This window comes from Leifsonia sp. NPDC080035 (assembly GCF_040050925.1).
Lineage (GTDB): Bacteria > Actinomycetota > Actinomycetes > Actinomycetales > Microbacteriaceae > Leifsonia.
In genome coordinates this window covers 674,718-787,202 of the sequence record NZ_CP157390.1, presented here as the reverse complement: position 1 = coordinate 787,202, position 112,485 = coordinate 674,718, and the positions used below count along the sequence as shown (strand labels likewise).

Annotated in this window: 108 protein-coding genes and 1 tRNA gene (2 of these 109 running past the window's edge); 66 read left to right on the top strand and 43 right to left on the bottom strand. The window is 69.1% G+C overall.

Translation table 11 applies throughout. The features are described 5' to 3' along the window. The 5 genes from AAME72_RS03785 to AAME72_RS03765 form a co-directional block, all read left to right on the top strand. Nucleotides 1–1,759, top strand: partial view of an ATP-dependent Clp protease ATP-binding subunit gene (locus AAME72_RS03785; protein WP_348788905.1) — the 3' portion only. Its footprint begins 764 nt before the window's first position; 1,759 of the gene's 2,523 nt are visible here — the last part of the coding sequence; its start codon lies beyond the left edge, outside the window; the stop codon is at nucleotides 1,757–1,759. A 98-nt stretch (nucleotides 1,760–1,857) separates the two neighbouring features. After that, nucleotides 1,858–2,991 (top strand): glycosyltransferase family 1 protein, encoded by a 1,134-nt coding sequence (locus AAME72_RS03780; RefSeq protein WP_348788904.1) that lies wholly within the window; start codon nucleotides 1,858–1,860, stop codon nucleotides 2,989–2,991. After that, nucleotides 2,988–4,058, top strand: coding sequence for a glycosyltransferase family A protein (locus tag AAME72_RS03775; RefSeq protein ID WP_348788903.1), 1,071 nt, complete (start codon nucleotides 2,988–2,990; stop codon nucleotides 4,056–4,058). The genes AAME72_RS03780 and AAME72_RS03775 overlap by 4 nt, the downstream gene beginning before the upstream one ends. A gap of 92 nt (nucleotides 4,059–4,150) precedes the next feature. After that, complete coding sequence (locus tag AAME72_RS03770; RefSeq protein WP_348788902.1) at nucleotides 4,151–5,086, top strand: glycosyltransferase family 2 protein; 936 nt, start codon at nucleotides 4,151–4,153, stop codon at nucleotides 5,084–5,086. After that, complete coding sequence (locus AAME72_RS03765; RefSeq protein ID WP_348788901.1) at nucleotides 5,083–5,517, top strand: GtrA family protein; 435 nt, start codon at nucleotides 5,083–5,085, stop codon at nucleotides 5,515–5,517. The genes AAME72_RS03770 and AAME72_RS03765 overlap by 4 nt, the downstream gene beginning before the upstream one ends. On the opposite strand, the gene AAME72_RS03760 is transcribed toward AAME72_RS03765, so the two are convergent. Continuing rightward, complete coding sequence (locus tag AAME72_RS03760) at nucleotides 5,438–6,580, bottom strand: hypothetical protein (RefSeq protein WP_348788900.1); 1,143 nt, start codon at nucleotides 6,578–6,580, stop codon at nucleotides 5,438–5,440. The two genes, AAME72_RS03765 and AAME72_RS03760, sit on opposite strands and share 80 nt — an antisense overlap. A gap of 111 nt (nucleotides 6,581–6,691) precedes the next feature. On the opposite strand from AAME72_RS03760, the gene AAME72_RS03755 reads away from it, so the two are divergent. The 3 genes from AAME72_RS03755 (at nucleotide 6,692) to radA (ending at nucleotide 9,382) form a co-directional block, all read left to right on the top strand. Continuing rightward, a complete protein-coding gene (locus tag AAME72_RS03755; RefSeq protein WP_348788899.1) occupies nucleotides 6,692–7,234 on the top strand; it encodes an amino-acid N-acetyltransferase in 543 nt (180 codons plus the stop codon). Nucleotides 7,235–7,279: 45 nt separating this feature from the next. Beyond that, entirely contained in the window at nucleotides 7,280–7,909 is a 630-nt protein-coding gene (locus tag AAME72_RS03750; RefSeq protein ID WP_348788898.1) for a hypothetical protein, read from the top strand. 111 nt (nucleotides 7,910–8,020) lie between these two features. After that, nucleotides 8,021–9,382 (top strand): DNA repair protein RadA, encoded by a 1,362-nt coding sequence (gene radA / locus AAME72_RS03745; protein ID WP_348788897.1) that lies wholly within the window; start codon nucleotides 8,021–8,023, stop codon nucleotides 9,380–9,382. Nucleotides 9,383–9,390: 8 nt separating this feature from the next. Here radA and AAME72_RS03740 read toward each other — a convergent pair whose 3' ends face one another. Then, nucleotides 9,391–10,167 carry an SGNH/GDSL hydrolase family protein gene (locus AAME72_RS03740; protein WP_348788896.1) on the bottom strand — a complete coding sequence of 259 codons (777 nt, stop codon included), beginning with the start codon at nucleotides 10,165–10,167 and terminating at the stop codon, nucleotides 9,391–9,393. A gap of 59 nt (nucleotides 10,168–10,226) precedes the next feature. Here AAME72_RS03740 and AAME72_RS03735 point away from each other — a divergent pair. Continuing rightward, nucleotides 10,227–10,316 (top strand) — tRNA-Ser (locus AAME72_RS03735). A gap of 461 nt (nucleotides 10,317–10,777) precedes the next feature. On the opposite strand, the gene AAME72_RS03730 is transcribed toward AAME72_RS03735, so the two are convergent. From AAME72_RS03730 to AAME72_RS03705, 6 genes are all read right to left on the bottom strand, one after another. Continuing rightward, nucleotides 10,778–11,488 (bottom strand): SDR family NAD(P)-dependent oxidoreductase, encoded by a 711-nt coding sequence (locus AAME72_RS03730; RefSeq protein WP_348788895.1) that lies wholly within the window; start codon nucleotides 11,486–11,488, stop codon nucleotides 10,778–10,780. Between the two features lie 20 nt (nucleotides 11,489–11,508). Continuing rightward, nucleotides 11,509–12,399, bottom strand: a complete 891-nt coding sequence (locus AAME72_RS03725) for an aldo/keto reductase (RefSeq protein ID WP_348788894.1) — start codon at nucleotides 12,397–12,399, stop codon at nucleotides 11,509–11,511. Beyond that, a complete protein-coding gene (locus AAME72_RS03720; protein WP_348788893.1) occupies nucleotides 12,396–13,271 on the bottom strand; it encodes a helix-turn-helix transcriptional regulator in 876 nt (291 codons plus the stop codon). The genes AAME72_RS03725 and AAME72_RS03720 overlap by 4 nt, the downstream gene beginning before the upstream one ends. A gap of 1 nt (nucleotide 13,272) precedes the next feature. Further along, nucleotides 13,273–14,160: an aldo/keto reductase gene (locus AAME72_RS03715; RefSeq protein ID WP_348788892.1), complete on the bottom strand. Its 888-nt coding sequence runs from the start codon at nucleotides 14,158–14,160 to the stop codon at nucleotides 13,273–13,275. A 144-nt stretch (nucleotides 14,161–14,304) separates the two neighbouring features. Further along, nucleotides 14,305–15,255: an NADP-dependent oxidoreductase gene (locus AAME72_RS03710; protein WP_348788891.1), complete on the bottom strand. Its 951-nt coding sequence runs from the start codon at nucleotides 15,253–15,255 to the stop codon at nucleotides 14,305–14,307. 40 nt (nucleotides 15,256–15,295) lie between these two features. Continuing rightward, the gene (locus AAME72_RS03705; RefSeq protein WP_348790204.1) at nucleotides 15,296–16,336 is read right to left on the bottom strand and encodes an NAD(P)-dependent alcohol dehydrogenase; all 1,041 of its coding nucleotides are present in this window, start codon (nucleotides 16,334–16,336) and stop codon (nucleotides 15,296–15,298) included. A gap of 202 nt (nucleotides 16,337–16,538) precedes the next feature. On the opposite strand from AAME72_RS03705, the gene AAME72_RS03700 reads away from it, so the two are divergent. From AAME72_RS03700 to AAME72_RS03685, 4 genes are all read left to right on the top strand, one after another. Further along, the gene (locus AAME72_RS03700) at nucleotides 16,539–17,759 is read left to right on the top strand and encodes an MFS transporter (RefSeq protein WP_348788890.1); all 1,221 of its coding nucleotides are present in this window, start codon (nucleotides 16,539–16,541) and stop codon (nucleotides 17,757–17,759) included. 83 nt (nucleotides 17,760–17,842) lie between these two features. Next, a complete protein-coding gene (locus AAME72_RS03695) occupies nucleotides 17,843–18,862 on the top strand; it encodes a zinc-dependent alcohol dehydrogenase family protein (RefSeq protein ID WP_348788889.1) in 1,020 nt (339 codons plus the stop codon). A 22-nt stretch (nucleotides 18,863–18,884) separates the two neighbouring features. Continuing rightward, on the top strand, nucleotides 18,885–19,430 hold the full coding sequence (locus AAME72_RS03690; RefSeq protein WP_348788888.1) for a cyclophilin-like fold protein: 546 nt from the start codon (nucleotides 18,885–18,887) through the stop codon (nucleotides 19,428–19,430). A gap of 69 nt (nucleotides 19,431–19,499) precedes the next feature. Beyond that, nucleotides 19,500–20,393 carry a helix-turn-helix transcriptional regulator gene (locus tag AAME72_RS03685; protein WP_348788887.1) on the top strand — a complete coding sequence of 298 codons (894 nt, stop codon included), beginning with the start codon at nucleotides 19,500–19,502 and terminating at the stop codon, nucleotides 20,391–20,393. A gap of 82 nt (nucleotides 20,394–20,475) precedes the next feature. Here AAME72_RS03685 and AAME72_RS03680 read toward each other — a convergent pair whose 3' ends face one another. Then, nucleotides 20,476–20,859, bottom strand: a complete 384-nt coding sequence (locus AAME72_RS03680) for a cupin domain-containing protein (RefSeq protein WP_348790203.1) — start codon at nucleotides 20,857–20,859, stop codon at nucleotides 20,476–20,478. A 117-nt stretch (nucleotides 20,860–20,976) separates the two neighbouring features. Here AAME72_RS03680 and AAME72_RS03675 point away from each other — a divergent pair, with 117 nt between their 5' ends. Both AAME72_RS03675 and AAME72_RS03670 read left to right on the top strand, forming a co-directional pair. Next, nucleotides 20,977–21,321, top strand: a complete 345-nt coding sequence (locus tag AAME72_RS03675) for a carboxymuconolactone decarboxylase family protein (RefSeq protein WP_348788886.1) — start codon at nucleotides 20,977–20,979, stop codon at nucleotides 21,319–21,321. 1 nt (nucleotide 21,322) lies between these two features. Continuing rightward, nucleotides 21,323–22,309, top strand: coding sequence for an aldo/keto reductase (locus tag AAME72_RS03670; RefSeq protein WP_348788885.1), 987 nt, complete (start codon nucleotides 21,323–21,325; stop codon nucleotides 22,307–22,309). 403 nt (nucleotides 22,310–22,712) lie between these two features. Here the strand turns inward: AAME72_RS03670 and AAME72_RS03665 are convergent, their stop codons facing one another. Next, nucleotides 22,713–23,717, bottom strand: coding sequence for a LacI family DNA-binding transcriptional regulator (locus AAME72_RS03665; protein WP_348788884.1), 1,005 nt, complete (start codon nucleotides 23,715–23,717; stop codon nucleotides 22,713–22,715). Nucleotides 23,718–23,891: 174 nt separating this feature from the next. Here AAME72_RS03665 and AAME72_RS03660 point away from each other — a divergent pair, with 174 nt between their 5' ends. From AAME72_RS03660 to AAME72_RS03560, 21 genes are all read left to right on the top strand, one after another. After that, nucleotides 23,892–25,184, top strand: a complete 1,293-nt coding sequence (locus tag AAME72_RS03660; RefSeq protein WP_348788883.1) for a sugar ABC transporter substrate-binding protein — start codon at nucleotides 23,892–23,894, stop codon at nucleotides 25,182–25,184. A gap of 51 nt (nucleotides 25,185–25,235) precedes the next feature. Continuing rightward, entirely contained in the window at nucleotides 25,236–26,177 is a 942-nt protein-coding gene (locus AAME72_RS03655; RefSeq protein WP_348788882.1) for a sugar ABC transporter permease, read from the top strand. Continuing rightward, entirely contained in the window at nucleotides 26,174–27,103 is a 930-nt protein-coding gene (locus tag AAME72_RS03650; RefSeq protein WP_348788881.1) for a carbohydrate ABC transporter permease, read from the top strand. The genes AAME72_RS03655 and AAME72_RS03650 overlap by 4 nt, the downstream gene beginning before the upstream one ends. Nucleotides 27,104–27,106: 3 nt before the next feature. Further along, on the top strand, nucleotides 27,107–28,072 hold the full coding sequence (locus AAME72_RS03645) for a glycosyl hydrolase family 32 (RefSeq protein WP_348788880.1): 966 nt from the start codon (nucleotides 27,107–27,109) through the stop codon (nucleotides 28,070–28,072). A 241-nt stretch (nucleotides 28,073–28,313) separates the two neighbouring features. Next, complete coding sequence (locus AAME72_RS03640; protein WP_348790202.1) at nucleotides 28,314–29,591, top strand: sugar ABC transporter substrate-binding protein; 1,278 nt, start codon at nucleotides 28,314–28,316, stop codon at nucleotides 29,589–29,591. Continuing rightward, a complete protein-coding gene (locus AAME72_RS03635) occupies nucleotides 29,591–30,544 on the top strand; it encodes a sugar ABC transporter permease (protein WP_348788879.1) in 954 nt (317 codons plus the stop codon). The genes AAME72_RS03640 and AAME72_RS03635 overlap by 1 nt, the downstream gene beginning before the upstream one ends. Next, on the top strand, nucleotides 30,541–31,380 hold the full coding sequence (locus AAME72_RS03630) for a carbohydrate ABC transporter permease (protein WP_348788878.1): 840 nt from the start codon (nucleotides 30,541–30,543) through the stop codon (nucleotides 31,378–31,380). The genes AAME72_RS03635 and AAME72_RS03630 overlap by 4 nt, the downstream gene beginning before the upstream one ends. Nucleotides 31,381–31,423: 43 nt before the next feature. Continuing rightward, the gene (locus AAME72_RS03625; RefSeq protein ID WP_348790201.1) at nucleotides 31,424–32,470 is read left to right on the top strand and encodes a LacI family DNA-binding transcriptional regulator; all 1,047 of its coding nucleotides are present in this window, start codon (nucleotides 31,424–31,426) and stop codon (nucleotides 32,468–32,470) included. 15 nt (nucleotides 32,471–32,485) lie between these two features. After that, nucleotides 32,486–33,466 (top strand): glycosyl hydrolase family 32, encoded by a 981-nt coding sequence (locus tag AAME72_RS03620; protein WP_348788877.1) that lies wholly within the window; start codon nucleotides 32,486–32,488, stop codon nucleotides 33,464–33,466. After that, nucleotides 33,463–34,377 (top strand): carbohydrate kinase, encoded by a 915-nt coding sequence (locus AAME72_RS03615; protein WP_348788876.1) that lies wholly within the window; start codon nucleotides 33,463–33,465, stop codon nucleotides 34,375–34,377. Before AAME72_RS03620 ends, AAME72_RS03615 begins: the two co-directional genes overlap by 4 nt. Before the next feature lie 302 nt (nucleotides 34,378–34,679). Continuing rightward, nucleotides 34,680–35,882, top strand: coding sequence for a NosD domain-containing protein (locus AAME72_RS03610; protein ID WP_348788875.1), 1,203 nt, complete (start codon nucleotides 34,680–34,682; stop codon nucleotides 35,880–35,882). Between the two features lie 74 nt (nucleotides 35,883–35,956). Continuing rightward, a complete protein-coding gene (locus tag AAME72_RS03605) occupies nucleotides 35,957–37,294 on the top strand; it encodes a NosD domain-containing protein (RefSeq protein ID WP_348788874.1) in 1,338 nt (445 codons plus the stop codon). Then, nucleotides 37,251–38,177, top strand: coding sequence for a chitinase N-terminal domain-containing protein (locus tag AAME72_RS03600; protein WP_348788873.1), 927 nt, complete (start codon nucleotides 37,251–37,253; stop codon nucleotides 38,175–38,177). Before AAME72_RS03605 ends, AAME72_RS03600 begins: the two co-directional genes overlap by 44 nt. 215 nt (nucleotides 38,178–38,392) lie before the next feature. Continuing rightward, nucleotides 38,393–39,418, top strand: coding sequence for a LacI family DNA-binding transcriptional regulator (locus AAME72_RS03595; protein ID WP_348788872.1), 1,026 nt, complete (start codon nucleotides 38,393–38,395; stop codon nucleotides 39,416–39,418). Nucleotides 39,419–39,541: 123 nt separating this feature from the next. After that, the gene (locus AAME72_RS03590) at nucleotides 39,542–40,870 is read left to right on the top strand and encodes an extracellular solute-binding protein (RefSeq protein ID WP_348788871.1); all 1,329 of its coding nucleotides are present in this window, start codon (nucleotides 39,542–39,544) and stop codon (nucleotides 40,868–40,870) included. Between the two features lie 61 nt (nucleotides 40,871–40,931). Further along, a complete protein-coding gene (locus tag AAME72_RS03585) occupies nucleotides 40,932–41,843 on the top strand; it encodes a sugar ABC transporter permease (protein ID WP_348788870.1) in 912 nt (303 codons plus the stop codon). Then, nucleotides 41,840–42,739, top strand: coding sequence for a carbohydrate ABC transporter permease (locus AAME72_RS03580; RefSeq protein WP_348788869.1), 900 nt, complete (start codon nucleotides 41,840–41,842; stop codon nucleotides 42,737–42,739). Before AAME72_RS03585 ends, AAME72_RS03580 begins: the two co-directional genes overlap by 4 nt. A 38-nt stretch (nucleotides 42,740–42,777) precedes the next feature. Further along, nucleotides 42,778–43,872 (top strand): glycosidase, encoded by a 1,095-nt coding sequence (locus tag AAME72_RS03575; RefSeq protein ID WP_348788868.1) that lies wholly within the window; start codon nucleotides 42,778–42,780, stop codon nucleotides 43,870–43,872. Nucleotides 43,873–43,972: 100 nt separating this feature from the next. Further along, complete coding sequence (locus AAME72_RS03570; protein ID WP_348788867.1) at nucleotides 43,973–48,490, top strand: polysaccharide lyase family 8 super-sandwich domain-containing protein; 4,518 nt, start codon at nucleotides 43,973–43,975, stop codon at nucleotides 48,488–48,490. 23 nt (nucleotides 48,491–48,513) lie between these two features. After that, a complete protein-coding gene (locus AAME72_RS03565) occupies nucleotides 48,514–49,512 on the top strand; it encodes a LacI family DNA-binding transcriptional regulator (protein ID WP_348788866.1) in 999 nt (332 codons plus the stop codon). Further along, nucleotides 49,509–50,267, top strand: a complete 759-nt coding sequence (locus AAME72_RS03560) for an HAD-IIB family hydrolase (protein ID WP_348788865.1) — start codon at nucleotides 49,509–49,511, stop codon at nucleotides 50,265–50,267. Before AAME72_RS03565 ends, AAME72_RS03560 begins: the two co-directional genes overlap by 4 nt. A 42-nt stretch (nucleotides 50,268–50,309) precedes the next feature. Here AAME72_RS03560 and AAME72_RS03555 read toward each other — a convergent pair whose 3' ends face one another. Next, nucleotides 50,310–51,689, bottom strand: a complete 1,380-nt coding sequence (locus tag AAME72_RS03555) for a mannitol dehydrogenase family protein (protein ID WP_348788864.1) — start codon at nucleotides 51,687–51,689, stop codon at nucleotides 50,310–50,312. 116 nt (nucleotides 51,690–51,805) lie between these two features. Between AAME72_RS03555 and AAME72_RS03550 the strand changes: the two genes are divergently transcribed. From AAME72_RS03550 to AAME72_RS03535, 4 genes are read left to right on the top strand one after another with little or no spacing between them, the layout of a single operon-like run. Then, nucleotides 51,806–52,729, top strand: coding sequence for a DUF6772 family protein (locus AAME72_RS03550; RefSeq protein ID WP_348788863.1), 924 nt, complete (start codon nucleotides 51,806–51,808; stop codon nucleotides 52,727–52,729). After that, nucleotides 52,726–53,058, top strand: coding sequence for a hypothetical protein (locus AAME72_RS03545; RefSeq protein WP_348788862.1), 333 nt, complete (start codon nucleotides 52,726–52,728; stop codon nucleotides 53,056–53,058). Before AAME72_RS03550 ends, AAME72_RS03545 begins: the two co-directional genes overlap by 4 nt. Before the next feature lie 11 nt (nucleotides 53,059–53,069). Next, nucleotides 53,070–54,371, top strand: coding sequence for an MFS transporter (locus AAME72_RS03540; protein ID WP_348788861.1), 1,302 nt, complete (start codon nucleotides 53,070–53,072; stop codon nucleotides 54,369–54,371). A 58-nt stretch (nucleotides 54,372–54,429) separates the two neighbouring features. Then, entirely contained in the window at nucleotides 54,430–55,515 is a 1,086-nt protein-coding gene (locus AAME72_RS03535) for a LacI family DNA-binding transcriptional regulator (RefSeq protein ID WP_348788860.1), read from the top strand. Between the two features lie 91 nt (nucleotides 55,516–55,606). Here AAME72_RS03535 and AAME72_RS03530 read toward each other — a convergent pair whose 3' ends face one another. After that, on the bottom strand, nucleotides 55,607–59,062 hold the full coding sequence (locus AAME72_RS03530; RefSeq protein WP_348788859.1) for an Ig-like domain repeat protein: 3,456 nt from the start codon (nucleotides 59,060–59,062) through the stop codon (nucleotides 55,607–55,609). Between the two features lie 457 nt (nucleotides 59,063–59,519). Between AAME72_RS03530 and AAME72_RS03525 the strand changes: the two genes are divergently transcribed. From AAME72_RS03525 to AAME72_RS03495, 7 genes are all read left to right on the top strand, one after another. Further along, nucleotides 59,520–60,380 (top strand): hypothetical protein, encoded by an 861-nt coding sequence (locus tag AAME72_RS03525; protein WP_348788858.1) that lies wholly within the window; start codon nucleotides 59,520–59,522, stop codon nucleotides 60,378–60,380. Next, nucleotides 60,377–61,165, top strand: coding sequence for an SDR family oxidoreductase (locus AAME72_RS03520; RefSeq protein ID WP_348788857.1), 789 nt, complete (start codon nucleotides 60,377–60,379; stop codon nucleotides 61,163–61,165). Before AAME72_RS03525 ends, AAME72_RS03520 begins: the two co-directional genes overlap by 4 nt. Before the next feature lie 96 nt (nucleotides 61,166–61,261). Further along, complete coding sequence (locus AAME72_RS03515) at nucleotides 61,262–62,092, top strand: transporter substrate-binding domain-containing protein (protein ID WP_348788856.1); 831 nt, start codon at nucleotides 61,262–61,264, stop codon at nucleotides 62,090–62,092. Between the two features lies 1 nt (nucleotide 62,093). Then, complete coding sequence (locus AAME72_RS03510) at nucleotides 62,094–62,756, top strand: amino acid ABC transporter permease (protein WP_348788855.1); 663 nt, start codon at nucleotides 62,094–62,096, stop codon at nucleotides 62,754–62,756. Continuing rightward, nucleotides 62,756–63,463 (top strand): amino acid ABC transporter permease, encoded by a 708-nt coding sequence (locus AAME72_RS03505; RefSeq protein WP_348788854.1) that lies wholly within the window; start codon nucleotides 62,756–62,758, stop codon nucleotides 63,461–63,463. The genes AAME72_RS03510 and AAME72_RS03505 overlap by 1 nt, the downstream gene beginning before the upstream one ends. After that, nucleotides 63,460–64,188, top strand: a complete 729-nt coding sequence (locus tag AAME72_RS03500) for an amino acid ABC transporter ATP-binding protein (RefSeq protein WP_348788853.1) — start codon at nucleotides 63,460–63,462, stop codon at nucleotides 64,186–64,188. The genes AAME72_RS03505 and AAME72_RS03500 overlap by 4 nt, the downstream gene beginning before the upstream one ends. After that, nucleotides 64,188–65,786 carry an amidohydrolase family protein gene (locus tag AAME72_RS03495; protein WP_348790200.1) on the top strand — a complete coding sequence of 533 codons (1,599 nt, stop codon included), beginning with the start codon at nucleotides 64,188–64,190 and terminating at the stop codon, nucleotides 65,784–65,786. The genes AAME72_RS03500 and AAME72_RS03495 overlap by 1 nt, the downstream gene beginning before the upstream one ends. Before the next feature lie 39 nt (nucleotides 65,787–65,825). Here AAME72_RS03495 and AAME72_RS03490 read toward each other — a convergent pair whose 3' ends face one another. From AAME72_RS03490 to AAME72_RS03480, 3 genes are read right to left on the bottom strand one after another with little or no spacing between them, the layout of a single operon-like run. Further along, on the bottom strand, nucleotides 65,826–66,788 hold the full coding sequence (locus AAME72_RS03490; RefSeq protein ID WP_348788852.1) for a sugar kinase: 963 nt from the start codon (nucleotides 66,786–66,788) through the stop codon (nucleotides 65,826–65,828). Further along, a complete protein-coding gene (locus AAME72_RS03485; RefSeq protein WP_348788851.1) occupies nucleotides 66,785–67,414 on the bottom strand; it encodes a bifunctional 4-hydroxy-2-oxoglutarate aldolase/2-dehydro-3-deoxy-phosphogluconate aldolase in 630 nt (209 codons plus the stop codon). The genes AAME72_RS03490 and AAME72_RS03485 overlap by 4 nt, the downstream gene beginning before the upstream one ends. Next, nucleotides 67,411–68,550 (bottom strand): mandelate racemase/muconate lactonizing enzyme family protein, encoded by a 1,140-nt coding sequence (locus tag AAME72_RS03480; RefSeq protein WP_348788850.1) that lies wholly within the window; start codon nucleotides 68,548–68,550, stop codon nucleotides 67,411–67,413. The genes AAME72_RS03485 and AAME72_RS03480 overlap by 4 nt, the downstream gene beginning before the upstream one ends. A gap of 62 nt (nucleotides 68,551–68,612) precedes the next feature. On the opposite strand from AAME72_RS03480, the gene AAME72_RS03475 reads away from it, so the two are divergent. Then, a complete protein-coding gene (locus AAME72_RS03475; RefSeq protein ID WP_348788849.1) occupies nucleotides 68,613–69,275 on the top strand; it encodes a GntR family transcriptional regulator in 663 nt (220 codons plus the stop codon). Here AAME72_RS03475 and AAME72_RS03470 read toward each other — a convergent pair. Together AAME72_RS03470 and AAME72_RS03465 are read right to left on the bottom strand one after the other, a co-directional pair. Further along, nucleotides 69,250–70,725 carry a sugar porter family MFS transporter gene (locus tag AAME72_RS03470; protein WP_348788848.1) on the bottom strand — a complete coding sequence of 492 codons (1,476 nt, stop codon included), beginning with the start codon at nucleotides 70,723–70,725 and terminating at the stop codon, nucleotides 69,250–69,252. The two genes, AAME72_RS03475 and AAME72_RS03470, sit on opposite strands and share 26 nt — an antisense overlap. A 229-nt stretch (nucleotides 70,726–70,954) precedes the next feature. After that, a complete protein-coding gene (locus tag AAME72_RS03465) occupies nucleotides 70,955–71,176 on the bottom strand; it encodes a CsbD family protein (RefSeq protein ID WP_348788847.1) in 222 nt (73 codons plus the stop codon). A gap of 154 nt (nucleotides 71,177–71,330) precedes the next feature. On the opposite strand from AAME72_RS03465, the gene AAME72_RS03460 reads away from it, so the two are divergent. Beyond that, nucleotides 71,331–73,151 carry a hypothetical protein gene (locus AAME72_RS03460; protein ID WP_348788846.1) on the top strand — a complete coding sequence of 607 codons (1,821 nt, stop codon included), beginning with the start codon at nucleotides 71,331–71,333 and terminating at the stop codon, nucleotides 73,149–73,151. 116 nt (nucleotides 73,152–73,267) lie between these two features. Here the strand turns inward: AAME72_RS03460 and AAME72_RS03455 are convergent, their stop codons facing one another. Then, nucleotides 73,268–74,275 (bottom strand): AraC family transcriptional regulator, encoded by a 1,008-nt coding sequence (locus tag AAME72_RS03455; RefSeq protein ID WP_348788845.1) that lies wholly within the window; start codon nucleotides 74,273–74,275, stop codon nucleotides 73,268–73,270. A 642-nt stretch (nucleotides 74,276–74,917) separates the two neighbouring features. Here AAME72_RS03455 and AAME72_RS03450 point away from each other — a divergent pair. Beyond that, the gene (locus AAME72_RS03450) at nucleotides 74,918–75,373 is read left to right on the top strand and encodes a VOC family protein (RefSeq protein ID WP_348788844.1); all 456 of its coding nucleotides are present in this window, start codon (nucleotides 74,918–74,920) and stop codon (nucleotides 75,371–75,373) included. Here AAME72_RS03450 and AAME72_RS03445 read toward each other — a convergent pair. Further along, nucleotides 75,368–76,198 (bottom strand): NAD(P)H-binding protein, encoded by an 831-nt coding sequence (locus AAME72_RS03445; RefSeq protein WP_348788843.1) that lies wholly within the window; start codon nucleotides 76,196–76,198, stop codon nucleotides 75,368–75,370. The two genes, AAME72_RS03450 and AAME72_RS03445, sit on opposite strands and share 6 nt — an antisense overlap. Nucleotides 76,199–76,373: 175 nt before the next feature. Beyond that, nucleotides 76,374–77,228: a serine/threonine-protein kinase gene (locus AAME72_RS03440; RefSeq protein ID WP_348788842.1), complete on the bottom strand. Its 855-nt coding sequence runs from the start codon at nucleotides 77,226–77,228 to the stop codon at nucleotides 76,374–76,376. A gap of 144 nt (nucleotides 77,229–77,372) precedes the next feature. Here AAME72_RS03440 and AAME72_RS03435 point away from each other — a divergent pair, with 144 nt between their 5' ends. Further along, nucleotides 77,373–77,651, top strand: a complete 279-nt coding sequence (locus AAME72_RS03435; protein WP_348788841.1) for a hypothetical protein — start codon at nucleotides 77,373–77,375, stop codon at nucleotides 77,649–77,651. A gap of 13 nt (nucleotides 77,652–77,664) precedes the next feature. On the opposite strand, the gene AAME72_RS03430 is transcribed toward AAME72_RS03435, so the two are convergent. Continuing rightward, nucleotides 77,665–78,051 (bottom strand): DUF1048 domain-containing protein, encoded by a 387-nt coding sequence (locus AAME72_RS03430; RefSeq protein WP_348788840.1) that lies wholly within the window; start codon nucleotides 78,049–78,051, stop codon nucleotides 77,665–77,667. 104 nt (nucleotides 78,052–78,155) lie between these two features. Between AAME72_RS03430 and AAME72_RS03425 the strand changes: the two genes are divergently transcribed. Next, entirely contained in the window at nucleotides 78,156–78,758 is a 603-nt protein-coding gene (locus AAME72_RS03425; RefSeq protein WP_348788839.1) for a TetR/AcrR family transcriptional regulator, read from the top strand. A gap of 73 nt (nucleotides 78,759–78,831) precedes the next feature. Continuing rightward, nucleotides 78,832–79,164 carry a hypothetical protein gene (locus AAME72_RS03420; RefSeq protein WP_348788838.1) on the top strand — a complete coding sequence of 111 codons (333 nt, stop codon included), beginning with the start codon at nucleotides 78,832–78,834 and terminating at the stop codon, nucleotides 79,162–79,164. 43 nt (nucleotides 79,165–79,207) lie between these two features. Here the strand turns inward: AAME72_RS03420 and AAME72_RS03415 are convergent, their stop codons facing one another. Further along, nucleotides 79,208–79,984 carry an SDR family oxidoreductase gene (locus AAME72_RS03415; RefSeq protein ID WP_348788837.1) on the bottom strand — a complete coding sequence of 259 codons (777 nt, stop codon included), beginning with the start codon at nucleotides 79,982–79,984 and terminating at the stop codon, nucleotides 79,208–79,210. Nucleotides 79,985–80,004: 20 nt separating this feature from the next. After that, nucleotides 80,005–80,778, bottom strand: a complete 774-nt coding sequence (locus tag AAME72_RS03410; RefSeq protein ID WP_348788836.1) for a TetR/AcrR family transcriptional regulator — start codon at nucleotides 80,776–80,778, stop codon at nucleotides 80,005–80,007. Between the two features lie 125 nt (nucleotides 80,779–80,903). Here AAME72_RS03410 and AAME72_RS03405 point away from each other — a divergent pair, with 125 nt between their 5' ends. After that, the gene (locus AAME72_RS03405) at nucleotides 80,904–81,584 is read left to right on the top strand and encodes a hypothetical protein (protein WP_348788835.1); all 681 of its coding nucleotides are present in this window, start codon (nucleotides 80,904–80,906) and stop codon (nucleotides 81,582–81,584) included. A 42-nt stretch (nucleotides 81,585–81,626) separates the two neighbouring features. Beyond that, the gene (locus tag AAME72_RS03400) at nucleotides 81,627–81,959 is read left to right on the top strand and encodes a hypothetical protein (protein WP_348788834.1); all 333 of its coding nucleotides are present in this window, start codon (nucleotides 81,627–81,629) and stop codon (nucleotides 81,957–81,959) included. Between the two features lie 9 nt (nucleotides 81,960–81,968). Here AAME72_RS03400 and AAME72_RS03395 read toward each other — a convergent pair whose 3' ends face one another. After that, nucleotides 81,969–82,577 carry a TetR family transcriptional regulator gene (locus tag AAME72_RS03395; protein WP_348788833.1) on the bottom strand — a complete coding sequence of 203 codons (609 nt, stop codon included), beginning with the start codon at nucleotides 82,575–82,577 and terminating at the stop codon, nucleotides 81,969–81,971. A 125-nt stretch (nucleotides 82,578–82,702) separates the two neighbouring features. Between AAME72_RS03395 and AAME72_RS03390 the strand changes: the two genes are divergently transcribed. After that, nucleotides 82,703–83,647, top strand: coding sequence for a zinc-binding dehydrogenase (locus tag AAME72_RS03390; RefSeq protein ID WP_348788832.1), 945 nt, complete (start codon nucleotides 82,703–82,705; stop codon nucleotides 83,645–83,647). Between the two features lie 23 nt (nucleotides 83,648–83,670). Here the strand turns inward: AAME72_RS03390 and AAME72_RS03385 are convergent, their stop codons facing one another. After that, nucleotides 83,671–84,342 carry a Type 1 glutamine amidotransferase-like domain-containing protein gene (locus AAME72_RS03385; RefSeq protein ID WP_348788831.1) on the bottom strand — a complete coding sequence of 224 codons (672 nt, stop codon included), beginning with the start codon at nucleotides 84,340–84,342 and terminating at the stop codon, nucleotides 83,671–83,673. 64 nt (nucleotides 84,343–84,406) lie between these two features. Further along, on the bottom strand, nucleotides 84,407–86,803 hold the full coding sequence (locus tag AAME72_RS03380) for a polysaccharide lyase 8 family protein (protein ID WP_348788830.1): 2,397 nt from the start codon (nucleotides 86,801–86,803) through the stop codon (nucleotides 84,407–84,409). A 124-nt stretch (nucleotides 86,804–86,927) separates the two neighbouring features. Here AAME72_RS03380 and AAME72_RS03375 point away from each other — a divergent pair, with 124 nt between their 5' ends. The 8 genes from AAME72_RS03375 (at nucleotide 86,928) to AAME72_RS03340 (ending at nucleotide 96,692) form a co-directional block, all read left to right on the top strand. Then, a complete protein-coding gene (locus AAME72_RS03375) occupies nucleotides 86,928–87,983 on the top strand; it encodes a LacI family DNA-binding transcriptional regulator (RefSeq protein WP_348788829.1) in 1,056 nt (351 codons plus the stop codon). Next, nucleotides 87,980–89,617, top strand: coding sequence for an FAD-dependent oxidoreductase (locus AAME72_RS03370; protein WP_348788828.1), 1,638 nt, complete (start codon nucleotides 87,980–87,982; stop codon nucleotides 89,615–89,617). The genes AAME72_RS03375 and AAME72_RS03370 overlap by 4 nt, the downstream gene beginning before the upstream one ends. Before the next feature lie 13 nt (nucleotides 89,618–89,630). Beyond that, nucleotides 89,631–90,923: a sugar ABC transporter substrate-binding protein gene (locus AAME72_RS03365; RefSeq protein WP_348788827.1), complete on the top strand. Its 1,293-nt coding sequence runs from the start codon at nucleotides 89,631–89,633 to the stop codon at nucleotides 90,921–90,923. A gap of 95 nt (nucleotides 90,924–91,018) precedes the next feature. Beyond that, nucleotides 91,019–91,891 (top strand): sugar ABC transporter permease, encoded by an 873-nt coding sequence (locus tag AAME72_RS03360; RefSeq protein ID WP_348788826.1) that lies wholly within the window; start codon nucleotides 91,019–91,021, stop codon nucleotides 91,889–91,891. Next, on the top strand, nucleotides 91,881–92,771 hold the full coding sequence (locus AAME72_RS03355) for a carbohydrate ABC transporter permease (RefSeq protein ID WP_348788825.1): 891 nt from the start codon (nucleotides 91,881–91,883) through the stop codon (nucleotides 92,769–92,771). Before AAME72_RS03360 ends, AAME72_RS03355 begins: the two co-directional genes overlap by 11 nt. Before the next feature lie 30 nt (nucleotides 92,772–92,801). Next, the gene (locus AAME72_RS03350; RefSeq protein ID WP_348788824.1) at nucleotides 92,802–93,773 is read left to right on the top strand and encodes an acetylxylan esterase; all 972 of its coding nucleotides are present in this window, start codon (nucleotides 92,802–92,804) and stop codon (nucleotides 93,771–93,773) included. Nucleotides 93,774–93,840: 67 nt separating this feature from the next. Next, entirely contained in the window at nucleotides 93,841–95,295 is a 1,455-nt protein-coding gene (locus AAME72_RS03345; protein WP_348788823.1) for an anaerobic C4-dicarboxylate transporter family protein, read from the top strand. A gap of 32 nt (nucleotides 95,296–95,327) precedes the next feature. After that, nucleotides 95,328–96,692 (top strand): M20/M25/M40 family metallo-hydrolase, encoded by a 1,365-nt coding sequence (locus tag AAME72_RS03340; protein ID WP_348788822.1) that lies wholly within the window; start codon nucleotides 95,328–95,330, stop codon nucleotides 96,690–96,692. 85 nt (nucleotides 96,693–96,777) lie between these two features. Here AAME72_RS03340 and AAME72_RS03335 read toward each other — a convergent pair whose 3' ends face one another. The 3 genes from AAME72_RS03335 to AAME72_RS03325 form a co-directional block, all read right to left on the bottom strand. After that, the gene (locus AAME72_RS03335) at nucleotides 96,778–98,223 is read right to left on the bottom strand and encodes an MFS transporter (protein WP_348788821.1); all 1,446 of its coding nucleotides are present in this window, start codon (nucleotides 98,221–98,223) and stop codon (nucleotides 96,778–96,780) included. Between the two features lie 99 nt (nucleotides 98,224–98,322). Beyond that, nucleotides 98,323–98,886, bottom strand: coding sequence for a TetR/AcrR family transcriptional regulator (locus AAME72_RS03330; RefSeq protein WP_348788820.1), 564 nt, complete (start codon nucleotides 98,884–98,886; stop codon nucleotides 98,323–98,325). Between the two features lie 69 nt (nucleotides 98,887–98,955). Beyond that, entirely contained in the window at nucleotides 98,956–99,546 is a 591-nt protein-coding gene (locus AAME72_RS03325; RefSeq protein WP_348788819.1) for a sugar O-acetyltransferase, read from the bottom strand. A gap of 37 nt (nucleotides 99,547–99,583) precedes the next feature. On the opposite strand from AAME72_RS03325, the gene AAME72_RS03320 reads away from it, so the two are divergent. Further along, a complete protein-coding gene (locus AAME72_RS03320; protein ID WP_348788818.1) occupies nucleotides 99,584–100,852 on the top strand; it encodes an MFS transporter in 1,269 nt (422 codons plus the stop codon). Nucleotides 100,853–100,927: 75 nt separating this feature from the next. On the opposite strand, the gene AAME72_RS03315 is transcribed toward AAME72_RS03320, so the two are convergent. The 9 genes from AAME72_RS03315 to AAME72_RS03275 all read right to left on the bottom strand — a co-directional run bounded on the left by AAME72_RS03315 (nucleotide 100,928) and on the right by AAME72_RS03275 (nucleotide 107,943). Continuing rightward, nucleotides 100,928–101,731 carry an SDR family NAD(P)-dependent oxidoreductase gene (locus AAME72_RS03315; RefSeq protein ID WP_348788817.1) on the bottom strand — a complete coding sequence of 268 codons (804 nt, stop codon included), beginning with the start codon at nucleotides 101,729–101,731 and terminating at the stop codon, nucleotides 100,928–100,930. Nucleotides 101,732–101,734: 3 nt separating this feature from the next. After that, complete coding sequence (locus AAME72_RS03310) at nucleotides 101,735–102,247, bottom strand: MarR family transcriptional regulator (RefSeq protein WP_348788816.1); 513 nt, start codon at nucleotides 102,245–102,247, stop codon at nucleotides 101,735–101,737. A gap of 44 nt (nucleotides 102,248–102,291) precedes the next feature. After that, a complete protein-coding gene (locus AAME72_RS03305) occupies nucleotides 102,292–102,642 on the bottom strand; it encodes a cytoplasmic protein (protein ID WP_348788815.1) in 351 nt (116 codons plus the stop codon). 65 nt (nucleotides 102,643–102,707) lie between these two features. Then, a complete protein-coding gene (locus AAME72_RS03300) occupies nucleotides 102,708–103,868 on the bottom strand; it encodes an epoxide hydrolase (RefSeq protein WP_348788814.1) in 1,161 nt (386 codons plus the stop codon). Nucleotides 103,869–103,913: 45 nt separating this feature from the next. After that, nucleotides 103,914–104,141: a hypothetical protein gene (locus AAME72_RS03295; protein WP_348790199.1), complete on the bottom strand. Its 228-nt coding sequence runs from the start codon at nucleotides 104,139–104,141 to the stop codon at nucleotides 103,914–103,916. Nucleotides 104,142–104,399: 258 nt separating this feature from the next. Then, on the bottom strand, nucleotides 104,400–104,864 hold the full coding sequence (locus tag AAME72_RS03290) for a hypothetical protein (RefSeq protein ID WP_348788813.1): 465 nt from the start codon (nucleotides 104,862–104,864) through the stop codon (nucleotides 104,400–104,402). Between the two features lie 9 nt (nucleotides 104,865–104,873). Then, a complete protein-coding gene (locus AAME72_RS03285) occupies nucleotides 104,874–106,541 on the bottom strand; it encodes an amidohydrolase (protein ID WP_348788812.1) in 1,668 nt (555 codons plus the stop codon). A 73-nt stretch (nucleotides 106,542–106,614) separates the two neighbouring features. Beyond that, nucleotides 106,615–107,121, bottom strand: a complete 507-nt coding sequence (locus AAME72_RS03280) for a hypothetical protein (protein WP_348788811.1) — start codon at nucleotides 107,119–107,121, stop codon at nucleotides 106,615–106,617. Nucleotides 107,122–107,139: 18 nt separating this feature from the next. Next, entirely contained in the window at nucleotides 107,140–107,943 is an 804-nt protein-coding gene (locus AAME72_RS03275) for an MFS transporter (RefSeq protein ID WP_348788810.1), read from the bottom strand. Between the two features lie 173 nt (nucleotides 107,944–108,116). Here AAME72_RS03275 and AAME72_RS03270 point away from each other — a divergent pair, with 173 nt between their 5' ends. After that, on the top strand, nucleotides 108,117–108,992 hold the full coding sequence (locus AAME72_RS03270; RefSeq protein WP_348788809.1) for a LysR family transcriptional regulator: 876 nt from the start codon (nucleotides 108,117–108,119) through the stop codon (nucleotides 108,990–108,992). A gap of 8 nt (nucleotides 108,993–109,000) precedes the next feature. On the opposite strand, the gene AAME72_RS03265 is transcribed toward AAME72_RS03270, so the two are convergent. The 5 genes in view from AAME72_RS03265 to AAME72_RS03245 are tightly spaced (at most 10 nt apart) and all read right to left on the bottom strand, a layout consistent with a single transcriptional unit that may run on beyond the window. Beyond that, the gene (locus tag AAME72_RS03265; RefSeq protein WP_348788808.1) at nucleotides 109,001–109,657 is read right to left on the bottom strand and encodes an SIS domain-containing protein; all 657 of its coding nucleotides are present in this window, start codon (nucleotides 109,655–109,657) and stop codon (nucleotides 109,001–109,003) included. 10 nt (nucleotides 109,658–109,667) lie between these two features. Continuing rightward, a complete protein-coding gene (locus tag AAME72_RS03260) occupies nucleotides 109,668–110,507 on the bottom strand; it encodes a serine hydrolase (RefSeq protein WP_348788807.1) in 840 nt (279 codons plus the stop codon). Beyond that, on the bottom strand, nucleotides 110,504–111,328 hold the full coding sequence (locus AAME72_RS03255) for a serine hydrolase (protein ID WP_348788806.1): 825 nt from the start codon (nucleotides 111,326–111,328) through the stop codon (nucleotides 110,504–110,506). The genes AAME72_RS03260 and AAME72_RS03255 overlap by 4 nt, the downstream gene beginning before the upstream one ends. Further along, entirely contained in the window at nucleotides 111,328–112,299 is a 972-nt protein-coding gene (locus AAME72_RS03250; RefSeq protein ID WP_348788805.1) for an LD-carboxypeptidase, read from the bottom strand. The genes AAME72_RS03255 and AAME72_RS03250 overlap by 1 nt, the downstream gene beginning before the upstream one ends. Beyond that, on the bottom strand, nucleotides 112,296–112,485 hold the end of the coding sequence (locus tag AAME72_RS03245) for an ABC transporter ATP-binding protein (protein WP_348788804.1). 1,466 nt of this gene lie beyond the right edge of the window; only the last 190 of its 1,656 coding nucleotides appear in the window; its start codon lies off the right edge, out of view — the gene reads right to left on this strand; it ends in the stop codon at nucleotides 112,296–112,298. Before AAME72_RS03245 ends, AAME72_RS03250 begins: the two co-directional genes overlap by 4 nt.

Here is a 112,485-nt window from a genome sequence, read left to right as displayed (position 1 = left end):
CTCCCGCTACCGCGGCGACTTCGAGGAGCGCCTGAAGAAGGTCACCAAGGAGATCCGCACCCGCGGCGACATCATCACCTTCATCGACGAGATCCACACGCTCGTCGGTGCGGGCGCCGCAGAGGGCGCGATCGACGCTGCCAGCATCCTGAAGCCGCTGCTCGCCCGCGGCGAGCTGCAGACCATCGGCGCGACCACGCTCGACGAGTACCGCAAGCACTTCGAGAAGGACGCGGCCCTCGAGCGCCGGTTCCAGCCCATCCAGGTGGCGGAGCCGTCGCTCCCGCACGCGATCAACATCCTGAAGGGCCTGCGCGACCGCTACGAGGCGCACCACAAGGTGTCCATCACCGACGGCGCGATCGTCGCGGCGGCGAACCTCGCCGACCGCTACATCCAGGACCGCTTCCTTCCGGACAAGGCCATCGACCTGATCGACGAGGCCGGCGCGCGCCTGCGCCTGTCGATCCTCTCGGCCCCGCCGGAGCTGCGCGAGTTCGACGACAAGATCGCCGCCGTGCGCTCCCAGAAGGAGGCGGCGATCGAGGACCAGGACTTCGAGAAGGCCGCCAGCCTGCGCGACGAGGAGAAGAACCTCCTCGGCGAGCGGCTGCGCCTCGAGAAGCAGTGGCGCTCGGGCGACGTGAAGACCACCGCCGAGGTCGACGAGGGCCTGATCGCTGAGGTGCTGGCCCAGGCGACCGGCATCCCGGTGTTCAAGCTCACCGAGGAGGAGTCGGCCCGCCTCGTCTACATGGAGAAGGCGCTGCATCAGCGCGTCATCGGCCAGGAGGAGGCCATCGCGGCCCTCTCCCGGACGATCCGCCGCACCCGTGCGGGCCTCAAGGACCCGAAGCGTCCCTCCGGCTCGTTCATCTTCGCCGGTCCGACCGGCGTCGGTAAGACCGAGCTGGCCAAGGCGCTCGCCGAGTTCCTGTTCGACGACGAGTCGGCGATGATCTCGCTCGACATGTCGGAGTATGGCGAGAAGCACACGGTCTCCCGCCTCTTCGGCGCCCCTCCCGGGTTCGTCGGCTTCGAGGAGGGCGGCCAGCTCACCGAGAAGGTCCGCCGCAAGCCGTTCAGCGTGGTGCTGTTCGACGAAATCGAGAAGGCGCACCCGGACATCTTCAACTCGCTGCTCCAGATCCTGGAGGAGGGACGTCTGACGGATGGCCAGGGCCGCGTCGTCGACTTCAAGAACACCGTCATCATCATGACGACCAACCTCGGCACGAAGGACATCTCCGGCGGCCCCGTCGGCTTCCAGATCGAGGGCGACCCGACCACCGGCTACGACCGGATGCGCGGCAAGGTCTACGAGGAGCTGAAGAAGAACTTCAAGCCGGAGTTCCTGAACCGCGTCGACGAGATCATCGTGTTCCCGCAGCTGAGCAAGGCGGAGCTCCTGCAGATCGTCGACCTGTTCATCAAGCGCCTCTCCGACCGTCTGCTCGACCGTGACATGACGATCGAGCTGACCGTTCCGGCCAAGGAGCGGCTGATCGAGGTCGGGTTCGACCCGACGCTCGGAGCCCGTCCGCTCCGCCGCGCGGTGCAGCACGAGATCGAGGACCGGCTGAGCGAGAAGATCCTGCACGGCGAGCTGAACGCGGGCGACCACGTCCACGTCGACTTCGCCGACGGGGAGTTCGTCTTTACGACCAGCGCCCGCGCCGAGTCCATCGGCGCCGGTGTGAACGCCGCCGCCGCGATCGGCACCGGACCGGCCACCCCGGACCTCGCCGCGAACGAGTAAACCCCGCGAGTACGAAGAAACTCGCCTGAAAACCGCCGAGTACGCAGAGAATCCGCGTACTCGGCGGTTTCATGCTGTGCGGGTAAGATTCTGGGGTCATGTCTGCGCGCATCCTGATCCTGTCCTTCTCCACGCTCGTCTCCGACCCCCGCGTCCAGAAGCAGATCGCACTGTTCGAGGGCGCGTACGACGTCGTGACCTGCGGCTACGGTCCCGCGCCGGAGGGCGTCGTGCAGCACTACCGCATCCCGGATGAGCGCGTGTACTGGCGCTACCCGCGACTGGCCGTGATGCTCCGGCAGTGGCGTCGCGCCTACCGCGACAACCCGGCGGTGTCGTGGGTGCGGGAGAACCTCCCGGTGGGCGATGTCGACGTGATCGTCGCCAACGACGTGGATGCGGCGGGCGCCGCGGCCGCGCTGAAGCCGCGCCGCGGCTTCCACGCCGACCTGCACGAGTACGCGCCGCTGCAGAACTCCGAGCTCCTGCGCTTCCGGCTGTTCGTCGCGCCGTTCCTGTCGTGGCAGATCCGCACGTTCGTCAGGCGCGCCGCCTCCACGTCCACGGTGTGCCAGAGCCTCGCCGACAAGTACCGCACGGTGTTCGGGCTGTCCCCGGCGGTCGTGATGAACGCGCCGCCGTTCGCCGAGCTCGCCGTCCAGCCGGTCGGCGAGACGATCCGGCTCGTCCACGCGGGAGCCGCGCTGCGCAACCGCCGGCTCGAGATCCTCATCGACGCGGTCGCGCAGGTGGACGCCCCGGTGACGCTCGACTTCTACCTGGCGCCGAACGACCCGGGCTACCTCGACTCGCTGAAGGAACGCGCGAGCGGGGTGGAGCGGATCCGCTTCCACGAGCCCGTGCCGTTCACGGAGCTGGTGCCGACGCTGAACACGTACGACGTCGGGCTGCACATCCTCGCCCCCACCAACTTCAACAACGCGTACGCGCTGCCGAACAAGTTCTTCGAGTACGTGCAGGCGCGGCTCGGCCTCATCATCGGCCCGTCACCGGAAATGGTCCGGATCCTCGGCGAGCGGGGACTCGGAGCCGTCACGGCGGACTTCACCGCCGAGGCCCTGGCCGACGTGCTGCGCGGGATCGACCGGGCAACGGTCGAGCAGTGGAAGCGCGACTCCGACGCGGCGGCGCGCGACCTGTCCGCGGAGACCCAGACCCCGGTCTGGGCGGCCGCGGTCGACCGGATCGCGACCGGCGCCGTCGCGTCATGACGCCAACGGTCGACGTCCTCGTCCCCGTCCATTCCGTGCATCGGCCGGTCGCGCGGCTCGCGCGGTCGGTCCTGCAGACCTCCGTGCCGATCCGGCTCGTCGTCGTGGCGCACAATGTGGACCCGAGCCAGATCGAGGCCGCGCTGGGCGAGCACCGGGCAGACCCGCGCGTGAGCGTGCTCGCGTTCGAGGACGGCATCCCCTCGCCTGCAGGTCCGCTCCGGCACGCCCTCGAGCGGCTGGAGTCGCCGTTCTTCATGAAGATCGACTCCGACGACTACCTCGCCGACGGCGCCATCGAGTCGTGGACGCGCACCCAGCGCGCGCACGACGCCGACATCGTGATCCCGACCATGCGGATGGTGGGGACGCCGAGGAACTTCCCGACACCGCCGCGCCGGCCGTTCCGCACGCGGCTGGATCCGGCCAGAGACCGTCTGGCCTACCGCACCAGCACGATGGGCCTCATCCGATCGGAGCTGGCGGAGAAGGCCATCCCGACACCCGGCCTCGGAACGGCGGAGGACCTCATCCCCGGTCTGCGGCTCTGGTTCTCAGGAGGCCGCATCGTCGCGGCCGATGCGCGCCACCCCTACATGGTCGCCCCGGACGCGCTCGACCGCGTCACCGAGGTGGCGTGGCCGATGGAGCAGGAGCTCGGCTTCGCCGCGGCGCTTCCCGGCGAGTCCTTCTGGGCGGGGCTGGACGACGCCGCGCGCATCGGCATCGCGGCGAAGCTCTTCCGGGTGCAACTGGTCGCGGCGCTCGGCAGGGAGGCGCGGTCGCGGCTGACGGCCGAAGACATCCGCGTCGCCCGTGACGCTGTGCGGGTGTTCGAGGAGCTCGCGCCCGGATTCGCCCGGGTGCTCTCCCGCGACGACGCGCGCCTCCTCGCGGAGCTCGTGTCGGCGGACGCCGACCCGGTCGCGCTCGCGGACCTCGCCCGGCGCAGCAGGGCGCACCTGTCGGTGGGCGGACTGCTCACTCCGCGGCTCGGCGACGTCCTGCGTCGCGACGCCCCGCTGCGCTATCTCGGGGCGTCCGTCCTGGCCCGTTACCGACGTTGACGACCTGCCGAATCGGTAGGATGAGCGAACGCCTCGGGGAATTTTCCGCCTCAAATGCAAGCAATTACGTCGGGGTCTACTGAAGGAGACCGTTGTACAAGGATCATCGGGTTGCCGTCGTCGTGCCCGCGTACCGCGAAGAGAAGCACATCGCCGACGTCATCGCCACCATGCCGGACATCGTCGACGACATCATCGTCATCGACGACGCCAGCCCCGACGACACGCTCGCTGTGGCACAGGCGGCGGCGACCGAGCGGACGACGGTCCTCCACCACGAGGTGAACCAAGGCGTCGGCGGGGCGATCATCACCGGGCACAAGAAGGCGATGGAGCTCGGCGCCGACATCAGCGTCGTGATGGCGGGCGACGGGCAGATGGATGTGGACTACCTCCCGCAGCTGCTCAACCCGATCACGGACAGCGGCTACGGGTTCTCCAAGGCGAACCGGCTGTTCTCAAGCTCCAGCTTCGCGGGGATGCCGCGCTACCGGATCTTCGGCAACATCGTGCTCACGTTCATGACCAAGTTCTCCTCCGGCTACTGGAACCTCGTCGACCCGCAGAACGGCTACACCGCGATCACCAAGGAGGCGCTCAGCCTCGTCCCGCTGGACAAGGTCGCGAAACGCTACGAGTTCGAGAACGACCTCCTGATCTGGCTGAACATCAACAACGTCCGCGCCATCGACGTGCCCATCCCCGCGATCTACGGAGCGGAGGTCTCCGGCATCCGGCTGCACCAGGTGGTCCCGCGTCTGCTCGGGACGCTGTGGAGCGGCTTCTGGCGCCGGTTCTGGTACAAGTACGTGCTGTGGTCGTTCTCGCCCATCGCCCTGCTGTTCGTGCTCGGGACGCTGCTGTTCGTCTTCGGCGTCATCGTCGGGATCTGGGCGATCGTGATCCGGCTGGCGACGCCGGACCCCGTCTCGACCGGCACCTGGCTGCTGGCGCTCGCGCCGACACTGGTCGGCATACAGTTCCTGCTGCACGCATTCATGCTCGACATCGAAGCGACACCGAAATGACGATCGACCGCGAGCATGTCCGGCAGGGCCTGGTCTTCCTCGCGGTCGGCGGCGCCAGCGCGCTGATCGACGCCGGCGTCTTCTGGCTGCTGGTGACGCTGGGCGTCTGGCCGACCCTGGCGTCGGTGATCTCGTTCCTGACGGCGTTCGTCGTCAACTACCGCGGCAACCGCGACCTGGTCTTCCGGGCGCGCGCGTCCAAGGGAGCGCTGGTGCGCTATTCCATCCTCGTGGTGGTCAACCTGGGCCTCAGCGCCGGGGGAGTCGCGCTCGGCACCGAGGTCATCGGCCTCGCCCCGATCGTCGCGAAGGTGGCGACGATGGTCCTCGTCGCCGTCATCAACTTCTTCGTCATGCGTCTGTGGGTATTCCGTCACGGGGGCGCAGCGGCAGAGTCCGCGCCGTCGACTGGAACAGCTTCGCGAGGATGAGCAGGAAGAAGACGAGGCCGGGGATCGCGTAACGGAATCCCGTCGCGCTGCCGTTGGTGATGTTGTAGAGCCCGATGGCGACCATCGCACCGAACAGCAGGTGCGCCTCCTCGCGCTTCCAGAACAGGAACAGTGCTCCGACGCTGAGGAAGAACATCAGCAGGAGGATCTGGTCCTCGCGGATGAACTGGTTCACGTCGAGGACGAACAGGTGGAAGCCGAGGCCGGGCACCCTGGTCAGGGCTTCGCCGAGGGAGGTCGTCCCGGTCATCCGGAGGAACTGGTCGGTCTGCGAGAACGGGAACAGCGCCGTCTGGACCACCTGGACGATCACGGCGGTCGCCCCGACCACGATGGCGGGCCACATCCACGGCGACCTCCAGCGCAGGGTGGTCAGCATCCCGAGCAGCCAGGCGCCGACGAACGCCCCCGCCATGATGAGGGTCGCCTGCCTGGTGAACGCGGAGACGATCGTGACCACCGCCATCAGGAGCAGCAGCGTCCAGCGCGGCGAGCGGATGTACCGCCAAGCGAGCAGCAGCGCGAGCAGCGTCCACAGGGCGGACAGCGACTCGGTGAGCATCCCGGTCATGAGCACCACGATGCGGACGCTCGCATTCGCCATGACCATGGTCGCGACCGCGGCGAGGTTGCCGTAGCGCTTCATCAGGATCCTGGTCACGATGATCGTGAAGATGATGGTCGCGACCGCGGGGATGACCGCGAGCCCGAAGGGGCCGAACAGGTCGACGAAGGGTGCGGAGAGGGTCGGCAGCACGACGCGCGGCTGCACGAGACCCCAGCCGAACGTGGACGCCGCGTCCGGCATCGGGATGTGGTACTGCGCGGCGAACTCCGCGGTCCTGTCGCGGGCCTCCTGCTGCGACGCCCCGCCGAACAGGAACGAGTACGCCATGTAGTACCGGGAGTCGTAGAAGAACAGACCGGCCCTGCGGAAATAGGAGAGGTAGGAGAGCACCCACGTGACGGCGACGATCGTCCAGGTCAGGATCTCCGGTCCGTTCGTGCTGAACCATCTGCGCACGGAACCGAAACCGCTCACCTTGTTCTCACCATTTCCTGCCTCGAGTGGGGTCCGGCCGCAGCGGTCCCGGGAACGTCCAACGCTAGCATGCGGCGATTCCGCGGCCCCGGCCCTCGCTAGGCTTGCAGAGTGACCTCGTCTTCCGCCCCCGCGCCCACGAACCCGACGACGAGCGGCTTCGTGGTGAGGAGGGCGCGCACGAGCGACGTGCCGCGCATCCAGGAGCTGGTGGAGCCGCTGGTCAACCGGCGGATCCTGCTCGGTAAGGAGGCGGTGACCTTCTACGAGTCCGTGCAGGAGTTCCGGGTCGCCGAGGACGCCGACGGGAACCTGATCGGCTGCGGCGCCCTGCACGTCATGTGGAGCGACCTGGCCGAGGTGCGCACCCTCGCGGTCGCCGACGCCTGGCTCGGCAAGGGCGTCGGGCGAGCCCTGCTCGCCCGCCTCGAGGAGGACGCGAGGGAGCTCGGCCTCTCCCGGCTGTTCTGCCTCACCTTCGAGGTGGGTTTCTTCGGCCGCAACGGCTTCGAGGACATGGGCGAGGAGACGGTTGACCCCGCGATGTACGCCGAGCTCGTGCGCTCGCACGACGAGGGCGTCGCGGAGTTCCTCGACCTGGCCAGGGTCAAGCAGAACACCCTGGGCAACACCCGGATGTTGAAGCACCTCTGAGCGCGGCGCGCCGGGGTTCGGCGAGGGCGCGGCTATGCTGCGGGCATGTCGACGTTCAAGCATCCTGTCGGCCCCCAACCGAGCCGTGTGTACTGGCGTCGCCGGCTCGTCCTCCTGATCGCTCTGCTGGCCGTCATCGTGGTCATCGTGCTGATCGTCGTCCGTCCGGGATCCTCGAACGGGGAGACGCCGAAGCCGGTCACGACGAGCAGCGGGAAGCCGACCGCTGCGGCGACGAACATCCCGACCACCAGCGCGAGTGCGAGCGGCCAGGACTGCGATCCGGCCAGCGTGAAGGTCGGCGCCGTGACGGACGCCTCCACCTACTCCGCGGGACAGCTCCCGCAGCTGTCGGTCTCCATCACCAACACCGGAACGACCGCCTGCAAGATCGATGCCGGCACCGCGCAGCAGGTCTTCACCATCACCAGCGGCACCGAGGTCTACTGGAAGTCGACCGACTGCCAGAGCGAGAAGGTGGACGCCGAGGTGCTGCTGCAGCCCGGCAAGACGATCTCCTCGCAGACGCCGATCACCTGGGACCGTACGCGCAGCGACCCGGCCACCTGCCAGGGGAAGCGCGAGCAGGTGCCGGCGGGCGGCGCCTCGTACCACCTGGAGACCTCGGTCGCCGGCATCGCTTCGGCGGAGACCAAGCAGTTCATCCTCAAGTAGCCCGTTCCTCCTCCACCGCAGCGGCGCGGGAGCGAGTTCCGCACACCTGCGCGCTCCGGGCGTCGGATGACGGTGGCTCGACCTAGTGTGGGAGCGATCGAGGAGGTGCCCGTGGCCAAGGCCAGTGTGAACTACCGGTGCACGGAGTGCGGCTGGACGGCGGCCAAGTGGGTGGGCCGGTGCGGCGAGTGCGGCGAGTGGGGAACGGTGGCGGAGGCGACGGCGCCGACGGGTGTCCTGCGCGCGCTCAAGCCGGTCACGATCGGCACGGATCGCGCGGCGCGCGCGATCACCGAGATCGGTGCGGAGTCCATGCAGCGCCGGCCGAGCGGCATCGGCGAGTTCGACCGGGTGCTCGGGGGCGGCATCGTGCCCGGGGCGGCGATCCTGCTGAGCGGCGAGCCCGGCGTCGGTAAGTCGACACTGCTGCTCGAGGTGGCGTCCCGTGCTGCGCGGGAGCGCGAGCGCGTCCTGTACGTGAGTGCGGAGGAGTCGGTCAGCCAGGTCCGCATGCGCGCCGAGCGCACCGGGGCGATCCACGACCAGCTCTACCTCGCGTCCGAGACCGACCTCGCCACCATCGTCGGGCAGATCGACGCGGTGCAGCCGTCCCTCGTCATCGTCGACTCGGTGCAGACCGTGTCCAGCAGCTCGGGGGAGGGCATCGCGGGCGGACCCAGTCAGGTGCGCGAGGTGGCGAGCACCCTGATCCGCGTGGCCAAGGAACGCGACCTGCCCATCCTCATCGTCGGGCACGTGACCAAGGACGGCTCGATCGCGGGCCCCCGCCTGCTGGAGCACCTGGTGGACGTGGTCTGCCAGTTCGAGGGCGACCGGCAGACGGCGCTGCGCTTCGTGCGCGCGCTCAAGAACCGCTTCGGCCCGACGGACGAAGTGGGCTGCTTCGAGATGGCCGGCGACGGCATCGCCGAGGTGCCCGACCCGAGCGGGCTGTTCCTCAGCCGCACCACCACGCCCGTCTCGGGGACGTGCGTAACGGTGGCGATGGAGGGGCGGCGGCCACTGCCGGTCGAGGTGCAGGCGCTCGTCGTCGCGACGACGGCGCCCAACCCGCGCCGGGTCACGAACGGAGTGGACGCATCCCGCGTCGCAATGCTGCTCGCGGTGCTGGAACGCCGGGCCGGCATCCGGCTGGGCGACAAGGACGTGTACGTCGCGACCGTCGGCGGAGTGCGTCTGACGGAGCCGGGCGCGGATCTCGCCATCGCCCTCGCGATCGCGTCCGCGGCGACGGACCGGGCGATCCCGCACACCCTCGCCGCGTTCGGCGAGATCAGCCTCGCCGGCGAGGTGCGGCCGGTCTCCAGCGGCAAGCAGCGCGCGGCCGAGGCGACGCGGCTCGGCTTCGCGACGCGCATCGACGAGCGGGCGGCGTCCGTTCGCGAGGCGCTCCGCGTGGCGTTCCAGGCGGCAGGGTCGGCCCGCGAGCGGGAGCTGGACGCGGCGTTCTGACGCGTCAGTCAGGCGGTCGCCGCGACCGGCGGCTTGCGTGGGAACTTGCGGACGGCGAGGTCGGTGACCGCGGGGAGGAACGCCGAGGCCCACACCCGGTAGCCGTGGTCGTTCGGGTGGAACAGGTCCTCGGCGAACTGCGTCATGATGCCGCGCAGTCCCTGCTTCTGCATCGCCTCGTGCAGCGGCGCGACCGTCAGCCCGCGCTCGCCGCCCGCGCGGCGGAGGATCTCGTTGGCGACCGCGACCTTGTGCTCGTTCCGAGGGAAGAAGAAGTACGGCAGGTCGGCGACGATCGCGTCGGCGGGCAGCGCGTCCAGCACCTTCTCGATTCCCTCCCGGAAGGTCTCGGGGTCGAAGTCCGCAATGTCGTTCGCCCCGATGGAGACGGTGACGATGTCGGGCTCGTAGCCCGCGAACCGCGGCAGCTGGTCGGCCACCGCGAGGGCGACGGTCGCCCCGGACACCGAGAGGTTCACCACACGCACCGTGCGTCCGGTCGCCGAGCGGATGTGGTCGGCGATCACGCCGACATAGCTGTTCTTGGGTGCGGAGGCGCCGATCCCCTGCGCGGCGCTGTCGCCGATGGCGACGTACAGGATCTCACCGTCGGTGGTGGCGGTGTCCCGCCACCACTTGGAGTGCACGGGAAGCGTCTCGTTGAGCCGCGCCTTCGCCGCCGCGACGCGCGCCCGCTTCTGCGCCACCGCCGACCACGCGCTCAGCGCGGCCGCGCACGTAGCGACCGCGGATCCCACGACGAATACCGGCTTCCAGCTCACCATCCCCCCAACGTACCCCGCTCGATTGGCGACCTCAGCCCGCATCCAGTAAACTCGCTGGCGGTACCGTGTCCGAGCGGCCGAAGGTGCAACTCTCGAAAAGTTGTGTGGGTGAAAGCCCACCGTGGGTTCAAATCCCACCGGTACCGCCACGCAGACGCCCCGGAATCCCTTGATAACACAGGGATCCGGGGCGTTTTACATGGCAGAGTAAGACCGTTCGACTACATCCGCCAACGGCTAGCGAGTAAGCATGACCTTGCGCACGCCGATACGCCCCGCACTATGTCGGACCCGTACGATAGAACACCAAGCAGCTCGTTCTGCGCGCAGGAGGGGACCCCATGGCAGGGCTCCGCGAGCATATAACCGCAATGGTGCGCAGCCATGGTCGGGAGACGACGCTGCCTTCTATTCCGTCGCGCTTCAGGTCGCGGCTCGGGAGGCGAGAAGCGGTCATCATGTGTTGGCAGAGTCAATTGTCGTAGCTGCGACTCATCATCGCTCGATCCTCGATCGCACGCTTTTCCGGCGTTTCGATGCAGTGTTGACGTACGCCTAGGCAGTTTTCAGGCGGCGTTGAGGACGCCGAGGTCGAGGGAACGTGACGGGATCATTTCGGAAAGGCGACGCCGGTGAGGCGTGCCAGCTTTTCGACGAGGCTGTCCTGGAATGCCGGATCGGTCGTATAAGGGTGCGGGTCTTGCGGACGGAGATGGTGCCAGTACCCGCCGCTGACCGGGAGGATATCCTTCGGGTCTGCGGTGGCCAACCATTCCTGTGTGCGGTGGCCTGCATCGAAATCGTCAGGCGCGTTCGGTCCTCCCATGCGGGTTGGGACCCATCCGGGGTCGACGGCGTGCGACAGGGTGCTGGTGCGAGCCGCGAGAGCAAGCGCGAGCGTTGTGGCAAGCAGTTTGCTCGTGGAATAGTCGCCCGGGCCACGGAAGGCGCGGTTCAAGTCGGTGGATCCTGACCGGTGCATGGAGCTGCTGAGAACGATGGAACGGCGCGGTGCGGTCAGCGTTGCCATCAGGATGTACGGCGCGATCACGTTCACGGCGGTGACGGGACCGTTGATGACGCCCGCGTTGTGAATGACGGCGTCGAATCGTCCGAGTTCGTTCGCGGCAACGGCGAGCTCTCGCGTCTGCTGCTGGTCGGACAGGTCGCCGAAGATGAGGCCATGCATCTGGGCCCGAAGAGCCGGATTGGAGACACCGTCGGGCTTTCGTGCGTGCAAGACGACCCGGTGACCGGCGCGCGCAAGAGCTTCGGCTGTGGCCAGCCCGATTCCGGTCGAGGCGCCGGTCACCAGGATCATGCGTTCTCCGTTTCCAGCTCTCACGCTTCGGGGATCGTAAGTTCCCAGGTCGAGGGGTCGTTTTCGTCGGGATCGGGACCGCCACGTACGGCGCGGTCGAGGCCGTCAATCGCCGCGAGTTCGTCGGCGCTCAGCTCGAAATCGAAGATGTCGATGTTCTGGGCGATGCGAGCTGGGTTGGTCGATTTGGGAATGGCCGAGCGGCGCTGCTGCATGTGCCAGCGCAGCATCACCTGCGCCGGCGTTTTGCTGTGGGTCTTGGCGATGCGTGCAATCGTGTCGTCCTCGAGAACGCTTCGGCGGGTGTCGTCGCCCCAGCCGGGGTAGAAGGTGATGCCGCCGATCGGGGACCAGGCCTGGGTGAGGATGCCGAAGTCCGCGTCGGCGCGTTGCACGTTGGGCTGGGTGAAGTAGGGGTGCAGCTCTACCTGGTTCACGGCCGGCACGACCTCGGTCTGCTTTCGCAGGTCCTCGAGATGGTGGGGCATGAAGTTGCTTACCCCGATAGCACGTACCCGCCCGTCGGCGAGCAGCTGTTCCAGGGCGCGGTAGGCCTGGATGGTGCGGTCGAAGTGCTGCGGCATGGGCTGGTGCAGGATCAGCAGGTCGATCTGCTCGACACCGAGCTTCGCGGCACTCTTCTCGAACGCGTGCAGGGTCTCGTCGAAGCCGTAGTCGCTCACCCATACCTTCGTCTCGATGATGACGTCGCCGCGGTCGATTCCGGAGCGGCGGATGCCCTCCCCGACTTCGCGCTCGTTGCCGTAACCCGCCGCGGTGTCGATGTGCCGGTAGCCCGCGCTCAGCGCGGTTTCGACCGCCGCAGCCGTCTCTTCCGGAGCGCTCTGGAACACGCCGAAGCCGATCGGGGGGAGGGTCACTCCATTGTTGAGGGTCAGGCGGTCGTTCATGCGTTCTCCGGGTGGGTCGTAAGGTCCGAGGTGGTGGTCAGGGAGCCGAGCAGTACCATCCGCTCGGCCGTGGATGAGTGCGGTTCGATCGTGTAGACGAGCATGGTGAGGCCCGGCTCGGTCGTGAGGTCGAAGGACTCGTAGCCGAACTCGAGGTCGCCCACGATGGGGTGGTGGTATCTCTTCGTGCCGCGTTGATAGCGGATGACGTCGTGCGAGGCCCACAGGGCTCGGAATTCGGCGCTCTGAGTTGAGAGCCGCCCGATCAGTTGGATGAGGGCGTCGTCATACGGGTTGCGGCCGGCGGCCTGATGCAGCAGCGCCACGACGTTGCGCTTGGCCAGGTCAGCGTCGCGGAAGAAATTCGCGGCGCGCGAGTCGAGGAACTGATACGCCGCAGCGTTGAAGAGCTCACCCCCGCGAGTGGGATACGGCAGGCTATAAAGCGCGGCACCCAGGGCATTCGTCGCGACGAAGTGGTGGCGGGCGTTCTGCACGATGGCGGGAACGGTGAGGGCGTCGAGCACCGACTGCGTCCCCGACGCCACCACCGTGCGGCTGGTCGACTGGGGCTTGCGCCGGAAGGCTGCCGCGGCCGGCTGCACCAGGTCGAACAGGTGCGCCCGCTCGGTGTCGTCGAGTTGCAGCGCCCGGGCGATCGCCTCGAGCACTTCAGGTGATACTCCGCGGGTGTTCCCACGCTCCAGCTTTGCGTAGTAGTCGGTGCTGACGCCAGCCAAGTGGGCCACTTCCTCGCGGCGCAGCCCCGGCACGCGACGGGCGCCACCAAAGCTGGGCACGCCGGCCTGCTCAGGCGTGATACGCGCGCGTCGCGACGTGAGGAAGGTTCTGATCTCCGCGGGGTCAGCCATGTCAGGCCGGGTCGATCGTGAGGTCGATGGCCTGGGAGGTCACGAGATCAGGATCGATGGCTCCGCGCACGCCGGTGTCGAGCGCATTGATGGCGCCGATCTCGTCGGCGGACAGCTCGAAGCCGAACACATCCAGGTTCTCGGCGATCCGCTCGGGCTTGACCGACTTGGGGATCGCACTGCGACCCTCCTGCAAGTGCCAGCGCAGGATGACCTGGGCGGGCGTGCGGCCGTGCGCCTCCGCGATCGCCAGAATCACGTCGTTGCGCAGCGGGGGCACCGCCCCATTCTCGCCGGCCCAACCGTAGACGCCGCCGATCGGCGACCAGGCCTGGGTCGCGATGCCGAGTTCGCGGTGCACGGCGAGCTGCTCGGGTTGCTGGAAGTTGGGGTGCAGTTCGATCTGATTCACGGCGGGCACGACATCCGTCTGGCTCACCAGCGCGCGCAGGTGCTCTGGTTTGAAGTTCGCGACCCCGATTGCCCGCACCCGGCCCTCGGCGAGCAGGCGCTCCGCGGCGCGATAGGCGTCGATGGTCGCGCTCCAGTTCGCGGGCCACGGCCAGTGCAGCAGGTAGAGGTCGAGGGTGTCCACTCCGAGCTTGGTCGTGCTTGTGTCGAAGGCCCGTAGGGCGCTGTCGAAGCCGTAGTCGGTCATCCATAGCTTCGATGTCAGGAAGAAGTCCTTCCGGGCCACTCCGGCATCGCGGATGCCTCGCCCCACCTCGCGCTCGTTGAAGTAGGCCGCCGCCGTGTCGATCAGGCGGTAGCCGGCGGTGAGCGCCGTCGAGACCGCCGCGGTTGCCTCGCCGCCTTCGCTCTGCAGCACACCGAGTCCTAAGGTGGGCAGCTGCACGCCGTTGTTCAGGCTGATAGACGTTTCAGTCATGGATTACCTCTCGTTGTCGCCCTTGAGTTAACCCGCTCGCTACTTGCGCAGGAAGGGTGGGTTGAACAGTGGTCTGCCAGGCCACCCCTCTCGCGAATCAACCGCAACCGTTTCACCCGGCGATCCCCCTCGATTAACCCTCGATCAGACGGGAAAGCGCAGGATGAGCCGTCCGCGAGTAGCCCCGGCGTCAAGCAGGCGATGTGCGTCGGCGGCCTCGGCGGCGGGAAAGATCCGCGCTACCCGCGTGGTGATGACTCCGTCATTGACGAGGTCGCGGAGAGTCGCTATTGCGTCACGATCAGTCGCCCGGGATCGCACATTCAGCTGATGCACGGCGATCCCGCGCTCCGTGCGAAACTCGCCGAACCGCAGGCGCGCGAGTTGGCCGCCGTCTTTGATGGCAGCGAGGATCGGCTCTCCGATGAGGGCCGCATCCGCTGCCGCATCGACGCCGCCGGGAACCAGCTCCCGCACCTGTCTGGGAGCGCCGTCCATGCGGGGAACGAACTCCTCAGCACCGAAAAAGCGCACGAGAAGCTCGTCAGACTCCGCTGCAATTGCGACCACTTGTAGCCCCTGGTGTGCGGCGAGCTGGGTGAGGTAGCCGCCCACCGAACCGGCGGCGCCGCTCACGAGCAAAGTCGCGCCGGCAGGAAGAGAGAGCGTCTGGAGGACGTTGAGCGCGGTCAGCGCATTGTTGACGAAGCTTGCCGACTCCTCGGCTGTCGTGCCGTAGGGCGCTTCGACAACGGATGCGGCGGGGAGGACGACAAAATCGCTATACCCGCCGTGAGATCCGGCATTATCGATGAACCCGACGACGCGCATTCCGAGAGTGAGACCGAGCACGTGGTCCTCGCCCCCGCCGAGCTCGTCGATGATGCCGGCGACCTCCATCCCGGGCACGTAGGGGCCGCTGAGACCGGTGTTCATGCCCGCGAGTTCGCCGCGTCGAAGCATCGCGTCGACGGGTGCGACAGCAGCGGCTTCGACCTTGACGCGAACCTCGCCCGGTCCGGGGTGCGGGTCCACGAGGGTGACCGGGTGGAGGACCTCTGGTCCTCCGTACTCGACGAGTCCGATGGCGCGCATCTGTGTCTCCTTTCCGCTCTTTTCTGTTCTGCGATGTTGGTTACAACGTGGACGCGTCGATGACGAACCGGTATCGCACGTCGGATCGGAGCACCCGCTCGTACGCGTCGTTGATCGCGTCAGCGGAGATCAGCTCGATCTCGGGTGCGATGCCGTGCGCCGCACAGAAGTCGAGCATTTCCTGTGTTTCGGCGATCGATCCGATGCCGGAACCAGCGAACGAACGTCGGTTGCCGAACAGCGTGAAGACGGTGATCGGCAGCGGTTCGGCCGGCGCACCGACGTTGACCATCGTGCCGTCGAGGCGCAGCAGGCCGAGGTACTTACTCAGGTCGAGGGGTGCACTGACCGTGTTGATGATGAGGTCGAACCGGTTGGCGAGCTGGTCGAATGTCGCCGGGTCGCTCGTGGCGTAATAGTCCTTCGCGCCGAACCGCAGCCCATCTTCTTTCTTGGACAGGGTCTGAGAGAGGACGGTGACATCGGCGCCCATCGCGGCCGCGAGCTTGACCGCCAGGTGCCCGAGCCCGCCCAGACCGACGACCGCGACCTTCTTTCCGGGTCCGGCATTCCAGTGAGCCAATGGTGAGTACGTGGTGATCCCGGCGCACAGCAGCGGCGCGGCGGCCTCGTAGGGGATCTCCTCGGGCAGGCGCAGCACGAAGTCTTCGTTGACCACCACGTGGGTGGAGTAGCCGCCCTGGGTAATCGTTCCGTCCCGGTCGACGGAGCCGTACGTCTGAGTGTTGCCGTTGAGGCAATAGTTCTCAAAGCCGGCCAGGCAGTTCTCGCACTCCCGGCACGAGTTCACCATGCACCCGACTCCCACCCGGTCGCCCACCTCGAATTTGGTGACGTTCGAGCCCACCTCCACGACTTCCCCTGCGATCTCGTGCCCGACGACCTGCGGGTAGGTGACAGGTCCCCAGTCGCCGCGGACGAGGTGGATGTCCGAGTGACAGATCCCCGCGTAACGGATCGCGATCAGCACATCGTTCGCCCCGGTGTCGCGGCGTTGGATCGTGGTCGGGACGAGCGGCTCGGTTGCCGAGGGGGCGGCGTACGCCGGAACAGTAAGCATGCAGCAGCACTCCTTTGAGTTTGGGCTGATTCCGGGTTGGTCGGCCCGGTGTATCCAGTGAAGCCGTTCCCGTTCGGGCGAGGGAGTCTCTGGTGAGAGGTGTACTGACAGGGACTCCCTGCCCAGTTGCAGGCGACCTAATCTCTCGTGAGCGGGACGGCCGACGAACCAGGTCATCTCCGAGGACAACGAACGTTGCGACGTGACAACCGGAATGGAAGCTGAAGACTCGATGGACACTGCTGTGATTGCGCCGACCAGCGAGCGCACCGAGATTCAGAAGATGCCGTGGCTGGCGCTTGTTTTATTTGCGGCGATGGGGTTCATTCTCGTCGCGGCAGAGACCATGCCGGCGGGGCTCTTGCCGGTAATTGCCACCGGCATCAACACCAGCGAGGCGTTCGTCGGTCAGTTCGTTAGCGTGTGGGCTCTCGGTACGGTGGTGGTCACGGTGCCGGCCATCAGCATGACCCGGAGCATGCGACGAAAGCCGCTGATCCTTATCGTGATCGCGGGTCTGATCGTGGGCAACACAGTGACCGCAATCTCCACCGATCTCGTGCTGTCCTTGGTGTCGCGGTTCGTAGCAGGGGCGTTCACGGGAATCATTTGGGGAATCCTCGCGGCGTACGGTCGACGAATCAGCCCGGCCCGGCGCGGCGGGCTCTCCCTCGCCATCGTTTCGATCGGTGCACCCCTCGGGTTCGCCCTGGGCACTCCTTTGGGTACGTCACTGGGAATGGCACTCGGCTGGCGTTGGTCGTTCGTGGCGCTGAGTATCTTGGCAATCATCGGCCTGGTTCTCATCGCCTGCTTCGTGCCCGATGCACCCGGTCAGCCTGCCGCTGCGCGGCTTCGGCTCCGGAAAGTGTTCCTGATGCCAGGCATCGCGATCGTTCTCGCGGTGATCTTCACCTGGATGCTGGCACATAACACCATCTACACCTATGTCGCGCCGTTCCTTCGTGCCACCGGAACCCGACTGGGACCAGATTTCATCCTCTTCGTCTACGGCATCGCATCGGTGGCAGGCGTCGGAATCACGGCGGTCTTCCTCGACCGCCATCCACGCCTTCTCATCCACCTCAGCTTGCTCTTCTTCATTGCAGCAGCAGTGGTCCTATTCGTCGGGCATGCTTCCGTCCCGGCCGTCATCGCAGCCGCGGTGCTGTGGGGGCTCACCTTTGGCGGCGGTGCTGCGCAACTCCAATCCGCTCTGACGCTCGCCGGAGGCGACCACTCCGACGTCGCCAACTCGTTCCTCCCCGTCGCATTCAATCTCGCAATCTTCGCGGCGGGCATCGTTGGTGCCCTCCTCCTCCAGAACTTCGATGCGCTCGTGCTGGCGGTGTGGATGGTCGCGATGGGTGCCGTGGCATTCCTGCTCACCATCTACGGACGGCGCACCGCGTTCACCAACTAACACTGTCAGCCTCGCGTCTCGCGGCGAGGTCCGACTTCCTCCGATCAAGACCACAACCAACCCTTGAAAACAAGGAGACACTCATGCGCGGAGTCATCATGTATGAGCCCGGTGATGTCCGGGTCGAGGAGCGCGAGGTTCCGACCATTGTCGAGCCGACCGACGCGATCATCCGTCTTGCCGCATCATGCATCTGCGGTTCCGACCTGTGGCCTTACCGCGGTGCCGAACCGGTGGACCACCAGGCGATGGGGCACGAGTACGCCGGTGTCGTGACGGAGCTCGGTTCGGAGGTGGAGAACGTCAAGGTCGGCGATTTCGTCGTCGGCTCGTTCTTCGCTTCGGACAACACCTGCGAGATCTGCCAGGCCGGGTATCAAACGCATTGCATCCACAGGCAGCCCGGAGCGGCGACCGACGCCCAGAGCGAGTACGTGCGCGTTCCGCTTGCCGACGGCACTCTCGTCGCCACGCCTGGCCAGCCCGACGCCGACCTTATCCCGTCGCTTCTCGCCGCGTCCGACGTGCTGGGTACCGGCTGGTTCGCCGCTGTCGCTGCTGAAGCCGGCCCCGGCAAGATCGTCACCGTCGTCGGCGACGGCGCCGTCGGCCTTCTCGGCGTCCTCGCTGCCAAGCAACTCGGTGCCGAGCGCATCATCGCCATGTCCCGGCACGCCGACCGGCAGGCCCTTGCGCGTCGGTTCGGCGCCACCGACATCGTCGAAGAACGCGGCGACGAGGGAGTTGCGAAGATCAAGGAACTGACCGGGGGTCTTGGCGCGCACTCTACGATCGAGGCGGTCGGAACCCAGGAGTCGATGACACAGGCCATCCAGGCTACCCGCGCCGGCGGGCACGTCGGTTTCGTCGGTGTCTCCCATGAGGTTTCGCTCGACGGGACAGAACTGTTCTTCTCCGGCGTGCACCTGCACGGTGGGCCGGCCCCCGTCCGCCGGTTCGTGCCTGAGCTGATTCAGCTCATCTGGGAGCGCAGAATCGCCCCGGGCAAGGTCTTCGACCTCACCCTGCCAATTGAAGAGGCGCACGAAGGCTATCGGGCCATGGATGAGCGCCGCGCCATCAAGGTCATGCTCACCTTCTAACGCACACGGAGGGCCAGTCATTATGAAACTCACCGCACTCGTATTGTCGGTCGCAACGGCCAGCCTGCTTGCCGGATGCGCCACCAGCGCACCCATCAGACACACCGGTCACAACGCGTCCACCGCGCCGACGAGTGATGCATCGGCAGTGCCCACCGGCGCGCCATCGGCACTACCGGCCTCACCGAAGACTGTGGACGACGGCGTGGTCGGCACCGTCATCCGGTTTGCTGCCCAAGGTGGACATGTCGACGTGACGATCGATCGCGACAGTCCAGCGGTGCGGGACTTCGTCTCGATGCTGCCCCTGACGCTCGACATGCGGGACTTCAGTGGCAGTGAGAAGATCGGTTACCTTCCGCGGCGCCTCGACACCACCGGTTCTCCCGGATCAGAGCCGCGAAACGGTGACTTCAGCTATTACAAGCCGTGGGGGAACATCATCTTCTACTACGACGCTCCAAGCGGGTTCTCGGACGATGTGCTCCACCTCGGCACCTTCACCGCAACCCCGGACGAACTCGCCGTGCTGGAGGGACCGGGTGTCTCGCTCTCCGTCGTCCGGTAGGTTCCCTGGCGATCAGGGGTGTACTGATGGGGGATCCCTCGTCGGCTCGGTCCGACGTAGCCTCGGAATATGGACAACCGAAGCGAAGTTCGCGACTTCCTGATGTCGCGCCGGGCGAAGCTCACCCCGGAATCGGCGGGTATCCCCGGTGGTACCGGACGCCGGGTGACCGGGCTGCGCCGGTCCGAGGTTGCGATGCTCGCGGGCGTCAGCGTGGAGTACTACTCCAAGCTCGAACGCGGCTCGGTGTCGGGCGCGTCGGCATCCGTTCTCGACGCGATCGCGAGCGCGCTTCAACTGAATGAAACCGAGCGTGCGCACTTGCTCGATCTGGCCCGCGCTGCCGACGGAATCCCCACGTCGGGACGCGCCCGCCGCCGCGCACCGGCGAATCCGGCCACTCGGCCGAGCCTGCATTGGGCGTTGGGCGCCATCACGGAGGGTGTCGCCTTCGTCCGCAACCCGCATCAGGATCTCCTCGCTACAAACGATCTCGGCCGGGCCTTCTACTCTCCGCTGATCGGAGACGGCGGTCGCACCCCGAACCTCGCTCGGTTCCAGTTCCTCGATCCCGCCTCACGCGAGTTCTACCCGGACTGGGATCTCTTCGCCGAGATGTGTGTCGCGATCATGCGCGCGGAGGCCGGCCGCGACCCGCACAACAAGTCGCTGCAAGACCTTGTCGGCGAGCTCTCGACACGAAGCGACGTCTTCCGCCGATTGTGGGGTGCGCACGACGTGCGGACGCACGGTGCCGGCACAAAGCGCTTCAACCACCCTGTCGTCGGCGAGCTCACGCTCGCCTACGAGGAACTCGCCATCACTGCAGAGCCCGGTCACATCCTGATGGTCTACACCGCAGAGCCGGGCTCCGCGTCGGCCGAACGCCTGAGACTCCTCGCCTCGTGGGCAGCCACCGAGCGGATGCCCATCGAATTCCCGAGCACCAGCGGCGATCGATGATCGCTGCTGGCAACGGGGCGTTGATGCTTCCGCACGTGGCGATGCGCAGCCTTCCGGATGCGAGGGTGTGCAAGGTTCCTGATCAGGCCGTCGCCCGACCGTTGCACTCGTCGTCGGTGATGTGCTCGAGCCACGTGGTCGTTACCGAGGGGTCGTCGGCGTTTTCGAGCATGGCGATGTGCTCCATGAAGCAGCCGGGGGCTGCGGCGTGACAGCGCTCCTGCCCGGGCGGGGTGTAGAGCGTCTGACCTGGATGGACCTCGACGATCGTGCCGTCGGGGCTCCCGAAGCGGGCGACACCCTGGGTGACGCGAAGGTACTGGCCGCGAGCGTGCGAGTGCCAGGCGGTGCGTGCGCCGGGGGCGAAGCGGACGGTGGAGACGATCATCCGCTGGTCCCCCTCGTGGGGGAGCGCGATCGGGTCGAGCCAGACGTCACCGGTGAACTGTTCGGGCGGGTGAACGATCGGGTCGACGACGCCTACAGGGCCAAGTACGCAGGCAGCCCCTACCTGCCGCCCATGCTCACTGAGAAGGTCCGGGCCGCAACGGTGCGCGTCGACCCCCGCTGAAAGGACGAAGACATGACCGACAAGACCACCGGCTGGACCGGCGGACAGCGAGCCTTCGGGGACTTCGCACCCGAGCTCGTCCACTACACCGACGAGGTCCTCTTCGATGAGGTGTGGGAGCGGCCTCAGCTCTGCAAGCGCGACCGTAGCCTCATCACGGTCGCCGCCCTCCTCGCTAGCGGCAACACCGAACAGCTGAGCTTCCACCTCGCCTTCGCCAAGCAGAACGGCGTCACCGAACAGGAACTGATCGAAGCGATCACTCACCTCGCTTTCTACGCCGGCTGGCCCAAGGCCATGTCGGCGATGACCGTCGCGAAGAACCTCTTCGCGGCCAGCGACCCGGAAGGGAACTGAAATGCACACACGGACTCTCGGACAAGGTTTGCAGGTCTCCGCGATCGGACTCGGCGCCATGGGGATGTCTCAGAGCTACGGACCGAACCCTGGTGACCGCGACGAGATGATCGCGGTCCTTCGTTCGGCGGTGGACCTCGGGGTGACATTCTTCGACACCGCCGAGGTGTACGGGCCTTATGTCAACGAGGAACTCGTCGGCGAGGCTCTCGAGCCTGTGCGCGATCAGGTGGTGATCGCCACCAAATTCGGGTGGGACGTCCAGGATGGCGCCATGGTCGCTTTGAATAGTCGACCGGAGCAGATCCGACGTGTCGCAGACGCGTCGTTGGCACGGTTGCGCACTGATGTCATCGACCTGTTCTACCAGCACCGGGTCGATCCGGACGTGCCGATCGAGGTTGTCGCCGGCACGGTAGGCGAGCTGGTCGCGGAAGGAAAAGTTCGCCACCTCGGATTGTCCGAGGCGTCGGCAGCGACCATCCGCCAGGCGCACGCCGTGTTTCCGGTCACGGCAGTGCAGAGCGAGTACTCGCTGTGGACCCGGGACCCCGAGACGGAAGTCCTCCGTACCCTCGCGGAGCTGGGCATCGGGTTCGTCCCGTTCAGCCCGCTCGGCAAGGGGTTCCTCACGGGAACGGTGGACACCTCCACCACGTTCGCGGACGACGACATCCGGCGCCGGCTGCCCCGCTTCGAGCAGCAGAACCTTGCGGCGAACGCAGCTCTTGTTGACCACGTGAAGGAGCTCGCAGAGGCGAAGGACGCCACGCCGGGCCAGATCGCTCTCGCCTGGCTGCTGGCACAGCAGCCGTGGATCGCGCCGATCCCCGGCACCCGCCGCACCTCTCGCATCCGGGAGAACGCTGACGCCACGACCGTAGCGCTGTCCGCTGACGAGGTCGCCGATCTCGACGGCCTCGCACAGCGCATCGCGGTGCGCGGCGATCGCTATAACGCCCAGCACATGGGCTACATCGACCGGTGACGAGGCAGCCGCACATCACATCCCGCGGGCACGGCCGTTTGACTACATTTTGCCTCCAACCGTGTGAGTTGCAAGGAGATCACCCGAGATCTCAAGAGCCCTATTTCCTTGACTTTTCGCGGAAGTTGGCCCGGATACCACGTGACATTAGGGGTCGCACTAGGGTTCAAATCCCACCGGTACCGCCAGTGTGAAGCCCCCGCGATCCTTGTGTTCACCAGGGATCCGGGGGCGCATCTCTTCAAGGCGCACGGTCCCAGTCGGGGACCGCTGTAGGCCACATGTGGACCACAGAGCCACCGTGGCGGCGGTACTGGCGCCGGGCCGGCGCCTGATGACGCTGGCCGTTCGTTTCACGCGAATTGCCCGCACAGGACTCCGCCCACGTCGTCCGCACGTGTGCTCATCGGGAGCGGATGGATCCTCGGCGGATGATCGGCATCGGCACGAGGTGCCGGTCGGTGCCCCGGTTTCCGTCCAGGGCTAAAGACATGGCGGTGCGCCCCATCTCTTCGTAGGGGAGGCGGGCGGTCGTCAGCTGCGGTCGCAAGTACGTCGAGATCTCGTCGTCGTCGAAGGAGGCGATCGACACCTGATCGGGAATTCGGATGCCGGCCTCCTGTAGTGCCTGATAGGCGCCGAAGGACACGTTGTCGGTGAGGCAGACCATCGCCGTGAAGCGCGCCCCCGATGACAAGGCGCGCTTTGCCGCGCGGTAGCCGTCGTCGGGTGCCCAATAGTCGAACGCCTCCTCCCACGCCCACTCCAGGCCGTGCTCCTCCATCACAGCGTCGAGCCCGGCGAACCGGTCCGAGATCGTGACAGACACCTCTGGCGGGAGGTCTTCGTCATAGCGACGGCCGATCAGAGCGATCTCACGGTGGCCGGCATCGATGAGCAACCGGGCTATTGCTTCCCCGGCCGTGCGTTCATCCGGCAGCACGACGGGGTAGTCGACGAAGGTCGTTGCGTTCACCATGATGACCGGAACGTCGGAAGGCAGTTGCGGCAGTTCGACGCGGCGTGCGGCCATGGAGCCGAAGACCAGCGCGGACACGCGGCGGTCGAGCATTGCGTTCAGGGCGCCGGAGAGCCGCTCCGGGTGGTGACCCGTCTCCGCCAGCAGGACCGTGTGTTCGTTCTCTTCGGCGACGTCGAGAATCCCGCGGATCATGGCCGACGCGTATCGGGTAAGCGTCACGTCGTCGGAGACGAATCCGATCGTGGGCGTCGTTCCGATGCGAAGGGCGCGTGCAGAGGGGTCAGGGCGATAGTCCAGGCGCTTTGCGATCTCGCGGACCCTTTTGGCCGTTTCCTGAGACAGTCCCGTCCCGGTGCGTTCGTTCAGGATCATGCTCACGGCGGTCTTGGAGAGACCGGCCTCTGCAGCGACGTCTGCGATGGTCACCCGTTTCGCCATGCTGCGAGACCTCTCTTCGAACGTCGGTGTTTTATTGCAACGAGTTCATCCTAGTGCTACGGTCAACGCGACTAAACGCATTTAGGTGATTACTAAATGCATTTAGTCCAACGGGACGCGCGAGGCGCTCTCGGTGATCACAAATCCAACGGAGGATCGATAGTGAGAAGGAACACTCGCCGGGCGCTCGTTGCGACCGCGATCGTCGCGGCCACTGCGATGGTGGCGCTGACTGGCTGTTCGAAGGGCGGTGGGGGAGCGGGCGGCTCCAACGGCGACCTGGTCATGTGGACGCACAATGCCGGCAACAAGGCGGAGCTCGGCGCCGTCCAGAAGATCGTCGACGACTTCAACAAGAGCCAGACCACGTACAAGGTGAAGGTGCAGGCGTTCCCCCAGGATTCCTACAACCAGTCCGTCACGGCTGCCGCGGCCTCCAAGAAGCTGCCGTGCATCCTCGACATCGACGCGCCGAACGTGCCCAACTGGGTCTGGGCCGGTTATCTGTCGCCGCTGACCGGGCTCGACGCGCAGCTGAAGGGCTTCCTGCCATCCACCGTGGGGAAGTACGACGGGAAGACCTATTCGTACGGGTTCTACGATGTCGCGCTGAACCTCATCACGAAGAAGAGCACCCTCGACGAGGTCGGCGTCCGCATCCCGACGATCGATCAGCCGTGGACGAAGACGGAGTTCGACGATCTGCTCGCGAAGCTGAAGGCGTCGGGCACGTTCAGCTACGCGGCCGACTTCATGACCAGCTCCACCGGTGAGTGGTGGCCGTACGCCTACTCGCCGCTGCTTCAGAGCTTCGGCGGCGACCTTATCGACCGCGACGGATACAAGAGCGCCGACGGCGCGCTCAACGGCAGCGACGCGATCGCGTGGGCTAAGTGGTTCCGCGGACTCGTGTCCGACGGGTACATCGCCGCGAAGTCGGGCACCGACCCGGCGGCCGACTTCGCCAACGGCAAGACCGGCATCCTCTACGACGGAAGCTGGGCGGCGGACACCCTCCGGCAGAAGTTCGGCGACGATGTGCTCTTCCTCCCGCCGGTGGACTTCGGCAACGGCCCGAAGATCGGCGGCGGCTCCTGGCAGTGGGGAGTGTCCAAGACCTGCTCGAACCAGGAGGGCGCGCTCGCGTACATGAAGTTCGCCACCGCCGACAAGTACGTCGCCGGTGTCGCGAAGGCGGCCGGCACCATCCCGGCGACCGAGGGCGCGGCGGCACTGGTGCCGGGCTACGGCGAGGGCGGCGACAACGCGATCTTCCGCGAGTACTCGAAGAAGTTCGCCGAGGTGCGACCGGTCACCCCCGGTTACCCGTTCATCGCCACCACGTTCACCAAGGCCGCGCAGGACATCATCAATGGCGCGGACCCGAAGTCGACCCTGGACCAGGCGGTCAAGGACATCGACGCCAACCAGAAGTCGAACAACTACTTCAAGTGATCGGCCGGGGCCGGGCGATCGCGCCCGGCCCCGACGTCCCGAGGATCAGCCATGACCACCATCGTCAAGCCGGATGTGAGCGTCGAACGCCGCGTCCGCACCGCCCGCACCACCGTCGCCGGCCGCAAGAAGGAGGCGTCGATCGCGCTCCTCATGTTCGCGCCGGCCGCCGTCCTCATCGCAACCTTCCTGATCGTGCCGATCGGCCTCACCTTCGTGCTCGCGTTCACCAACGCCCGCTTGGTGTCGCCGGAGCCGGCCCAGTTCGTCGGCGTCGACAACTTCGTCAATCTGTTCACGGACGACACCTTCTGGGCGTCGCTGCGCAACACGATCATCTTCACGATCGTGATCGTGCCGTTCCAGTCGGCGCTCGCGCTCGTGCTCGCGCTGCTGGTCAACAGCCGGGTGCGCGGCACCACGTTCTTCCGCACCGTCTACTTCCTACCCGTCGTGACCTCCATCGTCGTGGTGTCGATGCTGTGGCTGTTCCTGTACCAGAAGGACGGTCTGATCAACGTCCTGCTCTCGAAGGTCGGCATCCAGGGCCCGGACTGGCTGGGTGACCCGCACTGGGCGTTGTTCGCGATCATCCTGATGTCGGCCTGGCAGGCGATGGGCTTCCACATGATCATCTGGCTCGCCGGTCTGCAGACCATCCCCGAGGAGCTGTACGAGGCGGCCGCGCTGGACGGCGCCACGCGCTGGCAGCAGTTCGCGAACATCACCTGGCCAGGACTCCGGCAGACACGGACCTTCATCCTCATCACGATCACCATTGCCGCATTCGGCCTGTTCTCGCAGGTCAACATCATGACGCAGGGCGGCCCGATCAACTCGACGTCGACGCTCGTCTTCCAGGCGGTGCGCAGCGGGTTCCAGCAGCAGCAGACGGGCTACGCCTCGGCGATCTCGCTCGTGTTCTTCGTGCTGGTGCTGGTCGTCACGCTGCTCCAGCGGTTCCTCACCCGAGACAAGGAGACGCAGCGATGACTACCGACATCGCCGACATCGAGCGGACGACATCCACCCCGGTCGCAGCCGTGAGCCCGCGGCGGAGGCGTCGCTCGACGCGTGGCGTGCTGCTGCTGGTCCTGAAGATCGTGCTCGCACTCGTCTTCGGCCTGCCGCTGCTGTTCATGATCGTGTCGAGCTTCAAGCCGGACACCCAGATCTTCGGCGACCTGGACGGCATCCAGGCGTTCCTCCCGGTCGGCGACCTGAGCCTGGACAACTACGTCGGCGTGTTCGAGCGTGTCCCGTTCGCGCAGTTCCTGCTCAACTCGATCATCATCTCGGTCACCACCGTGGTGCTCGGGATCATCGTGAACTCGATGGCGGCCTTCGCCCTCTCCCGGATGCGGATGCCGGGCCGCAAGTGGGCGCTCGGCGTGGTGCTCGCCACGCTCATCGTGCCCTTCGAGGTCATGGCGCTGCCACTGCTGTGGGAGGTCAACCAACTGCCGTACTTCGACGGATCGCAGATCGTGCAGGGCTGGCTTGACACGTACACCGTGCAGATCGTGCCGTTCATCGCGAACGCGTTCTCGATCTTCCTCTTCTACCAGTACTTCGACTCCATCCCGAAGGAGCTGGACGAGGCGGCACGCGTCGACGGGGCCGGCTGGTTCCGCATCTACCGGACGATCATCATGCCACTCGCGGGCCCCGCGGTGGCGACCGTTGCCATCCTCACCTTCCTGCCCGCGTGGAACCAGTATCTGTGGCCGCTCATGGTCACCCAGAGCGAGGCGGTGCGGCCGGCGATGGTCGGGATCGACTACTTCAAGCAGCTCAACACCTCGTGGGGCCAGATCATGGCCTACGCGAGCATCATCACCATCCCCGTGCTGGCGCTCTTCGTCGCCTTCCAGCGCTCGTTCGTCAACTCCATCGCCTCGCAAGGGCTGAAAGGCTGACCCATGTTCTCTCTCCCCGACAGCTACGTCTGGGACTTCTGGTTCGCTGACGACGGCGACCAGTACCACCTCTTCTTCCTGTACGCGTCGAAAGCTCTCCAGAACCCCGACGCACGGCACCACCGCGCGTCGATCGGGCACGCGGTCTCAAGAGACCTCAGATCCTGGAGCCGCATCGAAGACGCCTTGGTGCGAAGTGACGCTCCAGCGTTCGACGACGTCGCAACGTGGACCGGCTGCGTCGTCCGCGGCGACGATGGGAGCTGGCACATGTTCTACACCGGCGCCACCCTCACTCCCCTCGGCAACGTGCAGAGCGTCGGCGTCGCCACGTCCGATGACTTGACCACCTGGCACAAGAAGCCCGGTCCCCTCCTCGAAGCGGATCCGCGCTGGTACGAACTCCTGAGCGACGGCACCTGGCACGATCAAGCCTTCCGAGACCCCTTCGTCTACAAGCAGGAAGACGGCACGTGGCGGATGCTGATCACGGCGCGCTCGAACCACGGCGCCCCGGATGACCGTGGCGTCATCGCAACCGCGACGTCGGATGACCTCGAGCACTGGACCGTGCATCCGCCCTTGTCAGAGCCCGGCGCCGGCTTCGGCCAGCTGGAGGTCCTCAACACCGCCGAGATCGACGGGCGATCCGTACTGTTCTTCTCCTGCCTCGCGTCGGACCTTGCGGCCGGCCGCCAGGAAACGGGCACCACCGGGGGAGTCTGGGCGATCATCGCCGGACCCGACGGGACCTGGGATCCGCGCGCCGCACAGCAGGTGAGCGAGCACGACCTCTACGTCGGCCGAGTGCTGACCGACCGATCGACCGGCAGCGCCTGGTTTTTCGCCTTCCGCAACACGGCGCCGTCCGGGGAGTGGATCGGCGGCATCACCGACCCCATGCCGGTGACGGTTGTCGACGGTCGCGTGCAGATCGGAGAGGCTGCGCTCGTAGCACTCGCCGGTTAGCCGCCACCACGATCCGCCGCCGGGTGCTCGAACGTGAGCGCCCGGCGGTCACGCTTCTTCGCACGGGGTGCGGATCCGGCCTTCTGCGGTTTGGCAAGTTTTGGCATTTTGGCACCGTTTGGCAGTTGACGTGTCTGCGAAAGCCTCTCTATCGTCGTGCCAAGACGTTTTGCCAAAACGTCTTGGCACCAGATATCCTCATCCACGCAGCCACCCGCTGCACAGCAGAATCGGAGTAATGATGCTTCGCAAGAAGTTCGCGGCAGCCGCAGCAATCGGCACCGCGGTAGCGCTCACCCTCGCCGGGTGCGGCGTCGGCGGCGGGGGCGGTTCCTCGTCGGACAAATCCATCACCGTGCTCGTCGAGGCCGGTGGCCACGCTGAGCTTCAGCCGATCGCCGACCTCTACAAGAAGGACACCGGTACCAAGGTCACCTTCGTCGAGCTCCCCTACGACGGCCTCTACAACCGTCTCAACAGCGAGTTCACCTCCGGGGCGGTTTCGTTCGATGTCGCCGCGCTCGACTCCATCTGGCTGCCCGCCTTCAAGGACGCCGTCACCCCGCTCGACAAGCTCTTCACCTCGGACGTGAAGAACGATCTCTTCCCCGCCCTGGTCAAGGAGGCGAACGTCGGCGGTGTGTATGCGGGGATGCCCGTCTGGACCAACTCGGAGATCCTCTACTACCGGAAGGACCTCTTCGACGACGCGGCGAACAAGTCGGCGTTCAAGGCCAAGTACGGCTACGACCTGGTTCCGCCGACCACCTGGCAGCAGTACCAGGATGCGGCCGAGTTCTTCACCCAGCCCGGCAAGGGGCTGTTCGGCACGGATGTGAAGGGTGCCGTCGAGACCGAGTACCTCGCGACGCTGTCGCAGACCGGCGAGAAGACGATGGTGCTCAACGACTCGGGCAGTGAGATCACTCTCGGCAATGAGAACAGCCTCAAGGCGCTCGACTTCTACACGGGCCTGCAGAAGTACGCGCCCGCTGGGTCCGCTCAGCTCGACTGGGCCGGCGCGCAGAACCTGTTCAACCAAGGCAAGACCGCCATGATGCGCTTCTGGGCGCACGCCTACCGGCAGATCCCCAAGGACGCCTCCGTCTATGGCAAGGTCGGTGTCGCCCCGATGATCGCCGGTCCCGGCGGCATCGCCGGCGTCCCTGGCGCCTGGTACCTGTCGGTGGCCAAGGCGAGCAAGAAGCAGCAGCAGGGCCTCGACTTCGTGAAGTTCGCCTACGAGCACAACGAGCTGAGCGCGAACACGTCGCTCGGGCTGGTCGCCCGCAAGTCGGCCTTCGAGAAGTACCAGGACCAGCCCGGCTTCGAGAACTACAAGCCGCTGGTGGAGACGCTGGACGCTCAGGCGACCGTCCCGCGACCTGCGACGCCGAAGTGGCAGCAGATCGTGGACACCGTCCTCGTGCCGATGATCCAGAAGTCGTTGCAGCCCGGCGCTGACAAGCAGGCGCTGCTGAACGCAGCAAAGGAGCAGGTCCAATCGCTAGTCAAGTGATGGAGCAGCGAGTGGGCGGCCGCGCCGGCCGCCCGCCCCGCTCTCCTCGTAACCGTTCCCTCCGCACCGCCGACCGGCGGTTCGCAGCACTCCTGATGCTGCCGGCCGGACTGTTCCTCGCCATCTTCATCGGCTGGCCGCTCCTGCAGTTCGTCGGCGACAGCTTCTTCAAAATCAGCCCGATCGCGGGAGGACCCCGAGAGTTCGTCGGGTTCGCCAACTACGTCACGGCGCTGACCAGCTCCGACTTCACCAACGCCGTGTGGCGGACCATCCTCTACACGGTCATCGTGGTCACCTTCGAGTTCGTCCTCGGACTGCTGGTGGCGCTCCTCTTCACCTCGCTCGGCAACTCCTCGCGGGTGTTCCGCACCATCTTCCTCTACCCGCTGATGATCGCCCCGATCGTCGCCGGTCTGCTCTGGCGGTTCCTGCTCATCGACAACTTCGGCATCGTCAACGAGTTGCTGAAGACGGTGGGGATCATCCACTCCAGCGACCAGATCCAGTGGCTGAGCGACCCGAACATCGCGCTGTTCTCCGTCGCGATCCCCGACATCTGGCTCACCACCTCGTTCATCACGCTGGTGCTGTTCGCCGGGCTGCAGAACATTCCCGGGGATGTGATCGAGGCGGCGCGGCTCGACGGCGCCCGGTACACCACGATCCTCTTCCGCATCATCATCCCGTTGCTCCGGCCGGTGATCGCCGTCGCCCTGATCGTCCGTGGTATCGACGCGGCCCGCGCTTTCGACGTCATCGTCATCCAGACCAACGGCGGACCGCAGCAGAGCACCGAGACGCTGTCCCTGCTGATCTACCGGACGATGGTCCGCTTCGGCGACCCCGGCCTCGCCAGCGCAATGGGAACCCTTTACCTGATCGCGATGCTCGGCGTCGCCCTCTTCGCGATCCTCACCATCTGGCGACCGGGAAGCGAGACGGAGCGATGAACGGACTGGAAGCGCGCCGCCTGAGCTCCCGCGCCCTGCTCTGGCTGATCCTGATCGCGGTCGTCGTGCTGTACGGTTTCCCGTTCGTCTACATGCTGTTCACGTCGTTCAAGACGCCGCTGGAGACCATCTCGGTCCCCCCGAAGCTGCTGCCGAGCGTGTGGACGGTGGACAACTACATCTCGGCCCTGACGCGCGACGGGGTGCTCGCCTCCCTCATCAACAGCATCATCACGGCGGTGCTGAGCACGCTCATCTCCCTGGTGCTCGCGATCCCCGCTGCCTATGCGGTGACGCGGTTCCGGACCAGGACGGGGAGGATCTTCATCGTCCTCGCGCTGGTCGCCCGCATGGTGCCTCCGATCGTGATCGGCGTTCCGATGATCTCGATCTTCCGCAACCTCGGCATCTCGGACACGTCACTGGCGCTGGCGATCGCCCACACCACGATCTCGCTTCCGCTGTCGATCTGGCTCATGTCCAGCTTCTTCGAGGCGGTGCCGGGCGAGCTGGAAGAGGCGGCGAAGATCGACGGGAACAGCAGGCTCGGCGCGCTCTGGCGGGTCGTCATCCCCGTGAGCGCGGGTGGCGTCGCGGTCACCGCGATCTTCGCCTTCCTCGCCAGCTGGAACGAGTTCCTGTTCGCGTTGCTGCTCACCGCGGTCCGATCCCAGACCACGCCGATCGTCATCGCGAACTTCCAGACCCAGTTCGGACTTGACTGGGGCTCGATGACAGCGCTCGCTGTGCTCTACTCCATTCCCGTTATCCTGCTCACTCTGCTGCTGCAGAGGCACATCGTCGCCGGGCTGACGCTCGGGGCGGTCAAGGGCTGAGGTGGCTGGTGAACGGGATGATCATGAGGGGGAAGGAAACGCTGTGGCAGTGAAGAGCTCGAGCATTCGAGACGTTGCAGAGTTGGCGGGAGTCTCCGTCACCACGGTTTCGCATGTGCTCAACGAGACCCCGCACACCCGCGTCGCCGAAGAGACACGGGCGAGAGTGCGGCACGCGGCGAAGACCCTCGGCTACGGCCCGAACCGGGCGGCGCAAGCGCTCCGCACGAACAGGTCGGGCTTGATCGGGCTCCTCAGTGAGGAGATCGCCACCACACCGCACGCGGGACGGATCATCCTCGGAGCGCAGAATGCTGCCCGCGAGCACGACCTCACGCTGGTGATCATCAACACGGAACGAGAGTCGAGCGGAACCTCCCACCGGGACGACGTGCAGGCGCTGCTGGACCGCCAGGTCGATGCCGTCCTCTACGCGACCATGTACCACCGCCAAGTGTCGCTTCCGCCGAACCTGCAAGCGCTTCCGGCCGTCCTCATCGACTCCACCGATCGAGCGGGCATTGTTCCGGCCGTCGTCCCCGATGAGATCGGTGGTGCGGTGGCTGCCGTCAGTCACCTCGTCGACGCCGGGCACACCCGGATCGGTTTCCTCAACAACGACGACGATGTCCCCGCAACCCATCTGCGATTCGCCGGCTACCGGGACGTGCTGGACAGGAATGGCATCCCCTTCGACGCCACTCTCACCGCCTCAGCGCCGTCCGAGACACTCCCCGGATACGAGCTCGCACGAGAGATGCTCAGCAGGACCGACCGGCCCACCGCCCTGTTCTGCTACAACGACCGCATGGCGATGGGCGCCTACCGCGCCGCCACCGAACTGGGGCTCGCCATACCCCGCGACCTCTCGATCGTCGGATTCGACAACCAGGAACTCATCGCAGCGAACCTGTTCCCGGGTCTCACCACCGTCGCCCTCCCGCACTACGAGATGGGCGTATGGGCGGTGGAGACGCTGGTCCATCTTCTTCACGGCGAAGCCGAGCACCGGCTCCTCGCCGACAAGCCGACACTCCTCGACTGCCCGCTGGTGACCCGCGGGTCCGTCGCCTCGCCACGCGCCGACTGAAAGGTACCCGCCCACATGCTTCGTCTCGCCGCCTCCTGGGTGTGGGATTTCTGGATCGCCGACGACGGCGACCGCTACCACCTCTACTTCCTCAAGGCATCCCGCGCGCTCCTGGACCCCAATCGCCGGCACTGGCGCGCCACCATCGGACACGCCACATCGACGGATCTCACGACGTGGACGGAACACGCCGATGCGGTGATCCCCGACGACTCGCCCGCCTTCGATGACATGGCCACCTGGACCGGCTCGGTCGTGCGCCAGGACGACGGCACCTGGCGGATGTTCTACACCGCCGTCAGCCGAAGCGAGGGCGGACTCGCCCAGCGCATCAGTTCCGTGGTGTCGGACGACCTCTTCACCTGGCGCCGCGAAGCCGGACGACAGGTCATCGAGCCCGACGCTCGCTGGTACGAGACCATCGACACGCGCCAGTGGCCGGACCAGGCGTGGCGGGACCCGTGGGTGTTCCAGCACGACGGGGAGTGGCACATGCTCATCACCGCACGCGCCAACCACGGCGACCCGGACGACCGCGGGGTCATCGGTCACGCAACATCGCCCGACCTGACGACGTGGACCGTGCAGCCCCCGCTTTCACAGCCGGGTGCTGGCTTCGGCCACCTCGAGGTCGTCCAGACCATCGACGTTGACGGCAAGCCCATCGGTCTCTTCTCCTGCCTCGGCTCCGAGCTCTCCAACGCCCGGCGCGCACAGGATCCGATCGGGGGAGTGTGGGCGTTTCCGACCGACTCGCCCACCGGGCCGTTCGACACCGCTCGGTCGTATCGCCTCACCGACGAGCAGCTCTATGTTGGGCGCCTCGTTCAAGACCGCTCTGGCTCGTGGCAGCTTCTGGCCTTCCGGAACGACGACGACAACGGCGGCTGGGTCGGCGAGATTTCCGACCCGCGCCCGGTCGGCTGGGTCGATGGGCAGCTGAGGCTTCATGGAAGCGAAGCAGCACCGGCCGAGCCGCTGCGAGTGGGATCGTGAGCCCAGGAGCGCTCGTCGTCGGCGAAGCTCTCGTCGACGAGGTCGTCAGGGCCACCACGGTCAGCCGGCACCCCGGTGGCTCTCCGGCGAACGTGGCTCTCGGTCTCGCGCGACTGAACGTGGTCACGCGTCTCCACACCGCGATCGGCGAGGACGCGGATGGTGAACTCATCCGCAGGCACCTGGCGGACTCCGGGGTGGTGCTCACGCCAGAGTCCACAACGAATCGGCCGACCTCTCGCGCCATCGCCACGCTCGGACAGGACGGGTCGGCCACGTACCGATTCGCTCTCAACTGGGAGCCGCGGAATCTCGACGACCTGCGGAACCCGGCCATCGTTCACACAGGCTCCCTCGCCGCGTTCCTCGAGCCCGGGTCTGATGTCACGCGAGACATCGTCCGCCGTGCCAGGGCGGCGGGGGCACTCGTCAGTTTCGACCCCAACGTGCGCTCGTCGCTGATCGCCGATCGGGACCACGCTCGCGCGCAGTTCACAGCGCTGACGCTCGCCAGCCATCTCACCAAGCTCAGCGACGAGGACGCGGACTTCCTCTTCCCAGGAAAGTCCATCGAGCACGTCGTCGACCGGCTCATCGACAGCGGGATCCCGGTTGTCGGCATCACCCGCGGAAGCAGGGGCGCCCTCCTTGCAAGCGGTGAGCATCGAGCCGAGATCGCGCCCACTCGCGTTGCGGTCGCCGACACCGTCGGCGCCGGCGATTCCTTCATGGCCGCTCTGATCTGGTCGCTCACCGTCGAAGACGGTGGATGGGACGGTGGGCCGGTCACCGAAACGCGGCTTCTTTCGGTGGGCGCACGAGCAGCGCACCTGGCCGGCATCACCGTCTCGAGGACCGGTGCCGACCTGCCAACGCTCGCCGACCTCGAAGCTGCAACGCCCATCGCCTGAAGAAACGCATCCCGGCTCTTCCACCCGGACGAACTCCTCGCTACGCTAAGCCGCCCGCGAAGCGCCAAAACGATTTGCCAAACGAAAGGGGCCTCCAATGTCGGAGAAGATGCAGCCCAGTCGCCGCGCGGTCGTTCAGACCGCCGCCACTGCTGCAGCGATAGCAACGCTCACCTTCATCAGCACCAAGCCCGCGGCCGCTGACGCGCCGCCACCCACGCAGGAGAAGCAGCCTTCTCCTCGCCGAGTCCCGGTCGGCCTTCTGTAACAGCGAAGTTGCATGAGCAAAGAAAGGAATTCTGATGGAATCCAACGTCTACGACGTCACTGACTGGAAAACTCCCGGCAAGCCGGTCGACCCGCACTACGACATCGGCGCCGTCATCAACAGCATCATCGCGGACATCAAACGGCGCCAGACCAACCCGGCCGACAAGCCCGGAGCAGTGATCTACGTTCCGCCCGGCACCTACTCGTTGAAGACGCGGGTGGTGGTCGACGTCAGCTTCCTCACCATCCGCGGTTCAGGACACGGATTCACCTCCCTCTCCATCCGCTACAACTCCGACACCACCGGCTGGAAGGAACTGAACCCCGGCGGGAGCCACATCAGGGTCGAGAACACCGACGGCAACGCCGAAGCGTTCCTCGTCGCCCGCAACGGCAATCCGCGGCTGAGCGCCATCGCCTTCGAGAACTTCTGCCTGGACGGCGTCTCGTTCGGGAGCAACCAGAACTCCTATCGCAACGGCAAGGTCGGGATCCGGTTCGCAACCGACAACGACTCCGTCCGTGTCCGCGGTATGGGCATGGTCTACCTCGAGCAGGCCCTCCTGATCCAAGGGCCGGACGCGCTCGACGTATCGGGCAACTTCATCGCCGAATGCGGCACATGCGTGTTCATCATGGGCGGCAGCCAGGCCAGCAAGATCGAGAACAATCATCTGGGCGCCGGTCCCGTGGGGTTCTCGATCTTCGCCGAGAACAGCAATGGGTTGCTCATCACCGGGAACAACATCTTTCCTCGAGGCATCGACTCGGTGCACCTGAAGAACTCGTTCCGGTCGAACATTTCGGCCAACCGCCTCCAGTCGTTCTATCCGGGCAGCATCACGTTGGAGGGCAACTGCAAAGAGAACCTCATCAGTTCGAACATGTTCGAGCGCCAGGTGGAGACCTATGGCCCGTTCATCGGCGTCGGCAACGGGCTGGACGACGACTTCGGCGTCGTCCAGGTGAACGGCGACGGGAACACGATCACTGCCAACCATGTGACGCTGATCATCCCGCCGGAGCAGGTCAAGCCGGCAGGTGGAACGGCCGCCATTTTCCGAATCAGGAATGGCGACCAGAACTACATCGGCGCCAACCACATCATCTCCAACCTCAGTGTGCACACCGTCGTCCTCGACGCGGGAACCACCAACTCCCATGTGTTCGACAGCGGAACGGAGGCGCAACTGCGCGCGAACTCGACAAGTTACGGATTCCGTCCTACTCCGTGACCTCCGGGGGTGCGAGGCGCGACAATCGCCTCGCGCCCCGAGCTCGGACCAGCCATACACCATTGGAAGGACCCATGTCAAGCACCACCCGTTACGATGTGACCGCCTGGCCTGTCGGCAACGCTGCCGAAGATATCGGTGAAGTGATCAACAGCATCATCGCCGACGTGAAACGGCGCCAGGCCGCCTCCGCGGTGCGAGACGGCGGCAAGCCGGGCGCAGTGATCTACATCCCGCCGGGGGACTACCGCCTCCGCACGCAGGTGCTGATCGACGTCAGCTTTCTTCGGATCGAAGGGTCGGGACACGGCTTCACCTCCTCGAGCATCCGGTTCAACGTCCCGGAAGAGGAATGGCCGGATCTTCACGAGCTGTGGCCCGGCGGTAGCCGCATCATCGTCGATATCGCGGCGGGCAGCGGGGAAGAACAGTCCGCAGGAGCCGCATTCCTGGTGAAGAGAACAGGGAGCCCGCGGATCAGCTCCGTGGAGTTCTCGAACTTCTGCATCGACGGGCTCCATTTCGTTGCCGACGGCTCCGACCTGCACCCCGAGAACACCTACGTCAACGGCAAGACCGGCGTCTACGTCGCCAGCGCGAACGACTCCTTCCGATTCAACGGCATGGGATTCGTGTACCTCGAGCACGCGCTCACGATCTACAACGCCGACGCGCTTTCCATCCATGACAACTTCATTGCCGAAAGCGGCAACTGCATCGAGCTACGCGGTTGGGGCCAAGCGTCGAAGGTGACCGACAACCTGATCGGCGCAGGGCCCAAGGGTTACTCGATCTACGCAGAGAACCACGGCGGCCTGCTGGTCACGGCGAACAACGTGTTCCCGCGTGGGCGCAGCAGCGTTCACCTCAAGAGCGTCACCCGGTCCAGCGTGACGAACAACCGCCTCCACTCGTTCTATCCGGGAATGGTGATCCTGGAAGCGAACGCATCCGAGAACCTCATCGCCTCCAACCATCTGCTGCGCGATCGAGAACCGTGGGCGCCGTTCCTCCATGTGGATAACGGACGGGACGACGTGTTCGGGCTGCTGCTGATCGAAGGCAGCAACAACTCGGTCATCGGAAACCACTTTTCCGAGGTCGTCGACTCGCTGAAGCTGCGTCCGGAGGGAGCAACCCCGGTGATTGTCAGGCTCGTGGAGGGTGGTGGGAACTACCTCGCGAGCAACCACGTGGTCGCGTTGGATGTTCGCGCTACTTCGGGAGAATCGGCGTTCGATGCCCAGGTGGACGCGCTGCTCGCCACAGCAGAAAGCCAAACCCTGGACGTGTTCACCGTCCTCGTCGAGCCAACCTCCACCTCCAACACCATTCTCGATTCCGGTACCGCCGCCCAGATCGCACTGGATGCAGCGGCCAACGCATTCCGGCCCACGCCCACGATCGGTTGACCAAGGCGGCGCCTGCTTCGAGGAGGCGCCGTCCTATCTGGCTGCCGGCGCCACGGCGTCCGCGGTGACCGTGAACTGGACGGCCGCGGCGGACGACGGCGGCACTCCGATCACCGGCTACCGCGTCTACCGTGACGGTGTCGCCGATCCGGTCGCGACGGTCGGCGGCGACGCCACCACCGCCTCGATCACGGGAGTGTGGCCGGGCGACACCGCACGATTCGCGGTCTCGGCGGTGAATGCCGCGGGTGAGAGCGCGAGGTCCGACTGGAGCAGCCCCGTCGTCGTGCCGGACGGCTCGACCGCGAAACCCGGCCAGGCGGTGCTCTCGAACGACAACGGGTGGGACACCGGCCTGGGGGACGGCGACTACAACGTCGTGATGAACCTGTGGTGGGGCCAGGAGGGATCGATCTACCGTCTCTACGAGAACGGAACGCTGATCGCGACCAAGCAGCTCACGTTCGGCGGGGTCGGGGCGCAGAGCGCGTCCATCGCGGTGCACGGAAAGCCGAACGGCAGCTACGTCTACACCGGCGAGCTCGTGAACGCCTCAGGCGCGACCGCGACATCCAGCACCACCGTGAAGGTCACGGACGTCGACCCCGGCACCCCCGTGCTCAGCAACGACAACCGGAGCGGCGGCGGCACCTATACCGTCACTGCGAACCTGTGGTGGGGCACCAACGCGACGTCGTACACGTTCTACGAGAACGGGGCGGCGGTCGGGCAGGGGACGCTCACCGCGAGCACCCCGAACGCGCAGACCGCGACGTTGAAGGTGGAGGGGAAGGACACGGGCACGTACGTGTACCGGGTCGACTTCACCAACGCCGCCGGCACCACCAGCAGTAAGACGATGACGGTCACTGTCACCAAGTAAGAGGGCGAAAGGGCGGGGCCGGTGTTGCGCCGGCCTCGCCTTTCCCTATCAGGGGCGGTGGACCGGTGCGACGGGATCGTCGGGCCGTCGGATCGCCGCGACCGATCGTGCTCCATGCCGGGACCGGTTGCGCGGCGACCCCATCCACGCGGCTGCTTGCGTTTTCGGCATATGATTGCCGTCGCTCGGGGGAGAGCGGGAGGCGAGGTGTTGCGGTGGCTGACCCACGGGTGACCATCATCGACGTCGCCAACAAGGCCGGGGTCGCGATCAGCTCCGTGTCGAGCGCGCTCAATGGACGGCCGGGAGTGTCGGACGCAACGCGTGCCCGCATCATCCAGGTCGCCTCCGAGCTCGGTTTCGTTCCCTCCCTTCGGGGGAAGAGCCTCTCGGGGCGGCGGGCGTTCACCGTCGGGCTCGTTCTGCACAGGGATCCCGACGTGCTGGAACTCGACCCGTTCTTCGGCGGGTTCATCGGCGGAATCGAGGACGCGATCGATCCGCGCGGCTACGCGCTCGTCCTCCAGATCAGCGCGGAGACCGACGAAGTTCTGCAGCGCTACGAGAAGCTCGCCGCCGGGCGCCGCGTCGACGGCGTGTTCATCAACGACATCGAAGTCGACGACCCGCGCATCCCGCTCCTGCGGAGACTGGAGCTTCCCGCGGTCGCGATCAACCCCGGCGCGCCCTTTCCGTTCTCGGCGGTGCGGCAAGCGCCGGAATCCGGGATCGCGGCGACACTCAGGCACCTCGTCGAGCTCGGCCATCGCACTATCGCGTACGTGAGCGGACGGCCGGACATGTGGCACTCCGTGCAGCGGGAGCAGGCCTGGCGTGCTGCGCTCGATGACCTCGGGTTGCGGCCGGGACCCGTCGTCCCCGGAGACTTCACCTACCTCGGCGGGGCGTCGGCTGCCAACGCCTTGCTCGAACTCGCCGACCCCCCGACAGCGGTGATGTGCGCAAACGACCTCTCCGCGATCGGGCTGATCGCCCAGGCACAGCACCTCGGCGTCGACGTGCCCACAGAATTGTCCGTGGCGGGCTTCGACGACATCCGGCTCGGGACATACGTGCGACCGCGTCTGACCACGGTCCACACGAATCCCCGGGAGCTCGGGCGAGAAGCCGGGAACATGCTCATCGACCTCATCGACAACGGAGCTGTCGACGACGTTCGCGTCCCCGATGCCGCACTCGTGGTCCGCGGCTCCACCTCGCGCGTCCGAGCCGCCCGATAACGCTGGTTGCGTGAAGTCGCTCGTGCGTGCCATCATGGCCGAACCGAAACGTTTCGGTAAACGCTTCGGTAAGAGACATCATCCCGATACCCGCATTCCAGTTACTCGACGAGGAGACACCACATGGCAACGAAGAGGTTGCGCGGCACCCTGGGTCGGCGGCTGATCGCCGGCGCGGTCGCCGCCGCCACGATCGGCGCCCTTGCCGCCTGCTCCGGCGGCGGGGGCGGAACCGGCGACGGCGAGCCCAGCGGGAAGCTGCAGCTGCTGGTCTCGAGCAGCGACGCGACGGACGCCGGCTTCCGGGCGATCAACGACGCGTTCGAGAAGCAGTACCCGAAGGTCGACGTGGTCTTCTCCACCGTCTCGAACGACAACTACCCCGCGACCAAGTCCTCGCGCCTCACCGCCGGCAACCTCGACCTGTTCGTGGTCAAGGGCCTGATGGAGACGCCGTCGTACGCGAAGGACGCGGCCACCGACGACGCCCGACTGGCGAAGGCCGGCGGCCTGGTGGACCTGAGCGGGGAGTCGTTCCTGAAGCAGTTCACACCGACCCTGCTCGACGCGCAGGCCATCGACGGCAAGCAGTACGCGGTGCCGACCGGTGTGAGCTACTACACCGGAGTGTTCTACAACAAGAAGATCTTCGCCGACAACGGCCTGAAGATCCCCACTACCTGGAGCGAGTTCACCGCGGTCGTCGACGCGCTCAAGGCCAAGGGGATCACCCCGTTCGGCCTGGGCGGGAAGGACAGCTGGCCGGCCGGCCTGCCGATGCTCGCCTCCGTCGCGTCGCTGTACCCGTCGGTCGCCGACAAGCAGCAGCTGGCGAAGGAGCTGTGGACCGACAAAGCCAAGCTCACCGACCCGACCGAGGTCAAGGTCCTGCAGCAGACGGAGTACGTGCTGCAGAACTCGCAGGAGGGAGCGGCGGGCGCCGACTACACGTCGATCCCGTCCGGATTCGCGGCGGGCGACTTCGCCATGACCGTCGACGGCACCTGGGACCAGCCCACCATCGACGCAGCCGTCGCGAAGAAGTTCGACTACGGCTACTTCCCCTTCCCCGGCTCCGATGACGCGGCCGACAACGCGCTGCTGAACGGGAAGACCGAGCTGCAGCTGGCCGTTCCGACCTCGGCGAAGAACAAGACCGCGGCCCTCGCGTGGCTGAAGTTCTTCTCGGACAAGAAGAACTACGAGCTGTTCCTGCAGAAGTCGGGGTTCTCGTCGGCGCAGCCCGACATCTCCACCAGCGCGTTCCTGCAGTCCATCGGGCAGTACACCAAGTCGTACGAGCCCGCGTGGGACCAGGTCTGGTTCGCGAACAACAAGGCGGGCCAGGACGCCGTCTTCCCGTTCAACTACCCGGCACTCACCCCGCTCGGTTCCGCCACCCCGGAGCAGGCCGCCCAGGCCGCTCAGAAGGCCTGGTCGGCGGCCGGCTGACACTGTCGGGCAGGGTGGTCCGCGCGTGACGCGGGCCGCCCTCCCGGGAGTCGAGAGAAACATGACTGAATCGTTCCCCTTCCCCCGCCGCACCCCCGTCCGGCTGACCTTCGGGCTCGGGATGCTGCTCCTCGGCGTCTTCGGATTCGTACCGGCCGTCGGCGTCCTGATCGCGTCGTTCACCGACCTGCGCGGACTGCCCGGCCTTCCGATCAACTTCGTCGGCCTGCAGAACTACGTCGACTTCTTCTCGCCCGCCAAGTGGGCGGACAGCGCGAACGCCCTGCGCAACACGATCATCTTCGCCCTGGTCAGCACGGTGGTGCAGATCGTGGTCGCGCTCGCTGTCGCCGTGCTCCTCAACCGCCGGCTCCGTGGCCGCGACTTCTACCGTGCGGTCGTCTTCATGCCCACGATCCTCGGCGTGACCGTCACGGGCCTGATCTGGTCGCTCGTCTTCAACGTCAGCGGCGGTCCGGCGGCGTCCGTCCTCGGGCTCTTCGGTGGCCACTCGGCATTCTTCGGCGACCCGCGCCTCGCGCTGACCCTCGTGATCCTCGTCCAGGTGTGGATGGTGCTCGGCGTCTCGGTCATCATCTTCCTCTCCGGCCTCCAGGCGGTGCCGGAAGAGCTGTACGAAGCGGCGGAGATCGACGGGGCCAGCGGGTGGCAGCGCTTCCGCAGCGTGACGGTCCCGCTGTTGGCGCCATCGATCACGGCCAACGTCCTGCTCGGCATCGTCAACGCGCTGCAGAGCTACCAGCTCATCTACGTCCTGAGCGGCCCCAACAACCGCTCCACCCAGGTGCTCTCCCTGCTCGTCTACGTGCAAGGGTTCGGCGGCGCGTCCGGCACGACGCTGTCGCAGTCCCAGGGCTACGCCGCGGCGGTCTCGATGGTCCAGTTCGTGCTGGTTGCCATCGTCTCGATCCTCGCCCTGACCATCCTCCGCAGGCGAGAGGCAAAGCTGTGACCACCACGACCACCGATCCCGCGCCGTCCGCCCCGGTCCAGTCGCTGCCACGGGATTCCGGCGCACGCCGTCCGACGGAACGGCACCGGCGCCGGCGCATGCCGATCGGCGCATACATCTGCGCGCTCATCCTCATGATCGTCTTCCTGTTCCCGCTGCTGTACCTGCTCAACACCGCCCTGAAATCGCAGGCGGAGTTCGTCGCCGACCCCGTCGGCATCGTCTCGAACCCGCAGTGGGGCAACTTCGCGACCGCGTGGGAGAAGGGCGACTTCGGCGCATACATCCTCAACAGCGTGCTCTACACGGCGGCGGGATCGGCGATCGGGACGTTGCTCACGCTCGTTCTGGCCTTCCCGGTCGCCCGCGGCTACGTCCGCGGCGCGAAGTACTGGTCCGTGGTGTTCGTGCTCGTGCTGTTCCTGCCCAACGCACTCATCACCCAGTTCCAGCTGCTGCTGCGGCTCGGCCTCTACGACACGCAGCTCGGCTACATCCTGCTGGTGGGCGTCGGCGTCGGGGTCGGCCCGCTGCTGCTGAGCGGGTTCGTGAAATCGATCCCGCGCGAGCTGGACGAAGCCGCCGCGATGGACGGCGTGGGCTACTGGCGGTACCTCTTCACCTTCATCCTGCCGCTGGCGCGTCCGGCGCTCGTGACCGTGTTCATCCTGCAGGCGGTGTGGATCTGGAACGAGATCATCCTCGCGACCGTGCTGCTGGCAGACCCCACCAAGTTCCCCGTCACCGTCGGTCTCTACGCCTTCAAGGGGACGTACGGCAACCAGTGGCCGCTCCTCGCGGCCGCCACCTTCATCGTCGCCGCCCCGCTGATCGTCGGCTACATCTTCATCCAGCGCTACCTGGTCAACGGCGTCGTCGGCGCCGTCAAGGGTTAGCCGCGCGATTCCACCACCCATCCGCAAGAGAGGTCCCGTTGTCCACCACGCTCCGCTCCGGCAGCACCGCTGTCGCCATCCCCTACGTCCTCGAACGCGCCGGCGTCGTCATGGAGCCGGATCCGCGCGACCTCCGTCAGGTCGAGGGCGTGCTCAACCCCGCGACCGTGCAGGGACCGGACGGCACAGTGCACCTGTTCCCCCGGCTGGTGGCCGAACACAACGTCTCGCGCATCGGCCGGGCCCGGGTCGTCCTGACCGACGGCGTGCCGAGCGGTGTCGACGGCCTTCAGGTCGCGCTGGAGGCCGAGCGCGGGTGGGAGCACGGAACCGGACACGGCGGCGTCGAGGACCCGCGGATCACTCCGCTCGCCGACCTCGGCGTCCACGTGATGACCTATGTGGCATTCGGGCCGCTCGGCCCGAAGCCCGCGATCGCCGTCTCGACCGATGGCGTCGCCTGGCGCCGGCTGGGCCCCGTCCAGTTCGCCTACGACGACGCGCTCGACACCGACCTGAACCTGTTCCCCAACAAGGACGTCGTCTTCTTCCCCGAGATCGTCCCGGATCCGGAGGGGCGCCCGAGCTTCGCGATGCTGCACCGGCCGATGTGGGACTTCGGCTTCGTGCGGCCCGACGAGCGGCCGCCGCTGCCGGCAGGGGTGACCGACCCGCGGGCGAGCATCTGGATCTCGTATGTGCCGGTCGACGACGCCGTCCAGGATCTGACCGCGCTCACCAGGCCCGGAGGGCACCGCTTCGTCGCGGGTCCCGAGCACGAGTGGGAGGCGCTCAAGATCGGCGCGGGGCCGGCACCGCTGCGGGTGCCGGAGGGATGGCTGCTCCTGCACCACGGCGTCACCGGCGACCTGCCCGGCGGCTCGTTCGTGCCGCAGGCGTTCAGCGTCAACTACGTCGTCGGCGCCATGCTGCTGGACGCCGACGACCCCTCGCGCGTGCTCGCCCGCACGCGCGAGCCCCTGCTGACCCCCGAGACCGCGGACGAGACCGCGGGAACGGTGGCGAACGTGGTGTTCCCGACGGCGATCGAGGAGATCGGCGGAGAGCACTTCGTCTTCTACGGCGCGGCCGACACACGCATCGCCGTCGCCCGCCTGATCCGCACCATCTGAGAGCACGTCCCCCGTACACGAGGAGTCCAGCGCAATGACGCGTCATCCCGAAACGAACGCTCCACGTCCCCCGCTCCGCCGCCGCTCCCGGGCGGTGGCGGTGGCGACCGTCCTGGTCGCCGCGCTGCTCGGTGCGGCCGGCATCTCCGCACCCGCGCAGGCGGCCGACCTCGAGACCGACGTCTCCACCATCGTCTCCCGCCTGCAGGACTACTACCTGAGTCAGGGCGACGAGGTGCAGATCGCCAACGGCATCTACCTGGCCCAGACCTCGAACGCGCTCGACTATGTGTCCTCGCAGAATGCTGACGGCTCCTGGTCGGATGTGAACTACCAGGACACGACCAGCTCGGCCAACGGCAAGACGTGGGACGCATACAAGGCGCTCTACCGGATGGTCGCGATCGCCCAGGCGTACCGCGACACCACCGCGAAGGGCTACCAGGACCCGCGCCTGATCGACGCTGAGCAGCGCGCCCTGGTCTACTGGGACCGGGTGAACCCCGGCAACACCAACTGGTGGGAGACCGAGATCGGCGAGTCCATCGCCATGGGCCGGATCTCGATCTTCGTCGGCGATGCCCTGAGCCCCGACGCGGCCGCACTGGCGATCACGCACAACCAGGGCAAGCTCGACCCTGCGGGAGCGAACGGCGCCTGGCGCACCTCCGACTACCTCTACAAGGCGCTCGCCACCCGCAACGCCGACCAGATCAGGGCCGGGTTCGCGACCATGGTGCAGACCGTGGCGGTGGACGACTCGGGGACGGTCCAGGAGGCCGTGCAGCCGGATGCGACGTTCTGGGCCCACGGCGCCCAGCTGTACAGCGAGGGCTATGGGATGGCCCTGTTCACGATGGTCGCGATGTGGGCCGACTCGGCGCGCGGCACGAGCCTCGCGTTCACGCGCGATCAACTCGACACCATCGCGTTCTACATCGTCGACGGCACCCGCTGGCTGATCCGCGGCGAGATCGAGATGCTGTACCTGCTGTACCGGCCGGCGACGACGGTCGACGGCGTCACGAGTTACGCCGCCGTGTTCCTCGATCCGCTCGAGCGGATGGCGCGCACCGATCCTCTCTACGCGACCGACTACCGCGAGATGGCCGACAACATCCGGGGCACGACCGCGGGCAACGGCGCGATCGGTGACAGGTACTTCTGGCGGTCGGAGTTCTCGTCGCACCAGCGCGCGGACTACGGGATCGTCACCGGGCTCAACTCGAGCCGTACCGTCGGCAGCGAGTACCGCTCGACCATCCGCAAGGACGTGGGCAACGAGATCGTGTGGAACCGGACCGGCACGACGGCCATCCAGGTGACGAACACGGAGTACACGGACCTCGGCCCGGCGTTCGACTGGTACCACTACCCGGGCACCACCGTCCCCTACGTCAAGGAGACGACCCTCGGCAAGGATGGGCGTTCTGCCAACGGCGGCGCGTTCACCGGAGGCGTCTCGGACGGCACCTACGGCGCGAGCGTGGAGAGCCTGGACCGGGCCGGCACGCAGGCGCAGAAGAGCTACTACTACTTCGACGACGAGATGGTCGCGCTCGGCGCCGGCATCCAGTCGACATCGAGCGCGCCGATCCACACCACGGTGAACCAGGTCGCTGCGAAGGGCAACGCCAGCATCGACGGAGCCGCCGTCGCTCCCGGAACGGATGCGAAGGCCGTCGACGACCCATCGTGGGCGTATAACGACAAGGTCGGCTACGTGTTCCCGACCGATCAGGCCGTGACGGTGTCCGACAAGACCCAGACCGGCAGCTACTACGGCGGTGAGCCGCAGAGCCACGACGCCTTCACGCTGTACTTCGATCACGGGAACGCGCCGAAGGACGCCGGCTACGAGTACATCGTGCTCCCGGCGAAATCGGCCGCCCAGACCAAAGCGTACGCGGCGGACCCTGCGGTGAAGATCCTCCGCAACGACACCGCGGTACAGGCCGTGCGGCATTCCGGCCTCAAGCGGACCATGGCGACGTTCTACCGCGCCGGATCGCTCGACCTCGGCGACGGCCGCACCCTCACGGTGAGCCAGCCGTCCATCGTGATGCTCGACGAGTCGTCCGGCACGCCGGTGGTGAGCCTGTCCAACCCGAGCCAGCCCGGCCTGCTCGTCGACGTCAACCTGACGGGTGGCGCGTCGGCATCCCGGGGAACGTTCGTGCTCGGCTCGGGCGCCAACCTGGGCAAGACGGTGACGGAGCCCCTGGCCGCCGACGACTCCGACGGATCGCCGTACACCGCGAGCGGTTCCGCCGCCGGCAACGGCCCCTCGCGAGCAGGGGACGCGGATACGACGACGAGCTGGCGGTCCGCAGGCGCCGCGCCCTGGCTGCAGCAGCGGCTCTCGGCCGGATCGTACGTCTCGGGGGCCGACATCGACTGGGGAGCAGACTACGCGAGCCGATTCCTCGTCCAGACCTCGGCCGACGGCGTGAGCTGGACCGATCAGAAGCTGGTTCAGAACGGCACGGGCGGCCATCAGCACGTCGACTTCCCGGCGACGGCGGCGAGCTTCGTCCGCATCCTGCCGCTGGACGGGCCGGGAGGCGGCTCCTATTCGGTCGCCGAGTTCGCGGCCGTCGCGAGCGTGAACCTCGCCCTCGGAGCCCCGACGTCCGCCTCGGACGGGACAAGCCCGGCCAGTGCGACGGACGGCAATGCGACCACCCGCTGGATCGCCGACCGCACCGGATCCCCGGATGCGTCCTGGCTGCAGGTCGACCTCGGAAAGGTGCAGAAGATCGGCGCGGTGCGGCTGTTCTGGGAGGCGTCCTACGCCAGCCAGTACAAGCTCCAGGTCTCCGACGACGGAAGCACGTGGCGAGACGCCTACGCGACCCCGGCCGCGGGCAGCGACGGGGGCACCGACCTCGTCGCCCTGGACGCGTCCGGCCGCTACGTGCGGATGCAGACGGTGAAACGGGCGCTCACGAGCTACGGCGTCTCGGTGTGGGAGCTCGAGGTCTTCGGCGACGGTGCGATCGCCGCGGCGCCCACCGGCGGCGGCCGGGTGAACCTCGCGCAGGGGAAGCCCACCACCGCGGACAGCGTGTACAACAACCTGTCGAACATCCAGGCCACCGCGGCCACCGACGGGTCGAAGACCACCAAGTGGTCGTCGGGCCGGCCCACCGGCACGGCGCCGTACACCAACCAGAACTGGCTGCGCGTCGACCTCGGGTCGGTGCGGCCGGTCTCGCAGGCCGTCGTCGAGTGGGAGGCGGGCAACTCCACCGACTACCGGATCGAGGGATCGGTGAACGGGACGGACTGGATGCCGCTGGCCCGCGTGCAGAACACCGGCACGGCAGACCACCGCCGCGACATCGCCGACTTCCCGACGGCGGAGGTGCGCTACGTGCGGGTGATCGGTTCGCCGGCCACGAAGTACGGGCTGAACATCTGGGAGTTCGAGCTCTACGGCGGCTACAGCCTGGCGTGCACCGCCCCGGTGAACGCGGAGCGCGACAGCACCGCGACGCTCGGTGCGACCATCACACCGGCCGATGGAGCGGACACCTTCTCGGCGTACTCGCTCGACCCGGCGGTGGCAGCGGTCTCGGCCTCGCCCCAGGTCGGAGCCGGCGGAGCGCTCGCGGTCCCGCTCACGACAGGAGCCCCGGGAAGCACCTCCATCGTGCTCGTGCACGGCGCCGGCGACGAATTCGTCCGCTGCCCTGTCACCGTCGCGGTCGACCGCAGCGTCCTGCAGGCCCTGGTGGAGAAGGCGAGCGGGCTCGACAGCGCGCAGTACACGGCAGCCAGCTGGTCGCCGTTGCTGCCCGCCCTGGAAGCGGCGAAGGCGGCACTGAAGGCCGCCGACGCCTCTCAGCCGGCCATCGATGCGAGCGCGGCGGCGCTGAAGCGCGCCCTCGACGGGCTGCGCGCAACGTCGACGATCAGCGCGCCGGACGTCGCGGCGGCGTGGGGGACGGCGGCACGGGTCACCGTCACCGTCACGTCGTCGCTGCCGGTGGCTGGGAAGGTCGTGCTGACCGAGGGCGACAAGGATCGCGGGACCGCGGTCCTGCGCGACGGCGTCGCGACGTTCACCCTCCCGGTCGGACTGGCCGCCGGCGTCCACACGCTGACGGCGACGTACTCCGGCAGCGAGACAGTCGCGGGCGCGCACACGGCCGTCACGGTGACGGTCGCGCTGCCGGCGGCCTGGGTCAAGACGACCACCTACAAGGCCGGCGACATCGTCAGCTACCAGGGGTCGGTGTACAAGGCGGGATGGACGACCAAGGCCGAGCAGCCCGGCGCGACCAACACCGGTGCATGGCAGCAACTCGCGATGACGGAGGACGGTGCGACCGTGTGGACACCGTCTCGCGTCTTCAACGGCGGCGACACCGTCGTGTATCAGGGCAAGACCTATCGGGCCGCCTGGTACAGCCGCAACGACGTGCCCGGAGGCGTGACGGGGCCGTGGCAGGAGATGGCGACGACGGCCGATGGCATCGCGCTGTGGACGCCCTCTCGCATCTTCAACGCTGGGGACAGGGCGAGCTACAAGGGCGTCGTCTACACCGCGAAGTGGTACACCCGCAATCAGATGCCGGGGGCGGTCGGGGGCCCATGGGCAGCAGCGGGGTAGAAGCAGAAGGGCACAGACGACGCGTGACGATCGCGGATGTTGCCGCGCGTGCCGGAGTCTCCAAGACCGCCGTGTCGTTCGTCTTCAACGGCAGACGCGGTCTGAGCGAGGCGACGACGGAATCGATCCTTCGGGCCGCGCGCGATCTCAAGTGGCGACCGGACGCCGGCGCTCGCGCGCTGTCGCTTGATCGGCCCTACCGTGTCGGGCTCGTCATCCGGCGGCCTGCCGCTGATATGGAGTCGGGACTCTTCGAATTCCTCGATGGGCTCGGCACCCGACTTGCGGCAGGCGCCGCGTCGATGATCGTTCGTTTCGTCTCCAGTGCCGAGGGCGAGAGCGAGGCGTACGCAGAACTGGCGGGCCGGTCTCAGGTCGACATCGTGCTTCTGACGGACCTGCGGATGAGCGACGATCGCCTCGGCTCGCTATTGCGCCTGGGGCTCCCGTTCGTCGTCGCCGACCGTCCCTCGGCCGTCGCTGCGGATCGCGCGGGTGTGCTGCAGGCCCTGCTGCATCTGAACGGCCTCGGGCACCGGCACGTCGCCATGATCGTGCGAGACGGGCTGTTCCGATCGGATTCCCGAGCGGTGGCGTTCGAGAGACACGCGCGCGCATTGCGTCTCACGGTGAGCGTTCATCCCGTCCCCGATTCGCCGCTCGATGCCGCCATCGCTGTGACCGACCGTCTCGTGCGGCTCACCGAGCCTCCCACCGCGGTCGTCTACGAGACATCCCTCTTGGCCGCCGCTGCACTCCGTGTCGCGGGTTCGGCGAACCTGAACGTCCCATCCGACGTGTCGGTGCTCTCCCTTCAGGATGACGCCGTCGCCCGTCACGCGAATCCCCCGCTGACGGCCGTGCGGTGGGATCACCGGGCGTGGGGGCGGGTGTGCGGAAGCCGGTTGCTGGCTCGTCTGGCAGGGCAGGCACCCGAGTCTGCTGCCCTTCCTCGGCCGTCCTTGATCGCACGCGAGAGCACCAGCCGCCCGTGCAGCCTCACACGAAAGGTGTTTCGGTGACCCGTCTGATTGCGTTCGACCTCGACGACACACTCGCCCCCTCGAAATCACCTATTGACCGACGCATGGCGGAACTGCTCGGGCGCCTCCTCGAGGTGATGGACGTCTGCGTGATCTCGGGCGGGAGTTTCGCACAGTTCCGCGGGCAGCTGCTTTCGCGACTCCCCGCGTCCACGCACCTCCACCGGCTCCACCTCATGCCGACCTGCGGGACGCGCTATCTCCGATGGGACGGCGCCGGCTGGCAGCTCGCCTACAGCGAGAACTTGGCGGCGCACGAGCGATCCGACGCGCTCGCCGCCGTGGAGCAGGAGGCGACCAGACTCGGGTTGTGGGAATCGAGAACGTGGGGGCCGGTGCTGGAGGATCGAGGATCGCAGATCACGTTCTCGGCACTCGGACAACTCGCACCCGTCGCGGAGAAGGCCCGCTGGGACCCCGATGGATCGCGACGGAACAGGCTCCGCGCGGCGGTGCAGTCGAGGCTGCCCGAGCTCGAAGTACGCGCGGGAGGGTCGACCAGTATCGACATCACACGCCGTGGTGTCGACAAGGCGTACGGGATGACCAGGCTCGCGGAGTTCACCGGCATCGCATTCTCCGACATGCTCTTCGTCGGAGACCGGCTCGACCGGGACGGAAACGACTATCCGGTCGTGAGGCTCGGCATCCCTACTCGGGAGGTGACCGACTGGAGTGACACGGCGGCATTCATCGACGGCTTCCTCGATCGAGTGCATCGCGTCGACGGCTGAACGAGGTTGCGGAGCGCTCCTCCTCGACGGGACGGAAGAGCCTCACCCGCGACACTCCCGGTACGCGCGCACGAACGCCGCGACGAACTCCGGTTCGTCCGCGAGCTCCCCGAACCAGTCGGGCTGGTCGAGGAACCGCTCGGGAGCGGTGGCCGCGTCGGCCACGGCTGCCGAGATCCGCTCCGCCTGGCGGTCGGGGAGTTGCCGGCCGGAGGCGAGGAGGGCGGCCCAGGTCGCGGCGATCGTCGCCGCGGCAGGTGAGGGGAGGCCCGAGTGCGCGCGTTCCCTGGCGGCGCCGAGGACGAACTTCGGGATGCGGTCGCTCGCGTCGGTCGCCAGTCGCTCCAGGGTGTCGCGGATGTACGGGTTGGCGAACCGCTCGCGCAACTGCGCCCGGTAGGCGGGGATGTCCACCCCCGCGACGGGAGGGAGAGTGGCTGCCGCCTCGTCCATCCAGCGATCGATCAGATCGGTCACGGCAGGGTCGCCCATCGCCTCGTGTACGTAGGTGTGCCCGCGGAGCAGGCCCAGGTAGGCCATCGCCTGGTGGCTGCCGTTGAGGAGACGCAGCTTCATCAGCTCGTACGGCGCGACATCGTCGACCGGCTGCGCCCCGACCAGCTCCCACTCCGGCCGGCCGAGCGGGAAGCGGTCCTCGAACACCCACTGGGCGAAGGGCTCGCAGACGACCGGCCAGGCGTCGTCGATGCCGAACGTCTCGCGGACGAGGGCCCGCTCCGTGTCCCCGGTCACCGGGGTGATGCGGTCGACCATGCTGTTCGGGAAGGCGACTTCTGCGTCGATCCAGTCGGCGAACCCGTCGTCGTAGGCGAGGCGCGCGAAGGCGACGAGGGCACGCCGGGCGGTGTCGCCGTTGCCGAGGATGTTGTCGCACGATGCCACCGTGAACGGCGGGACGCCACGTCGGCGCCGCCGGTGCAGCCCCGCGGCGATGACGCCGAAGACGGTGCGCGGGTGGTCGGCGCCGACGTCCGCCCGCACGGCCGCGTCCGTCGTGTCGAACTCGCCCGTCACATCGGAGGTGTTGTAGCCGCCCTCCGTGATGGTGAGGGAGACGATCCGGATGCGTGGTGACGCGAGCAGTTCGAGGACCGCCTCGGGGTCGGTGGGGGCGTGGACGACGTCGACGATCGAGCCGATCGAGGTGGCCGTCCTGCTGCCGTCGCCGGCCAGTTCGACCAGGGTGTACGTGAAGTCCTGCGCGCGCAGCACCTCGGCCATCCTCGCGTCGCCGGGGAGGAGGCCGACGCCGACGATCCCCCACTCCCGGGCGCCGCCCTGGCGGAGGAGCCGGTCGAGGTACATCGCCTGATGCGAGCGGTGGAAGTTTCCGACACCGATGTGCGCGATGCCCGGGGTGAGGCCGGTGCGGTCGGGGACGGGGGAGGCGTGCGCGGTCATTCTCTCTCCTCGGGTGCGACGCGCTCGGCACAGGCCGCCGGGAGCGTGGTTTGACAGCTGGATACCGCTCAGCGTACAAATGGTAAATCGATTGTTCAAGTGACGATGAGGTGGGCATGCACGTTTCCGGGTTCTTCGACCCGCTCCCGCGGATCCTGGTGGCCGACGACTTCGACCGCGGGATGAGCGGGTGGCTCGACCTGCGGCCGAACTTCGTCGCCCCCGGCTTCCGCGAGCACTCGGACGAGGTCGACCTGATCCACTGGGGGCCCACCATGCTCAGCTCGGCCACGTTCGCCTTCGGAGGCACGCACGGGTCGGCCCAGGGAACCTACTCGCTCAAGATCTCCAGCCGGGCGGCCGCGGCCGCGGCGGACCAGCCGCCCGCTCCCGGCTCGATGGGGCTCGCGATCAAGCGCCTGGCGGTGCCGCCGGGCGTCGGCCGTCTGCGCATCGAGGCGCTGTTCGCCTACAAGGCGGAGCAGGACCGCCCTGGGCTCGGCGTCGACGACGTGCGCGCCTTCGGGATGTTCGTCGACCTCCAAGACGCCGAGCACCGGTACATGCCGGGAGTCCGCTACGTCAACGCCGTCGGGGGGCGCCCGGTGCGCGCGTGGCAGTTCTACGGGCCGACCGATGACACCGACGCGGAGTGGAGCTACGGGGCGGCCGGCTGGCACAAGGCGGGGATCGACCCCCAGTGGTTCGGGCGCCGGAGCGCCGACGGCTCGACCTCGGCGACGACCTGGTTCGAGGGCGGCGCTCAGCACCTCATCTACAACGAGTCCGACGACAAGCTCAACTGGACCCCGCTCTCCCTCACCATCGACTTGCGCACCCGCCGATACGAGGAGTTCCGCGTCGGCGGCCGGGTGCTGCGGTTCCCCGAGGGTGCGCATCCCACGCTCGCTCCTGCTTACAACGACATCGAGGGTCTGCTCAACCCGGTCTTCTTCGTCGAGGCGGACACCGACCGGCGGGTGTCCCTGTTCCTCGATTCCGTCGTCATCTCGGCCGATACGGGAGAGGCAGCAGCATGAAGACCTTCTACACGTCCGTCATCGAGCTCCGCCAGGAGTTCGACGGCGCGATCGAGACCCATCCGTACGAGTGCGGGTGGGCGGACGAAGCCCTGTTCTTCGTCGAACTGCACGACGCCGCCCCCGGCGAAACCGTCTCGCTGCGCGTCCAGCTGAGCGCGGACGGGATCCGCTGGCTCGACGAGGGCTCCGAGGTCCGCACGGACTCCTCGGCCTTCGTCCGGGTCACCCGGTTCGGCGGCTTCCTCCGGCTCGCCGGGACCGCCATCGCAGCCGACGGGGAGCCCGCCCGGGTCACCGTGTCCGTCCGGCTCGCCCTGAAAGGATGAATGAGAGAACAATGACGTTTCGCATCAACAAGGCCACCGTTGGCGCCACCGTCGGCACCGCGCTCGAGTGGTACGACTTCTCCCTCTACGCGACGGCGAGCGCGCTCGTCTTCCCTGCGGTGTTCTTCCCCACCGACGACGCGCTGACCGCCACTCTGGCGTCGTTCGCGACCTTCGCAGTCGGGTTCTTCGCCCGGCCGATCGGCGGGGTCATCATCGGCAACCTCGGCGATCGGTACGGCCGCCGGCAGATGCTGTTCCTGACCCTGCTGCTGATGGGCATCTCGTCGACGCTCATCGGGCTCATCCCGAGCGCCACCGCCATCGGCGTCGCGGCGCCGATCCTCCTCGTCGTGCTGCGCGTGCTTCAGGGCTTCGGGGCGGGAGGCGAGTACGCGGGGGCGACGCTGCTCGCGGCCGAGCACTCCGGCGAGTCGTCGCGCGGGCTCAACGCCGCCATCCCCGGCGCGGGCAATGCTGCCGGCGCCCTCCTCGCCACGGGTGTGCTGACGGTGCTCAACGCCACGCTGCCGCAGGAGGCGTTCCTCTCCTGGGGCTGGCGGATCGCGTTCCTGCTCAGCATCGTCGTCTGCGTCGTCGGTATCGTCATCCGGCTGCGCGTGCCGGAGAGCCCCGAGTTCGCCGAGACGAAGGCGGAGGGAGCGGTGGCCCGCGTCGCCATCCGCGAGCTGTTCCGCTCGGCAGGCCGGCGCATCCCGCTCGCGATGCTCGCGAGCATCGGCCCGAACGTCGCCAGCTATCTGCCATCGGTCTACGCCATCACCTACCTGACGACGATCGTCGGCGCGCCGGCCTGGATCGGCCTCACCGGCATCCTCATCGGGAACCTGCTGAAGTTCGTCACCATCCCGACCGCCGGCTGGATCAGCGACCGGGTCGGGCGCCGTCCCGTCTTCCTCGCGGGTGCGATCGGCGCGGCCGTGCTGATCTACCCCTTCTTCTTCCTGCTCAACACGGGCACCCCGCTGCTCATCTGGATCGCACTCGTGCTCGTCTTCACGTTCTGCAACGACGCGATGCTCGCCGCCCAGTCCGGCTTCATGTCGGAGCTGTTCGACGTGCGCTACCGCTACACCGGCGTCACGTTCAGCCGTGAGATCACCGGCGCCCTGGTCGGCGGAACGCTGCCGTTCGTCGCCGCGGCACTGACCGGTGCGGCGGGCGGCCAGTTCTGGCTGGTCGCGCTCTACTGCCTGGTGCTGATGGTGCTCGCCGCGATCGGCATGTTCTTCCTTCCGGAGACGCGTGGACTGGTCGCGGGCACGCGGACGCGGGCGACGACCGCGGCCTGACCGGGCCGGCCGCGGCGGCGGTTCGACGCCGCCGTGGCCGAGCGGGCATAGTGGGTGCATGGATGCGCCACCCCCGTCGACCCCCTCGCCCGCGGGTCGGCGGAGGGGCGCCGTCCGCCTCGCCGACGTCGCCAGGGCGGCCGGCGTGTCCGTTCCACTGGCGTCGCGTGTGCTCAATGCGGACGCCTCGGCGCGCGCGACCGCCGAGACGAAGGCGCGGATCCTGGAGGCGGCGGATGCGCTCGGCTACGTGCCGAACATCGCCGCCAAGAGCCTGCGCATCCGCCGCAACGGCCTCATCGGCCTGGTCGTGCACGACCTCTCCAGCCCCATCCACCTGGAGCTGATGCGCGGTGCGCGCGCGGAGGCGGCGGCCCACTCGCACTTCCTCGTGCTCGGCGACGTCGACGAGCTCCTCGAGGACGAGCAGGCGTTCCGCACCTTCATCAGCGGGAACCGGGTGGACGGCCTGATCGTCCAGGGCGGCCACGGCGGGTTCGACCAGCGCATCGCCGACATCGCCCGCGTGCTGCCGACGGTGATCGTGAACGCGCCGAGCCGTGTGGAGCGGGAGCGGGTGACGAGCGTCTACCCCGACGAGGAAGCCGGCACCCGCCTTCTCACGGAGCATCTGCTCGGGCTCGGCCACACCCGCATCGGCCTCGTATCCGGGCCCCACGACTCGACGACGGGGATCCTGCGCGAGAACGGCGTCACCGCGGCCCTCGCCGACGCCGGGCTCGCCCTGCGCGCCGAGGACGTCGTGCACACGGACTGGCTGGCGAGCGGTGGGCGCGCCGGCCTGGCCGAGCTGGCCGCCCGGTGGAGCGCCGGAGGCGACCGGCCGACGGCCCTGATCGCCGGCAACTCGCTCATCGGCATCGGTATCCTCGGCACAGCCGGCGATCACGGGCTCGCGATCCCGGACGATCTCTCGGTCGCCGCCGTGCACGACACGTGGATCTCCGAGCACCTGGTGCCGCCGTTGACGACGGTCAGCCTCCCCCTGTACGCGATGGGGGTCGTGTCCGTCCGGCAGCTCCTCGCCGAATCCACGGAGGGCACGGAGATCATGGTCGCCGATCCGCCGCCCGTGCTGCATGTCAGGGCCTCGACCGCTCGCCCGTCGCGGCGCAGCGGGTGACGATCTCCGGAGATCCGCCGGAACACGCGGAAGGGCGTCGCGCCCGCTCGAGAGAGCGGGCGCGACGCCCCATTCGTGGCGTCTGCGGTGCTCAGCTCATGGTCCGCCGCCGCCGCGAGAGGGCAAGCACGCCGCCTCCCATGAGGATCGCCGCTGTGGCGGCGAGCAGCCACAGCCCGATGGTCGAGCCGGTCTCCGCGAGCGAGCCGATCCCGGTGCTCTCGTCGGAGCCGGCGACCTGCGTGCCCGGGCCGCTGCCGGAGCCGTTGCCCGGCCCGTCCGATCCGCCCGGCCCGCCGGCCGCAGGAGCCGCGGCCACGGTCACGGTGATCGGCTCGGAGGTCGAGGCGTCGGCTGTCGCGGTGCGGGCGAAGGAGGCGGTGATGGTGTGCTCGCCCGCGGCGAGGCCCGAGGGCAGCGTCAGTGTCGCGACCCCGTCCACGACCTCGATCTCACCCAGCTTCGTCGGGCCCGCTGCAAGGGCGGCGGTTCGAGGCTTCGGGTTCGCGGCCGACGCATCCGTGAACGTGACCATGCCGGTGGCGTCGCGACCCGTGACGGTCGCGGTGAGCACGACCTTCTCTCCGGCGGCCGGCTTCCCCGGAGCCGCTGCGAGGGTGGTCACCGTCGGCGCGAGCACCGACACGACGACGGTCGCCCGCCTAGCGGAGCCGGAGCCGGTGGCCGTCGCGTCCGCGGGGCCGAGGTCGGCGTCCTCCGCGACCGGCACCTCCATCGTCGCGGTGCCTTCGGCCGTGGCGACGGCGGTCCCCAGGGCGGTGTCGCCGTACGTGAAGGCGATGGTCTCGCCGGCCCGGAAGCCTGCGGCCGTGAGGGTGAAGGCGCCGCCGGGTGCGACGTCCTCGGCCGACGTCGTCAGCGGGACGGGGGTGGTGGCGGCGGCGAGCTCGGCACACACGTCGCCCTGGGCGCCGACGGGGGGCAGGGCGGTCGTGGTGCCGGTGACGCCGTCGTCCTCACGGACGGTGAGGTTGGCGAAGGCGCCCGCTCCCATGACGGCGTCGGTCGTGTTCGTGACGCTCACCTTGAACGCCGTGCTGGCGGAGGCGGACGTCGCCGTGTTCCCGAGGGTGGGGACGGTGACGGCCTTGCAGGTCTCGCCGGGCCCGAAGGAGACCTTCTCCATCCCGACGCCGACGAGCCCGGTGGCCGAGCCGATGACGCTGACGTAGGCGGTGACGGGCGACTTCTCGGCGCGGTTCAGGTAGACCGCGACGTCGGCGGTGCCGGGTCCGGAACCCTCCTCGACCGCTGTCGGGGCGACGTTGACCGTCGTGCGCGTCTGCACGACGGCGGTGCCGACCGACGGGGTGTCGAACGCGAGGTCGGAGAGGTAGACGCCGCCCGTGCCGGTGCCGTCGGCGCCGACCTTGGCGGTGAGGCGGATCTCGCGCACGTCGGTCAGGTCGATGCCCGTGATGGTGGAGGTGGGGATGGTCAGCTGCTGGAGCACCACCTTGTTCAGCGTGGTGTTCGTGCCGCCCGGCATCCGGTTCACGGCGAGCGGGTTGACCGCGGAGGCGGCGATGGCGAAGGTCTTGCCCGTGCCGTCCACGACGGTGATCGTGAAGTCGGTGCCGGTCTGGACCGCCTCGTCGGGGGCGGTCTTCAGCGTCAGCTGTGCCTGGCGGGAGGCGTCGCGGAGCTTCGCCGGGACGGTGATGCGGAGCTCACCGGTGCTGGGCACCGCCGGGTCGGTCGTCGAGGCGCCGGTCCAGAGGAACCGGGTCACCGGGAACTCGGGGACGTTCGGCGCGAACGACCCCGGGGTCCAGTGCGGCACCTGCGCGGAGGCCTTGGCGGTGGCGCAGAAGGGGAGGGACTGCGGCACCGTGCGGCCGGTGAGGTTGGTGCAGACGGCCGCGGTCGCGCCTCCGGACACCCGCACGAGCGAACTGGTCTCCGTGAAGTCGGTGACGAGCGCCGTCTTCGACGCGGGCTGCGTCGCCATCACGCGCACGTCGGCGTAGGAGGTGGCGGTGGTGGAGGGCTTGACCGAGCCGTCGAACAGCGACTGGAACTGCGTCTCGCCGCCCATTGTGAGGCGGAAGAAGCCCGTCATGTAGCTGACGCCGACCTGGTACTGCTGGGCCGCCGTCATGCGGGTCGGGTTCGTCGTCGCGCAGGTGGAGGTCGTGTCGGTGGTGCGCCAGTCGTCGCCTGTCGCCGCCGGGTAGAGGCCCGGCGTCCACACCGTGTTGAAGAAGTTGTGGTTGGCGCCCATGACCCAGACGGCCGAGCGGAGCACGTCGTCGTCGAACGCGTGGCGCGAGTCGTCGATGAAGTGCTGGCCCTGCTGGTTGGAGACGTCGCCGTCGCAGTAGGGGAGGAACACGGCGGTGGGCACATCCGGCAGCGTCATCCGGCCGAAGTCGACAGGGGCGAGCGGCAGCACCGACTCGATGCCGTACGGCTTCGCGAGCGCCTGGTTCAGGGTGGCCGCCGAGACGACGCCCTCGCCTCCGCGCGAGTGCCCCATGATGCCGACGTGACCGAGGTCGAAGCGGCCCTTCAGGGAGGCGGCGGTCACCGTCGAGGCGGGCGCGGGCTGGTCGGTGCGGGTGGTGGCGCGCAGGAGCGCCTCGTCGAGCGTTCTGGTGGTCGTGGTGCTCGGCGCCGACGCGGTGGCGGTGGTGATGTCGTCGTAGGAGACGCTCCGGCCGGCGTTCGCCGTGGCGAGCATCCCGAGCGTGTCGAGGATGAGCTGGCCGCGGGCCTGTGCGCCGTAGTCGAGCGCGAGCTGGTTGTCGTTGGAGTTGACGGAGTTGGCGGCGATCGACAGCACGTTGTAGCCGTGCGACGCCAGCGACCGAGCGGTGCCCTCGTAGCCCAGGTAGGAGCGGATGTTCATCTGCGTCGGTCCGCACGGCCAGCGCAGCGGGTTCGCGCCGGTGCCGGAGCAGGAGGTGTGCCGGCCGTGCAGCAGCACGATCGTCGGGCGCGCGCCCGAGGCGTTCGTGAGGTACATCTTGCCGGTGAGCTCGCCGCGGATGCCGCCGATCGCGGCGAGCGGGACGGCCTGGTCGCCGAAGTCGTACTCGGCCTCCGTCACACCGTACGAGCCGGCCGCCGACGGGTCGTCGACGGCGGCCTGCCCGGCGAACGACTTGAGCTGCTTGGTGAGGGTCTTGTTCTCCGGTACGGCCGGCGTCGCCGGGGCGATCGGGCTCTCCGCGGCCTTGTCCTCCTCGCCGCTGGACCAGCCCTTGGTCACGGATTCGGCGTGCGCGACGGCGGGGTCGGTGGTGACGACGCCGAGGGTCAGCCCGTCGGGGGACTCGGTCGCCAGGCCGATCGGCTCGCCGTCGGCGAGCAGGGTGGGGGCGTCGTCGATCATCGGCAGGGGCTCGTCGAGCTCGAGGGTGACGAGGTAGCCGCCTGGCGTGGTGGTGACGGCCCAGTCGGCGCCGGCAGCCACGACCGGATCGGATTCGGGCGCCGCAACCGCGGCGGGGGCGGTCGTCAGAGCGACGATGGGGATGACGGCGGCGGCGACGGTGAGTGCGATCCGGCGCCGCACGGACATGCGTGCAGGCAAGGTTCTCCTAGCTCGAGGCGGGGGTGGGGGAGTCGTCCGGCGCCAGGTGCAGGGGCGGTCCGGGCGGCGAGAGGAGCCCGAGAGTCCGGCTGAACGGTCTCTCAGAAAGGAGGCTATGGGGCCGCGTAGGCGCCCCGGGGCCGCGGAAACAGACTGGTAACAGGACGTTTACGGCCCGCAAATAAACAAGCCGCCGGTGATCATAACGCCGGCGTCCGTGTCAAGAGGGAGGCGCACCCAGTGCGGGGGTGGACCCCGGCGTCCCGGCTGCTGGTGCGGGTTGCCGATGCGCACGACGGGCACCGGCTATCGCCTGGCCACGAATGAGGGCATCTCCGTCCGACGCCGGCGGAGACGGCCCGGCCCGGCGGCGCCGTTGACGAGTGTCGACAATCGACCATAGACTTGCCCCTTCCGGCAGACCGTCCGTCACGAGGGGGAGGCCATGGCGAGCACCGTGCGACGCGTGACCGATGTCCTGCTGCGTGCAGGAGAGACGAGGGCGACCGTCCACCCCGATTACGGCTGCCTGATCTCGTCGTTCGCGATCGGTGGTGTGGAGTTCCTGTACCGGCGCGAGGATGCCCCTTCGGTGCTCCCTCCGCTCGGCCCACCGGGGCGAGGGTCGGAGCGGGACTTCGACGACGGCATCTTCCGGGGCGGCTGGTTCCCGATGTTCCCCGTGGCAGGGATGCCCGACGACGACACCTGGCAGCACGGCTGGGCTCCGCGCGTCGCCTGGCGGGTGTCGCAGGAGCAGGGCACGCGGCTCCGCACGGAGGTCTCCGGCGACTTCCTGGATGGCGGCGGTGCGGCGGTGACCCGCGACATCCGGGTCGCGCCCGGCATCCTCACGGTGACCACGTCGATCACCAATCGCGGCACCGGCGTGCGAAGTTACACGTTCGGCGAGCATCCCTGCTTTCCGCGCGCTCTTTTCGCCGGGGGTGCGGTCGTCTCGCCTCGGCGGCTGCCTGTCGCGGCCCACGCGGACGGATGGACGGGGCACGCTCGGTGGATGGCCCCGTCGCTGACGGTCGCCGCGCCTCGCGGCGGCCCGAGCGTCACCGTCGACGCGGAAGGCCTCCCCTTCGGCGTCCTGTGGTCGAACTACGCGTCGGAGGAGCTGCCGGATGTGGATTGCCTCGCGTGGGAGCCGTGCACCTCTCGCGGTCTCGGGATCGTGGATGCGCGGGCGTCGCGGTCGGTGACGAGCATCCGCCCGGGCGAGACCCAGCGCTATCGCGTCAGAATCGGAGGGCGCCCGGACGCCGTGTCGACAATGGGACCGAAGGAGGAACGATGACCGAGGCAGTAGTGATCACCGGCGGAGGAAGCGGAATCGGGAGGGCGATCGCGCTGCGCGTCGCCAAGGCCGGGGGCTCTGTCGCCGTCCTCGACCGGGACCTCGAACGGGCCCAGGACGTGGAGCGCGAGTGCTGGGAGGCCGGGAGCCCACGCACTCTCGCCGTCGGGGGAGACGTGTCCAGCGAGGACGACGTCTCCGGCGCGTTCGACCGCGTCGCGGAGGCTTTCGGCGGGGTGGACGGCGTCGTGGCGAACGCGGGGATCGAGGTAAACGGCCACATCGCCGAGCTGGGCCTCTCAACGTGGCGGCGGGTGATCGACACGAACCTCACCGGCACCTTCCTCACGGTGCAGGCGGCCGCACGGCGGATGCGCAGCGACGACCGGGGCGGCTCGATCGTGTGCGTCTCCTCGCCCTCCGCCTTCGTGGGGTTCGCGGGTGGCAGCAACGCCGCGTACGGCTCGTCGAAGGGCGGGGTGTCGGCGCTCGTCCGCGCCGCCGCCCTCGATCTCGCCCCAGACGGTATCCGGGTGAACGGGCTCGTTCCCGGCGCGACCGATACGCCGATGCTCTACTTCGGACTCGACGGCGACGAGCGGGAGGCCGAGCGCCGGCGGTTGCGGACGCTCGCGGAGGCGCAGATCCCCCTGGCGCGGATGGCGGACCCCGGGGAGGTGGCCAACGCGGCCTTCTGGCTGCTGAGCCGGGAGAGTTCGTACGTCACGGGCAGCCATCTCGTCTGCGACGGCGGCTTGATGGCGAAGAGCGCCAACGACTTCTGAGACGGCGGGGTCGACGTGGTCGACAATCTTCGCTTGACCATTGTCGACAATCGACGATAAGCTCCCGTCAACCCTGAGACGAAGAGGATTCAGATCATGCACATCACCCGAAAAGCAGCCATGTTCGCCGCCGCTGTCGCCGCCGCCACCGTGCTGGCGCTCAGCGGCTGCACCTCGCCCTCGGCGGGAGGGGGCAACGCAGGCGGCGGCGAGAGCGTCCTCTCCAAGGTGCTCAGCTCGAAGACCATCAAGATCGGCGTGTTCGCCGACGCACCGCCGTACGGCGTGATGACCAGCAACGGCAAGTACGACGGATTCGACATCGACAAGGCGAACGCGCTCGCGAAGTCGCTCGGGGCGAAGGCGCAGTTCGTCAGCGCCACGAACGCCAGCCGCATCCCCATGCTCGAGACCGGCAAGGTCGACGTGATCATCGCGGCGCTCACCAACCTCGACGAGCGCGCCCAGAAGGTCGCCATGACGCGGCCGTACGCTGCCGAGGGCCAGGTGGTGCTCGTTCCGGTGAACAGCCCGATCACGAGCTACGCGGACCTCGCCGGCCGCAACGTCGCGGCAACGCGCGGATCAGTGCCTGCGACGATCCTCGCCTCGAAGTTCCCGGAGGCGAAGGCGACGTTGTTCGAGGCGGTCGCCGACTCCATCCAGGCGCTGCGCAGCAACAAGGTCGACGCCCTGATGGAGAGCAACTCGGTGGTCGCCGGCATCATGAAGGACTCGGCGGGGCAGTTCCGGGTGCTGGATGCCCCGCAGCTGAGCCCGTCGTTCGTGTCCTTCGGTGTCAAGCAGGGCGACCAGCTCTGGCTGAACTACCTCGACAACTTCCTCATGAACTACAACATCAGCTCGTCGGCCGAGGACTCCTACAAGAAGTGGCTGGGCACCGACGTGCCCGAGCTGATCAAGTGACATGCAGCTCTACTTCGGGGATCTCATCCCCTACGCCGGCGAGCTCCTCACCGGGCTGCTGATCAGCCTCGGCATCACGGCGGTCGCGGCCGTGGCCGGCGGGCTGCTCGCCATCGGCCTCTACCTCGGACGGGCGTCGCGGCGGGCACTGCCGCGGCGCCTCGCCGGAGCGTACATCGAAGTCATCCGGAACACCCCGCTCCTGCTCCAGCTCTACCTGATCTACTTCGCGCTCCCGCAGGTCGGGGTCAACCTCGACCCGATCACGGCCGGGATCATCGCCCTCACCCTCAACAACGCGGCGTACGTGGCCGAGATCTACCGGGCCGGCTTCGAGTCGATCCCGAAGGGGCTGAACGAGGCGGCGGCGGCGCTCGGGCTGTCGCGGCGATCCACGTTCGTCGATGTGCAGCTGGTGCCAGCGCTCCGCAACGTGATCCCCCCGCTGACGAATCAGATCATCCTGCTGTTCCTCGCCTCGTCGATCGCCTCGATCGTGGCCGTGCCGGAACTGATGCACGTGATGATGGGGATCACGTCGGAGACGTTCCGCACCGTCGAGACGTTCGTCGTCGGGGGCCTGCTCTACTTCGGCGTGGCCTTCCTCCTGGCCATGACCTCCAAGCTCGTCGAGACCCGCGTCATCCGATGGAAGGTTGCCTGATGTTCCAGTCCTTCGGCCTCGACGACCTCCTGCTCATCGCGCAGGGCGCGCTCGTGACCCTCATGATCTGTTCGCTCGCCGTCGTCTTCGGCGGGGCGCTCGGCCTCGCCCTCGGCCTCATGGCGTCGGGGCGGATCGCGATCCTGCGCTGGATCAGCGCCGTCTACGTCGGCGCCGTCCGCGGAGTGCCGGTCCTGCTGATCATCTTCTTCGTCTACTTCGGGCTCCCGCTCGCGGTGCCAGGAACGGATGTCCCTGACTATCTCGCCGCCGTCATCGCCCTCTCGGTCTTCGCGAGCGCCTACGTCAGCGAAATCGTCCGCGGAAGCATCGCCGCCATCCCGCGCGGGCAGTTCGAAGCCGCCGAGGCGCTCGGCCTGAGCTACTGGAGCCGCTACCGGTTCGTGATCCTCCCGCAGGCGACACGGATCATCGTGCCGCCCGGCATCGGCTTCCTCGTGGTCCTGATCAAGGACAGCTCGCTGGTGGCGGCGATCGGTCTGATGGATCTGGCCCGCTCGGGCAACATCGTCGCCTCGCTCACCGCGAACCCCATCCTGTCGTATCTCGTCGTCGGAGCCGTCTACTTCGCCATCTGCTACACCGCTTCCGCCTTCGCCCGTCGCTACGAGCGACGCCTCTCGACGAGAGCGGCCGCCCCCGGCGTGGGCGAATCCCTCGCCCTCGCATCTGGAGTCGAAAAATGATCGAAGTCACTGACCTGCGCCTGAGCTTCGGCAAGACCGAAGTCCTCCACGGCATCTCGTGCTCTGTGGCGGAATCGGAGGTCGTCTGCATCATCGGCGCCTCGGGTTCCGGCAAGAGCACGCTGCTGCGCTGCATGAACGGGCTGGAACGCCCCAGCGCGGGAGCCATCACGATCAACGGCCACCGGCTGGGACCGGGCGAGAAGCCGACGGACCTCGCTGTGGTGCGCCGGGACGTCGGGATGGTCTTCCAGCACTTCAACCTCTTCCCGCACCTCACCGTCCTCTCCAACATCACCCTGGCCCAGCGCCGCGTGCTCGGCAGGACCGCGGAGCAGAGCGACGAGCGTGCCCGCCTCCTCCTCGACAAGGTGGGTCTCGCCGACAAGGCGGACCGGTATCCGGACTCGCTCTCGGGAGGACAGGCCCAGCGCGTCGCCATCGCCCGAGCGCTCGCCATGGACCCGAAGGTGATGCTGTTCGACGAGCCGACCTCCGCGCTGGATCCAGAGATCGTCGGAGAGGTCCTCACCGTTATGAAGGACCTCGCCGCGGAGGGGATGACGATGGTCGTCGTGACGCACGAGATGGGGTTCGCCCGCGAGGTGTCCGACCGCGTGATCTACATGGATCACGGCGCCATCGTGGAGACGGCGCGACCCGACGAGTTGTTCGCGAGCCCGCGCGCGGAGCGCACGAAGGCCTTCCTCAGCAAGGTGCTGTGATGCTCGACGTCGTGATCACCGGAGCGCAGATCATCGACGGCACCGGGAGGCCCGCGTTCCCCGCGGATCTGGGCATTCAGGGGGACAGGATCGTGATGGTGGGGGATGCGCAGGACGTGCCGGCCGTGGAGCGCATCGACGCCGACGGCCTGATCGCGACCCCCGGCCTCATCGATCCGCACAGCCACAGCGACTGGTCCGTCCTCGGCAACCCGGAGGCGGTCAGCACGATCCGGCAGGGCGTGACCACCGAGGTCGTCGGCAACTGCGGCGTCACCTATGCGCCGCTGGCGGAGGCGGGGATCGCCCCCGCCTCCGCCGCACTCGGCGCGTTCGGGTTCGACGAGCCCGTCGCCTGGCGGAGCTTCGACGAACTGCTGGAGGAGGTGCACGGGCGGGGCACCAGCCAGAACCTGTCCTGGTTCGTCGGTCAGACGGCCCTCCGGCAGGCCGCCGAGAGCCGGTCGGAGGAGAGCCGGAACTCCCTCGCCGCGGAGCAGGAGCACCTGCTTCACGAGGCGATGGAGGCGGGCGCGATCGGGTTCTCCTCCGGCCTCGAATACGGGGCCGGCCGATTCTCGACCGCGGACGAGCTGACCGAGCTGGCCAGGATCGCCGCTCGCTACGACGGGATCTACGCCAGCCACATCCGCAACCGCGACAGCGCACTGGACGCGGCCGTGGACGAGTTCTTCGCCATCGCGCGCGCCGCCGGGCGCGCCCAGCTGTCGCATCTGAACGTCCGCCACAACACGGGCGCCGACGAGGGCGCCTGGCATCGTGCGGCCGACCGGGTGGTCGACGAGCGAGCGAGCGGGCTGGACATCCTCGCGGATATGACACCGTATAACCAGGGGATCGGGTTCGCGGTCGGTCTCCTGCCCCGCTTCGTGGCGGACAACGAGCCCGCGCGCATTGCCCGGCTTCTGCGCGACCCCGACGTCCAGCTCGGTGTGCGGGAGGACAGCGACCGCTACTGGAGGTTCGTGCACCGCGGCGAGTGGCAGCGCGTGCGCCTCGGTGTTGCTCCGGCGACACCGGAGCTCGAAGGGCTGTCGTTCCCGGAGATCGCGGGTCGCCTCGGCACCGATGAGTGGGGAGCCTTCTTCGAGGTCCTCGCCGCCGCCGGGGAGGAGGTGGGCAGCGTCCAGTTGCTGGGCGATCTGTTCACCGACGAGCATCTGCGCGATGCGATCGCCCACGACCACTTCCTTCTCGGCGTGGATGCGTACACCAGCCGGACCGACGGTCCGCTCGCGGAGCGGACGCGTCATCCCCTCTTCTTCTACGGCCACACCCACTTCCTCGCGCATCACGTCGCCCGCCGCCGCACCCTGACCCTGGAGGAGGCGGTCCGTAAGATGACCTCGGCGGTCGCCGATCACTTCGGGCTCACGGGACGCGGCCGTGTCCGGCCAGGCGCATTCGCCGATCTGGTGCTGTTCGATCCGGCGCGGCTGGCCATCATCGACACGACCGTCGTGCCGCGCGGCTACGCCGATGCCGCCAGGGACGTCTGGGTCAACGGCGTCCGCGTGGTGCGCGACGCGTCGCACACGGGCGCGCGTCCCGGCCGGCACCTCCGCCGAGCCGGCTGACGCGGCTCCGTCGAGGCCGCCGGGACGGCCGGAGGCGGCTCAGCGGAGGACGGGGTCGCCGCCGTCGAGGAAGGCGGCGAGCTCCGCGGCGGTGGGGGAGCCCTCCCAGTCGCCCTCGCTCAGGCACGCCAGCGCTCCGCACGCGCACGCGCGTCGCAGTCGTTCGCCGAGCGGCTGAGCGTCGAGGAGGCCGGCGAGGTACCCTGCCACGAAGGCGTCGCCGGCCCCGACCGTGTCCACGGCCGCGACCGGGAAGGCAGCCTGGTCGTGAACACGCCCGTGTGCACGTGCCGTGGCGCCACGCTCGCCCCGCTTGAGCACGACCTCGCCCGGTCCGATGCCGGCGACGGCGTCCAACAGGCTCTCGTCGGAGGCCGTCGGCGCGGCCGCGCCGAGCAGGAGCTCGAGCTCCCGGCGATCGCCGAACACGACATCCGCCAGGGTGGCCATTCGGGCGAGCCGCTCGCCCGCCTCCTCCCTGGACCACAGCGATGAGCGGTAATTGATGTCGAGGCTGACCCGGATGTCGCGCCCCCGGGCGAGCCGGGCGGCCTCGATCACGGCGGAGGCCGCGGACTCCGACAGCGCGGGGGTGATCCCCGTGAGGTGCAGCAGCTCGACCCCGTCGAGGAGGGCCGGCCGCACGTCCGCGGCGCTCAGCGCGGACGCGGCGCTGCCCGAGCGGTAGTAGGAGACCCGGGTCAGGCCGCCCGGCCGGGCCTCCTTCACCATGAGGCCGGTGGGCCGATCCCGGTCGATGGCCGCAACGACCTCGACATCCTCGGAGCGGATCGCAGCGAGGACAGACTCGCCCGCGCTGTCGTCGCCGAGCCGGGTCAGCCAGCGGACGGGGATCCCCTGGCGGCAGAGCCCGATGGCGGTGTTGGTCTCCGCACCGCCGACGGAGAAGCGGACCGGGCCTCCCGCGCGGAGGCGGGCGCCGGTGCTGAACAGCCCCATGGTCTCGCCGACGACGAGCACGCGGGCGCGGGGAGCCGTCATCGGTCGTCGCCCCGGACGGCCGGCGCGACCAGCAGCGCTGCGCGCTCGCGGAGCCCGGAGAGCGATCCGCCGGCGAGCGCGTCGCCGATCAGCGGACCGCCCATCGAGACGGCGGCCGCGCCGGCGGCGAACCATCCGTCCGCATCCTCGATCTCGACGCCGCCGGAGGGGATGGCGACCAGCGACGGGAACGGGCCGCGCAGCTGGCGGAGGTACCCCGGGCCGACCGCGGACGCGGGGAAGATCTTCACCGCGTCCGCGCCGGCCTCCATGGCCGCCACGACCTCCGTCGGCGTCAGCGCTCCCATGATCGTGGGCACACCGAGCCGCGACGCCAACGCAGGCACGCCCGCGACGAGCCCCGGCGTGACGAGGAACTGCGCGCCCGCGTCGAGCGCCCGACGCGCGAGCTCCTCGTCGGTGACCGTCCCGACGCCGATGGAGGCGTCCTGGCCGAACTCCTCGATGAGGCCGCGGACGTGGCGCAGCGTGTCGGGCGTGGTGAGCGTCAACTCGATCTCGTGGACGCCGCACTCGACGAGCGTCCGGACGACGGGCCGGTAGGCCGCGGCGTGGTCGGCGCGGAGCACGGCGATGATGCGCCGGGCGGACGCTCCCCTGCTCATCGGCCGACGTCCGCGAAGCGCGGGTTCGTGCCATAGCGGCCGAGCGCGTCGACATCGAGGGCGATGCCGAGGCCGGGTGCCGACGGGATGGCGAGGGTGCCGTCCTCGTCGAGCCGCCAGCCGCCGCTCACGAGGTCGTCGACGTACGCCGACCCCGTCTTGTACTCGACGAGGTCCGTGCCGGGAAGCGCGGAGGCGAGCTGCAGGTCGGCCGCGAGGCCGACGCCCGTGTTCCACCCGTGCGGAACGAGGCGGATACCGTGGTCGGCGGCCATCCATCCGATCCGCCGGGACTCGCTGAGGCCGCCGCCCTTCGTCGTGTCCGGCTGGACGATGTCGAACGCCCGCCGCTCCAGGTATGGCAGGAAGCTCTGTCGCCGTGTGAGCACCTCGCCGCCGCTGATCGGGACGGGGGAGGATGCGCGCAGCTCCACGAACCCGTCGATGTCGTCCGGGGCGAGCGCCTCCTCGAACCACGCGACGTCGTAGTCCTTCAGCATCTCGGCCGTCCGCTTCGCCCAGGCCAGCGTCCCGGGGAAGAACGCCTCCGAGCCGCCCGCGTCGACGGCGAGCAGCCGGTCGCCGACCGCCTGCCGTGCGGCCGCGACGGTGCGCTCGTCGGTCGCTGCGTCCACCCGACCGAACTTCCACCAGCCGATCTTGAAGGCCTCGAATCCGGCATCGACCATCTCGACCAGGTTGTCGCGGAGAACCTCGGGCTCGTCCATGAGAAGTGACGCGTACGGTCGCACGCGTTCGCGATGACGGCCGCCGAGGAGACGGCCGACCGGCTGCCCGAGGGCCTGCCCGACGACATCCCAGAGGGCGATGTCGACGGCGCTCGTGGCGTGCGTGAGGCTTCCGCCTCTGCCCATCCAGAACGCGCTCTGATGGAGTGTCTCGGTCAGGCGCTCGACGTCGAGGGCTTCCTCCCCGATGAGCAGCGGCGACAGGACCTCGAGGGCGGCGTCGACGAGGTGCTGGGTGGTGAACGCGCTTCCGATCCCGACCACCCCGGCGTCGGTGTGCACCGCGACGAGCGTGTGGACCACGTCGTCCGGCCGCAACTCGTTCGACCAGCCGCCCTCGGGGGTTGCCCCGCGGAGCCCGCACGTTTCAATTCTGGTGATCTTCACTGCTTCTCTCGTTCCTTTTCATTCGTCGACTGTCGACAATAAACAACGGCTAAGCTGGGGAGATGCCAACGTTGCCGCTTCGTGCCCTTCCGTCCACGTCCCGCCGCGAGGGCGTGGCAGGTGTCCTTCGGGAGGCCATCACGTCCGGTGAGCTCGCGCCGGGTTACAAGCTCGTGGAGCTGGACATCGCACACCAGCTCGGCACGAGCAGGGCGCCCGTGCGCGAGGCGCTGCGCCAGCTCGAGCAGGAGGGGCTCATCGTCTCCTACCCGTATCGCGGGACCGAGGTCCTCGGCGTCAGCCAGGAGGAGATCGAGAACGTCCTCGTCCCCGTGCGGATCGCTCTGGAGCAGTTCGCCTTCCGCAAGGCCATGGACCGGATGGGCGAGGACGACTTCAGGGTTCTCGAGGGGATCGTCGAGAGCATGGAGGGAGCCGCGGCACGGGGTGACCTCGGCGAGATCGCCGACGAGGACGTGCGTTTCCACGAAGCCGTCGTCCTCTTCTCCGGTCAGCAGCACTGCCTGCAGATCTGGCGTTCCGTCCAGCCCCGCGTGCGCGCGTACTTCCGTCGGGACGCGTCCTACTACGGCAACCCGTCGGATGTCGCCGCTCAGCATCGCGAACTCATCGACGTGCTGAGGAGCGGCGACGCCGGCCGCGCCACGACGGCGGTCGAGGACCATATCCGCACCCACTTCAGCGAGCCGCCGACCGGCGCGTGAGGCGCCGTCGCGAGCGGACCGCCGACGCGTTCACGCTCGCCGTCATGTCCTCCAGTTCGCGAGCGCGAGTCTCCCGGACGCCGAAGTAGACGACGAACCATGATGTGAGCGCCATCAGTGCATAGATGGCGTAGCTCCCGGAGAGCGAGATGTCACGCAGCGTCGGAAACGTCAGGTTGAGGATGACCTCGCACGTCCAGTTGGCGGTGGCGGCGACGGAGAGGGCGACGCCGCGGATCCGGTTGGGGAACATCTCGCCGAGGAGTACCCACACGACGGGTCCCCACGAGATCGCGAAGGCGACGACGAACACGTTCGCGCCGACGAGGGTGAGCACGCCCCAGGCGCCTCCGAGCACCACGGCGCCGTCGACCGTCGTGGCCGTGGAGAAGCCGACGGCGACGACGACGAGGCTGACGAACATCCCGGCGGACCCGATGAGGAGGAGGCGGCGGCGGCCGATGCGGTCGATGAGGAGGATGGCGACGACCGTCGCGACGACGTTCACGATCGAGCTGAAGACGGAAAGACCGAAGGAGGCGGACTCCGAGAAGCCGACGGACTGCCACAGCGAGGTCGAGTAGTAGAAGATCACGTCGATGCCGACGAGCGACTGCAGCGCCGCCAGCGCGATACCGATCCACACGATCGGCAGGAACCCGGTCCGCCGGGAGAGGAGGTCGGAGAATCGCGGCCGCGCCGCAGAGTCGAGCGTTGAACGGATCTCGAGGACCTTCGCGGCCGCCGCATCGGCCGAGTCGTTCTCGAGGCGCTGGAGCACCCGCCGGGCCGCGGCGTCACGTCCGCGCGCCACCAGGTAGCGCGGGGACTCCGGCACCAGGAAGGAGGCGAAGCCGTAGATGACGGCGGGCACGACGCCCGCGATGAACATCCACCTCCAGGCCGGCAGCCCGAGGAAGTGGAGCGCATCGGCTCCCGAGAGGGCGGCCGCGATCGATGCATCGGAGAGCAGCGCGGCGAAGATTCCCAGGACGATCGCCATCTGCTGGAGGGACGAGAGCCGTCCCCGGATGGCCGCCGGCGCGATCTCCGAGATGTACAGCGGCCCGATCACCGTGACGGCCCCGACCGAGACGCCGATGAGGAGGCGCCAGAAGCTCAGGTCCCACAATCCGGTGGAGAGGCCGCATCCCACCGCGGACGCCGCGAAGACGGCCGCGGCGATCAGCATGACGCGGGGCCGGCCGATCCGGTCCGCGAGCCATCCGGTGGAGAACGCGCCCAGTGCGGCCCCGAAGAGGGTGATGGAAACGACGACGCCGATGCCCACCGAGGTGAGATGGAAGCTCTTCTCGATCGGATCGACGGCACCGTTGATGATGGCCGTGTCGAACCCGAACAGGAAGCCGCCGATCGCGGCGACGACGGAGAAGAGGATGACCTGGGAATGGCCCCGAAGTCTCGCCTGCGGCGCGGTGGTGACAGACACGTGAACTCCCTTGTGAAGAACTGCATCGTATCCCGAATGTCGATTGTCGACAACCCGCGGATGATCGCGAGCCCAGGGAAGATTCGAGTCCGGTCAGCCGCCCGGGCAGCCGCCTGGTCCCGCCCGCTCTGAGTTCCGGCATGGCAAACCCCCGCGATCCCGATGTTCACACGGGATGCGGGGGTTTCGACGTTCGCGCCGTCGCCCACGAGAAGGGCGACGCGCGGTCCTAGGGAGTGTTCGTGTCGTCACGTCGGTCGTCGTGCGCCTTGTCGGCGGTGTCCTTCAGGTGTGCTTTCGCGTCGGCGACGGTGTCCTTGATGCTTCCCTCCGCCTGCTCCGCCTTCCCCTTCAGCACGCGCGACTCGTCGTCGGTGACCTTGCCGATGACCTCGTCGACCTTGCCCTTCAGCTTGTCGCCCTTCGCCTCCGCCTTGTCGTCGATAGCCATGATGTCCTCCTCGATCGGTCCGGATGCTTACGTGATGCCGGTCAGGTTACGCGGAATCGGAACGGGCATAAGGGGGTGCGCGGATTGCGGAGCGCCGGGTGCATATCGGCGAGCACGGACTTCTCAGCCGCCCGCATGTGAGTAGTGTCGCGTCATGCGCGGGAAGCGTGGCGTGGCAGACGCACCGGGAGGTGCGTGGTGGCGCGAGGTCACTATCGTGGCCTGCGCGCTGCTCCTCAGCGTGGTGCTCCTGATCGTCTTCCACTCCGCCGGCGATGCGGCTTGGGTGCACCGCTACCTGTCGCCGGTCGCGGGCTCCGATGCGGCGATCTGGCAGGTGCAGACGACGTTCCTGTCCGTGGGCTTCGCCGGGCTGACGATCGCCGCACAGTTGTTCGCCGAAGCTCCCCTCGCGATCGGAACGTCCCGCAAGCGCGTCCTGGCGTACATCGGCGCAAGCTGGTTCGTGACTGCGGGACTCGCGGGGAACGCGGTCATGGCACTCGAATCCATCTGGCTGCAGAGCGCGACGGGAGTCGTGATCGCGTTCGCGTGGCTCGCGGCGACCGCCGTCCTGCTGATGGTGTCGACGTCCAGGCTCGCGCACCTCTTCGGGCATCCGTCCCGCCTGGACGAGGTCGTGCGCTCCTCGCTGATCGAGACGCTGTCCGATCGACTCGACCGGGTGGCGCGCCGGTACTCCGACGCGAGGACCGGCCTCGAGGAACTCCTGACGTCCGACTCGTCGCGCACCTCCACTCGCTCCATCTCCACGTTGTATGTCCCGGTGCCCCAGGCCGGGCGGGTCATCCGAGCCATCGATCCCGATGCTGTGCGCCAGGCGATCGCGTCGCTGGATTCGTCGGAGACCGAACGCGATCGGTCGGATCCCGCTCTCTCGGGAGGTGACGACCCGCCGCAGATCGTGCTCGATGTCCGTCCTGGGGACCGCACCCGCCTCGGGGCCACCGCATTCCGGATCGTCACGTCGAACCGGCTCGACGATGCCGCGGCGGTGCGGGCGGTCGAGCTCCTCCAGTCGAGCATCGAGCTGGAGCCGCCGGAAGCGGCCACCGCGTACGAGGAGACAGAGCACGAGATCGCCACCCTCACGGATGCCATCGGCACCAGTCTCCGATCCGGTGCCCTGGCGACTGCTGAACGGGCTCTGGAACTTCTCGGACACATCGCGCAAGGCGTGTGGATGGCCGGGCTCGATCGGGCGGACGCGGCCGAAGGGACGTCCCTGACGCGGGGGAGCGGGCTTCTCCAGAGCATCGTCGAGGTGGAGCAGGATGTCCTGCTCTCGCCGCAGGTGGCAGAGGTCTTCGTCACGGCGACCACGACCCGAACCCTTGAAGCGGCGGCGACGGGGTCCGGCGGATACATCGATGAATGCCTTCGGAGCTTCACGCGGCAGTGGCAGGACATCCTGAGCCGGGGCGGCCCGGAGTTCGATGCGCTCCCCGTTCGCATCGTCGCGTGCGTTCAGAACCTGACCCTGTACTCGGACCCCTCGGCGAGCGAGACTCACGCCTTGCGGTCGCGCGGCACCTGGGCGATGGTCGAGCTGGTCAAGCTCGCCCTCGACGCACGGAGGCCGGAGATCGCGAAACTCGCGGCGGACGCGCTCCGGCGGCTCTTCGAGTTGGAACCGGACGGTCCCGCTCGCTCCGAGGTCCGGGCCGGTCTCCTGGTCCTCTCCGGATGGCTTGCATACCTGGCGGACGCGGACGACGAGCGTTACTCGCCCGACCCGGACCTCGCAGCCGCGCTGGTCTCGGACGGCTCCTGGGACGACATTCTCGCGGCGCGCGAGGTCGTGGATGGCGGAACGCCGTTCAGCCGCTGGGACCGGTGGGAGACCGACAGCACGTCGACTGGACGCGTCCAGAGCTCGGCGCTGCCTGGTTTCATCGACCGCGCGCGGGACGCCGCGCTCGCCGGCTCCTCCGGCGACGGTCAGCCGAGGTGATCGCAGCTGTCGTACGGTCGCAGTGACCGCCCTAGGGGTGCATACTCGACCGGTTCCGCACTCGGGGCCGGGCGCCGCACACCGAGCGCGAATTCCGGCGCTCGCAGGCGTGTCGTTCACGCATGCCGCGGGAGCCCCCGTCGTTGCCGCAAGGTCGCGGACGGGTGCTCCCCGAACGCGCGTGCGTACTCTCCTGCGAACCGGCCGAGGTGCACGAATCCCCACCGCGTGGCGACCTCGGTCACGCTGACCGTTCCCGGTCCGGCGGTCGACAGCTCGTGGTGCACCTTGTCGAGCCGCAGCCGGCGGAGATACGTCATCGGCGTCGTATCCAGCGACCGTCGGAAACCTTCCTGCAGGCTTCGGACGCTCAGCGAAACGTCCGCGGCCAGCTCCGCCACCGTCCACGGATGACCGGGATCGCTGCGCATGAGCTCGACGGCGCGAGAGACCGGCCGCGAGCCGCCCGTCGGTGACGGTGCGGCCAACAGAGCCGAATAGTTGTGCGGCTGTCCGAACAACAGGCTCTGGATGATGATCTGCTCAAGCCGCTGCGTCGCAAGGGGGTGAGTGAGCGGACCATCCTCCTGCGCTGCTGCTCCGTCGACCATTCGGAGGGCGTGCATGATCGTCAGTCCTCCGGTGCCGGCGAGGTTCAGCTGTGCTGTGAATTCGAGCGGCCGGCCTGCGGGCTCGCCGAGCAGGTTCTCGAGTTCGAGCCTGAGCTGGTCGCGGGGGATCATCAGTGCGAGCTGAGAGAACCGGTCGCTGCAGTCGAGCTCGACCGGTCTGCCCGGCATGAAGACGGCGGCCGTCGTCGGCGTCCCGCGCACCGGAGTGCCGAGTGCGGCGCGCATCGTCGCGACGCCGCTGATCGGGATATCGACGTGGAAGTCCCGCGCTTCCGCGGTCCGAACGCGCACGGCGTCTCCGAAGCGCATGAAGCCGCAGACGATCCCGCCGACGGCGGCCGCGTTCAGCGTCAGGTCGACGGCGTTCCGAGGCTTCGCGGAAGGGAAATCGACAGGCAGGAACACCTCGGAGAGCACTCGACGGGCTTCCTCGACGCCGTGTCCCGACGCGATGCGGCGGCTCCCGAACATCTCGAACGCCTGTGACTGCATGCCGAGATTGTAAGCACACTAACTAACGCCCGCTCTGCCGCGCGGTTGAGGCGAGGCCACGGGCGCGGCCTGCTCGCGCCGCGCGGACAACATGCCGCGCAGACCGGATATCTGCCCCGTGCCGCCGTGCATAGCGTGGAGGGGTCGTCGAGCCCCGGATCGACGGCGCGGTGGCCCTCCTCTTCGGGTGGGGAGGGCCACCACAGCTTTCTGCACCGCGCTGCGGTGGCAATGGAGAACAGGTCCCGAGGCGGTAGCGGATGAATCACAGAAGCGTGGTCAGCGTTCGATGACCCGGTCGGATTTCCCGGCGCTGCCGAGGGCATGTCCGCGCTGCGGCGCTCGCGCGAACGTCTTCAGCAACCCGTACTTCGGTGTGGGCCTTGCGGTCCACAGCCATCTCTGGAGCTGCACACGCTGCGAATTCGTCGCGTTCCTCAACATCCGAAGCGCCGAGGACGCCGGTGACGCTGCCGATCAGAACCGACGAGCGCCCCGGCGCGGCGCAAGCGGTGGGCTCGCGCGGTTGATCCGATTCGGCAGGCGATAGGAACAGTGGCGGCGGGCTCTTGTGGCGGCCGAGCGCGGTGCACCAGACTGTCGGCGTCGGCGACCGGGGCCGCCGTTCGAGGCGCGGGAGCGGTGCGGACGACCGGCGACGAGGCGGCCTCGCACCGCCGCATTCTGGACGGCGAAGGGGGGCACGCGATGGCCTTCAGCGAAGTGATCCCGTACCTGTACTACGAAGACGCCGACGCCGCACTCGACTGGCTCGAACGGGTGCTCGAGTTCGGGCCATCGACGCGGTGGCGGCTCGGTGGTCCGACGACCAAAGAGGCCGACATCCTCATCGGGGGGAGCCGTGTCTCCATCACAGGACGGCCACCCGGCGTCGGCCACGGCGCGGGTGCCCTCCTCATCGTCCACGTCGATGACATCGATGCCTACCGCGCGCGGGTCGCAGAAGCCGACGGGAGCGCTCCGATCAGCTCGGTGCAGAAGCAGGCGTACGGGCCGCGGACCTTCACTGTCGTGGATCCGTGGGGCTACCGGTGCAACTTCTGGCACGGCGAGTCCGACCCTCCGACCGACTCATGACCCGCTCGCGTCGTCCGTGATCCAACCATCGATCTCACCGACGACGCTCCCAGCGACGTCACCGATCCCCCGCGGCTCGCGCCCCAGCGTCCGTCGGAGGTCGTCCGTCTCGTGGGCGAGCGCCCCCGCCGCCGCGGCCGCGTGCAACGGCCCGAACGGGCCCGCGTCGGCGACCGGGACATCGCGGTGCTCGACGGGATGCCCGAGCAGACCGCTCAGGACGTCCGCGAGCTCCCGGTAGGTCCATGCCCGCCCGCGCAGCTCCAGCAGCTCCTCCCGGGGAGGGGCGGCGACCACGCGCGCGGCGGCCTCCGCGAGATCGGCGATGGACGCGGTGGCCAGCGGCCGGGATGCCGTCGCCGACGCGATCCAACCGCTCCGCGCCTGCTCGACGGCTGCCTGCACGAACGGCTCCGTGTAGAAGCCGTTGCGCAGGACCGTCGCTCCGCCGCGTTCGCGCAGCGCCGCCTCCGTCGCCGCGTGGGCCGCGTCGTGCTCGGCGCCGTGGACGCTCGTGTAGACGACGTGGTCGATCGACGCCGCGGCGGCGAGCACGGCGCGGTGCTGACGGAGCCGCTCGTCCGGGTCGAGCACGGGGCTCGAGACGAACAGCAGACGGTCGATTCCGCGGAAGGCCTCCGCGAGGCGCGCGGGATGCGCGTAGTCGGCGATGCGCGCATCCACTCCGATCCGCCCGAGCCGATCGGCCGCAGCGGCTGTGCGGACGAGCGCGTGCAGCTCCTCGGCGGGGTGAAAGGAGAGAAGGGATCGGACGGCAGCGCCGCCGAGACGACCGGACGCGCCGGTGACGAGGATATGGGTCATTGCGTGCTCCTGAAAGAGTCGACGGGAAGGGTACGAGGCCGGGGAGTCGAGGACTCCCGGGCATCACGAAGCCGTCGTCGCGCGCACGCGCGGGCAGGCAGCCGTCAGGCGCCCGCGGGGATCACGTCAAGAAGAATCATCCGCCGCGAGGCTACCGCATCACCGGGCGGTGAGGCTACGCGGGCTCGTGCTCCCTGTCCGCGCGCAGGGCACCTCGCGCCGCGGTCGCGACGTCCGCAGCGGACGGTCTCCGCGACGCGTCGGGATGCGTCATCGACCGGATGAGCGCGCGCCAGGGCTCGGGAACGTCGTCCGGTGCCTCCGGGTCGTGGTCGAGGCGGGAGAGCGCGGATGCCACCGGGGTTCCCGGGAATGCGACGGTCCGCGTGAAGCATTCCAGCAGGACGAGGCCGAGCGAGTAGATGTCCGACGCCGGGGTCAGCGGCTCGTTCCGCACCTGCTCGGGGCTGAGGTAGGCGGCCGTTCCGAACGTCTCCTCCGCGAACTCCTGGGGGCGGGTGGCGTGGATGGCGATGCCGAAGTCCGTCAGCCGCGCCCGCGGACGCGAGAACCGGGTCCCGTAGTCGACGACCATGATGTTCGTCGGCGTGACGTCGCGATGGATGACGCCGCGCGCGTGAACGTATTCGAGTGTCTCGGCGACCTCGAACGCGACTTCGCCGATCCGCCGGGTCGACAGCGGGCCCGCGTTCAGCGCAGCTCGCAACGTGTCGCCCTCGACCAGCTCGATGACAAGGAACGGGCGAGGATCCTTCGGCGACGAGTCGTCGACTCCCGCATCCAGGATCGACACGACGCCGTGGTGGCGGAGCCCGGCGAGCACGCCCACCTCGGCGCGGAACCGCGCGAGGTCGTCGGGCGTCCCCGAGGAGAACAGCTTGATCGCGACGTCGCGGCCGAGGTTCTCGTCGCGAGCGCGGAACACCATGGAGGAGCCGCCACGCGCGAGCAGCCGCTCCGGGCGATACCTTCCGAGCAGAAGCGGAACCGGGGTCTCGAGTCTGTCCACCTCACCATTTTCCGGCATTCTCGGCGTGGCCACCGCCCGGTGGACGCTGCCGCCGGCCTGGGGTAATGGGGTGGCGCATGCAGCGGCGACGAGCGGGACCCCGGGGGAGCGCGGGGTTAGCCTCATGCGCCGCGCCGCGCGAGCATGTTCGTCGCCGCCCTCGCCAACCCGCTCACGCTCGCGATCGTCGCACCCGCGCTCATCGCGTCGCTGCTCCTGCGCGGCGGCGTCTCCTCCGCCCCTGGACTGGTCGGCTCGGTCGATGTGCCGGCGGCCGCCGCCCTGCTGCTCGGTCCATCCCGGTCGTGGTGGTGCTCCGCCGCCGCGCATCCCGGATGCGGTCCACGCCTGGACGTATGTCGGGCTCCTGGTCGCGTCCGCCGTCACTGTCGCGGTGGCTTCCGGGTCGTCGCACCCTGGTGAGCGCCTGTGCTTCTCATCCGCTCGAATCGCGGCGCGATCGTCTCCGCGCCTCAGCTCGCCCGATGGCGACTTCGAGTCGTTCCCGCGCGACGCGGTCTCGTCGCGTCGGGCCGTGGTTGCGGGCGAGGTCCCACGCGAACTCCGCGGCATCCGGGCCGACGATCCGCCGGATCGGCGCGCCGTCGAACGCGGCCTGCTCGAGCAGCTCGCCCACCTCCGCGCGGACGGACGCGAGGGGGCGGCCGCCGTCGACGGCGCGGGTGCGGCGCAGGTAGCGGGCGAGCGCACGCGCGACGATCGTGTACTCCGCGGGCAGATCGACGGGGTGCCCGTCGCGCCGGGCGCGGCCCCTGCTCGGCGCGTCCGGGAGGGCGGGGAATGGCGGCGGCGCAGTGGTCATGGTGTTCCCTCCGTGAATATGGCGACACGGAACGTGTCGTGTTGCGAACGTAGCAGAGCGTCCGCTGCAAAACAACACGATCCGTGTCGTGTAGTCTGCATGGCATGGGAACCCCGGATCCGGTCAGGCGAAGCGAGCGCGCCCGGACCGCTGTGCTCGAGTCGACGATCGACCTCTGCCGCGCCGACGGGTTCGCGCGCATGACGATCGAGGGCATCGCTGAGCGGGCGGGGGTGAGCAAGAAGACGATCTATCGCTGGTGGTCGTCGAAAGGCGAGGTGCTCCTGGAGGCTCTGGCCGGCAGAGCGGAGATCGCCGCGGCGTTCCCGGACTCGGGAGACCTCGTGCGTGACATGTGCGCACAGACGATGAGCGTGGTCGAGCTGCTCAGCCCGCAGGAGACGTCCCCCTACGCATCCCTCGTCGCGGAGGGCCAGCGCGACCCTGCGCTGTCCGCCGCGATCCGGACCCGGCTCGTCGACCCGTTCATCGCGCGGTTCGACGAGCGCATGCACTCGGCCGTGGCTGCGCGGGAGCTCCCCGCGAGCGTCGACCTCGGGGTCGCCGTCGACCTGTTCTATGGACCGATCTACCACCGGCTCGTCTTCGGCCTGGGACTGCCCGACGGGCCGCAGCTGGAGACGCGTGTCCGGCATGTCGTGGCGGCGCTCCGCAGCGGCGGCGTGCCACGGCCTCCCGCTGGCTGACAGACGATTCGGGGCGACGGCGAGGCGCACCGCCTAATCTGACCAGGGGACCGACGGCGAGAAGGGTGTGGCGATGGGGAAGCTGTGGGCTCGATCCGACGAGGAGCGCGAGGCCGCGCGGCGGGCGAAGCAGGAGCGTACCTTCCGGGCGAGCCCGCTCGGCCGTGCCACGGCCGCATTCGCGGACGGCGACGGGTTCTTCCAGCTGCGCCTGAACGCGGACGATGTCCGCGACGACCTGCTGGCTCGCGTCGAGGCGGTCGGTTGGCGGTTGGAGCACGCCGGGTGGGTCTTCGTGCCGACGGGCTCGTCATCGACGGACTTCGGCGGCGGTGTGAGCACGTCGACGGACGGCGAGCTCACCGGCATCTACCTCTTCCGACGGGACGAGCCCGTCGCGTCCTGAGTCGTCCGACCGCTCCGACGCCGGCACCGGAGCGGCGCAACGCTCAGTGGGCCGTCCAGCCGCCATCGACCGGCAGGACGGCGCCGGTGATGAAGCTCGCGTCCGCGCCGGTGAGCAGCATCGCCGCCGCGGTGATCTCGTGGGGCTCCGCCCAGCGGGCGACGGGGACCTCGTCGGCGAGGAACCGCTGGACGCGCGCGTCCGCGTCGGCTCCATCGTTGAGCGGCGTCCGCAACGGTCCGGGGGCGAGCGAGTTGACCGTGATGCCGCTCCCGGCGAGCTCGACGGCGAGGCTTCGCGTCAGCTGCACCACCGCCCCTTTGCTCGCGGCGTACCCCGAGCGATCGGCAGCGCCGACGATGCCGAGGGCGCTGGCAATGGTCAGGATGCGGCCGTAGCCGGCGGCCCGCATGACGCGGGCCGCGGCGCGGCAGGGGAGCCAAGTGCCGACGATGTTGACGTCGAGGCAGCGTCGCAGCGCGGCGACGTCGAGTTCGTCCAGGGATCCCCGCGCTTGGACGCCGGCGCTGGTGACGAGCACGTCGAGCCGACCGTGACGGCCCGCGATCGTTGCGACGAGCTCGTCGACGGAGTCTTCGTCGGTGACGTCGCAGCCGATTCCGATGGCCGTGCTGCCCGTGGCGTCCGAGAGCCGTTCGGCCGCGGCGCGGCAGGATCCGGCGGACCTGCTGGCCACGATCACGGTGGATCCGGCGCGGGCGAGGGCCTCCGCGATCGCATAGCCGAGCCCCGACGAGCCGCCGGTGACGAGGGCGACCTGGTCGGACCTGCTCGACCGCGTCGAATCCGAAGCGGGCACGCCTCGCTCGCTCGACCCGCTCAACGCGGAGCCGCCGCATCGCTCAGCCGCCCGAGGTGCGCCTCGATGCCGTCGAGGATGCGAGCGAGCCCGAACTCGAATCCGTCGGGTGCCGGTTCGTCGTCGAGGAAGCTCGGGTCGACCATGACCTCGGCGAGGGCGTTCAGATCCCGTGCACGGAGCTGCCCGTCGAGGAAGTCGCGGACCTCTGCAGCGACCGCTTGGCGCTCGGGGTTGTCCTTGGTCAGTGCAGCCGGCACCGGTGACGCCCGCCGCAGGTTGGCTCCGTAGCGGGCGTGACTGTCGAGCAGGTAGGAGCTGCTGAGCAGCTCGTGCGGGGGCATGCCCGTCGGCGCCAACGCCGCGAGCAGCGCGTTCAACCACGACGCCGTGTGCGGGGTGAGCGGGACGGTCGTCGGCACGTCCAGGAGCCACGGGCGGGTGAGGAACCGTTCGAAGAGCCGATGCGCCCAGAGGGACGCGGCCTCGCGCCATCCGCTCGACGGCAGCGCGGGCGGGTCGCCCCAGGCGGCATCCGCGACGAGTACGACGAGTTCCTCCTTGGACCCGACGTAGCGGTAGAGCGCGTTCGTCGTCAGGCCGATCCGGCGAGCGACGCGCGGAAGCGACGCGCCGGCGATTCCCTCCTCATCGGCGATCTCCGTCGCTGCCTGGACGATCTCGGCGACGGAGTGAGCGGGTCGAGGCCCCCGGCTTCCCGGGGGACTCACGATGCCCCACGCGGAGGTGAGCGCGGTGGGCAGGGTCGAGTCGTGGGGAGTCCGAGGCGCCATGTCGGAGATTGTCTCAGAGAATCCGTCGAAACAGTAGACGGATTACACAGTTTCGAGTTACTGTGCATGCCATGAACACTATATTGCGTACACAGATTCATTTCCCCGCTTCGGCGCGTCAGTGGATGGGCGCATCGGCCATCGTCGGCGCCGTCTTCGCGATGGCCGAGCTGCCGCTCTACTTCGTGGTCCCTGCGTGCGACCCCTCGGTCTGCGGAGCGGAGACCGGTTCGCCGATGCCGGACTGGCTCATCCTCGTGCGGACGCTGTTCAACTTCCTGGCGCTGACGCTCTTCCTCGTCTTCATGGTCAGCGTCCGATTCCTGATCGCGCGGGCGGATGCCCGCTACGAGTGGTTCGGCGCCGTGGCGGGCACGGCCGGAGTGGCGTGGACCATCGTTGACATGATCGCGAAGGGTCTGGAGGGCGGGAGCGCGATCCAGGCGCCCGACCTCATCGATCCGACCCGCGCCGTCCCCACGTACTTGCTGTACGGCTCCATCTCGCACCTGATGCTGTTCGTGTTCGGGCTGGCATTCGGGTACGCGGTGCTGCGAACCGGGGTGCTTCCCCGGTGGGTGGGCTGGTCGTCGTTCGCGGTGGCGGCTCTGCACCTGGTGGGTGTGCCGTCGATGTTCTTCGGCTTCAACTCCTCCGAGTTCTACGCCTCGAACGGATGGGGCGCCGTCGCCATGTTCAACGGGATCGCTGCACTCTGGCTTGCGGCCGTGGGGGTCGCGACGTTGATGACGAGGAGCGACAGCGGCAGCGACCGGACGGTCGCGGACCGTGCCATGGTGGGGTGAGGTCGGTCGGTCCCCTCCGTTCCATTCGGCTACATTCGTCGCGTGGACACTCCCGCCCGTTTCTGCCCGAGCCGCCGCAGTGGGCAGCGCTGCACGCGACCGGTGGGGCATGCGGGGCTGCACCGGCGGCAGGCGCTGCTCTGGTCCGACCGTCAAGCCGACCCGGCGCGCTGTCCGGGCTCGGGCCGCCCCGGGGAGCGCGCCGCCCAGCTGGCCGACGGCTTCCCGGGCGGCCGGGCGTTGTGCCCGGACTGCCACCGATTCGTCGACCTGAACCCGGACGGCCGGCTCGTCGAGCACGACACCGACGACCCGCGCGCGTCCGACCTCGAGGTGCTCCGATCCCGTGAATGGTTCAACACGCACGGGTGGTGAGGGCGCGCCTCACTCCGCCTCAGTGCGCAGCGGTTCGGGAAGCAGGTCGACGAGTGCGTCGACGATGCCCTCCCTGGTCACGCCCCGCGGCTCGTCGAGCCAGTCGATGATCGTGCGGATGACGCCCGCGCTGATGAAGCCGGTAACGAGGTCGATGCGGGCCTCATCGGCGCCTGCGTACGCCCGCTCGACCGTCTCCCGCGTGTAGCCGGCGAACCAGTCGATGATCCGGTCGACCACCACCGCTCGCGACGTCTGCGCGAAGGAGTAGTCCACGAGCGCCCGTCGGCTGGTGAACGTCGCCACGACCTGCGCGAGGCCGCCGCGTGCCGCCGCCGCGCCGCTCATGCCCGCCGCGCGGACGTCCAGGTCCTCGATGGCGAGCCGGGCGAAATCCTCGGTGACCGTGAAGGCTGCAAGATCCTCGACCCCGGAGAAGTGCGTGTAGAACGTGCTCCTGGCGACGCCGGAGGACGCGCAGATCCAGCGCACGCTGACGTTGCGCACACCCTCCGCAGCGGCCGCGCTGTAGGCGGCGACCAGGCGCGCCCGGGTGTTGATGGCCTGCGCGTCGTCGAGGGCGCGCAGCCTCGTGCGTCGGTTCCGCTGATCGGTCATGGCTCCTCGATGGACAGTGTCTATTCTGGCGTAGACTCGTGTGTAGAGATCGTGTCACGACCGTCTCCCTGAAGGATCACGTCACGGCCGCACCGATCGATTTCGCTCGACTGAAAGGAGCTGCCATGAAGGCATGGGTTCTCGACGAGGTCCACGGATCCCTCACGGAGAAGGAGGTCCCGACGCCGGCGCCCGGCCCGGGTCAAGTGCTGCTGAGGGTGGTCGCGTCCGGCCTGTGCCACAGCGACGTCGGCTACATGGAGGGCGTCATCCCGCTCACGATCCCGTTGCCGGTGATCCTCGGCCACGAGGCGTCCGGCACCATCGCCGAGGTCGGCGACGGCGTCACGGGGTGGAGCGTCGGCGACGCCGTCGCGAGCGCCATCGCGCCCGACGACGCCCCCGGGGTGTCCCGGGACGGCGCGTACGCGGAGTACACGATCGTGAATGCCGAGAAGCTGGTCCGACTGCCCGAGGGGATGGACTGGTCGCAGGCCGCGGCGGCGACGGACGCGGGGCTGACCTCGTACACCGGCGTCGTCGTCTACGGACAGGTGAAGAGTGGGGACCGCGTCGGCATCGTCGGCCTCGGCGGGCTCGGGATGACGGGCGCGCAGATCGCGCTCGCGCAGGGCGCCACCGTCGTCGGCGTCGAGCCGCGCGAAGCGCTGTGGGAGACGGCGAAGGGCCACGGCGTCCAGGAGGTCGTCGCTGACGTCGCCGAACTCGAGGGCCGCGACCTCGATGTCGTCATCGACTTCGCGGGCTTCGGCACCACCACCTCCGGCGCGATCCGGGCCGTCAAGACCCGCGGTCGCGTTGTGCTCGTCGGGCTCGGCCGCTCCGAGTGGACGATCAACTCGATCGACCTCGTCAGCCGCGCCATCGACCTGCAGGGGGCGACGGTGGCCGGGGTGCCCGAGCACCTCGAAGAGGTCCTGGCGCTGATGGCGGACGGACGCGTCACGGTCAAGGCGGAGGAGATCGCGTTCGCCGACATCCCCGACGGGCTCGCGCGTCTGCAGCGCGGCGAGGTGAACGGACGTCTGGTGGCCCGCCTCGACGCCTGACCTCGGCGCATGCCCGGCGGCCGTCAGGTGTCGAACTGGTGCCACTGGCCATCGCTGACGACCTCGACGCTGCCGTCGACCACGGCGATCGCGGTCTGGTCGTCGATCGCGTACGACCGGCCGGGGATGCGCTCGGCCCAGCGCCGCGCCGCCGCGAGCGTGTTCTGCGACCAGCCGGGGTAGTCCAGGTGCGGGAAGATCGAGAAGTCGACGAGGCCGAGCGTGTCGTCGGGGCCGTCCGGCTGCCAGTCGAGGAACTCCGGGCCCACGCGGGGGGTCAGCACCATGCTGCCCGCGCTGACGCCCACCCAGACGGTGTCGCGCAGCTCCGGCAGCAGCGCGGCGAGACCGGACTGCAGCAGCCATGTGTACAGGTAGCGCGCCTCCCCGCCGTCGACCAGCAGCACGTCGGCGTCGCGCACCCACGGCATCCACCGCTCGGGCGGGATGCTCGGCAGCGCGGTCAGCTCGAGCACGCCGACCGACCTCCAGCCGAGGCCGACGAGTCCCGGCTCGTCGTCCCAGCGATCCGCCGTGGACTTCCAGACCGTCTCCGGTCCGCACGCGGGCTGCCCCCACTGCGCGGTCGGGATGAACAGGGCGGTGCAGTCGGCGATCGGTCTGCCGAGCATCCCGGCCAGTGCCTCGCGGATGCGGGAGTTGGTGACGCCTCCCGACGTGAGCAGCAGCTTCATCCTCGTCCTCCCCAGACGGCGCGCGGACCCGCCGACCACTGTAGGCCGCGCGCCGTCCGTCCGACTACACCGAGAACCGTGCGGTGAACGTCTTCCCCGCCGCTCCGGTCACATCGACGGAGACCTTCACGACGGGGGACAGGGCGAGGACGGTGATGCCGGGGTCGGCCTGGATGGTGCCCGTCGCGGGCTGGTCGAGTGTCACGGTCACGGGCCCGGTCACCTTCTGGGTCGGGTCGCTGACCGCCAGCGAGAGACGGCCTCCGGATCGTGTCACGACGAGCGAGGCGCGTGTGTCGGTGCTGACGCCCGCCGCGCTCCCGCCCTCCGCGGTCCAGATGTTCGCCATCGTCGTCCCCGTGCTCGCCCGGGTGACCGCCTGGACGTCGAAGGTGTTGGCGACGACGGCGATGTCCGTCGATGCGGCCATCCCTGCGGTCTGCGCCTGCGTCGCAGCGGGCAGCTGGATGTATGCGTAGCTCGCGTTCGCGGGGTTCACTCCATGGTCGAACCAGAGGGTGACGAAGCGGCGCGAATAGCTGGTGCCGTCGTCGTAGACCCCGCGGTGGTCCATGTCGGTCCACCGCCCGCTGCGGTCCTCGCGGGCGCCCGTGACCGTGCCGCCCGCGGGGAACACATAGCCGCCGATGTTCGGGATCCACGCCCAGCCCGGCGTGAAGGCGGTCGGTGTGCCGCCGGGGGCGGTGAGCACGGCTGCGCCGTCGATCACCGGGACGGTCTGACCGTTCGGGCCGATGTTGCGGTTCTCGATGATCGTCTCGACCGTGTAGCCGTCGCTGCTCGAGATGCCGCCTCCGAGGCAGACGATCGCGTCGCCGAGGCAGAACCAGGATTTCCGGCCGACCAGCGTGGACGAGGCGATCTTGAGCCCCATCCCGATCGCGGCGTCGCCGTCGAGCAGGGCGCCCCCGGTCCAGGTGTTGCCGTTGCTGCGGCTTGCGCCCGGAGTGCGAGGCCGGGTGTCGAGGGTCGTTCCGGGGATGCGGTACTTGTTCACGGTCGGCCAGTACTGGTTGGCCCAGTGGCCCGTCTGACCGGGCAGGTACAGGTACACCGCGCCCTCGCCCGTGTACCAGCCCTGCAGGTTCTCCTGGTTGGCGCTCTCGAACGGCCCGATCACCGTGCTGTCCATCGCGACGCCGAACGCGAATCCCGGCCGCCGGTGCACGGCACGGGCCATCGAGGTCGCGATGACGGTGTCGGCCGGCTCGGCCGCCGCCGGCACGGATGCGTCCGTCACGACGGCGCGGCCCAGCGCGATGGACGACAGCCGCACCTGCTCGATCGGCACGCTGTCGTACGCGAAGAACGGCAGGAAGGTGTCGCGCTGGATCCAGCCCTTGCAGAGTGCGCGCACGGTCGCGGCCTGCGCCGCCGGGAGCACCGCGGCCAGCTGGAGCAGCGTCGCGATCGTGAGCCGGCCGACGCGGTGGTCGGTCTCGTAGAAGCGCGAGAGGCCGCGGCCGCGGGTCATGTCCATGAACGCGCCGGAGTGGATCCACGGCGCGTAGTTGCGCTGCACCCAGTCATAGACCTCGGAGACCCGGGGCGATGTGAACGCCCACGGCGTCCCCGCCGTCGCGACCATCGAATAGGTCAGGTACTGCAGCAGTGAGACGGCATAGCCGCCGTTGTACGAGTAGTACTTGTGCTGGATGAACCCGCCGTCGGTGTAGAAGCCGTCGAGGCTCGTCGCGTACGGGAAGACGTCGGCGTACGCGGTCTTGGCGCCCGCGATCGTGGCGGTGTCCTGGCTGAGCGCGCCGCGGAGGATCGCGATGGAGCACGCCCAGTTGCGGTTGGCTCCGGTCGAGACAGCGCCCCCGGTCTCGGTCGGATCGGGTGCATAACGCTTGATCGCCGCCATCGCGGTCGCGATCCGCGTTGTGCCGAGCTCGTCGTAGAGCAGCACGCAGACGTCGTTCAGGGCGAGGGGGATGCCGATCTGGAAGTCCCACCAGTTGTCGTAGCGGTTCGTGACGCCGTATTTGTTCGCGAGGAACCAGTCGAGGGCGGAGACGATATCCGCCCGCAGCTGCGCGCTGTCGTACAGCGCCGAGCCGGGGGAGGAGAGCGCGAGCGCGAGCGTGCGGAGCCGGCCCATGTTGTTGCGCTGGATGGCCGAGACCGTGCTGCTGTCCAGATCCGCCCAGAGGAAGGTGCGGCCCGAGGAGGTGTTCAGGGAGTCCCAGAGGACCTTCGCCTCGGCGGCCGACGCGGTGACGTAGTCCTTGACGACGGTGTCGGAGAGGTCGTAGTCGCCGATGAGCGTGCTGCGCCACTGGGCGCGGACGCGTGCGTAGTCGGCGGCGGTGGCCGCGCGGGCGGGCGCGGCGGGGAGGAGGGCCGACCCGGCTGCGATGACGGGGACGGCCGCCGCGCCGGCCACGAGGACCGTGCGGCGCGAGACGGTGGAACGGGACGGTTCGTTCGCTGACATGACGGACATGCTCGCGCCAGTGTCTGATCCGTGTCAAGGTGATAATACCTATTACCAACTTGATAATGCGCTTCATCATGTCGTAGGCTCCAGCGCAACCACCGATTTCGAAGAGGAGAGCAGGATGGCGCCGAGCCGGGCACCGCGCATCACCCAGCGCACCATCGCCGAGCTCGCCGGGGTGAGCCAGGCGACCGTGTCGCTCGTGCTCAACGGCCGCTCCGACAACGGCGTCCGCATCCCGGAGGAGACCCGCGAGCGGGTGCTCGCCGTCATCCGGCAGACCACCTACGTCGCCGACCCGGTGGCCCGCAGCCTCGCCGGCTCGGCCAACAACCTCGTCGGCGTCTTCACCTACGAGCACGCCTTCCCCAACGAGACGTCCGACTTCTACACGCCGCTTCTGACGGGCATCGAGTCCGAGGCGGAGACGCGCGGCCTCGACCTGCTCATGTTCACCAGCGCGCCCCTCGTCGACGGCCGCCGCCGGATCTTCCACGAGAACAGCCGGCTCCGGCTCGCCGACGGCTGCCTGTTGCTCGGACGCGAGATGGATGCCGACGAGCTCGCGCGGCTGCGCGACAGCGGCTATCCCTTCGTCGCGATCGGTCGCCGCGATGTCGAGGGCGTCGCGTTCGTGGGAGTCGACTACGCGACGCCCACCCGGCAGCTGGCGCGCATGGCCGTCGCGGCCGGCCACCACTCCGCGTTCTACGCGCGGCTCTCGCTCTCGCTCACCGCGGAATCGTCCCGCGACCGTCACGACGCCCTGATCGACGAGCTGACCTCCGCCGGGGTCGCCGTCGATCAGGCGGAGACCACAGAAGCCGGCCTGGCGTCCGTCTGGCGCCGGGTCAGAGAAGGAGAAGCGACAGTGCTGTTCGTAGAAGATCCGACCGATGCGGAAGGGCTGCACGCTCTCGCTGCGGCCGACGGGGTCGCCGTGCCGGACGACCTCTCGTTCGTCGTGCTCGGCGAGCACGGGCGCGGCGGCGGCGACGTGGACTTCACGCGCCTCAGCGCGCCCCGCACCGAGCTCGGCTCCCGCGCGGTCGTCCTCCTCGACCAGCTCCTCAACGGGACTCGTGGCCAGGAGGAGCTCCCGGTGCAGCAGCTCCTGGAGTGCACGGTGATCGACGGCTCGACCTTGGCCGCACCCCGCGCGGGAGCCGCCCGGTGAGCGGCCGCACGCCGTCTCCGACGGTCGTGACAGGGGACCGTGCCGACGTCGTCGTGGTCGGCGGCGGCCTCGGCGGCGTCTCGGCGGCGCTGTCGGCGCTGAAGGCGGGCCGCAGCGTCATCCTGACCGAGCAGTTCGCGTGGCTCGGCGGCCAGCTCACCAGTCAGGCCGTCACCCTCGACGAGCACACGTGGATCGAGCAGTTCGGCTCGACCGCCTCCTACCGCGACCTGCGCGACGGCATCCGCGACTACTACCGTGCGAACTACCCGCTCTCGGCCGCGGCCCGCGCAGAGCGCCACCTCAACCCCGGCGCGGGACTGGTGAGCCGTCTGTGTGCGGAGCCGCGCGTCGGCGTCGCCGTCATCGAGGGGATGCTGGCGCCGTTCCGCAGCTCGGGTCGTCTCCGCATCCTCCAGCCCGCCGTCCCCGTCGACGCGGAGGTGGACGGCGATCACGTCGTCTCCGTCACCGTGCGCCGGCTCGACACCGGCGAGGCGGTGACGCTCCGCGGCGACCTGTTCGTGGACGCGACGGAGACCGGTGAGCTCCTGCCGCTCACCGGGACCGAGTACGTGGTCGGGAGCGAGAGCCGCGCCGAGACCGGCGAGCCGAGCGCGCCCGAGGTGGGGGATCCGCAGAACGTGCAGGCGCTCTCCTGGTGCTTCGTCGTCGACCACATCGACGGCGAAGACCACACCATCGATCGCCCCGCGGACTACGACGAGTGGCGCGCATTCCAGCCGGACTTCTGGGGCGCTCCCATGATGAGCCTCACCGCGCCGCACCCTCGCACGCTCGAGATCGTCACGCGCAGCTTCGACCCGACCATCGACGACGACCCGTTCGCGGCCGTCGCCGACCAGCGCGCCGACGGCGGCGACCACGAGCTCTGGATCTTCCGCCGCATGCTCGCGAAGAAGGTCCTGCAGCCCGGTGCGATCGAGAGCGACATCGTGCTGGTCAACTGGCCGATGATCGACTACATCGGCGGCTCGATCATCGACAGCGAGGACGCGGAGAAGCACCTCGTTGCGGCCAAAGCGCAGTCCAGGGCGATGCTCTACTGGCTGCAGACCGAGGCGCCCAGGCCCGACGGCGGGACGGGCTGGCCGGGTCTGCGGCTGCGCCCGGACGTCACCGGAACGGACGACGGCTTCGCGCAGGCGCCATACATCCGCGAATCCCGGCGCATCCGCGCCGAGTACACGGTGGTCGAGGGGGACCTCTCCGTCGAGGTCCGCGGCAACGCGGACCCGGCGACGTACCCGGACTCGGTCGGCGTCGGCATGTACCGCATCGACCTGCACCCCTCCACCGGAGGCGACAACTACATCGACGTCGCCTCCGTCCCCTTCGAGATCCCGCTCGGAGCACTCATCCCGGTCCGGATGCAGAACCTGCTCCCCGCGGGAAAGAACGTCGGCACCACCCACATCACCAACGGAGCGTTCCGGCTCCACCCGGTGGAGTGGGGCATCGGCGAGGCGGTCGGCTGGCTAGCGGCCTTCTGCCTGGACCGCGCGACGGATCCTCGCGCGGTCCGCAACACCCCCTCCCTTCTGGAGGAGTTCCAGTCCCTGCTGGCCGCGAACGGCGTCGAACTGCACTGGCCCGACGTCTCCGGCTACTAATCGAGGAGCACCAATGAGACCAGCAACGAAGCTGACGGGGGCCGCGGTCGTCGCGGTCGCCGCGCTAGCGCTCGCGGGCTGCAGCAGCAGCCCGTCCGCACCCGCGACCTCCGCTGCGGCGGGCAGCGTCAACCTGCGTATGACCACGTGGACGGCCGACGCGGCCCAGCTCGCCGTGTTCACCTCCATCGCGGACGAGTACAAGAAGGATCACCCCGAGATCGGCAAGATCACCTTCGACTCCCTTCCCGCCGCCGACTACGCAACCACGCTGACCACGCAGATCGCCGGCGGTCAGCAGCCCGACCTGGCCTGGGTCATGGAGGCGGACGCCCCCGACTTCGTGAGCTCGGGCGCGCTCGCGCCGCTCACCGACACACTGAAGTCCACGAAGGGCTACGACTACGCCGACATCGGGAAGGATGCCGCGAAACTGTGGACGACCGGCGGTCAGCTGTACGCCTACCCGTTCTCCACGTCGCCGTTCGTCGTGTTCGCCAACGACGACCTGCTCGCCGCCGCCGGGGAGCCGAGCTCGGCGGAGCTGAAGGCCCAGGGCAAGTGGAACTGGAAGGACCTCGCCGCCGTGGGCGCGCAGGTCAACCAGAAGACCGGCAAGCAGGGCACGGTGATCCGCGACTTCGACTACCAGACCTGGAGCAACCTGGCGACGGTGTGGGACTCGTTCGGCGCCTCGCCCTGGTCGGCCGACGGCAAGACCTGCACCTTCGACTCGAAGAAGATGCAGAGCGCCTTCACCTACCTCCACGATGCGACGTTCGACCAGCACGCGTTCCCAGGTCCCGGGACGAAGGCGGACTTCTTCGCCGGCGACAGCGCGTTCACCGTCACCCAGATCTCCCGGGCGACGCTGCTGACGGATGCATTCAAATGGAACATCCAGACCCTCCCGGAGGGTGAGGACGGACAGCAGAACGTCATCGGGCAGGCCGGCATCGGCGTGCTGGCGAAGGGCAAGAACGCCGAGGAGGCCAAGAAGTTCCTCGCGTTCTTCACCAACCCGGGCAACGCGAAGCAGCTGGCGCAGTACTTCCCGCCGCCCCGCACGTCCCTGCTGACCGTGGACACTCTCTCCGCGACGAACAAGAAGCTCACCAAGGAGCAGATCGAGAACGTCGTGCTCCCCTCCTTCAAGAATGCGGTGACGAAGCCGAGTCACGCCAACTCGGCGGAGATCGCTGCGAAGGTGAAGACCGCGCTCGACCCGATGTGGCAGCCGGGAGCCGACGTGGCCTCCGTCCTGAAGGGCGTCTGCACCGCGATCTCGCCGCTGCTGGGGTCATGAGCTCCATGACCGACACCGCCGAAACCTCCCCGGCCCGGGCGCGAGCCCGGGCCGGGAGGCCGGCCTCGCGAGCAGACGGGCGTCGCTTCTTCACCATGCAGCGGCGCGAGTCGCTGACCGGCTACCTGTTCGTCGCACCCCAGCTGCTCGGCATCGTGCTGTTCGTGCTGGTGCCGCTCGGCCTCGTCGTCTACTACAGCTTCCACGAGTGGAACGTGCTCTCCGGCTCGATCCAGTACGTGGGGGCCGACAACTACGCGAAGCTGCTGAGCGACCCGCAGCTCGGCGAAGTGCTGAGCGTCACCACGGTGTTCTCGGTCGGACTGGTGTTCCTGAACATCCCGCTGGCGCTGCTGCTGGCCGTCCTGCTCAACCGCAAGGGGCGTGGGATCGCGTTCTTCCGCACCGTCTTCTTCTCGCCGGTGGTCGTCTCGATCGTCGCGTGGACGATCGTGTGGGGCTTCCTGCTCCAGGACAACGGCGGCATCAACGGCTTCCTCCGCATCTTCCACATCACGGGCCCGAACTGGCTGCAGAGCGGCCCGACCGCGCTCGCCGCCGTGATCGTCGTCCAGGTCTTCAAGAACGTCGGCCTGAACATGGTGCTTTTCCTGTCTGCCCTTCAGGGCGTCCCGACCGAGCTCTACGAGGCCGGGCGCATGGACGGCGCGGGCGGCGGGACGCTGTTCCGGCGGATCACGCTGCCGCTGATCTCACCGACCATCCTGCTGACCGTCATCATCACCATCGTCGGGGCCCTGCAGGTGTTCGCCCAGATCGCCGTGCTCACGGCGGGCGGGCCAGGGCTGTCGACGACGGTGCTCGTCTACTACCTGTTCCAGCAGGCGTTCGACTTCCATCACTTCGGCTACGGCTCGACGCTCGCGATCCTGCTCTTCGTGATCGTCCTCGTCCTGACCGTCGTCCAGTGGCAACTCCGCAAGAGGTGGGTCTTCTATGAGAACTGAGCAGAGGAGAGCGTCCGCTGCTCCGGCCGCCGTCGCCGAACGGCGCCGGTCGCACCCGGGCCGCCGGGCCGTGCTGTACATCGTGCTGCTGGTGATGGCGATCCCGTTCCTGTTTCCGACGTGGTGGATGATCACGTCGTCGTTCAAGACGGTGAACGAGATCTTCGCGTTCCCGCCGTCGCTGATCCCCATGGATCCGACGATGGAGGCCTACGTGAAGGCGTTCACGTTTCAGCCGTTCGCGCGGCAGTACTTCAACAGCGCCTACATCGCGGTGGTCGTCACCGCCGTCACCATGCTGATCTCATCGATGGCCGGGTACGCGTTCGCGCGCATCCGGTTCCGCGGGCAGAACGTGCTGTTCCTGGTCGTGCTGGCGGGGCTGCTCATCCCGAGCGAGGTGACGATCGTTCCGCTGTTCCAGATGTTCAACACGCTGGGGCTGGTCAACACGCACTGGCCGCTCATCCTGGTGACTTCGTTCGGCGCGCCGAGCGTGCTCGCGACGTTCATCATGCGGCAGTTCTACATCTCCCTGCCGGCGGAGCTGGAGGAGGCGGCACGGCTGGACGGCCTCGGCCGCCCGGCCATCTGGTGGCGGATCGCCATGCCGCTGGCTCGTCCGGCGCTCGCCGCGGTCGCGATCTTCACGTTCCTGAACGTGTGGAATCTGTACCTCGAGCCGACGGTGTACCTCACCTCTCCGGAACTGTTCACGCTTCCGCAAGCGCTGACCCGCTTCGTCGACGCGTACAGCGGTCCGATGTGGAACGTGCAGCTGGCGGCGGCGACCATGACCGCCGTGCCCGTGCTCATCGTCTTCGTGGTGGCGCAGAGGCAGTTCGTCCAAGGGCTGGCCCAGACTGGTCTGAAGGGCTGAGCGGGCCCGGCCGATCTGCAGAGGAGTCGCGTGTTCACCGATCTCGACGAGGCGGGCCTGCTGGCCTACCGCAGCACCCAGTCGCGTCCCTCCGACTTCGACGCGTTCTGGTCGGACACGATCGCGGCCGCTCGGGCCGCCGCGATCGACACGGTCGCCGTTCGTGTCGATTCCGGGCTGACGACGGTGGACGTCTACGACGTGACGTTCTCGGGTTTCGACGGCCAGCCCGTGCGCGCCTGGCTGCGTGTTCCGGCGGGCACTGCGGCCCCGCTGCCCGCGGTCGTCGAGTTCGTGGGGTACGGCGGAGGCCGGGGCCGTGCGGTCGAGAACCTGTTCTGGGCGTCGGCGGGGTTCGCCCACCTGCAGATGGACACGCGCGGGCAGGGCTCCATGTGGAGCACGGGGGACACCCGCGACGACGCCGGTTCCGGCCCGGCCGTCCCCGGTTTCCTCACCCGCGGCGTCGAGGACCCGGAGACGTACTACTACCGCCGGCTGGTGACGGACGCCGTGCGCGCGGTGGACGTGGCCCTCGCGCATCCCCTCATCGACGGGTCCAGGGTGTCGGTGCTCGGGTTCAGCCAGGGCGGCGGGCTCGCGCTCGCCGCCGCCGCGCTGCAGCCGGGCCTTGCCCGGGCGTTCGCGTTCGTGCCGTTCCTCTGCGACTTCCCGCGCGCGATCACGATCACAGACCGCGAGCCGTACCGCGAGCTCGGCCGGTACCTCGCGGTGCACCGTGACCGCGCGGACGCGGTGCTGAGGACTCTCTCCTACGTTGACGGTGTGAACTTCGCGGCCGGCGCTCGTGTCCCCATCCGCTTCTCGGCGGCCATGATGGACCCGACCTGTCCGCCGTCGACGGTGTACGGCGCGTTCCACGCCTACGCGGGCCCGAAGGAGCTGCAGCTGTGGACCTACAACGGCCATGAGGGCGGCGGCATCGACGACGAGGTCGGGGCGCTGCGGGTGCTGCGGGAGCATCCGCAGCCGGTGGGATGAGGGATTTGCTCCCTTCCCGAGCCGCACCGCGCCGGTGCATCCTGTGGCCTACAGGGGGAGGTTCGCCATGGAGATCGCGCTCGTCATCATCCAAGCGTGCGTCGTCATCGGGGCCATCGTCCTCGGTGTGCGCACCGGCGGGATCGGGCTGGGACTGTGGGGCGTCGTCGGGACGGTGATCCTCGTGTTCGTCTTCCGGCTGCCGCCCGGGTCGCCGCCGATCGACGCGTTCTTCATCATCATCGCCGTGATCACCGCGTCCAGCGCGATGCAGGCCGCCGGCGGCATCGACTACCTGGTGTCGATCGCCTCGAAGATCATCCAGCGCAACCCGCGCCGCCTGACCTACGTCGCGCCGCTCGTCGCCTTCGTGTTCACCGTGCTGTCCGGCACGTCGAACATCTTCTTCGCCCTGATCCCGGTGATCTACGAGACGGCGTACCGCAACGGGCAGCGCCCGGAGAAGGCGCTCGCCTCCTCGACCGTCACCTCCGGCCTCGGGATCACCGCGAGCCCGGTCTCCGCGGCGATGGCCGCCTACCTCGTGCTGATGGAGTCGAAGGGCTTCGGGCTGCCGCAGGTGCTCGCCATCACCGTCCCCTCGGCGATCGTCGCCTGCATCGTCACGTCGTTCGTGCAGCAGCGCGTGGGCAAGGAGCTGCTCGCCGACCCGGTCTTCCTGAAGCGGGTCGAGGCGGGGACGGTCCAGGTGCCGGCGCCCCTGGAGGCCCGGTACCAGCAGAGCATCGGGGCGGCGCCGGCCACCGCGACGGCGGGCGGCACCACCACCGCCACGACGACGAAACCTCCGCGCGGGTCGGGGCGGCTCACCAAGGAGGAGGCGTCGGTCATCGAGCACCCGGTCCCGCCGGGCGGTGCGACGGCCGCGTGGATCTTCGTGGTGGGGACCCTGTTCGTCGTGCTGCTCGGACTCTTCCCGTCGCTGCGCCCGGCGTTCCCCGACGCGGAGGGCACGCCGCAGCCGATCCCGATGGCCACGGTGATCGAGATGGTGATGTTCACCGTCGCGCTGGTGATCATCCTGGTGCGCCGGGTGAAGCCGTCCCTCGTCGTCGAGCAGCCGCTGCTGCGGGCGGGCTTCGTCGCGGCTGTCGCGCTCTTCGGTATCGCGTGGATGGCCGACACCTTCATCTCCGCCAATCAGGAGACGATCATCCAGCCGCTCGGCGAACTCATCAAGGCGAACCCGCTGCTACTGGCGGTCGCCCTGTTCGTCGTGGCCGGTCTGACGACCAGCCAGTCGGCGACGACGAACACGCTCGTCCCGATCGCGCTCGCCGCCGGGCTGGCGCCCGGGGTGATCACGGCGATGTGGCCCTCGCTGATCGGCGTCTGGCTGTTCCCGGCGAACGGGTCGCAGATCGCCGCGGTCGAGACGGACCGGACGGGGTCGACCCGGCTCACGCAGGTGCCGGTCTGGCACTCGTTCACCATCCCGATGCTGGTCTCGTGGGTCTCCGTCGTGCTGTCGGGCCTGCTGATCCAGCTCGTGATCCATTGATCCGTGCATCCAGCGCCCGAAAGGAAGAGGACATGACAGACACCGTCTCCGACGTCGCCGCCGCGGCGAAGGCAATGATGCCGGACGTGATCGCGCACCTGGAGTCCCTGGTGCGCATCCCGTCGGTGGCGTTCCCCGGCTTCGACCCGGAGCCCGTGCACCGGATGGGGCAGGCCGTCGTGGAGCTCTTCGAGCAGGCGGGCGCGGAGGGCGTGCGCCTGCTCGAGGTCCCCGGCGGCTATCCGTGCGTGTACGCGGACCTGCCGGGGCCCGCCGACTCCCCGACGGTGCTGCTGTACGCGCACTACGACGTGCAGCCGGCGCCCGAGAGCCAGGGCTGGAGCAGCCCGCCGTTCGAGCCGACGCGCAAGGAGGACGGCCGCATCTACGGCCGCGGCGCCGCCGACGACACGTCGGGTCTCGTCGCCAATTACGCCACGCTGCGCCTGCTCGGACCGGACCGGCCGTGTCGCGTCATCCTGCTGTCGGAGGGCGAGGAGGAGACGATCTCGCACCTCGAGGAGTTCGTGGAGGCGAATCCCGAGCTGTTCCGCTGCGACGCGGCGGTGATCGCCGACATCGGCGGGCAGGAGGTCGGCCGGCCGGGGCTGACGACCGCGCTGCGCGGCGACGTCGCCTGCATCCTCACCGTCCGCACGCTGGCCAACCCCGTGCACTCCGGACTGTTCGGCGGAGCGGCACCGGACGCGATGAGCGCGATGATCCGCATCCTCGACACGCTGCACGACGAGAACGGCGACACCGTCATCCCCGGAGTCGACTCGGGGACCTGGAACGGCGCCGCGATGGACGAGCCGGTGTACCGGGAAGGGTCGGCCATCCTCCCCGGTGTCGACTTCCTGGGCACCGGCTCCCTCGCCGACCGGGTCTGGATGAAGCCGTCCGTGACGGTGCTCGGGATGGACCTGCCGACCACCGCCGAGGCGTCGAACGTGCTGCTGCCGTCGGTCACGGCGAAGCTGTCGATGCGCATCATGCCCGGGTCGGACGGCGACGCGCAGCTGGACGCGCTGATGGACCACCTGCGCGCGCAGCGGCCGTGGAACTGCGTCGTCGAGGTGGAGAAGGTGAAGGTCGGGCACGCGTTCCGGGTGGACGAGGGGCACCCGGCGATCCGGGCGGCGCTGGATGCGATGCAGAAGGCATACGGCCGCGAGGTCGAGTCGATCGGCAGCGGGGGATCCATCCCGCTCGTCGCGTCGCTAAAGAAGGTCGCGCCGGATGCCGCCATCCTGCTGTGGGGCGCGGAAGACACCAAGCAGTCGCGCATCCACTCCTCCGACGAGTCGGTCGACCCGGCCGAGATCGAGCGGATGATCGTGACCCAGACGCTGTTCATGCGGGAGTTCGCCGCCGGCGTCGAGGAGCGCGACTGACCCCGTCCGGTATGTCCGACGCCTGCTCGAGCAGGGGCGGACGTACCGAACGGGGTCGGACGAGCGCGGCCGGGCCGCCGGCCGGTCAGCGACGGGATCGGGCGAACACGGTGGCGACCGCGGCGACGGCCGCGATCACGGCGGCACCGATGAACAGCCACGAGAAGCCGCCGGTGATCGCCTCCGCTGCCGGAGCGCCCGTGGACAGCAGGGCGTCCGTGCGGACCGCCGCGACGGTCGACAGCACCGCCAGGCCCACGGCGCCGCCGATCTGCTGGCTCGTGTTGACGAGGCCGCCCGCGAGACCCGCCTCGCCGCCCTCGACGCCGTCGACGGACAACTGAGTGGTCGTGACGAACGCGCCACCCATCCCGATGCCGATCAGGAGCGTCGGGCCGAGCAGCTGCGTGAGGAAGGCGGCGTCGGCGGGGGCAGCAGCCAGCCACGACAGGCCGCCGGCGAGCACCAGGAGGGAGGCGATCAGCGTCGCCTTCGCGCCGACCCTCGCGATGACGGCCGGCGCGATCCCGGCGACGACGACCAGGGCTCCGGCGAGCGGCAGCTGCGTGAGGCCCGTGGTGAGGGCGTCGTAGTGGAGCACCGACTGCATGTAGACCGAGAGGGCGAAGAAGAGCGCGACCATCGCCGCGCCGACGAGCAGCATGACGATGTTGCCGACCGCGAGGTTGCGGTTGCGGAACACCGAGAGCGGGACGAGCGGCTCCTCCGTGCGGCGCTCGATGACGACGAATGCGACGGCGAGCACGACAGCGGCGGCGGCCAGCCCGATGGTCAGCGGGTGCGCGAAGCCGACCTGGTCCACGGCCGACAGCGCACCGACGGCCGAGACCAGCGCGGCGGTGATGGTGATCGCGCCGGGAACGTCCTGCCGGCCGCGGAGGGTGGCGCGGTCCGGCGTGATGAGCAGCGGGATCGCGACCAGCACGACGGCGCCGACGGGAACGTTCACGAAGAACACCGACTGCCAGCCGAGGGCCGCGGTGAGCACGCCGCCGAGCAGGACTCCGGCGGCGGAGCCGATCCCGGCGACCCCACCCCACACGCCGAGTGCCTTCGTGCGGTCGCGGGTCTCGGGGAACAGGTGGGTGAGCAGCGCGAGCGCGGCGGGTGCGAGGAGCGCGGCCGAGGCGCCCTGGACGGCGCGAGCGGCGAGCAGCATCCCGCTGGTCGCTGACAGTCCGGCGAGGGCGGAGGCGGCGACGAAGCCCGCGACGCCGACGAGGAACACGCGGCGGTGTCCGTACCGGTCGGCGAGGCGACCGCCCAGGAGCAGGAGTCCGCCGAACGCCAGGACGTACGCGGTGATCACCCATGCGAGCGCGGCGGTGTCCATCCGGAGCTGCTCGCCGAGAACGGGCAGGGCGATGTTGACGATGGACGCGTCGAGAACGACGAGGAACTGCGCCAGGGCCAGGATGCCGAGCGCCAGCCAGCGCCGGGAGCTTCGGGGAGCGATGGTGCCGGTGCCGGGGGCGGTGCCGGGGGCGGTTCGGAGCGTTGAAGCGGACATGGGTAGCCTTCCTTCTGTCGGAGATGGGTTGACTGAATTGATGAGTGGTTGGTCACTCACTCAGAGAGCGAGCGGATGGAGCGGGCGGGGCTCGATGCCTTACTCGGGGTGCCGGATGCCCGCCGAGAGCAGGCGCGCCCAGTCGGCGTCGACGGTGTCCACCTGCGCGGTCACGATGAGGTGGCAGAGCTGGCCGAAGGCGATGAAGCGCTGGACGTCGGCGTCGCCGGCGCCGCTGCGTTCGGCCGCGTACCGGGTCACCTGGGCCAGCCCGGTGCGAAGCGCGGAGCCGATCTCCGGGATGTCGGCGACGGACTGGGCGTGGACCTGGAGCATGAGGAGGGTTCGGTCCCGGATCAGCTCCGCGTACGCGGCGCCCATCGCGTCCAGGATGCCCGTCGGGCTCTGGTCGCTCGCGGCATCCGCCCCGCGGCGCAGTGCGTCGAGGACGTCGTGGAAGCAGCGTTCGAGCGCGATGACGAACAGTGACTCCTTCGACGGGACGAGCTTGAACACATAGGCGGGGGAGATGCGGGCCTCCCTGGCGACGTCCGCGACGGTCGTGCCGTGGTAGCCGCGGCGGGCGAACGCCTGGAGCGCTGCGCCCGCGACGATGGGCCGGCGCTCCTCGGCGGTGGACAGGGATCCCGTTCGCGGTGACATGAGAGTGACTGTACACTCACTCTCTCGGCGGCGTCAAGCGCCGGGGCGGAGAGCGCGTCGGTCGCCGGGTCAGTCGTCGACCGGACGGATGACCCGGGCCGGGCTTCCGACGGCGACGACGCCGGCCGGGATGTCGCGGGTGACGACCGAGCCCGCGCCGACGACGCTGTCGTCGCCGATCGTGACGCCGGGGCAGACGATGACGCCGCCGCCGAGCCAGACGTTGTTCCCGATCGTGATCGGGAGGGCGGCCTCGAGATGCGCGCGCCGCGGTTCCGGGGCGATCGGGTGGGTCGGGGTGAGCAGCTGGACGCCGGGGCCGATCTGGCAGTCCGTGCCGATGGTGATGGTCGCGACGTCGAGCGCGGTGAGGTTGTAGTTGATGAACGTGCCGGCGCCGATGTGGATGTTCTCGCCGTAGTCGACGTAGAGCGGCGGCTTGACGAACGCGCCGTCGCCGAGGGTGCCGACGAGCTCGGCGAGCAGTGGCCGTGCGGCGGCCTCGTCGGCGATCGCCGCCCGGTGGTACGCGTCGGCGAGCTGGACGGCCCGCTGCGCGATGCGGACGCTCTCCGGGTCCTCGCCGCCGAGGTACAGGTCGCCGGCGAGCATCCGCTCCCGGTTGGTGCGCGAGTCGCCTGCGAAGTAGTCCGTGGTCATGTGTACGAGCGTACACCCGTCATGTACGATCGTACGCATGCCCTCCGCCGAGAACACGCAGACCGACAGCACCGCAGTCGACGCGGCGACCGAAGCGCCGGGGCGGTCGGGGTGGCCGGTCCGTGCGGGCCGCGCGTGGTCGCGGCGGCGGCTCGCCGTCTTCGCGATCATGCTCACCTACGGGATCGGACTGTCGTCCTGGGTGGTCAGGACGCCGGCGGTGCGTGACCTCGTCCACGCGTCGACCGCCGAGATGGGGCTGATCCTGCTGGGGCTCTCGGTCGGCTCGATGAGCGGTGTGGTGCTCTCGGCCCCGCTGGTGCGGCGGCACGGGGTCCGTCCGATCGTCCTGTTCGGCGGCGGTTCCTTCGCGGTCGGGCTCGCCCTTGTCGGCGCGGCGGCCGGCCTTTCGAGCGCACCCCTCGTCTTCGCCGGGCTCGCCCTGGTCGGCTGGGGGATGGGCCTGTCCGAGATCGCGGTGAACGTCGAGGGCGCCGCACTGGAGGCGGAGGCGGGCCGGTCGGTCCTTCCGGCGCTGCACGGCTCGTTCAGCCTGGGCACCGTCGTCGGCGCCGCTGCCGGGATCGGGCTGACCGCGATCGACTTCCCGGTGATCTGGCAGCTGCTCGGGGTGGCGGCGGTCGGGGGCGCGGTCCTCGCGGTCGTGATCCGGTTCGTCCCCGCGGAGACCGGACGCGTGCCGGCCGAGGCCCGCAGGCGGCCGGGGGCGAATACCCGGAGGGCGCGGCCGATGCTGCTGACGCAGCCCCGGCTGGTGCTGCTCGGCGTGATCGTGCTGGCGCTGGCGCTTGCGGAGGGGTCGGCGACCGACTGGCTCCCGCTCCTGATGGTCGACGGCCACGGTGCGTCGGCGACGGCCGGGACGGTCGTCTACGCCGGCTTCGCGGCGGCGATGACGCTGGGACGCTTCAGCGGCGGCCTGCTGCTGTCGCAGTTCGGCAAGGCCGCGGTGCTCCGCGCGAGCACGCTGGTCTCGGCGGCGGGGATCGCCGTCATGATCTTCGCGGGCGACCCGGTCCTCGCCGGCAGCGGCGTCGCCCTCTGGGGGCTCGGCGCCGCGCTCGGCTTCCCGGTCACGATCTCGGCCGCGGCCGACGTCGGCGACGGCGACCCGACCGCGGCCGTCGCCTCGGTCGCCACCGCCGGATACATCGCATTCCTGGTGGGGCCGCCGGTGCTCGGTTTCATCGGCCAGGTCGCGAGCCTCCGCGGCGCGATGATCGTCGTGCTCGTCATCGTCGCGGCCGCGAGCCTCCTGACATCGGCGGCGAAGCCCCCGAAGTAGCGCGCGAGTACGCAGAGAATCACCCCGAAACCGCCCAGTACGCGGATAATCTTCGTACTCGGCGGTCGCGCGCGGCTACTCGGTGCGGTCGTTCCAGGACCAGATGTCGTCGCCGCGCAGCGACGCGTCGGCGCCGCCGTCGTCGTAGATCACCTGACCGGCCATGTGCGTGTTCTCGACGCTGGTCAGCCAGATCAGCAGGGCGGCGATCGACTCCGGGGGCTGGTGGTAGTTCAGCGGCATCGGCACGCTGGCGTCGACCATCGCGGCACCCTCCGTCGTCTTCAGGAGGTCGGCGGTCATCGGCGTGATGACCGTGCCGGGCGCGACGGCGTTGAGCGGGATGCCCGCGCCCGCCCACGCCGGAGTGATCGACTCGCGCCGCACCCAGCGCGCGAGGGCGCGCTTCGAGGACGGGTAGACGAGGTAGCCGACCTCGGGGCCCTGCGCGGTGAGGGTCTCCGCGATGGCCAGCGCTCCGGCCTCGTCGCCCGCGAGCGCGGCCTCCACCATCTCCCGCGAGTTCGTCTGCAGGGACGCCATCGAGGAGACGACCGCGGCGCGCGGCGCCTCGGAGCGGGCGAGGGCGGGCAGCAGTTCGACCAGCAGCTCGGTCACGCCGAAGAAGTTCACCGAGATGGTCTTCGGGATGGGCGCGGAGATGCCCGCGCAGGCGATCACCGCGTCGATGCTGCCGCCGGCGAGCTCGATCGCGCGGGCCGCTGCATCCCGCCGCCCTTCCGCGACGGACAGGTCGGCCTCGACGTCGGCGTTCTTCAGATCGATGCCGATAACGCGCTCTCCGCGCTCGGTCAGCATGCGAGTCGTCGTCGCCCCGATCCCCGATGCGGATCCGGTGACCACGTAGGTGCGGGCCATTGTCTACCTCTTCTCTTCCGGCACGGCGGATTCGGCCGTGCGTGGCTGTCTTCCCGTCCCGCCCTCGACGGCGAGCGCGGCGACGAAACGGGAGAGATCGCGGGCGAACGCGTCGGTGCCTGCGGCATCCCACTCGGCGAGCGCGGCCCGCACGATCACGACGCCCTCGTGCACCAGGCGGTCGTATGCTGCCGCTCCCTTCTGCGACAGCGCGACGATGGAGGCGCGTGCGTCGTCGGGGTCCGGAGCGCGGTCCAGGAAGCCGGCGTCCGTGAGCCGGCGCAGCTGTTTGCTCATGGTCGGGCGGCTGAGCCGCAGGGTGTCGGCGAGGGCGCTGGCGCGCTGCGGGCCGAGCTGGCCGAGCGCATAGAGCGGCTGCACGTCCACCGGGTCGACATCCACGCCGGCGCGGCGGGCGATCGCCTCCTGCGTCGCCACGGACGCCCAGTCGGCGACGAGCAGGGTGAGCGCCGCGAGCAGCTGGCGTTCGGGGGTCGAGGCATCCGACGGGGTCACCCCGCCAGACTACGTCCTTTGGTTGCCTGAGGCAACTAAGTGGGTCACGTGTGCTCCGGACCGAGGGCGTCCCCGTCGGCCTGCGGGTGCGGCGACGACTCCTTCAGCTCGACGATGATCGTGTGCGTCGGGCTGTCCCCGGTGTTGCGTCCGGTGTGCGACTGCTCCGGGAGCCAGACGGCCTGCTCGGCGGCGAGCGTGACGTCCCTGCTCCGGCCGCCCGCATCCAGCCGTCGCGAGAACGAGGTGAGGGTGACCATCACCGAGTCGGGATGGTGGTGCGGTGTCGTCTCGTCGCCGGGCGCGTCCCGGTACTCGAGCACGCGCACGCGATCGTTCTCCCAGAGGAGTGCGTAATGGTCGGGATTGCTCACGACCGGGTCGTCGTCGTCCACGCCCGCAGGGTAGTACCGCAGCGGCCGCGGCGGGGAGAGGGACGACGGCCCCCGCTCGGCAGGTTTCAGCCGGTGGCGCGTCGCCCCAGGATGGCGTCGACGGACGCGCGCAGCTCGCGCGCGTAGATCCGCGGCTGCTCCAGGGCGGCGAAGTGGCCGCCGCGCTCCGGCCTGCTCCAGTACCGGATGTCCGGGAACCGGCGCTCAGCCCAGCGGCGGGACGGCGCTGGCGTGTCCCGGTAGACGGCCGCGCCGAGCGGGACGTCGATCCTGTCGTCGGTGCCCTCCCGGAACCAGCCGCTCACGGTCTCGATGCTCTCGGCGTACAGACGCGTGGACGACGCGCCCGTGCCCGTGAGCCAGTACAGCGTGATGTCATCGAGGACGCGGTCGCGCGCGATCACGTCGAACAGCGTCTCGCCCGGGCGGATATCGGACCAGGCCGCGAACTTCTCCAGGATCCAGGCGGCCTGCCCGACGGGCGAGTCGAGCAGGAGGTAGCCGAGCGTCTGCGGACGGGATGCGTGCAGCGCCGAGTACGCGCTGCCCTCGGCCGACCGTTCCAGCGCGTCGAGGGCGGCCCGCTCCTCGTCCGTCGGGTCCGCGAGCGTCGCCGGGTCGGGCGCGACAAGCGGCGGCGTCAGGTGCAGACCGAGCACCCGGTGCGGCGCCTGGGCGGCGATCATCGTGCTGATGCTCGTGCCCCAGTCGCCGCCCGCCGCGACGAAGCGCTCGTAGCCGAGGCCGTCCATCAGCGTCAGCCAGGCCGCGGCGATCCGCTCGATCCCCCAGCCGGCGTGCTCTGGTCTGCCGCTGAACCCGTAGCCGGGAAGCGAGGGGATCACGACGTGGAACGCGCGCCCTCTGTCCGGCGGGTCGGTGAGCAGCGGCAGCACGTCCAGGAACTCGAGGAACGAGCCGGGCCAGCCGTGCGTCAGGACCAGGGGGACCGCATCCGTCCGCGACGACCGGGCGTGCACCAGGTGGATGTCGAGACCGTCCACTCGGGCGATGTGCTGCGGGATGGCGGCGAGCTCGGCCTCCAGGCGCCGCCAGTCGTAGCCCTCCTGCCAGTACGCGGCCACCTCCCGCATCACCGGGAGCGGAACGCCCTGGGTGAAGCCGGGCGCGGTGGCGGGCTCCGGCCAGCGGGTGCGGGCGATGCGGGCACTCAGGTCCTCGAGGTCGCGCTCGGGCACGGAGACGGTGAACGGCCGGATCTGCATCCCTCCATTCCCCGCCCGTTCGGCGCCGAGCGCAAGCCGCCGCGGTCAGTTGAAGATGGCCCAGACCGAGCGGTCCAGGATCATCTCCTTGCCCTGGGCGACGACCTGCCAGTGCTGCTCGTCGCGGCCGGCGTACTCGGCGAGCAGGGTCGTGTACTTCCAATCGCCGGCGACCCGGTCCCAGCGGATGAGGGAGATGAGCTGACCGTGCCGGAGGTACGGGACCGGCGCGTTCTCATCCGGGTGCGGTTCGTGCTGAACAGACGCATGCATCGTCACGGGACGACCTCCTCAGCATTCGGCGTCATGGGCCGGCGCGGAGTGCGCCGGATGGTGCCGGGTGCGCACAGTGTTACGCGTGTGATGTCCCGTGGCTAGACGCATCTCGCGGCCGTCGAAAGTTTCGTACGGCCCGCGCGCGGTGTGACGGCGCATCCACGGAAACCCCCGTAACCGCAGGAAGCCGAGGCACCGCGCGCGGCGCCGTCACCTGAAGGATGCCTCCTGCCGGGCGCGGTGGCAATGGGTGTCTCAGGCCGTTACGTCGTGGCCGTCGATGGCGATGTACCAGGCGTCGGCGCCGGACAGATCGATGTCCGTTACGACGACCTCGACGACTCCGCCGAGGACCATCCCATCGAGATCGAGCGGACGGGCCCCGTCGGCGCATCTCACGTCGCCGGGGCTCGTCGTGGATCCCGCGGTCGTCCTGGCGGTGATGGTCACGTGGGCGGTCCCGGGACCGAGGCACCACAGGGTCGCGCCGGTGACGGTCGAACGCGTGTGCAGGTCGAAGGAGATGGTCCCGCCGGGGTTCGCCCGCACGTCGCCCTCGCTTCCACGGCCGCCACCGCCTCCCAGCGATCCCTCCGAGTGCGCGTCCATCCACCGCTCGATCTCGGCATCCGAGTGATGCGCGGGCGCGGGCGCGCATCCCGAGAGCCCCACGGCGAGGACGGCGACGGTCGCGGCGGCGAGGAGCGGGCGGCGTGGCATGGCTCGAATCTAGCGGAGCCGAGGCGGCTGCCCATCCGAGACGGCCGGCGCCGCGGCGCGCTCCCACACCAGTTCGCCGCCGATGACGGTACCCATCACGCGGGTATCGCGGATGCCCGCCGGGTCGATGGCGAGCGCGTCCTGATCCAGCACCGCGAAGTCCGCCTGCTGGCCGGGGACGATGCGGCCGCGGTCGCCCTCCACGCCCGCCGCGTAGGCGGAGCCGAACGTGTACGCGGCGAACGCCTCGGCGACGCTCACCCGCTCGTGCGGAGCGAAGTCCGCTCCGGAGGCCGTCCGCCGGTTGACCAGGTCGTGGATGCTGACGAGCGGGTTCGCGTCCGAGACCGGGGAGTCCGTGGAGCCGGGGACGACCATCCCCGCCTCCAGCAGGGATCGCATCCGGTACGTGCCCGCCGAGCGCTCGGGACCGATGGCGTCGAGGATGCCGTCGCCGAAATCGGAGATGAACACGCCCTGGGGCACCGGGATGACGCCCAGCTCGGCACAGCGGCGCACCTGCTCGTCGCTCGCGATGGCGAAGTGCTCGATGCGGTGCCGGACGACCCGGGGCAGCTCGGCCTGCGCCTCGGCGATCGCGTCGAGCACGTGGTCGATCGCGCGGTCGCCGATCGCGTGCGTGGCGACCGTCCAGCCGGCGCGGTGGTAGGCGAGCAGCGCGTCCCGCAGCTCCTCCGGGGTCAGCTGCAGCACGCCGAGGTTCTCCGGCTCTCCGCAGTAGCACTCGTGCACGGCGGCGGAGCGGCCGATGAGGGAGCCGTCGCTGACGATCTTCACCGGTCCGATGCGGAGTCGGTCGTCGCCGAGCCCGGTCCGGACGCCCCAGTCGAGGGTCTGCCAGTCGGCGGGACCCTCGTCGAGCCGGTGCAGCGTCGAGTGGAACGGCATCACGGTCATCCGCGGTCGGATGTCGCCGGCCGCGACCGCGTTCAGGTAGTGGTGCATCGCGACGCCGCCGCGGTTGATCGCGCCGTCCACGACGACGCCGGGCTCGGTCACGCTCGTGAGCCCGTAGGAGAGGGCCTGGTCGCTCGCGAGGCGCAGGTTGCGGGCGATCTCCGCGTCGGTGAGCCGGGACGCGACATTGCGCACCGCGTTCATGGCGTTCTCCTGCAGCAGCCCGAGCGGGCGACCGGCGGCGTCGCGGAAGACCCGGCCGCCGGGGGCGTCCGGGTAGTCCCGGCTGTCCGGGTAGCCGGCAGCGGCGAACGCGGCGGTGTTCGCCACGACCATGTGCCCCGAGACGTGCTCGATCAGGCAGGGCCGGCCGCCGGTCACGCGGTCCAGGTCCTCGGCCGTCGGATGCTCACCGCCGAACGCGTTCTGGTCGTAGCCGCTCGCCTTCACCCAGGCGCCGGCCGGGAGCGCGGCCGCCGCCGTCCGCAGTACGTCGTAGAGCGTGGCCAGGGAGTCGACGACGCCGGGGCGCACATCCACCGACGCCAGTCGGTTGCCGGTCAGCCCGAGGTGGTGGTGGGCGTCGTGCAGACCGGGGACGACGCGGGACCCGCCGAAGTCGACCTCGACGGCGGCCTCCAGTCCGGCCAGGTCGTCCACCGCGAGGATGCGGCCGAAGTGCACCGCGACGGCACTCGCTTCGGGATGGGCGGGATCCCCGGTCCAGAATCGTCCCCGGTAGATGGCGTCGACGCGCATGGTTGCTCCTCGGTGATGCGGTGGTTCGGTGGTTCTGTGGTGCGGCGCTCGGCGACGCGGGGATCGGCGCCCGTCAGCGCGCGGCGACCGCCGGCTCGGCGACCGGCGCCCGAGCCTCCCTGCGGCGGGCGAGCGCGGCGAGACCGGAGACGCCGCCGATGGTGGCGATGAGCATGAGAGCGAAGAAGACGCCGACGCCCCACGGCCCGGTCGCTGTCAGCAGCGCCTGCGCGATGAGCGGCGTCGAGCCGCCGATGAAGGTGGCGCAGAGCTGGTAGGAGGCGGAGACGCCCGTGTAGCGCACGTTCGTGGGGAAGGCGCCGGCGAGGAAGGTGGCCAGCAGCGCGTAGTACGCCGACCCGCCGAGGGTGGTCAGGTAGAGCGTGATCGTGATCGCCACCGGGTTCGCCGAGACGATCGCGAGGAAGAACGGGATCACCATGACCAGCGCGAACACGAGCCCGCCGAGCATCACGATGGTCGCGCTCAGTCGCTCGGCGATCAGCGCCGCGATCGGCTGCCAGACGAACTGCATGATCGCGAGCCCGAGCAGGATGTTCAGGATCAGCTGGCGGTCCATCCCGAGCGAGGTGGTCGTTCAGGCGAGCAGGAAGGTGTTCGTGAAGTAGGCCATCGCGATGCCGGTGATCGACGCGGCGATGCCGAGCAGCACGACGCCAGGCGCGGTGCGGAACACCTCGACGAGCGGCATCTTCACCACGACGCGCGAGGCCTTCGTGTCCAGGAACTCCTGCGACTCGTTCACGACCATGCGCACGATCAGACCCACGACGACGAGCACGGCCGAGATCAGGAACGGGATGCGCCAGCCCCAGGCCAGGAACTGCTCGTCGGGAAGCAGCCCGACGAGCAGGAAAGCGACGGTGGCGAGGATGGAGCCGGCCGGAGAGCCCTGCTGCACCCACGCGCCGGCGAGGCCCTTCTTCTTCTGCGGTGCACTCTCGGTCGCCAGCAGCACGGCGCCGCCCCACTCCCCGCCTACGGCGAAGCCCTGCAGGGCGCGCAGCAGCACGAGCAGGATGGGTGCCGCCGCCCCGATCGTGGCGTAGCCCGGCAGCACGCCGATCAGCGTCGTGGCGGTGCCCATCATCAGCAGAGTGATGACGAGCACACGCTTGCGGCCGATCCGGTCGCCGAAGTGGCCGAAGACGAGACCGCCGAGCGGCCGGGCCAGGAACCCGACCCAGAAGGTGGCGAACGAGGCCAGGATGCCGGCGCCCGGAGCGATCTCCGGGTAGAAGACGCGGCCGAAGACGAGCGCGGCGGCGGTGCCGAACACGTAGAAGTCGTACCACTCGATGGCGGTGCCGACGAAGGCGCCGGCGGTCGCGCGGGTCTGCTGGGACCGGGCGCTCGGGGTGGAGGGTGCAGAAACTGTCATCGGTTCCTCACTCGGTGGGGGATGTCGGGGGTGTCGCGGGAATGTCGGGGTGTCGCGGGACCCGTGAGCGGCGCGGTCGCGCCGCCCGGAACGGGTGAGGACAACCCTGCCCGCTCCCGGGCTATTCTGGAAATGCCAAAAATCGCGCGCCGCTATGCGTTCGGAGCATATCTATGGAGATCCGCCAGCTCGACGCGTTCCTCGCCGCCGCCCGATCCGGGTCGGTGAGCGCGGCCGCCCGCGAGCTCTACGTGTCCCAGCCCGCCCTCTCCCGGCGACTCGCCGCCCTCGAGGCCGAGGTCGGGATGCCGCTGTTCGCCCGCACCAGTGCGGGCCTGGTGCTCAACCGCGCCGGCCTGCGCTTCCTGCCGATCGCGCACGACATCCACGACCGGCTCTCGCAGGGACTCTCCGTGATGGCGTCGCTGCCCACCGGCGTGCCCGACCTCGTGGTGGTGTGCCCGCACGCTCAGGCGCACATCGTGCTCGCGCCGTTCATCGCCGAGACCGGGGCTCCGATCGGAGACGTCCGCGGCTACCTGCCCGCCGAGGTGTACGACCAGCTGGCCCGCAACAACGCCGACGTCGCCGTCAACACGCTCGGTCCTCCGCCCGGCTTCGGCCGGCTGCGCCTGATCGACGCGCCCATCCTCGTGCAGGTCCCCGCAGGACACTCGTGGGCGGGACGGGAGACGATCGAGCTCGCCGAGGTGGTGCGCGAGCGCGTCATCGTGCAGCGGGTCGGGAGCGAGGTGCGGCACGTGGTCGACCAGGCGATCCTGGACGCCGATCTCGCCTTCGAGCGGGCAGCAGAGGCGTCCAGCGGACCGGTGGCGCAGGCACTCGTCGCCGCGGGACGCGGGATCGCCGTGGTCGTCGAGCCGCCGTCGTTCGGCCTGCCCTCCGCCCGGCTCGTGCGCGACGGAGTGGACGTCACCATCCCGATCTGGGCGAGCTGGGACCCGCACCACTACGCGGAGGCGGCCATCCGCGAGACGATGGAGCGCCTCTCCGCCTGGCTCGGCACGAGCCTCGGGCTCGGCGCCTGACCCCGCCCCTACTCGTCGAGGTAGAGGCCGAGGTCCTCGGCCAGCCGGTCCCGTTCCAGGAGGCGCCGCCCTGCGCCCTTCGCGCTCGCCGTCGTCAGCGTGGTGAGGATGTGGATGACGAGGGCGACCGAGGTGGGCGAGTTGGCGAACGACGCGCTCGCCGTGTCCACGATCAGGCACTCGTCGGCGATCGAGACCAGCGGGGCGTCCGGGGTGTCGGTGATGACGACGAGCGTCCCGCCGGCCTTCTTGAAGAGCTCGGCGATGTCGACCGTGTACTTGCGGTAGCGGGCGAGGGAGAACGCCACGAGCACGTCGCTCGAGCGCACGTCGCTGAGCACGTCGAGCGGGCGCACGATCGTGCCGTCGATGAGGACGACATTGGCGAGGCCCGCGCTCAGGTCCATCGCGATCAGGGATGCGTAGGTGAACGACTTCGCGGCGCCGAGCACGAACCGGCGCCGTGCGGCCACGATCAGTGCAGCGGTGCGCTCGAACGCGGGATCCTCCGCCGCCCAGTCCAGCGCGTGCGCCAGCTGCTCGCGCTCCTGCTCGATCACCCGGCGCTTCAGGACGAGCGCCGACCGGCGCTGCACGCGGGCGTCGTACCGCTCGTGCGGGCTTCCCAGTTCGACGGCGTTCACATCTCGCCTCTCGGAGGACATAGCAGAAGTATCACAGGGCGCCTCCGTCCGGGCGAGGTTCGGCGAGCACGTTCCGTAACGCGTCGCCCGCAGTCCGCATGACCGCCAGGACGCGGTCGCGGGCGTCCGTCCCGCGCGGCCAGTTCGCGAGCACCGCGTAGGCGATCCGGCGGTCCGGGGACATGACGAGGCCGGTGTCCGCGCGGACGGTCGAGATCGTGCCGGTCTTGTTCCACAGCCAGATGTCGCGGTCGAAGAGGTAATGGGCCAGCGGGTCGAGCCCGAACGCGGACGCGACCATCGACAGATCCATCCCGGCCCCGAGCCAGCGCTGCAGGGTGTCGGCGGAGGCCGGGCTCAGGTCGGCGGCCGTCGCCGTCCGCCGGACGAAGCGCACCAGCTCCGCCGCCGTGGCGTGTGAGAGCGTGCGCGGCGCGCCGGGCGGCAGCGGCCAGCGCACGACGTCGTCGAGCGCGGAGTCCACGTAGCCGAGCGACCGGGTGTGCTCCTGCACGGTCGGCAGCCCCACGACCCGGCACAGGGTGTTCGTCGCCGCGTTGTCGCTGACGGCTCCGATCAGCGCCGCGACGTCGTACAGCGAGAGCGTGTCCGCCTGCAGCAGGTACCAGAGCCCGGAGTTGTCCATCCACTCCGACGGGCGCCGGGTGACACGCTCCTCGAGCGACCGGGTGCCCGCATCCACCTCGGTGAGCAGCCGGTGCAGCAGGAACACCTTGCCGACGCTGGCGGTGTCGAGCACCAGATCCGGCGCGTGCTCGAACAGCGTCTCGCCGGTGTCGACGTCCACCGCGAGCGCGGAGAACCGGAGACCGTCGAGCTCGCGCTCCGCCTCCTCGAACCCGGCGCTCATCCCCTGGCCATCCCGGTGACATGGGCCCGCAGCTGCTCGCCGATCGCGCGCATCGCGTCGTGCACCGGCGCCCGCAGGTCGCGGTCCGCGTCCTTCCAGTTCGCCGCGACGGCGTACGCGACGGAGCCGGCCGGCCCGGCGAGGTGCCCGATGTCGGCGCGGATGACGGAGGTGCTGCCGGTCTTGTGACGCAACACCATGTCCTGATACTCGGGCTCGACGTGCGCGAGCGGGTCGAGCAGCAGCGCGTCGGCGACCATCGAGGTGTCGGTGTCGGCGGCGAGCCACTCCAGCACCCGCGCGCTGACGGGGGCCGAGACCACCTCGCCCGCGCCGAGCCGGCGCATGAGCTCGGCGAGCTCCGCGCCGGTGCCGTAGGACGGCGTCCACGGCAGGTCGGGGGTGCGTTCGTTGCGGATGAAGTCGTGCAGCGAGGTGTCGGCGAAGCCGAGCGACGGGGCGACGGCACGCACGGTGTCCAGCCCGCACAGCCAGAGCAGCGCGTTGGTCGCCAGGTTGTCGCTGACCGCGCCGACCAGCAGCGCGGCGTCGGCCACGGTGACGCGCTGGTCGCGCATCCGGTACAGCAGCCCGGAGTCGGCGACCCGGTGCTCGTCGGGGATCTCGATGCGCCGATCGGCGTCGAGCTCGCCGGCCTCCAGACGGCGGGCGACCTCGATCAGCAGGAAGACCTTGCCGATGCTGGCGGTCTCGCAGACGACGTCGGGGGTGTGCGAGGCGAGGACGGAGCCGTCCCGCGCGTCCAGCACCCGGATCGACCAGCGCACGCGCGCATCCAGCTCGGGCAGCACGACGGCCATCAGAGCGCCTCGCCCACGACCAGCCGGACCGGAGCGTCCGGCTCGGCGACCAGCGTCCCGTCCACACCCAGCGGCACGCTGAGCGCGTCCGGGTCGTGGCCGAAGCCCTGCTCCCACAGCACGGGGACGCCGAGCCCGGTCAGCAGCTCCTCCGCGAGCGCGCGCACCGAGCCCGGCTCTCCGCAGTTGTGCCACGAGCCGAGCACGATCGCTGCTGCGTCGCCGAGCCGGCCCGAGCGGGCGAGCTGCACGAGGAAGCCGTCGAGCCGGTAGGTGTCCTCGTCGACGTCCTCCAGGAAGAGGATGCCGCCCGGCCGGTCCAGCGACTCGGGCGCGCCCATCGCGCCGGCCAGCAGGCTGAGGTTGCCGCCGGTGAACCGGCCGCTCGCGGTGCCTGGCACGAGCACCTCGGTGCGCGGCCCGACCAGTTCGCGGCCGCGCCACGGCTCGAGGAGCCAGCGCTGAACGTCCCCGCGGACGAACTCCGAGTCGCGGAAGACGTCGTTGCCGGCCATCGGGCAGAACAGCGTCGGCACGCCCAGGTGTACGCGGAACGCCTCGTGCAGCGCGGTGATGTCCGAGGAGCCGGTCAGGAGCTTGGGGCGCCCGTCGCGCCGGGTGGCGGCCGCGCGCATCCGCTCCCAGTCGATCCCGTCGAGCAGGCGCATGGCGCCGTAGCCGCCGCGGATGCACACCACGGCGTCCGTGTCGGGGTCGAGCCAGGCGTCGACGAGGTCGGCGCGCCGAGCGTCGTCCGCGCCGGCGAGATAGGACGCGCGGGGATGCGGGTCGAGAACGTGCTCGCCGACGACGACGTCCAGCCCCCAGTCGCGGTAGTAGCCGACCGCGCGCTCCAGGCTCTCGGCGCTGCCGAGGCCGGACGGCGAGACGAAGCGGACGCGGTCGCCCGGCTTCAGGGGCGCGGTGTCGAGGTAGGCGAGCCGGTCGACCGCCGTCGCGGCGGCGGTCATGCCAGCCTCCGCTCGATGCTCGGCGCGGCCGCGAGCAGCCGGCGCGTGTAGCCGTGCTGCGGGTCGAGGAGCACCTGCTCGGTCGGGCCGTACTCGACGATCTCGCCCTCGTACATCACGGCGACGGTGTCGGCGATGTTCCAGGCGAGGCCGAGGTCGTGGGTAATGACGAGGGCGCTCAGCCCG

Bases quoted from the DNA above. Each gene is read 5' to 3' on its own strand.
- AAME72_RS03365 (WP_348788827.1), top strand. From the start codon at position 89,631: ATGAGACCAGCAACGAAGCTGACGGGGGCCGCGGTCGTCGCGGTCGCC.
- AAME72_RS03585 (WP_348788870.1), top strand. From the start codon at position 40,932: ATGACTGAATCGTTCCCCTTCCCCCGCCGCACCCCCGTCCGGCTGACC.
- AAME72_RS03500 (WP_348788853.1), top strand. From the start codon at position 63,460: ATGATCGAAGTCACTGACCTGCGCCTGAGCTTCGGCAAGACCGAAGTC.
- AAME72_RS03280 (WP_348788811.1), bottom strand. From the start codon at position 107,121: ATGGACCGCCAGCTGATCCTGAACATCCTGCTCGGGCTCGCGATCATG.
- AAME72_RS03485 (WP_348788851.1), bottom strand. From the start codon at position 67,414: ATGAGCAGGGGAGCGTCCGCCCGGCGCATCATCGCCGTGCTCCGCGCC.
- AAME72_RS03445 (WP_348788843.1), bottom strand. From the start codon at position 76,198: ATGACCCATATCCTCGTCACCGGCGCGTCCGGTCGTCTCGGCGGCGCT.
- AAME72_RS03710 (WP_348788891.1), bottom strand. From the start codon at position 15,255: ATGCGCGCCATCGGACTCGTCGAGTACGGAGGACCAGAGGTCCTCCAC.
- AAME72_RS03490 (WP_348788852.1), bottom strand. From the start codon at position 66,788: ATGACGGCTCCCCGCGCCCGCGTGCTCGTCGTCGGCGAGACCATGGGG.
- AAME72_RS03775 (WP_348788903.1), top strand. From the start codon at position 2,988: ATGACGCCAACGGTCGACGTCCTCGTCCCCGTCCATTCCGTGCATCGG.
- AAME72_RS03765 (WP_348788901.1), top strand. From the start codon at position 5,083: ATGACGATCGACCGCGAGCATGTCCGGCAGGGCCTGGTCTTCCTCGCG.
- AAME72_RS03435 (WP_348788841.1), top strand. From the start codon at position 77,373: ATGTTCGTCGCCGCCCTCGCCAACCCGCTCACGCTCGCGATCGTCGCA.
- AAME72_RS03650 (WP_348788881.1), top strand. From the start codon at position 26,174: ATGACTACCGACATCGCCGACATCGAGCGGACGACATCCACCCCGGTC.
- AAME72_RS03520 (WP_348788857.1), top strand. From the start codon at position 60,377: ATGACCGAGGCAGTAGTGATCACCGGCGGAGGAAGCGGAATCGGGAGG.
- AAME72_RS03390 (WP_348788832.1), top strand. From the start codon at position 82,703: ATGAAGGCATGGGTTCTCGACGAGGTCCACGGATCCCTCACGGAGAAG.
- AAME72_RS03730 (WP_348788895.1), bottom strand. From the start codon at position 11,488: ATGATCCTGGTGACCGGCGCCTCGACCGGAATCGGGCTGGCCACAGCC.
- AAME72_RS03335 (WP_348788821.1), bottom strand. From the start codon at position 98,223: ATGTCCGCTTCAACGCTCCGAACCGCCCCCGGCACCGCCCCCGGCACC.
- AAME72_RS03525 (WP_348788858.1), top strand. From the start codon at position 59,520: ATGGCGAGCACCGTGCGACGCGTGACCGATGTCCTGCTGCGTGCAGGA.
- AAME72_RS03250 (WP_348788805.1), bottom strand. From the start codon at position 112,299: ATGACCGCCGCCGCGACGGCGGTCGACCGGCTCGCCTACCTCGACACC.
- AAME72_RS03495 (WP_348790200.1), top strand. From the start codon at position 64,188: ATGCTCGACGTCGTGATCACCGGAGCGCAGATCATCGACGGCACCGGG.
- AAME72_RS03275 (WP_348788810.1), bottom strand. From the start codon at position 107,943: ATGACAGTTTCTGCACCCTCCACCCCGAGCGCCCGGTCCCAGCAGACC.
- AAME72_RS03705 (WP_348790204.1), bottom strand. From the start codon at position 16,336: ATGCTTACTGTTCCGGCGTACGCCGCCCCCTCGGCAACCGAGCCGCTC.
- AAME72_RS03620 (WP_348788877.1), top strand. From the start codon at position 32,486: ATGCTTCGTCTCGCCGCCTCCTGGGTGTGGGATTTCTGGATCGCCGAC.
- AAME72_RS03420 (WP_348788838.1), top strand. From the start codon at position 78,832: ATGGGGAAGCTGTGGGCTCGATCCGACGAGGAGCGCGAGGCCGCGCGG.
- AAME72_RS03265 (WP_348788808.1), bottom strand. From the start codon at position 109,657: ATGTCCTCCGAGAGGCGAGATGTGAACGCCGTCGAACTGGGAAGCCCG.
- AAME72_RS03455 (WP_348788845.1), bottom strand. From the start codon at position 74,275: ATGCAGTCACAGGCGTTCGAGATGTTCGGGAGCCGCCGCATCGCGTCG.
- AAME72_RS03640 (WP_348790202.1), top strand. From the start codon at position 28,314: ATGCTTCGCAAGAAGTTCGCGGCAGCCGCAGCAATCGGCACCGCGGTA.
- AAME72_RS03285 (WP_348788812.1), bottom strand. From the start codon at position 106,541: ATGCGCGTCGACGCCATCTACCGGGGACGATTCTGGACCGGGGATCCC.
- AAME72_RS03590 (WP_348788871.1), top strand. From the start codon at position 39,542: ATGGCAACGAAGAGGTTGCGCGGCACCCTGGGTCGGCGGCTGATCGCC.
- AAME72_RS03605 (WP_348788874.1), top strand. From the start codon at position 35,957: ATGTCAAGCACCACCCGTTACGATGTGACCGCCTGGCCTGTCGGCAAC.
- AAME72_RS03320 (WP_348788818.1), top strand. From the start codon at position 99,584: ATGCCCTCCGCCGAGAACACGCAGACCGACAGCACCGCAGTCGACGCG.
- AAME72_RS03600 (WP_348788873.1), top strand. From the start codon at position 37,251: ATGCAGCGGCCAACGCATTCCGGCCCACGCCCACGATCGGTTGACCAA.
- AAME72_RS03670 (WP_348788885.1), top strand. From the start codon at position 21,323: ATGCACACACGGACTCTCGGACAAGGTTTGCAGGTCTCCGCGATCGGA.
- AAME72_RS03505 (WP_348788854.1), top strand. From the start codon at position 62,756: ATGTTCCAGTCCTTCGGCCTCGACGACCTCCTGCTCATCGCGCAGGGC.
- AAME72_RS03395 (WP_348788833.1), bottom strand. From the start codon at position 82,577: ATGACCGATCAGCGGAACCGACGCACGAGGCTGCGCGCCCTCGACGAC.
- AAME72_RS03405 (WP_348788835.1), top strand. From the start codon at position 80,904: ATGGGCGCATCGGCCATCGTCGGCGCCGTCTTCGCGATGGCCGAGCTG.
- AAME72_RS03715 (WP_348788892.1), bottom strand. From the start codon at position 14,160: ATGACTGAAACGTCTATCAGCCTGAACAACGGCGTGCAGCTGCCCACC.
- AAME72_RS03635 (WP_348788879.1), top strand. From the start codon at position 29,591: ATGGAGCAGCGAGTGGGCGGCCGCGCCGGCCGCCCGCCCCGCTCTCCT.
- AAME72_RS03270 (WP_348788809.1), top strand. From the start codon at position 108,117: ATGGAGATCCGCCAGCTCGACGCGTTCCTCGCCGCCGCCCGATCCGGG.
- AAME72_RS03355 (WP_348788825.1), top strand. From the start codon at position 91,881: ATGAGAACTGAGCAGAGGAGAGCGTCCGCTGCTCCGGCCGCCGTCGCC.
- AAME72_RS03295 (WP_348790199.1), bottom strand. From the start codon at position 104,141: ATGCATGCGTCTGTTCAGCACGAACCGCACCCGGATGAGAACGCGCCG.
- AAME72_RS03260 (WP_348788807.1), bottom strand. From the start codon at position 110,507: ATGAGCGCCGGGTTCGAGGAGGCGGAGCGCGAGCTCGACGGTCTCCGG.
- AAME72_RS03690 (WP_348788888.1), top strand. From the start codon at position 18,885: ATGAAACTCACCGCACTCGTATTGTCGGTCGCAACGGCCAGCCTGCTT.
- AAME72_RS03325 (WP_348788819.1), bottom strand. From the start codon at position 99,546: ATGACCACGGACTACTTCGCAGGCGACTCGCGCACCAACCGGGAGCGG.
- AAME72_RS03340 (WP_348788822.1), top strand. From the start codon at position 95,328: ATGACAGACACCGTCTCCGACGTCGCCGCCGCGGCGAAGGCAATGATG.
- AAME72_RS03385 (WP_348788831.1), bottom strand. From the start codon at position 84,342: ATGAAGCTGCTGCTCACGTCGGGAGGCGTCACCAACTCCCGCATCCGC.
- AAME72_RS03555 (WP_348788864.1), bottom strand. From the start codon at position 51,689: ATGACCGCGCACGCCTCCCCCGTCCCCGACCGCACCGGCCTCACCCCG.
- AAME72_RS03460 (WP_348788846.1), top strand. From the start codon at position 71,331: ATGCGCGGGAAGCGTGGCGTGGCAGACGCACCGGGAGGTGCGTGGTGG.
- AAME72_RS03720 (WP_348788893.1), bottom strand. From the start codon at position 13,271: ATGGCTGACCCCGCGGAGATCAGAACCTTCCTCACGTCGCGACGCGCG.
- AAME72_RS03780 (WP_348788904.1), top strand. From the start codon at position 1,858: ATGTCTGCGCGCATCCTGATCCTGTCCTTCTCCACGCTCGTCTCCGAC.
- AAME72_RS03750 (WP_348788898.1), top strand. From the start codon at position 7,280: ATGTCGACGTTCAAGCATCCTGTCGGCCCCCAACCGAGCCGTGTGTAC.
- AAME72_RS03510 (WP_348788855.1), top strand. From the start codon at position 62,094: ATGCAGCTCTACTTCGGGGATCTCATCCCCTACGCCGGCGAGCTCCTC.
- AAME72_RS03430 (WP_348788840.1), bottom strand. From the start codon at position 78,051: ATGACCACTGCGCCGCCGCCATTCCCCGCCCTCCCGGACGCGCCGAGC.
- AAME72_RS03475 (WP_348788849.1), top strand. From the start codon at position 68,613: ATGCCAACGTTGCCGCTTCGTGCCCTTCCGTCCACGTCCCGCCGCGAG.
- AAME72_RS03290 (WP_348788813.1), bottom strand. From the start codon at position 104,864: ATGCCACGCCGCCCGCTCCTCGCCGCCGCGACCGTCGCCGTCCTCGCC.
- AAME72_RS03535 (WP_348788860.1), top strand. From the start codon at position 54,430: ATGGATGCGCCACCCCCGTCGACCCCCTCGCCCGCGGGTCGGCGGAGG.
- AAME72_RS03725 (WP_348788894.1), bottom strand. From the start codon at position 12,399: ATGAACGACCGCCTGACCCTCAACAATGGAGTGACCCTCCCCCCGATC.
- AAME72_RS03695 (WP_348788889.1), top strand. From the start codon at position 17,843: ATGCGCGGAGTCATCATGTATGAGCCCGGTGATGTCCGGGTCGAGGAG.
- AAME72_RS03610 (WP_348788875.1), top strand. From the start codon at position 34,680: ATGGAATCCAACGTCTACGACGTCACTGACTGGAAAACTCCCGGCAAG.
- AAME72_RS03740 (WP_348788896.1), bottom strand. From the start codon at position 10,167: ATGGTGAGCTGGAAGCCGGTATTCGTCGTGGGATCCGCGGTCGCTACG.
- AAME72_RS03345 (WP_348788823.1), top strand. From the start codon at position 93,841: ATGGAGATCGCGCTCGTCATCATCCAAGCGTGCGTCGTCATCGGGGCC.
- AAME72_RS03410 (WP_348788836.1), bottom strand. From the start codon at position 80,778: ATGGCGCCTCGGACTCCCCACGACTCGACCCTGCCCACCGCGCTCACC.
- AAME72_RS03530 (WP_348788859.1), bottom strand. From the start codon at position 59,062: ATGTCCGTGCGGCGCCGGATCGCACTCACCGTCGCCGCCGCCGTCATC.
- AAME72_RS03630 (WP_348788878.1), top strand. From the start codon at position 30,541: ATGAACGGACTGGAAGCGCGCCGCCTGAGCTCCCGCGCCCTGCTCTGG.
- AAME72_RS03675 (WP_348788886.1), top strand. From the start codon at position 20,977: ATGACCGACAAGACCACCGGCTGGACCGGCGGACAGCGAGCCTTCGGG.
- AAME72_RS03360 (WP_348788826.1), top strand. From the start codon at position 91,019: ATGCAGCGGCGCGAGTCGCTGACCGGCTACCTGTTCGTCGCACCCCAG.
- AAME72_RS03330 (WP_348788820.1), bottom strand. From the start codon at position 98,886: ATGTCACCGCGAACGGGATCCCTGTCCACCGCCGAGGAGCGCCGGCCC.
- AAME72_RS03515 (WP_348788856.1), top strand. From the start codon at position 61,262: ATGCACATCACCCGAAAAGCAGCCATGTTCGCCGCCGCTGTCGCCGCC.
- AAME72_RS03465 (WP_348788847.1), bottom strand. From the start codon at position 71,176: ATGGCTATCGACGACAAGGCGGAGGCGAAGGGCGACAAGCTGAAGGGC.
- AAME72_RS03550 (WP_348788863.1), top strand. From the start codon at position 51,806: ATGCACGTTTCCGGGTTCTTCGACCCGCTCCCGCGGATCCTGGTGGCC.
- AAME72_RS03375 (WP_348788829.1), top strand. From the start codon at position 86,928: ATGGCGCCGAGCCGGGCACCGCGCATCACCCAGCGCACCATCGCCGAG.
- AAME72_RS03315 (WP_348788817.1), bottom strand. From the start codon at position 101,731: ATGGCCCGCACCTACGTGGTCACCGGATCCGCATCGGGGATCGGGGCG.
- AAME72_RS03425 (WP_348788839.1), top strand. From the start codon at position 78,156: ATGGGAACCCCGGATCCGGTCAGGCGAAGCGAGCGCGCCCGGACCGCT.
- AAME72_RS03255 (WP_348788806.1), bottom strand. From the start codon at position 111,328: ATGGCCGTCGTGCTGCCCGAGCTGGATGCGCGCGTGCGCTGGTCGATC.
- AAME72_RS03380 (WP_348788830.1), bottom strand. From the start codon at position 86,803: ATGTCAGCGAACGAACCGTCCCGTTCCACCGTCTCGCGCCGCACGGTC.
- AAME72_RS03540 (WP_348788861.1), top strand. From the start codon at position 53,070: ATGACGTTTCGCATCAACAAGGCCACCGTTGGCGCCACCGTCGGCACC.
- AAME72_RS03545 (WP_348788862.1), top strand. From the start codon at position 52,726: ATGAAGACCTTCTACACGTCCGTCATCGAGCTCCGCCAGGAGTTCGAC.
- AAME72_RS03685 (WP_348788887.1), top strand. From the start codon at position 19,500: ATGGACAACCGAAGCGAAGTTCGCGACTTCCTGATGTCGCGCCGGGCG.
- AAME72_RS03655 (WP_348788882.1), top strand. From the start codon at position 25,236: ATGACCACCATCGTCAAGCCGGATGTGAGCGTCGAACGCCGCGTCCGC.
- AAME72_RS03645 (WP_348788880.1), top strand. From the start codon at position 27,107: ATGTTCTCTCTCCCCGACAGCTACGTCTGGGACTTCTGGTTCGCTGAC.
- AAME72_RS03300 (WP_348788814.1), bottom strand. From the start codon at position 103,868: ATGCAGATCCGGCCGTTCACCGTCTCCGTGCCCGAGCGCGACCTCGAG.